The following is a 113195-nucleotide window of genomic DNA, read 5'->3' as shown; positions in this document are numbered from 1 at the left end:
GCCGGGTTGCGGCAGCCGCGCGACGGTCTGCACGCAGTCCAGCGTCGCGTTGCCGAGGACGAAGACGCGCCTCACGCCCGCGCTCTCCGGACCACGTCCATGAAGCCGCGCACCCGGTCGGGATCGACCTCGTTCCACCAGCCGCCGTCATGCTTGAGCGCGCTCGCCACGATGACGGCGTCGGCGTAGCCGAAGATCGCGGCGACGTTGTCGGGGTTCACGCCGCTGCCGACAAGCACCGGCAGGGAGGTGGAGGTCTTCACGGTCTCCAGTTCGTCGAGCTGCGCGCTGTCGCCCGTGCGCTGGCCGGTGACGATCACGGCGTCCGCGTCGAAGAACTGCGCGTCGCGGGTGAGCTCCGTCAGCGACCGGTCCGCCACGATGGCGTGCGCCCCGTGCTTGACGTGGACATCCGCGAATACCGCGACGTCGCGCGCCTGGATGGCCGCCCGGTAGCGGGCGGCGAGCCCGGCCTTGCCCTCCATGAAGCCCTCATTCGCCACATAGGCGTTGGCCCACTGGTTGACGCGCACGAAGCTGGCGCCCGCCGCCTTGGCGGTCGCGAGCGCCTGGATGACGCCGTTGGCGAGCACGTTGACCCCGGTCGGCAGCTTGGCCTCGCGGCGCACCCAGTCGGTCATCACCGACATGACCGCGGCCGTCTCGGGGCCGAGCTCGTCGGGCTTGGCGAACGGGATGTCGCCGTGGTTCTCGACGATGAGGCCGTCCACGCCCCCTTCCGCGTAGCGGCGCGCCTCGGCGCACGCATAGGCGTAGATGCGCTCCACCGGGTCGCCGTCGTAATGGGGCGAGCCGGGGAGGGGCAGCGAGTGGATCACGCCGATCACCGCCTTGGTGCGCCCGAACAGGGTCTGGACCACGTTCGGCTTCGGCTTGTAGACGGACTGGGACACGCGACAGCTCCTGGATCAGACCGGCGCATGCGCCGCGAGGGGGGATGGGAGGGGCACGCCCGCCAGAGCGGCCAGCTGGTCGGCCGCGGGGCGGATCTCCTGGGCCCCGAAGCGGGTGCCGGCGAGGCCGCCCGCCGCGCAGGCGAGTCTGGCGGCCGTCGGCGGCGCCGCGCCGTTGAGCCAGGCGCACAGGAAGGCGCCCACGAAGGCGTCGCCCGCGCCCGTCTTGTCGACGACGTCCACGTCCGGCGCCGGCACGCGGTCCCAGCCGCGACCGCGGCTGAGCACGGTGGCGCCCTGGGCGCCGAGCGTGATGGTCACCACCTCCGGCCATTGGCTTGGCGGGGCCGCGGCCGCAAGGGCGGCGAGATGGGCCATGGCGGATTCGGGGTCGGCCGGACAGCCGGGAATCGCCGCCAGCGTCTCGCGATGCAGGAACAGGGCGTCGGCGCCGGCGAAAATGCGCGGCGCGTTCGCCGCCACCCATTCGGGCGGCAGGCCGGTCGCCTGCACGCTGGTGCGGAACCCCTTCAGGCGGGCGGCCTCGAGCGCGGCGATCTGCACCGGCGCCTGGAAACCCTCCAGATGCAGGCACCAGGTGAGCCCGACGGGGTCGGTCTTCTCGACGAAGCGCAGCACGTCCACCTCGGCCAGGCTGGACGGCTCGTTGACGATGGTGCGCCGCCCGTCCGCCTCCACCAGCACGAGGGCGCGGTCGAGCCGACCCTGCCGGCGCTCGCGCGAGACCAGCAGGTCGACCCGGCGGCTGGCCAGCTCCGCCGCGGCCCAGTCGCTCTCCTGGTCGTAGCCGATGGAGGTGATCAGCGAGGCGGAGATCGGCCAGGGCCGCCCGATCGCGGCCGCGACGGCGGCCACATTGGCGGCCGGCCCGCCGATCGCCTTGATGATGGTGCGCGCCTGCAGCCGCTCCTCGCGCTCCGGCATGCGGTCGAGGCAGGCGACATAGTCGACGCTGACATAGCCGACCGTGGTGAGGCGGGGCACGGCCGCGTCCACCCTGGCGTCGGGCTCCGCCCCGCGCTTGCGCGCCGTCAGCGACCGCGCCGTCTCGGCCGGCGCGTAGTCCAGGTCGCGGATGGCCGCCATGACGCGCTCGCGCGTGTCCGGGCGCACCACCACGCGGCCGTTCAGCACGTGCGACACGGTCGCCTTCGACACGCCGGCGGCGCGCGCCACGTCGGAGATGGTGGGCTGGCCGGAGCCGGCCCGCTCGGCGGAGCGCTCGCTCATCGCAGCGCCGCCGTTCCGCGGGCCTGCCGCAGCAGGTCCATGCGCAGCCGGTAGGCCGGCGACATGAGGCTCTCGTCGTCCGAGAGGGGCCGCACGGGCGCGAGTTCGCCCGCCCGGATGCAGGCGGCCTGATGGCCGCCGTCCCGGAAGGCGTCGAGGGGCGGCTCGGCGGCGCGGCACGCGTCCAGCACGAAGGGGCAGCGGGACGCGAAGCGGCAGCCCGGGACCGCGCTGAAGGGGCTCGGCGGCTCGCCCCGGATCTCGGCGCGCTGGCGCCGCGCGCCCGGGACGGGGCTGGGCGACGCGGCCAAGAGCATGCGGGTGTAGGGGTGGCGCGGATCGGCGAAGATCGCGGCGGCGGGCCCTGTCTCCACCATGCGGCCGGCGTAGAGCACGCCCACATGCGAGGCGAGGTGCCGCACCACCGCCATGTCGTGCGAGATGAAGACGTAGCTGACGCCGAGGCGCGTCCGCAGATCCGACAGGAGATTGATCACCTGCGCCTGGACGGAGAGGTCGAGGGCCGAGACCGGCTCGTCGCACACGATCAGCTCCGGCTCGACCGCCAGCGCCCGCGCGATCGCCACGCGTTGGCGCTGGCCGCCCGAAAACTCGTGCGGGAACCGCCCCGCATGGCCGGGCGGAAGGCCGACGAGGTCCAGCAGCTCCATCACCCGGTCCCGCACCTGCGCGGCCGGCCGAAGCCCGTGCAGGCGGATCGGCGCCGCGATCGCCTCGCCGATGCGCACCCGCGGGTCGAGCGACGCAAACGGGTCCTGGAAGATGATCTGGATGCGCCGGCGCAGGCGGCGGAGCTCGTCGGCCGCCAGCGCCCGCACGTCGACCCCGTCGAAGCGGATGTCGCCTTCGTCCGGCTCGATCAGCCGCAGCAGCATGCGACCGATCGTGGTCTTGCCCGAGCCGCTCTCGCCGACGAGGCCGAAGACCTCGCCGCGGGCGAGCGTGAAGCCGACCTCGTGCACCACATGCGCGCTGCGCCGCCGGCTCAGGAGCCCGCCGCCGCTGTGGAACGACTTGGACAGGCCGCGCACCTGGAGCAGGGGTCCGCTCATGCGCCCACGCTTTCTTCCAGCGGCGCGCGCCAGCACGCCGCGCGGTGGCCGGCCTTGACCTCAAGAAGGGGCGGGTCTTCCGCCCGGCAGCGGTCGACCGCGAAGGGACAGCGCGGGGCGAAGCGGCAGCCCGCCGGCATGGCGGCGACCTGCGGCACCTGCCCCTCGATGGAGGCCAGCCTGCGCCCGACGTCGCCGGCGCGCGGCATCGCGGCGAACAGCGACAGCGTGTAGGGGTGCATCGGGTCGTCGAAGAGATCCGCCCGGCTGGCGCGCTCGACGATTCGGCCGGCGTACATCACCGCGACCTCGTCGGCGATCTCGGCCACGACCGCGAGGTTGTGGGTGATGAACAGCACCGCCGCGCCGAACTCGGCGCGCAGGTCGTCGATGAGGCGCAGGATCTGGCTCTGGATGGTCACGTCCAGCGCCGTCGTGGGCTCGTCGGCGATGAGCAGGGCCGGGCGGCAGATCAGCGCCATGGCGATCATGACGCGCTGGCGCATGCCGCCGGAGAGCTGGTGCGGATAGGCGGCGAGGCGCGCCTCCGGATCGGGGATCTGCACCCGGCGGACCATGTCCAGCGCGACCGCCCGCGCCTCGGCGCGGCCGAGCCCGCGATGGGCCGCCAGGATCTCGGTCATCTGCTCGCCGATGGTCATGACCGGGTTCAGCGACGTCATCGGCTCCTGGAACACCATGGCGATGCGGTCGCCGCGCAGGCGGTTCACGCCGGACTCGGCGAGCCCCGTCAGGCTCGTCCCGTCGAAGTCGTACCGGTCCGCCGTCACCTGCGCGGCGGGAGGCAGAAGCCGCATGATCGACAGGGCGGTGAGGCTCTTGCCGGAGCCCGACTCGCCCACGAGGCAGAGGAGCCGCCCCCGCGCCACCGAGAGATCGACGCCGTCCACGATCGCGCGGCCCGGCCCGAACCCGATCCGCAAGCCGCGGATGTCGAGGAGCGGCGCGCCGGGATCGGCGGTTGGGCCGGGGTGCGCCTGGGCTGTGGCGAGTGTCGTCATTCGGTCGTTCAGCCTCGGGCGACCCATTGACAGGAGCAGCCTCAATACGGACTATCAAAACCATTGAACCGGTTCAAGAGCGGCTAAGGGGCGAATGGGACGGTATCTGCTGGGGCGCTTGGCGAGCCTTGTCCCGATCCTTTTCGGCACGTCGCTCGTCTCCTTCCTGCTCATCAGGCTCGTGCCGGGCGACCCCGCCATGGCTCTGCTCGGCATGGAGGCGGACGACGCCGCGCTCGCCGCCCTGCGCCACAAGCTCGCGCTCGACCAGTCGCTGCCGCTGCAATACGCGTCCTGGCTCGGCAACATCCTGACCGGCGATTTCGGCCGCTCGATCCAGGGCGGGCGGGACGTGCTGCCGCTGCTCGGCTCGGCGCTGGTCCCCACCGCGCTGCTTTCCGTGGCCGCGCTGGCGATCTCCCTCGTGATCTCCATCCCGGCCGGCATCGTCGCCGCGACGCGCCGCAACAGCGCGGCCGACTACGTCGCCTCCCTGCTCTCGCTGTGCGGCCTCTCTTTGCCGAGCTTCTGGCTCGGCATCCTGCTGATCCTGCTGTTCTCGATCACGCTCCCGATCCTCCCCGCGTCCGGCTACGTGTCGCCGCTGGTCGATCCGGCGGGCTTCCTGCGGCACCTGATCCTGCCGGCGCTGACGCTGGGCGCCGCGCTCGCCGCCGCGACGATGCGGATGACACGCGCCGCCATGCTGGAGGTGCTGCGGGCCGACTACATCCGCACGGCGCGCGCCAAGGGCATCGCGCCGCGTCGCGTCATCTGGCGGCACGCGCTCGGCAACGCCCAGATCCCGATCGTCACCCTGCTGGGCATCCAGATGGGCCAGCTGCTGGGCGGGGTGGTGATCACCGAGACGGTGTTCTCCTGGCCGGGAATCGGCAAGCTGACGGTCGACGCCATCTTCGCGCGGGATTACCCGGTGGTGCAGGGCGCGGTGCTGCTCACGGCCACGCTCTTCGTGCTCATCAACCTGGCGACCGACCTCGTCTACACGGTGATCGATCCGCGGGTGCGCTACGCATGAGCGTCGCCGCGATGGACGCGCCCCAGCGTCACCCGATCCTCCAGGCGCTGCGGGGGCTCGCCCGCGAGCCGCGGGCGGCCGTCGGCCTCGCGGTCGTGGCGCTCGCGGTCGCGATGGCCGCCGCCGCGCCCTGGCTGGCGCCCTACGATCCCGAGATCCCGGATTTCACGGCGATCCTCGCCGCGCCGGCCGGGGCTCATCCGTTCGGGACGGACGATCTGGGCCGCGACGTGCTGTCCCGGATCATCTTCGGCGCCCGCGCATCGATCCTCGTCGGCTTCTTCAGCGTGGCGGGCGCGCTGGCGGTCGGCGCGCTCGCCGGCCTGGCGGCGGGCTATTTCGGCCGCTGGGTCGACGCCGCCATCATGCGGGTGATGGACGTGGTGTTCGCCTTTCCGAGCATCCTGCTGGCGCTCGCCATCACGGCGGTGCTGGGACCCAGCCTGCGCAACGCCATCCTGGCCATCGCGGTCGTGAACCTGCCGGTGTTCGCCCGGATCGCCCGCGCGCAGACGATCGTCGTGCGCGAGCTCGACTATGTCGAGGCGCAGCGCGCGCTCGGTTTCGGGGCCGGGGCGATCCTGTTCCGCACCGTGCTGCCCAACATCACCGCGCCGCTCATCGTGCAGGGCTCGCTGCTGTTCGCCTCGGCGATCATCACCGAATCCTATCTGTCCTTCCTCGGCCTGGGCGTGCAGCCGCCGACTCCGACCTGGGGCAACATGCTGCGCAACGCCATCGGCTTCCTGGACATGGCGCCCTGGCTCGCCTGGTTCCCGGGGCTGGCCATCTTCCTCGTCGTGCTGGGCTTCAACCTGCTCGGCGACGGGCTGCGCGACCGCTTCGACCCCCGCGATTGACGATCCATTCACCTGGAGGAACCGACGATGAAACACCTGATGGGAGGCGCGATGGCGGCGCTCCTGGCGCTCGCGCCGATGGCGCTGGCGACGCCCGCCGCCGCGCAGGACAAGAAGACGCTCTCGGTCGGCATCGTCTCCGATCCGGTGACGCTCGATCCGGCCCAGATGGCCTCGTTCTTCGAGATCTCGGTCCAGTACAACATCCATGAGCCGCTGGTGCACATGACCCCGGACCTCAAGATCGAGCCAGGGCTCGCCAGCGTCGAGACGCCCGACCCGCTCACCTACAGGTTCACCCTGAAGCCGCAGCTCACCTTCCACGACGGGACGCCGATCGACGCGGCCGCCGCCAAGGCGAATTTCGACCGCATGCTGGACCCGGCGGCGGCCTCTCCGCGCCGAAGCGAGCTCAGCCCCGTGGATTCCGTCGAGGTCACGGGCCCGCTCACCTTCACGGTCAAGCTGAAGACGCCCTATGCGCCGTTCCTGCAGGTCCTGGCCAACCGGGCCGGCATGCTGGTGTCGCCCACGGCCGTGAAAACGATGGGAGCCGACTTCGCCGCCAAGGCGGTGGGCGCCGGTCCCTACCGGGTCGTGAGCTGGGCCAAGAACTCCGAACTCGTGCTGGAGCGCTTTCCCGGCTATTGGCGCGGCCAGCCGGCGATCGAGAAGATCGTGTTCAGGCCCATGGCCGACGAGACCGTGCGGGTGACCAATCTGCGCTCGGGGACCGTGCAACTCGTCGACGCCGTGCCGGCCCAGACGGTCGGCCAGCTCACCCGAGAGGCGAGCCTGACGGTGAAGCAGGCCAACGGCCTCGGCTTCAACGCCTTCTCGTTCAACACCACGAAGCCCCCGTTCAACGATCCGAAGGTGCGCAAGGCCTTCGCCATGGCGATCGACCCCGCGACGATCCTGAAGGCGGTCTATTTCGGAACCGGCGCGCCCGCCTATGGGGCGATCCCTCCGTCCATGGCCTGGGCCTATGACAAGTCCTTCGCGCCCTACAAGGCCGACCCGCAGGCGGCCAAGAAGGCGCTCGCCGACGCCGGCCAGACGGGTCCAGTCCCGGTCGTCATCACGGTGACGAACTCGCCGGTCCAGGTGCGGACGGCCGAGATCCTGCAGGCGCAGGCCAACCAGGCGGGCTTCAAGGTCGAGGTCAAGCAGATCGACGCCACCAGCCTGATCACCGTGCTGCGCCAGAAGGACTTCGACCTGTGCATGTCGCCCTGGTCGGGCCGCTCGGATCCGGACGGCAACATGTACAACTACTTCACCAAGGGCGGGCCGAACAACTTCGCCGGCTATGAGAGCGACAAGGTGACGGACCTCCTCGTGAAGGCGCGCAGCGCCGCTGCCCAGGACGAACGGGCCAAGCTCTACCGCGAGGCCGAGACGCAGATCGCCGCCGACGCGCCGATGCTGTTCCTGACCTTCCCGGCGACGATCCAGGCCTCCGCCGCGTCGCTGGACTGGCTGCAATATCCCGACGGAGCCTTCCGGCTCCAGTTCGCCCGGTTCAAGTAGACCGAGACGCGAATGCGCCCGGCCGCTTCCCCGGCCGGGCGCCGACCCCCGATCCGTTCCGAGGACCCATGACCACCAAGACCATCCTGCTGGCCGGCGAGAGCTGGACGTCGACCGCCACCCACATCAAGGGCTGGGACCAGTTCCCCTCCGTCACGCACCATCGCGGCGCGGACCCCTTCATGGCGGCGCTGGCCGACGCCGGCTTCGCCTTCGAATACATGCCCTGCCATGTGGCCGCCGAGAGCTTCCCGTCCACGCCCGACGCGCTGGACCGCTACGACGCGATCATCCTGTCCGACATCGGCGCGAACACGCTGCTGCTGCCGCCGGAGGTCTGGATCCACTCGCGCCGGTCGCCGAACCGGCTGAAGCTGGTGCGCGACTACGTGGCGCGCGGCGGCGGGCTGGTGATGGTGGGCGGCTATCTGAGCTTCCAGGGGATCAACGGCTCGGCCCGCTACCGCGGCACCGCCATCGAGGAGGCGCTGCCCGTCTCGATCCATCCTTACGACGACCGGATCGAGATGCCCGAAGGGGCCCACCCGGTCGCGAATCCGGGCGCGGGTGCGCACCCGGTCCTGCGCAGCCTCAAGGGCGAGCTGCCTTACGTTCTCGGCGTGAACGAGGTGGCGGCCAAGCCCGGCGCGGACGTGCTGCTGAGCCTGCCCGCCGACCAGGGCGGCCACCCCCTGCTGGCGACCGGGACCTTCGGCCAGGGCCGCTCAGCGGCGTGGACGACCGATATCGGCCCACACTGGCTGCCGAACGAGTTCCTGGCCTGGAGCGGCTTCAGGCCCCTCTGGACGGACCTGCTGGAATGGGTTTGCGGCGGCGCCCGGGCGGCCTGAGCGGCGCGCCTCTCAGACCGTGACCCCGAGAAGGCTGGCGTGCGCGCTGACGATGCGCCAGCCCTCGGGGGTGCGGATGAGCGTCTTGGTCTCCCGCCCCGGCGACGCCTCGCCGTCACGCTGGTATTCGGTGTTGGCGGTGGCGAAATCCGACCCGTAGGTGGTGATGACGGTGTTGATCAGGGTGCGGGTGAACCGGCCGAGCTTGCCGCTGCGGCGGAATGCGGAGATCGCCGGCCACCCATACAGGTTCTCGCCCACTCCGTAGCGCGTCGTCTCCGGCGCGTTCCAGAAGAGCTCCTCCAGGGTCGGGACGTCGTTGGCCTGCAGCGCCGCCTCGTAGCGCAGGAACACCTCCCGCACTTGCGCCACGACCTCGGGTCGGTTGATCTCCAGCACGGGTTCTCTCCGGTCACAGCGGGATGGGGGCGCCCACGGCGACGCCCTTGACCTGGGCGTAGACGGCGACGCCGGGCGCAAGGCCCAGGTGCTCCCACGACCGCCGGGTCACGCGCGAGAGCAGCCGGGCGCCCGCGCCGTCGTCGCCGAGGCCGAGCACGACCAGCGACTCCTGCGGGCCGAGCGGCCGGGCGTCCAGGATCCGGGCCGGCAGGATGTTGATGATGGTGCTGGCCTCCGCGGGCCGAAGCGCCAGGCTGACGTCGGCGGCCTGCACCCGCAGCCTGCGGCGCTCGCCGGGCGGGGCCGGCGGCCCGGGCGCGACGAAGGATCCTCCGTCCACGCGCAGCGTCAGGAGCCCGAAGCCGGGATCGTATCCCTGCGTCACCGCGTCGAGGCTCACGGCCGCGTCCCGCCGGGCGGCCAGGGGCAGCGCCGGGTCGCTCTGCAGCACCGCGAGCGGACCTGCGGCGACGACGCGCCCCGCCTCCAGCAGGACGAGATGGTCGGCGAGACGCTCCACCTCGGCCATGTCGTGCGTGACGTAGACCATCGGAAGGGACAGGCCGGCGTGGAGACGCTCCAGGAAGGGCAGGATCTCGTCCCTGGCGTTCCGGTCCAGCGCCGACAGCGGCTCGTCCATCAAGAGAAGGGAAGGCTGCGAGAGCAGCGCCCGCCCGATCGCCACCCTCTGCCGCTCTCCGCCCGAGAGCGACCGCGGATCGCGCTCGAGCATCGCCCCTAAGCCCAGGAGGTCCACGACCTCGTCCCAGCCGATGGCCGCGGAGCCCGGCCGCGGCGTCGCCCGCTTCGCGCCGAAGAGGAGGTTCTCCTTCACCGACAGATGCGCGAAGAGGCTCGCCTCCTGGAACACGTAGCCGACCGGCCTGCGATGCGTCGGCCGGAAGGTCCGGCCGTCCTGCCAGATGTCGCCGCCCACGGTGAGCGAGCCCTCGGCCAGGCGGTGCAGGCCGGCCATGCAGCGCAGCACGGTCGTCTTGCCGGATCCGGACGGACCGAACAGCGCCGTGACGCCGGAGGAGGGGGCCTCGAAGGCCACGTCGAGCGCGAACGCGCCGACGCGCCCGCGGAAGGCGCAGCGGATGGCGGGTTGCGGGGCCCGGGCGTCCATCATGCGCGCGGCCCGGCGAAGCGCTTCTCCGCCAGGGTCATCGCCAGCACGACCGCGAAGGCGAAGCCCGCCATGCCGGCCGCCACGAGGTGCGCCTTCCCCCACTGCATGGTCTCGACATAGTCGTAGATGGCCACGGACAGCACCTTCGTGCTGCCCGGAAGCCCGCCGCCGATCATCAGCACGACGCCGAACTCGCCAATGGTGTGGGCGAAGCCCAGCACCGCGCCGGTCAGGAGCCCGGGCCGGGCGAGCGGGACCGCCACGCTCCAGAACGCGTCGAAAGGCGACGCCCGCAACGTCGCCGCGACCTCGAGCGGGCGCTCGCCGGCGGCCTCGAAGGCGTTGCGGATCGGCTGCACCACGAACGGCATGGAATAGAGCACCGAGCCGATCACCAGCCCCCCGAAGGTGAAGGCGAGGGTCCGCGCGCCCCAGAGCCCGGCCACCCAGCCGCCCGGCCCGTCGGGGCCGAGAAGAACCAGCAGATAGAAGCCCAGCACGGTCGGGGGCAGCACCAGCGGCAGCGCCACGACGGCGGCGACGACCTCCTTCCACCGCGCCGGGGATCGGGCGAGCCACCACGCCAGCGGCGTCCCGATCAGGAGCAGGACGACGGTCGTGACCGTCGCCAGCTCCAGGGTGAGGCGGACCGGTGGCCAGATCTCGGCGGCGAAGCCCTGCATCGCGGCGTCAGTCCTTCGCGGTCTCGTAGCCGTATCTCTCGATCGCGGCGCGGGCCTGCGGCCCCTTCAGATAGGCCAGGAAGGCGCGGGCGGCCTCGCTGCCCTCGCCGCTGGCGAGCAGCACCGCGTCCTGCCGGATCGGCCGGTGGAGCGCCTGCGGCACGAGCCAGCGCGAGCCCTTCGGGCTGGCCGCCACCTGCGACAGCGCCACGAAGCCCAGCTCGGCGTTGCCGGTGTCGACGAATTGGAAGGCCTGGGCGATGCTGGCGCCCTGCACGACCTTGGACTGGATCGCCTCGTAGACGCCCAGCGCCTTCAAGGTCTCGACGGCGGCCGCCCCGTAGGGGGCGGCGGCCGGGTTGGCGATGGCGATCCGGGCGAAGGCGCCGGCCCGGAGCGTGGCCTCTCCGGTCACCGCGCCGGGATCGCGGCTCCAGAGCACAAGCCTGCCGACCGCGTAGGTGAACCGGCTGTCGGCCAGGGCGAGGCGGTCCGCGATCGCCCGGGCGGGCCGCTCCTCGTCGGCCGACAGGAAGGCCTCGAACGGCGCGCCCTGCGCGATCTGGGCGAGGAGCTGCGCGGAGGAGCCGTAGCTCAGGATGGCCTCATGGCCCGTCGCCTTGGCGAAGGCGGCCGCGATCTCCTGGGCCGCGTCGGTGAAATTCGCCGCCACGGCGATGCGCGTCTGCGCCGCAAAGGCCGGGGCAGGGCCAGCGGCTCGCCACCCCGCGAAGGCGAGCGCGCAGGGCAGGACCCTCAGGAGAAGCGCGGCCGCCGCCGCTGCGATCATCTTCATCGGCCGCCTTCGGCGTCGCGTCGCGTGTACGAAGTCTCGTATAGAGCCCCCTGCGCCCGGACGCCATCGCCAAGGCCGGACGGAGCCGCGCCGCGCTTGTGCGGGCCCGCCGGCCCGGCGAAAGTGCCCGACGCAGGCGGACCGCCGCCTCAGAGAACGGGACGCGACGGATGCCGGACGCAACATTGATCGACCTGACCGCCAACGACGTCGTGGGCCTGCTGAGGGCCGGTGAAGTCTCGCCCCTGGACTGCGTCGACGCGCTGGCGGCGCGGATAGCCGAGGCGGACCCGGCGGTGAACGCGCTTCCGACCCTGTGCCTCGACCGCGCCCGGGACCATGCCCGCCGGCTGCAGGACCGGCCGCCCGGCGAGCGGGGCCTCCTGGCGGGCCTGCCGGTCCCGATCAAGGACCTCACCGAGGTCGCCGGCGTGCGCACCACCTTCGGCTCGCCCATCTACGCAGATTTCGTCCCCTCCGCGAACGACATCCTGGTCGACAGGCTGGAGGCGAACGGAGGCGTGGTCTACGCCAAGTCGAACACGCCGGAATTCGGGGCCGGCGGCAACACCTTCAACGAGGTATTCGGCGCGACGCGCAACCCCTGGAATACGGACCTGTCGGCCGCGGGATCGTCGGGCGGCGCCGCCGTCGCGCTCGCGACCGGCATGGCGTGGGCCGCGCATGGCTCCGACATGGGCGGCAGCCTGCGCAACCCGGCGAGCTTCTGCGGGGTGGTCGGCTTCCGGCCGAGCCCGGGCCGGGTGGCGAGCAATCCGGGGTTCAAGATCGACCGCCTGCTCGGGGTGCAAGGCCCCATGGCCCGCACGGTCGAGGACGCGGCGCTGCTGCTGGACGCCATGACGGGCGAGAGCCCGGCGGATCCGATCTCGCTGCCGCGCACCGAAAGCTTCCTGGCCGCCGCGCGCTCGGGATGGCGGCCGAAGCGGGTCGCCTTCTCGGCCGATCTCGGGATCACGCCCGTCGACCCCGAGGTCGCAGCGATCTGCCGCAAGGCCGCGCTGCGCTTCGCCGATCTGGGCGCCGTCGTCGAGGAGGCCCACCCCGATCTCTCCGAGGCGCATGACGCCTTCCACGTGCTCAGGGCCATGAGCTTCGCCGTGGCGCACGCCGAGAAGCTGGAGCGTCATCGCGACAAGCTGAAGCCGGAGCTCGCCTGGAACATCGAGCAGGGCCTGGCCTGCACCATGGCGGACGTCGCAAGGGCCGAGCGGCGGCGCGCCGACATGCTGCGGCGGACCAACGCCTTTTTCGACGCCTACGACCTGCTGCTCTGCCCCTCCACCATCGTGGCGGCCTTCCCGGTGGAGCAGCGCTATGTGACGGAATGCGCGGGCCATCGCTTCGACAATTATGTCGAGTGGCTGGCGATCGCCTACGCCATCACGCTGACGACCGCGCCGGCGCTCTCGCTTCCGTGCGGGTTCACGGCCGACGGCCGGCCGGTGGGGTTGCAGATCGTGGCGCGGCCCCGGCGCGACGCCGACGCGCTCGCGGGCGGCCGGGCGCTGGAGCAGGCGCTCGGGCTCGGCCATCGGCCGATCTTCCCGCGCCCGCCGGGCGGGGCGGGGACCCGGGCTTAGCCGGCCAGGCGGCCCTCGACGGGCGCGTCGCCGCGGCGTCCCGCCGCGACGGCGTTCTCGATCGCGGCTTCGGCCACCTGGGCGAAGCGCGAGCACGGGCCCGCGGGGCCGACGCTCTGGCGGCTGACGCGCGCGCCCTCGACCAGGAGGGAGAGCGTGTCGGCCAGCATCTCCGGATCGGCCGCCCCGACCTCGCGGCACAGCGAGGCCAGCCGGTCGCGCTGGGACCGCTTGAAATCCTCAATCACCCGCCGCGCCGGATGGTCCTCGTCCGGCAGTTCGATGGCCGCGTTGGCCAGGTCGCAGCCGCGCGAGTCGACCGCCGCGCAGGCGGCGCCGAGCTGGACCCACTCGCGCAGGCGGCGCAGCGGATCCTCGGGGAAGGCCGCCTCCAGCTCCGCCCATTTCTGGGCCGCCATGTTGGCCTGGTCGCGAAGGCACTCGGCGATGAGTTCGTCCTTCGAGCCGAAATGGCGGTAGAGCGTCATCTTGTTGGTGCCGGCCGCCTCCGCGATGGCGTCCACGCCGATCCCCTTGACGCCGAATTTCCGAAAAAGATCGCGCGCCGTGTCGAGAATGCGATCCCTCGGCCGTCCTTTGACCGGGCAGGTCATGCCCATGACGTGATCCTTGTGGCAAAAACTCTTCCGAGGAGGGGTTGACGAGCATGTTACTGGTCTGTAACTTCCCGCCAACGTTACTTACCGGTAACACCCCTCCCGCGCAGCGTCAAGCGACGTCCGGCCCCGCCCCCGCGGGGGCTGGACGCCGCCGCGGCGTCGCCCGGTCCAGGGGATGGACAGCCGCCGGAGAAGCCCGATGATGATGCCCCCCGATCTCACTCTCGACGAACTCCTGAGCGATCCCCTGGTTCGCTCCCTGATGCGGGCGGACGGCGTCGACGCCCAGGCCCTGGCCCGCGACCTACGCGCCGTCGCCCCGCGCCGCACCCCTCCGGGGCGGAACGAGGCCGCCTGGCGCGGCCTTCGCGCTGTCGCCCAGGATTGCATCCAGTTCAAGGCGGCGCGCGCCGATGCGGCCGACGCCCTGCGCCGGGCGGCCCCGGCCAAGGCCGACCGGCCATGGTGAACTTCTTCATCAGCAGGCCTATCTTCGCCTCCGCCATCGCGGTGGTCATGGTGATGGCCGGCGCCATCTGCTACCTGACCTTGCCGGTCGCGCAATTCCCCGACATCACGCCGCCGCAGGTGGTGGTGAGCGCGCGCTATCCCGGCGCGGGCGCGCAGGTCGTGGCCGATACGGTCACGACCCCGCTCGAGCAGCAGATCAACGGCGTCGAGGGCATGACCTACATGTCCTCGTCGAGCTCCAACGACGGCAGCGCCACGATCACGATCACCTTCGACGTGGGCTACCCGCTGAGCACCGCCGCCGTGGACGTGCAGAACCGGGTGTCGCAGGCCGCCCCGTCCTTGCCGGCGATCGTCAACCAGTCGGGCGTGACCATCAAGAAGCAGAACCCGAACTTCGTCCTGATCGTCAACCTGACCTCGCCCGACAAGTCGGTCGACCCGGTGGCGCTCAGCAACTACGCCTATCTGCAGATCGTCGATCCGCTGAAGCGCCTGCCGGGCGTCGGCGACGTCCAGATCTTCGGCGAACGGCGCTACTCCATGCGCGTGTGGCTGGACCCGGACAAGCTGGCCAATCTCGGCATCGCGGCGACCGACGTCCAGGCCGCCATCGCCGAGCAGAACGTGCAGGTCGCGGCCGGCAAGATCGGGCAGTCGCCCGCGCCGGCCGGCACCGCCTTCGAGATGCAGGTCAACGCCGTCGGCCGTCTCGCCGACCCGGCGCAGTTCGGCGAGATCGTGGTGCGGTCGGACCCCGCCAGCGGCGCCGCCGTGCGCCTGCGCGACGTCGCCCGGATCGAGCTCGGCGCGCTGCAATACGCCTCCAGCGCCTTCTTCGGCGACGACCCCACGGTGGTGCTCGCCGTCTACCAGATGCCCGGCTCCAACGCCCTCGACCTTCAGCAGCGGGTCAAGGACAAGATGGAGGAGCTGTCGGGCCGGTTCCCCAAGGGCGTCGCCTACGCCATGCACTACGACACGACGCGGTTCGTCTCCGCCTCGATGCACGACGTGCTGGTGACCTTGGCCGAGGCGCTCGTGCTGGTGGTCGCGGTCGTGTTCGTCTTCCTGCAGAACTGGCGCACAACCATCATCCCGACCATCGCCATCCCGGTGTCGCTGATCGCCACCCTCGTGGTGATGAAGCTGCTGGGCTTCTCCCTCAACATGCTGAGCCTGCTCGGCATGGTGCTGGCCATCGGCCTCGTCGTCGACGACGCCATCGTGGTGGTGGAGAACGTCGAGCGCCAGCTCGAGGCCGGGCTGAAGCCGCTCGCCGCCACCCGCAAGGCGATGAGCGAGGTCACCGGCCCGATCGTCGCCACCACGGCGGTGCTCATGGCCGTGTTCATCCCGGTCGCCTTCATCCCGGGCGTCGCCGGCCGGCTCTACAACCAGTTCGCCCTGACGGTGGCGATCTCGGTGGGCATCTCGGCCTTCAATTCGCTGACCCTGAGCCCGGCGCTCAGCGCCGCCTTCCTGCGCCATCGCCCGCCGACGGGCTTCGCGCCCTTCCGCTGGTTCAACGCCGGCTTCGACCGCATGTCGCACGCCTACGCCAACGGCGTCCGCGCGCTGGTGCGCTGGCGCTGGGCCATGCTGACGCTGTTCGTCGCCGGCCTCGGCGCCACCTACGCCGTGTGGTCGCGCATCCCGTCGACCTTCCTGCCGGTCGAGGACCAGGGCTATTTCTTCGTCGTCGTGCAGCTGCCCGACGGCGCCTCCCTGGAGCGCACCGACGCGGTCGCCCGCAAGGTCCGCGAGGAGCTGCAGAAGACGCCCGGCGTCGACATCGTCGGCTCGATCAGCGGCCTCAACTTCCTCACCGGCGCGGCGCAGTCCAACTCGGCCGTGGAGTTCGCCATCCTGAAGCCCTGGGACGAGCGCGGCCCGGACCAGAACGCCTCGAAGATCGTCGCATCGGTCCGACCGAAGCTCCTCCAGATCCCCGACGCCTTCGCGCTGAGCTTCGACCCGCCGTCCATCCCTGGCCTGGGCTCGACGGGCGGCTTCGAGTTTCAGGTCCAGGACCTCACGGGGCGCGGCAGCGTGGCCCTGAACGAGGCCACGCAGGCCCTCATCGCCGAGGCGCGCAAGCAGCCCGAGCTCAACCCGCAGCAGATCTTCACCAGCTTCAGCACCTCGACGCCGCAGTTCAACTACGACCTCGACCGCAACAAGGCGAAGATGATGGGGCTCAGCCTGCCCGACATCTTCAACACGCTGCAGATCTATCTCGGATCGCTGTATGTGAACGATTTCAACATGTTCGGTCGGACCTTCCGGGTCACCCTGCAGGCCGACCAGGGCGCCCGCGGCTCGGCCGCGGACATCTCGCGCCTCTATGTCCGCAACGGTTCGGGCGGCATGGTGCCGCTCAGCACGCTCGGATCGCTGAAGCCGGTGGTCGGGCCCGAGACCGTGCCCCACTACAACAACAACCCCTCGGCTTTGATCAATGGCGGCGCCGCGCCCGGCTTCAGCTCCGGCCAGGCCGTCGCCGCCATGCAGCGGGCCGCGGCGACGGCCCTGCCACGCGACTTCGGCTATGAGTGGACGGGCATCACCTTCCAGGAGCTCAAGGCCGGCTCCGTCGCCACCCTCGTGTTCGGGCTCGCGATCGTCTTCGTGTTCCTGATCCTGGCGGCCCAGTACGAGAGCTGGTCGATGCCGTTCATGGTGCTCCTGGCCGTGCCGCTCGCGCTGTTCGGCGCGGTCGGCGCTCTGTGGGTGCGCGGCCTGCAGATCGACGTCTACTCGCAGATCGGCTTCGTCATGCTGATCGGGCTGGCGGCCAAGAACGCGATCCTGATCGTCGAGTTCGCCAAGCGCCGCCGCGAGGAGGGCCTCGACATCGTCGAGGCCGCCATGGAGGCCGCGCGCCTGCGGCTGCGGCCCATCCTGATGACCGCCTTCGCGTTCATCCTGGGCGTGGTTCCGCTGATGCTCGCCACCGGCGCCGGGGCGGCCAGCCGCCAGTCGATCGGCACCACGGTGTTCGGCGGCATGGTGGCGGCCACGATCCTCACCCTGGTCTTCACGCCGGTGTTCTACGCCGTCATCGAGCGCGCCCGCGAACGGGGCGCCGCCGAGCCGGCCGCCCCCCATCCCGCTGCGGCTCCCCACGCCGAAGCGGCCGAATAAAGTCCGGAGATCCCCCCATGCGCATCGTCAAACTGATCCTCGGCGTCGGCGTGGCCGCCGCAGCCGTGGCGGCGCTCACGCCCTCGCTCCGCCAGCGGCTCATGCCGGCGGCCGAGCGTCCCGGCGCCGCCGCCGCCGCGCCGGGCGCCTTCGCCATGCCGGTTCCGGTCGCGGAGGTGACGAGAAAGACGCTCCCGGTCCACCTGGACTATCCGGCCCGGACCGAGGCCATTCGGACCGTCGCCCTGCAGGCGAAGGTCTCGGGATACGTGCTCGAGCAGCTCGCCCCGGACGGCGCCGACGTGAAGGCCGGCGATCTGCTGTACCGGATCGACCCGCGCGACTACGAGGCGGCCCTCGAGCAGGCCAAGGCGCAACTCCAGCGCGACGTCGCCGGGCTGGACTATTCCAAATCGAATCTCGACCGCGGCGAGGAGCTGGCCAAGCGCGGCTTCCTCGCCAAGGACAGCTTCGACCAGCGCACCAGCTCGGTCCGGCAGGGCGAGGCCGTGCTGGCCATCGGCCGCGCCGCCATCCGCACGGCCGAGCTGAACCTGGAGCGCACGTCGATCCGGGCGCCCTTCGCCGGGCGGCTCGGCCGCGACCAGGCGCCCACCGGCGCCCTCGTCAGCGCCGGCGGCGCCCCGCTGAACACGCTGGTCCAGCTCGATCCGATCTATGTCACCTTCAACCCCAGCGAAACCGACCTGGCCGCGCTCCAGAAGGCGCAGGCCTCCGGCGCCGTCGAAGCCGACGTGGTGACGCCCGGCCGCGAGACCGCCGCCCACAAGGGCAAGCTCACCTTCCTCGACAATGTCGTGGACCGGGCGACCGGGACCATCACGGCCCGCGCCACGATCCAGAACGAGGACCGGATGCTGCTGCCCGGCCAATATGTGCGGATCCGTCTGCGGGTGGGCGAGCAGCCCGACGCGCTCCTCGCCCCGCAGGTCGCCGTGGGGTCGAGCCAGCTCGGCAAGTTCGTCTATGTGGTCGGGGAGGGGAACAAGGCCGAGCAGCGGCTCGTGGCGCTCGGCCAGGTCGACGGCGAGAACGTCTCGCTCCTCAAGGGCGTGTCGGCCGGGGACCGCGTCATCGTCGGCAACCTGCAGAAGATCGGCCCTGGCTCGCCCGTCCAGCCGATGCCCGCGCCCGTCAAGGCCGCCTCGGCGATGTGAGGCGGATCGCCTTCAGCGCAGGCCTGGGTCGTCGGGGCCAAGGTCGTCGATGATCAGGTCCGGATCGGTCCGCAGCAGCCCCTGGGCGGTGTCCAGCACGATCGACAGGTGCTGGCGCAGGGTGGCCTCGGCCTCGTCCGGGTCCCGCGCCTTCACGGCCTCCAGGATGGCCCTGTGCTGGGCGATGAGCAGATCGAGCGGCGTCACGTTCGGCAGGCTCAGGAAGCGGATGCGGTCGAACTGGGCCTTCTGCGTCTCGACGATGGACCAGAGGTCGCCATAGCCGAGCGTATTGGCGAAGGTCCGGTGGAAGGCGTCGTCCGCGTCGGTGAACCGTCCGGGATCGCCCTCGGAGGCCTCCTGCTCGGCGATGGCGCGCTCAAGGACGGCGACCGTGTCCTGGGACACGCCCTGCGTCGCCGCCTCGCGGATGATCGCCAGCTCCAGCGCGCTGCGCACGAAGCGGGCCCGCTTGACCGCCCTGAGCGAGATGCGGGTCACGAAGGTCCCGCGCTGCGGCCACACCTCGATGAGTCCGTCGTCAACGAGCCGGACGATCGCCTCGCGGACGGGGGTGCGGCTGGTCATGAAACGCAGCCCGAGCTCCTTCTCGGAGAGCTGCTCGCCTGGGCGCAGGCGCATGCGGATGATGTCCGACCGGACCGTCTCATAGATCGTCACGGCGCCCGCCGGGCCTGAACCGGGCCTGTAGAGCAGAGCCTTGTTCCTCTCCAAGGGACCTCCCGCGATGCTGGCGCCGGCGCGGCGGCATTCTTGACAGCGTGCATCTAGCATACAAGTATGCCGCGACCCTGTCGACGCCGTAGCGTCAAGGTCAAGTCGAGAGCGCAGCCGCAGATTCGCGCCGCAATAAGGGAGGACGATCGATGCCGTCACTGAAGAACCGCGCCAGGATGCTGGCGGCCGCCTCGTGGCTGGCGCTCGCGCCGCTCGCCGTCCCGGCGATGGCGCAGGACGCGGTCCCGACCAGCAGCCCGCGCGTTCAGGCCATCCAGAAATCCGGCGTGCTGCGCGTCGGCGTGCTCGCGAATCCGCCCTGGCTGGTGGAGAACACCACCGGCGGCGGCGAGCAGTGGTCCGGCCCCGGATGGACCCTCGCCAAGGAATACGCCAAGCTTCTCGGCGTGAAGCTGCAGCCCGTGCCGGTCTCGCACGAGACGAAGGTTCCGGTGCTCGCCTCCAACCAGGTCGACATGACGATCTCGCCGCTCTCGGTCACGCCCGAGCGGCTGAAGGTGATCGACTTCATCACCTACGCGTCGACGAGCCTGTGCGTCTTCGGCCGGGCCGACAATCCCAAGGTCGCCAACGCCAAGAGCATCGACGACTTCAACAAGGAAGGCGTCGTGGTGGCCTACTACACCGGCGGCGGCGAGGAGCACTGGGTCAAGACCCGCTTCCCGAACGCCACGCTGCGCGGCGTCTCGACCGCCGGCACGGCCGCGCCCGTCGAGGAGATCATGGCCAAGCGCGCCGACGTGACGCCGATCAACCGCATTCCCTGGGTGGCCCTCAACAAGAAGGTGAAGGGCCTCAAGGCCCTGCCGGACGGCAACAACTGCCAGGACAGCAAGGAGATGGGCACCGACATCGGGTCGGCCATCGACAAGAACCAGCCGGAGTTCCTCGCCTGGCTGAAGAGCGTCGAGGCGCGGATGCAGAAGGATCTGACGGCCGAGGAAACCGCGATGATCGAGAAGATGTGACCCTGGACGGTCAGGACCCCTGATCGACGCTGGGCGGCCATGGATCTGGACTTCTCACCCCTTCTGGACAGCTGGCGCTTCCTGGCGTCCGGCCTCCTGCTGACCATCCTGCTCTCGGTCGCGGCCGTGGCGTGCAGCTTCGCGCTCGGGCTGGCGGTCGGGCTGGGGCGGCTCTACGGGCCCGCATGGCTGCGCATCCCGCTGGTGTTCTACATCGACTCGATGCGCGCCATTCCGGTCTTCGTGGTGCTGGTCTGGATCTATTTCGCCGTTCCCATCCTGACCGGGCACAACTTCGCGCCGTTCTGGGCGGCCCTGACCGGCATCACGATCCACGTCGCCGCCTATGTGGCGGAGATCGTGCGCGCCGGCCTGACTTCGATCCGCAAGGGCCAGACCCAGGCCGCCCTGGCGCTGGGCATGTCGGGTCCGCAGATCCTGCGCGTCATCCTGCTGCCGCAGGCCATCGTGCGCATGCTGCCGGCCTTCGGCTCGATCGTGTCGGTCACCATCAAGGACACGGCCATCGCGGCCGTGATCGCCGTGCCCGAACTGATGCGCCAGGCCGAGACCGTGGCGGGCCAGAGCTACCGGCCCATCGAGATCTTCACGACCGTGATGGTCATCTATTTCGTCCTGATCTTCCCGGTGACGCGCCTCATCGACCGGTTCTACGGCCGCGTCGCGCATCTGGGTCGGTCATGAACCTCGATTGGTCGATCGTCTGGACCAGCCGCTGGCTGCTTCTCGAAGGCGCGCTGGTCACCATCCTGCTGACGGCGCTGACGATGGCGATCTCCGTGCCGGGCGGGATCCTGCTGGCGCTGATGCGCGGCTCGCGCTTCCGGCCGCTGGCCCTGTTCGCCACGGGCTTCGTCGAGCTGTTCCGCAACCTGCCGCTGCTGCTCCTGGTCTACTGGGCGTTCTACGTCATGCCCGTGCTGACCGGGCTCGGCCTCTCGCCCTTCGTGACCGGGCTCGTCGCGCTCTGCCTCAACGTCTCGGCCTACAATTCCGAGACCTTCCGGTCGGGCATCAACTCCATCCGGAAGGGACAGAGCGAGGCGGGGCTGGCGCTCGGCATGAGCAAGGTCCAGGTTTTCCGCGAGATCGTGCTGCCGCAGGCCTGGCGCCGGGTCCTGCCCGTGCTCGCCAGCACCTGGGTGTCGCTGTTCAAGGACACGTCGCTGGTGTCCGTCATCGCCGTCGGCGAACTCGCCCACACCGCCATGCAGATCCGGTCGCAGAGCTTCCGCGTGCTGGAGATGCTGACCGCCATGGCGGGGATCTACTGGCTGATGGGCTATCCGCAGGCCAAGCTCGTGGACTGGATCCACCGCACATACGGAGCGCGGGAATGACCGCCAGCACCCGCAAGAACGCCGACCAGGCCCCGATGCTCGCCTACCGGGACGTGCGCAAGCGCTACGGGACCTTCACGGCGCTGGCCGGGGTGTCCCTGCACGTCAACCCGGGGGAGGTGGTCTGCCTCATCGGCCCGTCCGGCTCGGGCAAGTCGACGCTGCTGCGCTGCTCGAACGGGCTGGAGACCATCGACGGCGGAGAGGTGCTTTTCGAGGGCAAGCCGCTGCCCAAGAGCGACGGCGAGATGCGGCTGGTCCGCCAGCGCATGGGCATGGTGTTCCAGAATTTCGAGCTCTTCCCGCACAAGACGGCGCTGGAGAACGTCGCGACCGGCCTCGTCACCGTGCGCAAGATGAAGGCCGAGGAGGCGAACCGCCGCGCCGAGGCGCTGCTCGCCAAGGTGGGCCTCGCCGACAAGACCGCGAACTATCCCAGCAACCTGTCCGGCGGCCAGCAGCAGCGCGTCGCCATCGCGCGCGCCCTCGCGATGGAGCCGCATGTGATGCTCTTCGACGAGCCCACCTCGGCGCTCGATCCGGAGACGGTGGGCGAGGTCCTCAACGTCATGCGCCAGCTCGCCCGCGAGGGCATGACCATGATCGTGGTCACCCACGAGATGAGCTTCGCCCGCCGGGTGGCCAACTGGGTGGTCGTGTTCGAAAAGGGCGAAGTGCTGGAGGAGGGCCCGCCCTCCCAGATCTTCGACGCCCCGCAAAAGGACCGCACCCGCGACTTCCTCAGCCATCTCGGCTGGGACGGCTGATCCGTTCCGCCCCCGCGGCGCGGCGTCACGCGCGCGGCGTGAAGTCCGGCGACACCGGGAGCGTCATCCTTCCCTCGATCGGCGCGACGGCCGCGCCTCGCGTCGCGATCGCGTGCAGCACGAGCTTCGCGGCGAAGAAGCGGAAGGGCGGGCCGCCGCCATGTCCGTCGCCGCCGAACCTGCCCCCTCCGCCCTTCGGCGGACGATGCGGGCGGGGGCCGCTGATGCGCTCGCGCGTCACCACCGCGAAGGGGGCCGAGGCGGCGAAGAGCAGCCGCGCGCCGGCCCCGTCCCGGCGCAGGATGTCGAACCGCACCGCGGCTCCGCCCGCGCCCATCTCCAGGGCCAGGGCGCCGATCTCCAGGCCTCCGGAGACGTGCACCGGCCAGGGCGCCTCCAGCAGGAGCCCGCAGAACAGCCACGGGCCGCCGTCGTCCCTGGTCCAGAGCCTGCTCAGCCGGGGCTCATGGGCCGCGGGCCGGCTCTCGACCCCCAGCGCCAGGAGCGCCGCCCGATAGGCGTCGTCGCCGAGCGCCTGACCCGCCAGTCGCCCGGCCGGCGAAAGGACGGCGAGATCCTCGGCGAGGGGAGGGGGACGCCGGGCGGGGTGTCCCGCGACGGCGAAGCCGAGGCCGGCGATCAGCTCCTCGGGCGCCGGCCCTCGCCGCGCCGGCGTCTCCGCATCCGGCTCCGCCTGCAGGGCGGCCGGGCGGTCGGCCGAGCCCGTGATCAGCAGGGCAGGGCCGACCGCAGCCGCGAGCCGCAGCCGAAACCCCGTCGCGTCCGCCTCCAGCTCCGCATCCGTCTCGCCCGGCAGGGAGACCGCCTCGCCGAACTCCGCGAGCGGACGTTCGTCGGCGTCGGCGTGCAGGATCACCCGGCCGCGCCATGCGCCCTCCCGCGGCGGCTCGAACGGGCCGACGATGATCAGCCTCGCCAGCAGACGGTCGAGCGCGGCCGGAAGCGCGACATGATCCAGGACGCCGGCGTGGGCGAGAGCGTCCTTGAGGGTCGTGACCATGTCGGCCTCCGCTCGGTCGGGTCCTCGATGTCGCACCGCCGCGCCGTCGCGCGGAGTGATGGAGGGGGAGCGACCGGCTGGAGCGTGGCCGCGCGTCCAGGATCATAGGCCCGCCGAGCCTCAGGCGTGTGAAGGCGTTCACATCGGCCGCGCCTTCGGGGCTCACGGCCTGCGGCGTCCCGGAGCGGGCGGCGAGCTTGCGCTTCCGGACGCAACGCGCGCCGGCCCGTTCGGGCCGGAACCCGGCCGGGGGATTGAAGGTTGTCACGCCCGGATGACGATCGGCTCGCCAGGGCAGGGGCCCGAGACCGGGGTGGGGGACATCATGGAAAACGATCTCGAAGCCCGCATTCGCGAGCGAGCCTACGAGCTTTGGACCCAGGAGGGCCGCCCGCACGGGCGCGAGCGGGACCATTGGGACCAGGCCCGGCGCGAACTCACCACGCCGGGCGGCGACGCGGTCGCGGCGTCCGAAGCGAAGCGGGAATCCGCCGTGGCGGAGCAGGCCGCCGGCCGCGGCCGCAAACGCGCCAAGGCGCCGGGCTCGACGCCGGCCGAGGCGGCCGCCACCGCCAAGTCCAAGCGCTGAACGCCGTCACGGCGCGGGTTCGTCCCCCGGCTTGGCCGGCGCCGCGACGATCTCGAGCGTGGGCTTGCTGAAGGGGAGCAGCGGCACGCTCGCCTCCTCCAGGACGCGCCTGATCTCGTCGCCGCGCCGGTCCAGGACGCCCTGCAGCTCGCGCCGGGCCTCCAGATCGCTGCGCCGCACCCCCATCGCGATCTCGAAGGTGAAGCGCAGCGGCGCGAACCGCGCTCCGTCCGGAATGGCGCTCACCCGAAGGGGAACGCCCGAGCCCCGCGCCGCCGGGCCGGCCAGGGGCCCCCACGCGATGGCCACGTCGACGTCGCCGCGCGCCACCGCCTCGATCAGGCGCTGGGGCGGGGCGTTCTGGCTGTAGTCGCCATAGATCGGATAGCCCACCACATTGCCGATCACGCCAAGCTGCGCGAGGGCATGGGCGGGCGGCGGATTGGCGCCTCCGTCGCCGATGAGGTGGACGCCGATCCTGAGGGTCCTCAGCCGGGGATCTTCGAGCGAGGCGAGGTCGAGCCTGCGGTCCGCCCGCGTCACGAAGACGTAGCTCGAGCGGTAATAGGGCCGCGTCCGCAGCGCCATGTCGAAGCGATGAGCCGGAACGCCGATCACCACGTCGCAGGCCCCCGCCATCAGCGTGTTGCGCAGGAAGCCGCGCCGTTGCGCCCACCACGCGTACTCCAGGGGACGCCCGAGGTCGGCGGCGACGATCCGCGCGATGGCGTTCTCGAAGCCCGAACCGTCCGCATGCGAGAAGGGGAGGTTGTTGGGGTCCGCGCAGACCCTCAAGGAGGGAGTCTGCGCGGCCGGCGCGCCCGCCGAACTCAGGGCGGCGACCCCCAGCGCGACGATCCCCAGGACCAGGGCGGAACGCTTGGCCGGCATGGCGCATCCTCGCGAAGGGCGACGAAGCCGGACGGGCTTCGTCTGCGTCCCGGGCAACGCCGACGGCGCCAGCCGCGTTGCATCATGCGCGCCGTTCGCTCTCGCGCAGCCCCGCGAGGGGTTGCCTGGCCGGCGTCGCTGGGGAGAATGGGCGATCGAGTCTGTCCAGGCGCCCACTGGGCCGACCTTGGACCGCAGACCGCGTCGCCCCCCGGACCGTGTAGCCATGTCAGTCCGCAGCACCACCCTGATCGCCCCGGCCTCGAGCGACGCGGACATCGACGCCGTCCGCGCGCTGTTCGGCGAATACATCGCCAGCCTCGGCGTGGATCTCGCCTTCCAGGGCGTCGAAGCCGAGCTGGCCGGCCTGCCCGGCCCTTACGCCCCGCCGCGCGGCGCGCTGCTGATCGCCCGCACCGGCGAGGGCGAGCCCGTGGGCTGCGTCGGCCTGCGGCCGTTGCGGGAGCAGGGGACCTGCGAGATCAAGCGGCTCTATGTTCGGCCCCAGGCTCGCGGCCAGGATCTCGGCAGGCGCCTGGCGCTGGCCGTCATCGCGGCCGCGCGCGCCGCCGGCTTCGCCCGCATGCGGCTGGACACCCTGGCGCCCATGCGCTCCGCCCAGGCGCTCTACGCCTCGCTGGGTTTCCAGCCCACGCCCGCCTATTACGACAATCCGCTGCCCGGGACCCAATACATGGCGCTGGATCTGGACGGGGCGCTCCAGTCCTCGTAAGTCCGGGGCGACCCGGAGGCAGCCTCGCACCATCGCCTTCGCCACACGGAACACGCCATGAGCCGCCTCGTCTTCGTCCTGAACGGTCCCAACCTGAACCTGCTCGGAAAGCGCCAGCCGCACATTTACGGGCATGAAACCCTGGCCGACGTCGAAGCCGAGTGCCGCGCCCTGGCCGCGGAGCTGCGGCTCGACATCGCCTTCCGCCAGAGCAACCGCGAATACGAGATCATCGACTGGATCCACGAGGCGCGCGAGACGGCGGTCGGCATCGTCATCAACCCGGCCGCCTTCACCCACACCTCGGTGGCGATCCTGGACGCCCTGAACGCCTTCGAGGGGCCGGTGATCGAAGTGCACATTTCCAACGTGCATAAGCGCGAGGCCTTCCGGCATCATTCCTATGTGTCGCTGCGCGCCGACGGCGTGATCGCCGGCCTGGGCACGCAGGGCTACCTGCTCGGGCTCCAGCGCATCGCCCGGCTCACCGCCGACGAGCCAGCGTGACGCGTCGCCATGATTGACGGCGCCACGATCCTGATCGCCCATATCGGCTATCCGACGACGACCTTCAAATCGCCGCTGATCTACAATCCCTATTTCGAGAGCATCGGCCTCAACGCCGTCGTGGTCCCGATGGGGGTGAAGGCGCAGGACTATGCGGCCTTCCTGCCCCACATCTTCCGTCTCACCAATATCCGCGGGGCGCTGATCACGATGCCCCACAAGGTCGCCACGCTGGACCTCGTGGACGAGGTGTCGACCACGGCCAGGATCGCCGGATCCTGCAACGCCGTCCTGCTGCGGCCCGACGGCACGCTGCTCGCCGACATGTTCGACGGCGAAGGCTTCGTGCGCGGCGTGCGGCGCAAGGGCCGCGAGCTCGCGGGCGCCCGCGCCCTCGTGGTCGGGAGCGGCGGCGTCGGCTCGGCCATCGCGGCCTCGCTGGCGGGGGCGGGCGTGGCCGCGCTCGGGGTCTTCGACGTCCATGCGCCCTCGGCCGAAGCCCTGGCGGCGCGCCTGCGCGCGCATCATCCCACGCTCGCCCTGCATGTCGGGTCGAGGGATCCCGCCGGTTACGACGTGGTGGTGAACGCCACGCCCATCGGCATGAACGACGGCGATCCGCTGCCCATGGACGTGGACCGCATCGCGCCAGGCGCCTTCGTGGGCGAAGTCGTGCTGAAGCAGGAGTTCACGCCCTTCCTGCAGGCCGCCAGGGCCAAGGGCTGCGCGGTTCAGGTCGGGACCGACATGCTGTTTGAACAGATCCCGGCCTATCTGGAGTTCTTCGGCTTCCCCACCACGACGGCCGACGAGCTGCGTCGGATCGCCCGGCTCGGCTAGCGCCGGCGAGGGCGCGTCCGTCTCGCCGCGTGCGCGCCTGAGGCGGCTGGCCCATGATGCTACTCTTTACAACCCGGAGTGGCCGCGAGCTGCGATGCTCGGAAAATCGTTTAAGATCAAAGTATAAGCCGCTGGATGTGGACTCCTCCAGGCTTTGTGAAATCCTCTCGGCATAAAAAACGAGCACCGGGGGGAAGAAATGTTCATCCAGCGGCAGAAGGATGCTGAAAGTACAACCTATACGGGTACTTTCGAACTCAAGGCCGGTTATCTCGGCGCCGCCGCGGAGTCCGTCGCGACGATCACGGACGGCGCGGGCAAGCTTGTCGGCTCCTGCGCGCTGGGCGGAAGCATCGTCGTGCCGCAAGGGGACCACTACACCGTCACGGTGAAGACCGGCGGCGTGGACAGGTCCGAAGCGCTGGCGGTCGGCGTGTCGGTGTTGGCCATCGGCCAATCCAACATGCAGTTCTGGTCCGGGGGAGGCAGCGCGCGTCCCATGGAGGACGGGACCTACGAACTCGGCGCCACGGGCAAGTCGCTGGCGGTCTCCGTCTTCACCGACACTCTCAAAAGCCTGCTCGGCGGCGTTCCGATCGGCTTCGTCCAGTCGGCCGTCGCAGGATCCGGGCTTCTTGCCTCCCCGCCGGCCTCCGGCCAGCCGCCCAAGGACTATTGGACCAGCTTCGCCAAGGGCGGCCTCTACGAGAGCGCGCTCGACGATCTCAAGCGGGCCTCGGGCGGCCGCGCCGAGGTCGTGCTCTGGAACCAGGGCGAGACCGATATCCGCAACGACAAGAGCTACGCCGAGTACAAGGCCGGGCTTGGCGCTCTCATGGACCGGCTGAAATCCGACATCGGGCCCTTCGACTCCGTGCTGATGGGGATCGGCGACAACAGGATCTCCCGCGCCGACCGCGCCGAATGGGCGGCCGTCGACCAGGCCAAGAAGGACTGGGCCGCCGAGCAGAGGGCGGCCGGCGCGAAAAGCTCCTACATGGACACGCCGGCGCTGATGCCGACCCGGGAGGACGACGTCCACTACGACAAGGTCGTGTATTCCTGGATCGCCTACGGGGCCGCGCGGGAGGCCGCCGCCCTGATCCTGGGCCAGCCCGCGTCGAGCCTTCCGGATCTGAGGACGGCCGGCGCGGCCGGCGACGACGTCCTGTCGGCCCAGCCGGGCGCCGAGGCTTATTTGTTCGGCGCGGGCGGCGCCGATCAGCTCCGGGGCGGCGACGGCGACGACATCCTGATCGGCGGCGACGGCGACGACACGATCCTGGGCGGCCTCGGGAACGACGGGCTCTCCGGCGACGCCGGCGACGACGTGCTGGCCGGCATGGCGGGCGACGACGACCTCTATGGCGGCGCGGGCTCGGACGTCCTGTCCGGGGGCGCCGGGGCCGACGCCCTGGACGGCGGCTCGGGCGACGACACGCTCGACGGCGGGGCCGGGAACGACACTCTCATCGGCGGCTCGGGCGCCGACAGCCTGAGCGGCGGCGACGGCGACGATCGCTTCTTCAATGCGGATGGACGCGAAACGATCGACGGCGGCGACGGCGTCGACACCCTCGACCTGAACGCGTCGGGCGACGCCTGGATCCTGGATCTCACGGTCGTGCGGCAGGCCGGCGGGCTGACGCTTCGGGGCGTCGAGAACGTCTCGGGCGGGCGACGCGCGGACGTGGTGAGCGGCACGGACGAGGTCAACATCCTCGCCGGCATGGACGGCGACGACGTCCTGTTCGGCCGCGGCGGCGATGACCGCTTGTCGGGAGGGCGGGGCTCGGACACGCTGGACGGCGGCGCAGGCGACGACGTGATCGACGGGGGCGGGGGGCTCGACGTCCTCCTGGGCGGGGACGGGAACGACCTGCTCGTCGGCGAGATGGGGGGCGACCGCTATGACGGCGGCGCCGGGGTCGACATGCTGGACCTGCACGTCGCGCTCCGCTCCGCGTCGGTCGACCTCAGGGCCGAACTGCAGGCGGACGGATCGAGGATCGCCGGCGTCGAGAACGTGTCCGGCACGAACGCCGACGACAGGCTGGTGGGCTCGAACGGGGCCAACCTGCTGAAGGGCGGCTCCGGGGACGACACTCTCGAGGGAGGCGCCGGGGCGGACACGCTGACCGGAGGGCTGGGCGCGGACGTCTTCGCCTTCAAGGACCGGTCCGGAAACGACGTCGTCACGGATTTCGCCATGACGGGCGACCAGCACGACGTGCTTCAGTTCGACCGATCGCAGGTCGCCGACTGGCAGACCCTGCTGTCCCACGCGAGGCAGGTCGGGACCTCGGTCCAGATCTCGCTCCCGACGGGCGATGTGATCACGCTCCAGAACGCCAGGCTGGCGAATTTCACGCCGGACGACGTGCGATTCCAGGGCGGCAGGGGCATGTTCATCCAGCGCGACAAGCTGGCCGACGGCTCCGGCTATGCGGGGACCTTCACCCTCAAGGCCGGCTATCTCGGCGCCAGGCCGGGATTGTCGACCGCGACCATCACGGACGCGAACGGCAGAACCGTCGGCTCGTGCGAGGTCGGCGGATCGATCCAGGTCCCCCAGGGCGACCACTACGAGATCGCCGTGCGCACCGGCGGAAGCGTGCAGACCGAGCCGCTGGCCGTGGGCGTCTCGGTGTTGGCGATCGGCCAGTCCAACATGTATGGCTGGGTCTACGGCCCTTCGGCCAGGGCCATGGAGGACGGAACCTATCTCCTCAACTCCGGCGGGCCGCACGCCGGGTCGACGGCCTTCACCGCCTTCCTGCGGGAGCGCCTCGGCGATGTCCCGATCGGCTACACCAGCGGCGCCGTCGGCGGCACGCCCTTGCTGGATCCGCAGAACGGCAAGGATTACTGGTCCAGCTTCGCCAAGGGCGGCCTCTATGACGACGCGATGGGCGCGCTGAAGGCCACGACCAAGGGGCGGGCCGAGATCGTCCTGTGGAACCAGGGCGAGGCGGACACCACGTTCGATCGCACCTACGCCGAATACAAGCAGGGCCTGGATGCGCTGATGACCCGGCTCGGGGCCGACATCGGCGCCTTCCAGACGCTCATCATGGGCACCCCTCCCAACAACCTCTACGCCGGACCGGGCCAGAAGCACTACAAGTCGGGCCTGGAGGTGGAGCAGGCCAAGAAGGACTGGGTCAAGGAGCACTCCGACGAGGCCGCCTTCATGGCGACGCCCGGCTATCTCGGCCACCGCGACGGGCTGCACTTCAACGGCGCGGGCTATGCCTGGATGGCGTACGGGGCCGCGATCGAGACCGCGGCGATGCTGCTCGACAAGCCCGCGTCCGAGATGCTGGACGAGCGCAAGCTCGGCACCGACGCCGGCGATGCGGTGACCACGCAGGCCGGCCAGCGCAGCCTCTATTTCGGCGGTCTCGGCGCCGACTCCATCGAGGGCGGCGCGCTCGACGACGTCCTCATCGGCGGCGCGGGGAACGACGTCGTGACCGGCATGGGCGGCGACGACGCCCTGGAGGGCGAGACCGGCGAGGACACCCTGTCGGGAATGGAGGGCGACGACGATCTGTGGGGCGGCGCCGACGGCGATCGGCTCCTGGGCGGGGCCGGCGACGACATGCTCGATGGCGGCAAGGGCGACGACACGATGGAAGGCGGGGCCGGCGACGACCTCTTCCTGGTGGATTCCCTGCAGGACGTCGTCATCGAGAACGCCGGCGAGGGGATCGACGAGATCTACTCCCAGTTCACCTACGCGCTGCCCGCCCATGTCGAGAACCTCACGCTCGGCCTCGCCGCCAACGCCGACGGGACCGGCAACGCCCTGGCCAATCTGATGACCGGAAACATGGGCGCGAACCGGCTCTCGGGCGAAGCCGGCGACGACACCCTGATCGGCGCGAGCGGGGCCGACACCCTGGTCGGCGGCGCGGGACGCGACCTCCTCGAGGGCGGCGTCGGCGCCGACGTCTTCGTGTTCCAGGCGGGCTTCGGCGCGGACGTGATCAAGGACTTCGACCAGGTCGGCGACGACATGCTGGAGTTCTCCACGGCCGCCTTCGCTGACTGGACCGCGGTCTGGGCCGCGACGAGGCAGGTGGGCGCCGATCTGGCGATCGCCAGGTCCGCCACGGACGTGATCACCCTCAAGAACGTCGCCCTGTCGAGCTTCACGGCCGACGACGTCCGCTTCGTCTCCTGACGCCCCGCCCGGCGCGCCCGCCCCGGGCGAGCTCGTCCTGACCCTGTCGGCGGTCGGATCGGTTCGACCGTCGAAGGGCAGGCGACGCGCGCGCCAAGGTCATGCAGGTCGCCCCCCGGGGCGGCCGGCTTCGACGCGCGCAGCGAGGAGCGCGACGCCAGTCTGTCGGACGTCCAGCGCCGGCGCTCCGCCCTGGCGCGGTCGCCGCCCCATCCCGACCCCGTGCGACGCACAGCATTGGGCCTGCTCCGAAAGCGTCCTGGAGAGGAAATTCGGGTTATCGGAAGTCAATCCCTTCGCGGTCCACGAATAGCCGCCAACAGGTCTTCCCTCCCGGCACGGACGGCTCGCATCACCAGTTCGCGCCATTCCTCTGGGGTTGCGGGCTCCGCCAACCCAAATCCCGAGGTGGGGAAATTTGTGGGGAACGTTGGGACCACGACTGACTACCTGAGGCACTGCCTCGAATTTGCGGTGTGATCTGGCGGAAGGGGTGGGATTCGAACCCACGGTGAACTTGCGCCCACGGCGGTTTTCAAGACCGCTGCCTTAAACCACTCGGCCACCCTTCCCGCGTTCCGGCTTGGCCGGCGGGCGGTCATCCATGCCGCGTCCGGGCCGGGAAGGCAAGATGGCGTGAACGGCGGGGCGCGCGCTGAAACCGGGAGGCTCCGGCGTCCGTACCATCCGTCGCGCGTCCTGGAGCGCGCGGCTGCACGGGAGGACGAGATGCGGGCATCGAAGGGGCTGGCCGCCATGGCGGCAGGCCTGGCGGCGATCGCGGCGGGGACCACGGACGCGTCCGCCGAAAAGCTGAGCGGGCCGGATCTGCAGCGCGCCGTGTCGGGCAAGCGCATCTTCCTCGCGGCGCCGCTGGGAGGCGAGTTCCCGCTCAACTACCGGCCCGACGGGCGCGTCGACGGGTCGGGCGACGCGGTGGGCCTCGGCCGCTTCATGAAGCCCAGCGACAGCGGAACCTGGTGGGTCGCGGGCGAGAAGCTCTGCCAGCAATGGCGCACCTGGTACGACGGGCGCGTCTTCTGCTTCACCATCGCCCGCAGCGGCCCCAACCGGCTGGCCTGGGTGCGCGACGACGGGACCAGCGGGGTCGCGCGCGTCGGCGAGTGATGTGGCGGCCGCGACACGCCGTCCGGCTTTCCGCCGGGTGAGCGCGCTTCGGCCGCAACCAACACATTTCCGCCTTGATCGGCCGCCGAATTGGTGGCGTCTTTCGGACTGGATCGTGGCGAAGCGTCAGCGTCGCGTTAACCGTCGCCTTGCCGATGACGTCAGGATTAACCGGACGTTCATGGGATCCCGGCAGACATGTCGGGTGCGGGCGACGGGTGCGCTCGCAGCCGGCCTGCCGTGAGACACGGCGGAAAGCGTCGCAAAAAGGTGAGCAGATGGGACTGAACCGGATTTCAACCGACCCAGCCGTCGCGTTCGAATCGTCGTCCCGTCTCCCTGTCCTCCTGTCGTCATCCGCTTCGTTCCAGTCGGTCCCCCGTGGGTCGGCGCTGTCGCGCGGCGCGCGCATCGGCGCCGCGATCGCGATCGGCCTCGTGGCGGCCAACTGCTCGTCCTCTCCGACGCGCGTCGCCCGCGGCGGCGGCGTCGATCCGAAATACGGAGTCAGCGCCAGCCCACGCGTGGTGGCCGACGGCCAGCCGGTGCCCAAGGGCGGCGGCCGCGAACTCGTCGGCAAGCCCTATGTGGTGGCCGGGCGGCTCTATACGCCGCGCGAGATCCCCAACTATTCCAGCGTCGGCACAGCCTCCTGGTACGGCTCGGCCTTCCATGGCCGGCTCACCGCCAATGGCGAGGTGTTCGACCGCAACTCGATCTCCGCCGCCCATCCGACGCTGCCGCTGCCCAGCTATATCCGCGTCACCAACATGGACAACGGCTACTCGATGATCGCCCGCGTCAATGATCGCGGGCCCTATCACGGCAACCGTCTCATCGATGTGAGCCAGCGCGTCGCCGAGTCGCTGCGCTTCAAGCACATCGGCACCGCCCGGGTGCGGGTGGACTATGTCGGGCGGGCGGCGCTGTCGGGCAGCGACGACGAGCGGCTCTACGCCACGCTGCGCAACGACGGCCTGCCGGCGCAGCTGCGCGGCTCCGCCACCCTGGTGGCGAGCGCCGAGCCGGCCTACGCGCCGCAGCCCATCCTCGCCGCCCGGCAGGCGCCCGCCGCGCCGGCTCAGGAGCCGGAGGACGACTCCGCCCAGGAGGCCGCCGCCCCGGTCCAGCCCTCCCGCGCGATCGCCGCGCCCCGCACGGCGCAGCCGGCCGCATCCTCGCCCGTCGTCGCGGCCTTGCCACTTGGGCGCCCGGCGCCCGGCGTGCCGCTGCCTCCCGACCGCCCCTTCGACCTCGGCACGATCCCGAACGCCGCCCGGCCCGTGGCGGCTCCCGTTCGCCGCACGGCCCAGACCGCCGGCGCGGTGACGGCCGGCCTGTTCTATGCGCAGGCCGAGCCCATGGCCTCGTCCTTCCGCAAGGACGACCCGATGGGCCGCCTCATCCAGCAGAACTTCGCGCCGCTGCGCGCCGGCGCCCAGTTCTGACCTGACCCGAGCCGATCCGCCACTGGGCGGGACAAACCTGTCAGCCGCCGTTGATTTCGCCGGTTCGCCCGCCCATTCTGCGGAGCGGGACCAAGGATGGCGGCGATGCGGTGGATTTCCTTCAGCGATTCGGGTGACGGGCCTTCGAAGGGCCGCGCCGGCCGGGCCTCGCCATGGCGGGCCGGGATCGCGGCCGCGCTCTGCGCGCTGCTGGCCCTCGCCGGCGCCGCGGTCCCTGACAAGGCGGCTCGGGCGCAGCAGCAGGGCGGCGGCGCCCAGCAGGGCTTCCAGACCTCCGCGCCCTACGCCATCCTGATGGACTTCGAGAGCGGCGCGGTGCTCTACGAGAAGGCCGCGGACGAGCTCATGGTGCCGGCCAGCATGGCCAAGCTCATGACCATCGAGCTGCTGTTCAAGGCCCTGGCCGAGGGCAAGGTCAAGCCGGACGACGAGTTCCTGATCTCCGAGAGCGCCTGGCGGCGGGGCGGCGGCCCCTCGGGGGGATCGTCGATGTTCGCCGCGCTGAACAGCCGGGTGAAGATCTCCGACCTGATTCCCGGAATCGCCGTGCAGTCCGGCAACGACGCTGCGATCGCGGTCGCCGAGGGGCTGGCCGGCAGCGAGGGAGCGTTCGCCTCCCGCATGACGGCCCGGGCGCGCGAGCTCGGGATGACGAAGTCGACCTTCACAAACGCCACCGGCCTACCCGATCCGGACCAGCGGGTGACCGCGCGCGAACTCGCGATCCTGGCCCACCACATCATCAAGACCTATCCGGAGCAGTACAAGGTGTTCGCCCTGCGCGAATTCACCTGGAACAAGATCCGCCAGCAGAACCGCAACCCGCTGCTGACGCTGGATGTCGGCGCCGACGGGCTGAAAACCGGCAATGTCGGCGAATCGGGCTTCGGTCTGGTCGGCTCCGCCGTGCAGAACGGCCAGCGGCTGATCGTGGTCGTCAACGGGCTGAAGACCTCCAAGGACCGGTCGGAGGAGTCGCGGCGGATTCTCAACTGGGGGTTCCGCTCCTTCGAGGCCAAGGAGGTCTTCCCGGCCGGCGCCGCCGTCGGCGAAGCCAAGGTGTTCGGCGGCCAGCCCGGCTCGGTGAGGCTGGTCGCCAACGGGCCCGTGAAGGTGCTGACGCCCCGGGGCAGCACGGAGCGCCTCAGCGGCCGCATCGTCTACCAGGGCCCGCTGCGCCCGCCCGTGAAGGCCGGGCAGGAGATCGGCCGCATGCGCATCATGCGCGGCGAGACGCAGGTCCTGGACCTTCCGGTCTATGCGGACGAGGCCTCCGAGCCCGGGTCGCTGACCAAGCGCGCCATGGACGCCGCGACCGAGTTCGCCGTCGGCGTCGTGCGCAACAAGTTCCAGAAGTCCGGGTCGTGAGCCAGGCGCGCGGGCGCGGCCGCTTCATCACGCTGGAAGGCGGGGAGGGGACGGGCAAGTCGACCCAGGCCGCCCGGCTGGTTTCGGCCCTGGCCCAGAGGGGCGTCGACGCCATCGCCACCCGCGAGCCCGGCGGCTCGCCGCGGGCCGAGGAGATCCGCGCCGTCATCCTGTCGGGCTCGGCCGAGCGGCTGGCCCCCGTGGCCGAGGCGCTGCTGTTCGCCGCCGCGCGGGCCGACCATGTCGCGAAGACGATCCGGCCGGCCCTGGAGCGCGGGACATGGGTCGTCTGCGACCGCTTCGCCGACTCCACCCGCGCCTATCAGGGCGCGCTGGGCGGACTCGACGACGCGACGCTGGGCGCGCTGGAGCGCATCGCCGTCGGCGACGCCAGGCCCGACCTGACGCTCGTGCTGGACCTGCCCGCCGCCGCCGGCCTGGCGCGGGCGGCCCGCCGGCGAGGGACGGGCGAGGTCGACCGCTTCGAGCAGGAATCGCTGGCCTTCCACGAGCGGCTGCGGCAAGCCTTCCTGGAGATCGCCAGCCGCGATCCGCAACGCTGCGCCATCGTCGACGCCAGCCTCGATCCGGACGCCGTGACGGCGTCCCTGATGGGCGTCGTCGACGCGCGGCTGGTCGCGCCGCACAAGGCCAGGGAGCGCGCGAGCTAGATGGCGCAGGACCAGGACGCCCCGGAAGCCGATCGGCTGGACGGCGCGCCGCATCCGCGGATGACGTCGGCGCTGGTCGGGCAGTCGGCGGCCGAGACCGCCTTTCTGGACGCCTACAGGGGAGGGCGGTTCCCCCACGCCTGGATCCTGGGCGGGCCGGAGGGCGTCGGAAAGGCAACCTTCGCCTACCGCGCCGCCCGCTTCGTCCTCGCGCACCCGGACCAGCGCTCCCCCGCCCTGACGCAGGCGCGGGACCTCGCCACCCCGCCCGACAGCGCGGTCGCGCGCCGCGTGGCGGCGCTGGCCCACACCAGCCTGTTCGTGGTCCGCCGGCAATGGAACCTGGAGAAGAAGTCCATGCCGTCGCAGATCCCGGTGGATCTGGTGCGCAAGGCGGTGTCGTTCTTCGGCTCGACCGCCGGGGAGGGCGGCTGGCGCGTCTGCATCGTCGACTGCGCCGAGGACCTCAACATTCCTGGCGCCAACGCGCTTCTCAAAATCGTTGAGGAACCGCCGCCCAAGTCCTTGTTTCTCATCGTGTCGCACATGCCTGGCCGGCTGCTTCCGACGATTCGGTCGCGGTGTCGGCTGCTGCGTTTCCGCACTCTGCGGCCCGACGATATCGGGCGGGCTGTCCGGTCGGCGCCCGTGGACGACGGCGAGGCGCCGGACGCCGCGCTCGTCGACCGGGCGGCCGCGCTGGCCGACGGTTCGGTGCGGGGCGCCTACAAGCTGATGGACGAGGGACTGCTCGCCATCGTCGAGCATGTCCGAGCCGCCCTGGACCGCTTGCCGGCGCTGGACTGGAAGGACGCCCACGCCATCGCCGAGGGGCTGGCCGGCAAGGCCAACGACGCGGCCTATGAGACGGCGATGGAGACGATCTTCGCGTGGCTGGGCGAGCAGACCGCGGCCCGGGCCGGGGAGGGCGCCCGCCGCCTTGCACCCCTGGCGGAGGTATGGGACAAGGTGGCGCGCTCGGTGCGAGAGACGGACACCTATAATCTGGACCGCCGGGCGCTTGTCCTGACCCTATTCTCGGACCTCTCGGACGCGCTCCGGGCGTCGCGCGCGGCCTGAGGCTCCGTTTTGTGAGAGACCGAGGCCGTCATGGCTGAAAAGCCGAGCTATTACATCACCACTGCGATTTCCTATCCCAACGGCGCTCCGCATATCGGGCACGCCTATGAGCTGATCGCCACCGACGCGATCGCGCGCTTCAAGCGCCTCGACGGCTTCGACGTCTTCTTCCTCACCGGCACCGACGAGCACGGGCAGAAGATGCTGCAGACGGCGGCGCGCGAGGGAGTCACCGCCCAGGAGCTGGCCGACCGCAACGCCGCGGTCTTCCGCGCCATGGCGGCCGCGCTGAACGCCTCCAACGACGACTTCATCCGCACCACCGAGGAGCGCCATCATCGCGCCTGCCAGGAGATCTGGAAGCGGATGCAGGCCAAGGGGGACATCTATCTCGCCTCCTACGCGGGCTGGTACTCGGTGCGGGACGAAGCCTATTACGCCGAGAGCGAGACCAGCGTCGGCGCGGACCAGGTCCGGCGCGGCCCCTCCGGCGCGCCCGTGGAGTGGGTGGAGGAGGAGAGCTATTTCTTCCGTCTCTCCGCCTATCAGGACCGTCTGCTGGCGCTCTACGACCAGCAGCCCGCCTTCATCTCCCCGGAGGAGCGGCGCAACGAGATCGCCAGCTTCGTCCGCGGCGGCCTCAAGGACCTCTCGGTCAGCCGCACCGCCTTCGACTGGGGCATCCCGGTGCCGGGCGACCCCAAGCACGTCATGTATGTCTGGGTCGACGCGCTGACCAACTACGTCACCGCGACCGGCTATCCGCACGACACGCCGCGGGCGCATTTCTGGCCGGCGGACGTGCACGTCATCGGCAAGGACATCGTCCGCTTCCACACGGTCTACTGGCCGGCCTTCCTGATGTCGGCCGACTGGCCCCTGCCCAAGCGCGTCTTCGGCCACGGCTTCCTGTTCAATCGCGGGGAGAAGATGTCGAAGTCGGTCGGCAACGTGATCGACCCGTTCACGCTGGCCGAGCATTACGGCGTGGACCAGCTGCGCTACTTCTTCCTGCGGGAGGTGCCGTTCGGGCAGGACGGCAATTATTCGCACGAGGCGATCGTCGGCCGCATCAACGCCGACCTCGCCAATGACCTGGGCAACCTGGCGCAGCGTTCGCTGTCCATGGTCGCCAAGAACCTCGACGGCGTCGTGCCGACGCCCGGTCCGCTGACGCCCGCCGACGCCGCCATCCTGGCCGCCGCGGACGACCTGCCGCGGCGGGCGCGCGACGCCATGGAGAACCTCGCCCTTCACAGCATGCTGGCCGAGATCTGGCGCGTGGTGGGCGACGCCAACCGCTACTTCGCCAGCGAAGAGCCCTGGGTGAAGCGCAAGACCGACCCGGAGCGTTTCGCGACGGTGCTCTACGTCACCGCCGAGGCGCTGCGCGCCATCGCCATCATGGCCCAGCCGGTGATCCCGCAGGCCGCCGGCAAGCTGCTGGACCTGCTTGGCTCTCCGGCGCAGGCCCGCGATTTCGCCCAGGTCGGGGAGGGGGCCCGGATCGTGCCGGGAACGGTCCTGCCGGCGCCCTCGCCCATCTTCCCGCGTTATGTAGAACCTGAATGAACGGCTATAAGGCCTTGAAACGTCTCTCGTGTTAGACAATCCCATGCTTGTCGACAGCCATTGCCACCTGGACTTCCCGGACTTCGCGCCCGAGCTCGACGACGTCGTGGCGCGGGCCCGTGCGGCGGGCGTCGGCGCGATGCTGACCATCTCGACCCGGGTCGCGAAGGCGCAGGCGTACCGCGCCCTGGCGGAGCGCTATGCGGACGTGTTCTTCACCATCGGCACGCATCCGCATCAGGCCGCCGAGGAGCCGGACGTCTCGGCGGACGAACTCGTCGCGCTGGCGGCGCATCCGCGCTGCGTCGGCGTCGGCGAGGCCGGGCTCGACTACCACTACGGCTACAGTCCGAAGGACGTGTCCGAGCGCGTGTTCCGCACCCACATCGCGGCGGCGCGCGCCACCGGGCTTCCGCTCGTGATCCATGCGCGAGACGCCGACGAGGACATGATCCGCATCCTGGAGGACGAGACCGGGCAGGGCGCCTTCAAGGCGGTTCTCCACTGCTTCTCGTCCGGGCCGGAGCTGGCCCGCGCCGGCCTCCGGCTGGGGCTCTTCGTCTCCTTCTCGGGCATCCTCACCTTCAACCGCTCCGAAGAGATCCGGGCCATCGCCGCCGAGGTCCCGATGGACCGGCTGCTGGTGGAGACGGACGCGCCCTATCTGGCGCCGCCGCCGCATCGCGGAAAGCGCAACGAGCCGGCCTATGTGGTCCACACCAACGCCGTGCTCGCCAGGGTCAAGGGCGTGAGCCCCGAGTCCATGGCCCAGGCCACGACGGACAACTTCTTCCGGCTCTTCGACAAGGCCGTGCGTCCGGCGCGGGCCAGCGCCGCATGACGGTCCGGATCACCATCCTGGGATGCGGCTCGTCTGGCGGCGTGCCGCGGGTCGGCGGCGGCTGGGGCAAATGCGACCCGGCCAATCCGCGGAACCGCCGCCGGCGCTGCTCGATCCTGGTCGAGCGGACCGGCCGCGACGGCGTCACGAGCGTTCTGGTCGACACGTCGCCGGACGCGCGCGAGCAGTTGCTCTCCGCCGACGTCCGCCACCTCGACGCGCTGCTCTACACTCATGACCACGCCGACCACACGCATGGCATCGACGACGTCCGGCCGCTGGTCATCCACATGCGCCGGGTGCTGCCGGCCTTCATGGACCAGACGACCTCCGACCTGATGCGCCACCGGTTCTCGTACTGCTTCGCGTCGCCGCCGGGCAGCGACTATCCGCCGATCCTGCGCGAATTCCGGATCACGCCCGGCCATCCGGTGGTGGTGGACGGCGCCGGCGGCGCGCTCAAGGCGCTGCCGATCCCGGTGCATCACGGCCCGAACTACGACGCGCTCGGATTCCGCTTCGGCGCCGTGGCCTATACGCCTGACGTCAATGCGATTCCCGAAGCCAGCCTGCCGCTGCTCGAGGGCCTCGACCTGTGGATCGTGGACGCGCTGCGGCCGACGCCGCATCCAACGCATTTCTCGTTGCCCGAGGCGCTCGACTGGATCGCCCGCATGAAGCCGCGGCGCGCGGTGGTCACCAATCTGCACACCGACCTCGACTACGAGGCGCTTCGCCGCGATCTGCCGGCCGGCGTGGAGCCGGCCTATGACGGCATGGTGCTGGAGGCCTGACCGATCCTGCGGCTTCGGCCCGGTCCCGGAGTCCATTTAGGTTCCATAATATATCTTATGCGAATCACGGATGGGCCGCCCTGGCCGTGCGACCCTGCGGCCGGCGTACGTTTTGACCCCCGTCCCTGCGCCGCCATGGAGCCTTGCCGGCTTAGGTCCGTTGCCCTGCGCGGGGCCCGCGGTCGGACCGATGGAGCACGTGATGACCGACGTCGAGACCGATCTCACGGGCTTTCGCGTTCTCCTCGTCGAAGACAACGGGCTTCTGGGCCGCTGCCTCGCGGACGCCCTGATGGACTTCGGCGCCCAGGTGCTCGGACCCATTCCCGATCTGGCCGAGGCGTTCCGCTGCCTGTCGGCCCGACACCCGGAGCTGAACGCGGCCGTCCTCAACGTCACCATCGGAACCGAGACGTCGTTTCGACTGGTCGACCTGGCCGACGGCCTCGGCGTGCCGTGCCTGTTCGTGACGGGCTATGCGGCGGAAGAGATTCCCGCCCGATACGGCCATGTGCCGATCTTCGAGAAGCCTGTGGAATCGAACGCCTTCGCGGCCTGCGTCGCCGAAACGGCGCGGAGAAGTCTTCCGCGGCGCTGAAGAGCCGGCCCCGGGCAGATGGCCCAGGGTTGAAACGCCATGGCGAACGCCTTACGGCTTCGCGCGATGACGAACCCTTGGCGCGCTATCCTCCAGGTCTGGGCCGTGACCGCCGTCGCGGCTGCGGCGGCCGTGGCGGCGCTGATCCTGGTCGTCGACCCCTACGACACCGGGCGGATCAGGGGCCTGGGCCTCGGCTTCACCCGCGAGCAGGCGCCCCGGACGGCCAACGCCAGCCGCGCCCGGAACGCGCGGTTCGACGCCGCCGTGCTCGGCAACTCCCATGTGCAGCTGCTGTCGCCGGCGCGGCTCGGCGCCGCCACCGGCGCGACCTTCGCGTCGCTGATCGTGCCGGGCTCCGGGATCCCGGAGCAGCTGGCGGTGCTCGATTATTTCATGCGCTGGCGCCCTGCCCCGCCGCGCATCCTCATCTTCGGCGTGGACGAGTTCACCTGCCGCACCGGCGTGGGGGCGCGCCAGAGCCTGCAGGTCGGGCCGTTTCCGTTCTGGCTCTACGCGCCGGGGCTCGCCGCCTATCTGGGCGGGGCGTTCCGCTACACCCTGGTCGAGGACGCCGTCACGCTGCTGTCAGGCTCCGCGCGCGCCGCCAGCCTGGCGGACGCCGACGGGTTCTGGAACTACGAGGCCAACAAGGTCTGGGCCGAGGCGGCCGCCGCCACCCGGATCGACGCCAGCCAGAAGCGGCCCATGGCGCAGTTCGAGGGCCCCTTCCCGGCCGTCGAGGCGCTGAGCGACCGGATCCGGGCCCTGCCGCCCATGACCAGGGTCGTGATCGTCGCCCCGCCCGTTTACGCGCCTCTGTTGGCCCCGCCAGGGTCGCGCGAGGACGCCGCCGAAGCCGCCTGCAAGGCCCGCATCGCCGCGATCGCCACGCAACGCCCGCACACGCGCTTTCTCGACTTCCATCGCGATACGCCGGTCAGCCGCAGCAAGGAATCCTTCTGGGACGGCTCGCACATGACGGGCGCGGTCGCGCAGGAGATCGAGGCCGCCATCGTGAAGGCGCTCGCCACCGACGCGGACTGATCCCGCAAACGCCAGCGGGCGGGCCCATTCAGGCCCGCCCGCTGCGGAGATATCGAGGCTGCCGGCCCGCGGTCAGGGCTTCGGCGGCGTCGCCGGGGCGGGAGCGGCCGCGCCGGGGGCCGGGGCCGCGCCGCCGCTCTGCTCGAGCTTCTTGCGCATGTCGTCGGCCTGCTTCTGCATCTGCTCCTGGAGCTGCTTTTGCTGCTGCTCCAGCACCGCCGGGTCGATCGGCGCGCCGTCATAGGCCTTGCCGAAGCCGGCCATCGGCACCTGGAACGTCACTTCGCGCGTGAACTGGTTCTGCACGCTGATGTTGAGGTTCGTGGCCTTCTTGAAGGAGTTGATCACGTCCTCCTTCACCGGCCCCTCGGCGAAGCAGCCGTTCGGGAAGCAGATCGCGTAGCGGCCGCTCTGGGCGCCGCCATTGTCCGCCGCGTAGCGGATGCCCGGCTGCAGCAGCAGGCCGAGCGGCATCAGGAAGCGCACGATCTTGTTGGCGTCGCCCTTCACGTCATAGACGGCGACGGCGAGGACCGGCTGGCCCTGGTCGGAGACGAAGTCGCGGGTCGTGTAGCAGATTTCCTTGCCGGCGGCCGGATCCTTCCCGCACACCTTCACCCAGTCGGCCTGGGACGGCTCGGGCTTCACCTGCACCACCGTGGGGCCCTGCGGCGCGGCGGCCTGCCCCTGCGGGGCGGCGGGCTGCGCGGGAGAAGCCGGGGCGGCGGGCTTGGGGGCAGCAGGCTTCGTCTGGGCGAGCGCCGGCGCAGCGACCATCAAGGAGGCGGCGGTGAGGAGCGCCAGCCGGCGCGGGCGCAGAGCGGACCACCGGTCGAAAGACATCAGGATAATTCCTCTTCGATTGGATGGGACGACGGCGGCTGCCGGCGAAGAGATCGAATGAGCGACGCCCGACCCGCGCCGGACAATCAGCCCATCGACGGATGCGCGCGCGCCGGATGGCCAAGACAGTCCCGACGATCCCAGGCCGCTGCATCGGCGCTGATTGAGGCGTCAGGATGACGAGGCCGATGCCTCATAGCTTGTTCCATCAAGGGTTTCCAGCCGAAAAGTCGCCCTCCGACCGCAGCGCAACCTGGCGGATGGCCGGCTTGCCGCTCTCGTGACGGGCCATGATAGGCTGCGCCGTGGTCACAGACGCTCGAATCAACCCTGGCCGGCGGCCGAAACGCCGTCCCTCCCCGGCCCTTGCGCTGGGCTTCCTCGCCCTGCTCTGCGCCGCGACGGTCGGCGCGGGCCCGGCCTGGCCCCAACCGCGGCACGGCGTCGCCATGCATGGGGAACCGGCTCTGCCGCCCGGCTTCGCCGCCCTCCCCTATGTCAACCCGGACGCGCCCAAGGGCGGGCGCATCGTCTTCGGCGTTCAGGGCACCTTCGACACGCTGAACCCGTTCGCGGTCCGCGGCATCGCGGCCCAGGGCGTCGCGCCGCCGACGGCGCTCGTCTTCCAGGGCCTGATGGCGCGGTCCTTCGACGAGCCTTTCTCGCTCTATGGGCTCGTCGCCGAGACCATCGAGACGCCGGACGATCGCAGCTGGGTGCAGTTCCGGCTGAATCCCAAGGCGAGGTTCTCCGACGGCGTCCCGGTGACCGCGGCGGACGTGCTGTTCACCTTCAACCTGCTCAAGGAGAAGGGAAAGCCGAACTTCAGGAGTTGGTACGGGAAGGTCGCCAAGGCCGAGGCGCCGGACGACAGGACGGTGCGGTTCGACCTCGCCGGCGCGGATGACCGCGAACTGCCGCTGATCCTGGCCCTGATGCCGGTCTTCGCCCGCCACGCCATGAACCCGGAGACCTTCGAACAGACCAACCTCGCCCCGCCGGTCGGCACGGGGCCCTACATGGTCGCCGCCGTGAAGCCCGGCGAGAGCGTCACCTATCGGCGAAACCCGGATTACTGGGCCAGGGACCTGCCCATTGCGCGCGGCCTGCACAACGCCGACGAGATCCGGTTCGACTATTTCCGCGACGCCAACAGCCTGTTCGAGGCGTTCAAGGGCGGCCTCTACGACGTCCGGGCGGAGGACAGCCCCACGCGCTGGGTTGGCGGCTATGACTTCCCCGCCGTCCGCGATGGCCGCGTGGTGAAGGACCCCGTGCCGGTGCGCACGCCCAAGGGCATGAACGCGCTCGTGTTCAACACCCGCCGGCCGTTTTTCGCGGATGTGCGGGTGCGCGAGGCGCTGGGCCTCCTGTTCGACTTCGACTGGGTGAACCGCAACCTCTTCGCCGGCGTCTATCGCCGCACTACGAGCTATTTCGAGGGCTCGGACCTCGCCTCGACGGGCCGCCCCGCCTCGGATGCGGAACGGACGCTGCTGGCGCGCTTCCCCGGCGCGGCGCGCGCCGACATCCTGGACGGGCGCTGGACCCCGGCGCAGGCCGACGGCAGCGGCCGCGACCGGGAGCAGGCCCGCCGGGCGATCGCCCTGCTGGAGGAGGCCGGCTACGTCCTGCGCGACGGCGCGCTGCGGGACCTGCGCACGGGCGAGCCGTTCAGCTTCGAGTTCGTGTCCGCGAGCCGGGTCCAGGAGCGCCTCGCCCTCAACTTCGCCCAGGCGCTCCGGCGCATCGGCGTCGAGATGCGCGTGCGGCTCGTCGACGACGTGCAGTACTGGCGCCGGCTGACCGCCTTCGATTTCGACATGATCCAGTTCACCTGGGGCGCCTCCCCCTCCCCCGGCAACGAGCAGTATGGCCGCTGGGGAAGCCGGTCGGCGGATCGGTCGGGCTCGCTGAATTATGCGGGCGCGCGATCGCCCGCCATTGACGCCTTGATCGAGGCCATGCTGTCGGCGCGCGAGCGGGCGGACTTCGTCGACGCGACCCGCGCGCTCGACCGAGTCCTGCTGTCGGGGTTCTACGTCGTGCCGCTCTTCAACCAGCCCGAACAGTGGATCGCCCACACGGCGGCCGTGAAACGGCCCGCCCGCGCCTCGCTGTTCGGTTTTCTCCCCGAGACGCTCTGGCGAGAATCGCCCTGACTCGGGCAAGGTGAACGCGCAACAGGAATTGTGCGAGCCGTGCGGTGAGCCACGCCATCGACATCGAAAGCGCCGCGACCGCGCCGTGGTCCGGGGTGACGCTCGTCGACCTGTTCCAGGGCAGCGCCAACCTCAACGGACAGGCGCTCGCTTTCGCCGAGCCGGTGACCAGCGGCGGGCGGATCACCCGCCGCACCTATGCGGAGGCCGCCGCCACCATCGACGGGCTGGTGCATCGGCTGGAGGAGATCGGCCTGGCGCGCGGCAGCCGCATCCTCGTGGCGCTGGGCGGCACGATCGAGGCGCCGCTGGCTCTCCTGGCCATCCTGAAGGCTGGCTACGTTCCCTGCCTGCTGCCCGTCTGGCTGCAGCCCGAAACGCTGCTCGACGCGCTGAGGGAGGCCGGCGCCAAGGCCATCGTGACCGTCGGCGCGCTCGGGCGCCTGCGTCCGGCCGAGATCATGCGCGCCGCGGCCGCCGCGCCGGACGGGCCGCGCTATGTGCTCGCTTTCGGCGACAGGCTGCCGGCGGGCGTGATCCCCCTCTCCGACACCCTCATCCGCAGCGTCGACACCGGCTTCCACATCCCGTTCGACGCGCCGGACGGCGCCCCCGCTCCCATCCTGACGCTCGACCTTCGGCCCTCCGGCGCGCGCTGGATCGGGCACGACCAGGAGGCGCTCGCCGCCGCCGCGCTGGGGATGGTCACCCAGTGCGGCCTCGGCTCGGCCGAGCCCATCCTGTCGACCCTGGCTCCGGTCAGCGCCGCCGCGCTCTGCACGGGCCTGATCCCGGCGCTACTGACGGGGGCGACCCTGCACCTGCACGGCGTCTTCGACGCCGCGACGCTGCTCCTGCAGCTCGGCATGATGGTCAAGCCGCATCTGGTCGCGCCCGCCGGGCTGGAGCCGTCGCTGCAGCAGGCCGGCCTGCTGGCGACCGAGACGCTCAGCTCCACCGTTTTGCTGCATCGCCCGCCGGCGCGCTTCGACCAGCGCGACAGGCTGCGCCGGCGCGAGTCCCCCGTCATCGACGCCGTCGCGCTCGGCGAGCGCGCCATGCTGCTCGCGGCGCGCACCGGCGAGGGCCTGCCCGGCCTCGCTCTGGACGCCGCGCGCCTGCCCGACGGGCCTGACGGCGCCCTGATCCTGGAGGCGCGGGCCGGCCCGGGCGAGCAGATCGAGGTCCGGGGCGCCGCCGTCAGCGCGTTTGAGGACGACGGCCCGCGCGCCGGCCTCGCCTGGCTTGCGACTGGCCATGCGGTGCGCGCCGAACGGGGCCGCATCCTGCAGGTGGATCCCGCCTGAGCCCGGCGATTTGCTCTTTGCGCCGATCGCCCTAGCTTGCTGGCCAACACACCCCGTCCGACAGGACGCGCACACGGGAGCGGCCCATGTCACACGACCCCTTCGACTCCCATCGCGACGACCCGATCCGCCAGGCCGACGAGGCCGCTGCGCAGGAGCCGGTCCCCGCCGTCGAGCCCGTCACCATCGACGTCGTCTCGGACGTCGTCTGCCCCTGGTGCTATGTCGGCAAGCGGCGCCTCGACAAGGCGCTGGAGATGCAGCCGGAGACGCCCGTCGTGGTGCGCTGGCGCCCCTTCCAGCTCGATCCGACGATCCCGGCCGGCGGTCACGACCGCAAGGAGTACATGACGCGCAAGTTCGGCGACCGGCTCGCCGAGGTCCATGCGCGGCTCGTCGAGATCGGCCGCGAGGAAGACATCCCCTTCGCCTTCGACGCGATCCGGCGCTCGCCCAACACGCTCGACGCGCATCGGCTCATCCGCTGGTCGTGGACATGGGGCGTGCAGGGCGCGCTGGTGGAATCGCTGTTCAGCGCCTTCTTCGTCGAGGGGCTCGACATCGGCGACCTGGAGGTTCTGGCGGACCGGGCCGCGCTGGTCGGCATGGACCGCGAGGAGGCCGCCGACTTCCTGCGCTCGGCCGAGGCCGCCCCCGAGGTCCAGCGGGAGATCGAGCAGGCCCAGCAGGTCGGCGTGCAGGGCGTGCCCTTCTTCATCTTCTCGGGCCGCTACGCCGCCTCCGGCGCCCAGCCCGCCGACGTCCTGGCCGGCGCCATCGCGCAAGCCTTCACGGCCGGCGAGGCCGACGAGGGGTAGCGCCCCCTCCCCGCTCCGCCGCCTCACGCCGCCTTCTTGGTCTCGGCGATGCGCGCCAGGTTGCGCAGGATTGTGGCGGCGCCCTTCAGGCGCTCCTCGACGTCGTCGAAATCGCGGATGAACACGATGCGCATGTCGGGGCGCACCTTGGCCAGCGAGCCCTGCTCGCCGACATAGCGCACGAGGCCTTCCGGGTTGGCGAAGGCGTTGTCGCGGAAGCTCACGATCAGGCCCTTGGGACCGGCGTCGACCTTCTCGACATTGGCCCGGCGGCACAAGGCCTTGATGCCCACGATGGCGAGCAGCTGCTTCACCTCGTCGGGCAACGGCCCGAACCTGTCGATCAGCTCCGCCCCGAAGCCCTCGATCTCCTGGTCCGTGTCCAGCGTCGACAGCCGCTTGTAGAGCCCCAGCCGCAGGTGCAGGTCCGGCACGTAGTGCTCCGGGATCATCACCGGAGCGCCGATGGTGATGCTGGGCGACCAGCGGCCGTCCTCGATGTCCTCGTCCGTGACGCCGGCCTTGAGCTGGGCCACCGCCTCCTCCAGCATCTGCTGGTAGAGTTCGTAGCCGACCTCCTTGATGTGGCCCGACTGCTCGTCGCCGAGCAGGTTGCCCGCCCCGCGGATGTCGAGATCGTGGCTGGCGAGCTGGAAGCCCGCGCCCAAGGTGTCGAGCGACTGGAGCACCTTGAGCCTGCGCTCCGCCTGCACGGTGAGGGTGCGGTTGGCCGGCACGGTGAACAGCGCGTAGGCGCGCGTCTTGCCGCGTCCGACCCGGCCGCGCAGCTGGTAGAGCTGCCCCAGCCCGAACATGTCCGCCCGGTGCACGATGAGCGTGTTGGCGGTCGGGATGTCGAGGCCGGATTCCACGATCGCCGTGGAGAGCAGCACGTCGTATTTGCCTTCGTAGAAGGCCGTCATGACGTCCTCGAGCTCCGTCGCGGCCATCTGGCCATGCGCGATGGCGACCTTGGCCTCCGGGACCTCCGCGGCCAGGAAGGCTCGGGCCTCCGCGATGTCCTCGATGCGGGGGCAGACATAGAAGCTCTGGCCGCCCCGATACCGTTCGCGCAGCAGCGCCTCGCGGATCAGCAGCGGATCGAACGGGGTCACGAAGGTGCGCACGGCCAGGCGGTCCACCGGCGGCGTGGCGATGATGGAGAGCTCCCGGACGCCCGTGAGGGCGAGCTGAAGCGTGCGCGGGATCGGGGTGGCCGAGAGCGTCAGCACATGCACCTCGGCCCTGAGGTCCTTCAGGCGCTCCTTGTGGGCGACGCCGAAATGCTGCTCCTCGTCGACGATCAGCAGGGCCAGGTCCCGGAACTGGATCGCCTTGCCCAGCAGCGCGTGGGTGCCGACCACGATGTCGATGTCGCCGCTGGCGATTCCCGCCTTCACGGCCTTCATCTCAGCCGTCGGCACGAAGCGCGACGCCTGGGCCACCTTCACGGGCAGGCCGTGGAAGCGCTCGGCGAAGGTCTTGTAGTGCTGGCGCGCCAGCAGCGTGGTGGGCACCACGACGGCGACCTGCCGGCCCGCCATGGCGGCCGCGAAGGCGGCCCGCAGGGCCACCTCGGTCTTGCCGAAGCCCACGTCGCCGCAGATCAGCCGGTCCATCGGCCGGCCGGACCCGAGGTCGTCGAGCACCGAGTCGATGGCGTTCTGCTGGTCCTCGGTCTCGTCATAGGGGAAACGGGCGGCGAACTCGTCATAGGCTCCGTCCGGCGGCGCCAGGCGGGGCGCCTCCTTCAGGGCGCGGGCCGCCGCGATCTTGATGAGCGCATGCGCCATCTCGCGGATGCGCTGCTTGAGCTTGGCCTTCCGCGCCTGCCATGCGCCGCCGCCCAGGCGGTCCAGCGCCACCTCGGTGTCTTCCGAGCCGTAGCGCGACAGGAGCTCGATGTTCTCCACCGGCAGGAACAGCTTGGTGTCGCCAGCGTAGTGGATCTCCAGGCAGTCATGCGGGGCCCCGGCGGCGTCGATCGACTTCAGCCCGACGAAGCGGCCGATGCCGTGGTCCACATGCACCACGAGGTCGCCCTGGGTCAGGCTGCCGACCTCCGCCAGCATGTCCTGCGGGCGCTTCGACCGCCGCGACTTGCGCACCAGCCGGTCGCCCAGGATGTCCTGCTCGGCGACGACCGCGAAGTCCTCGGTCTCGAAGCCGGCCTCCATGCCCCAGACCGCCAGGGTGGCGACGTTGCGCGGCTGCGCCATGGCGTGCGCCAGCACCTGCACGGAGACCGCGCCCTTCAGCCCGTGGTCGCCCAGCACATGGGCCAGGCGCTCGCGCGAGCCCTCCGACCAGGCGGAGAGGATCACCCGCTTGCCATCCTGCTGCAGCGCGCGGACATGGGCGACGGTCGCGTCGAACACGTTGGCGGCGCCGCTCTCTCCCTCATGGGCCCGCTCGGCCGCGAAGCTGCGTCCCTGCCGGCCGCCCATGTCCAGAACGGCCCTCCCCGCGCCTTCGGGCTGGGCGAAGGGGGTGAAGCGCGTCACCGTCGCGTCGGAGAGCGCGGCCGCCCATTCCTGGGGCGTCAGATAGAGCATCTCCGGCGGCAGCGGCTTGTAGGGCGGGCCGGACGGCGCCCCCGGCTGGCGCGACTTGTCCAGCACGGCCTTGCGGGCGTCGTAATAGTCCTGCACCTGCGCCAGGCGCTCGCCCGCGGCGTCGTCGGCGTTGTGGTCCAGCAGCACGGGCGCGCCGCCCAGATAGTCGAACAGCGTGTCCAGCTTCTCGTGGAACAGCGGCAGCCAGTGCTCCAGCCCGGGATGGCGGCGACCCTCGCTGACGGCCTCGTAGAGCAGGTCGTCGCGCGTCGCCGCGCCGAACAGCGCCAGGTAGTTCTGCCGGAAGCGCCGGATGTTCTCCGTCGTCAGCTGGACTTCGCTCATCGGCACGAGATCGAGCGCCCGGAGCTGGCCGGTTGTGCGCTGCGTCTCCGGGTCGAACGCCCGGATGCTCTCCAGCGCGTCGCCGAAGAAGTCGAGCCGCACCGGCGCGGGCAGGCCCGGCGCATAGAGGTCGATGATGCCGCCGCGCACCGCGTATTCGCCGGTCTCTCGCACCGTCGAGGTGCGCTGGAACCCGTTGGTCTCCAGCCAGCCGGCCAGGGCCGTCGTATCGACCATGTTGCCGGGCGCGGCGGAGAAGGATTCCGCCCCGATCCGCCGCATCTGCGGCACGCGCTGCACCATCGAGTTGATCGTGGTGGTGAGGATGCGCGGCTTGTCCTCGCCCGAGCGCGAGCGCGCCAGCCGGGCCAGCACGGTCATCCGCTTGGCCGCGACGGCGGCGTTCGGCGACACGCGGTCATAGGGCTGGCAGTCCCACGCCGGGAGCGACAGCACCTCGATTTCGGGCGCGACGAAGGCCAGGCCGTTCTCCAGCAGCGCCTGCCGCTGGCCGTCGCGCGCCACATAGACCAGCACGGCCGGCCGCTCCGGCCCCTTGCGGGCCAGGACGCGCGCGAGATCGGCCACCACCATCGCGTCCAGCCCGTCCGGCACGGAGGACAGGATGAGGCTCTGGCCCGACCCGATGAGGTCGGCGAGGCGGTCGGCGGGGCGTTGCGGCTTGGCCATGGCGGAGCTTGCGATTCCCATGCGAAGTGACCCGGACCCCGTTTTCGGGCCCGGGCGACGAAGGTCAAGACCGCCGGGCGACGTCCGGCTGGGTCGAAGCGGGCCCGAAGGCCCGCGGTGCGGCCGACGCCTTACACCATCACCACATGCACGTGGCAGGTCGGCTTCTTGCCCCAGGCCTCGCCCACGGCGGCGCGGACGGCCCGCTCGATGGCGTTCTCGACGAGATCCGCGTCGCGCCGGCGCTGCTTGGGCAGGCCGCGCAGGACGTTGATGATGGCGTCGTCGATGACGTCCTCGAAGGGCTCGCCGGAGCGCGTCTTCTGCGGCAGGCCGGTGATCTCGAAGGCGGGGTCGCCCACGAGGTCGCCGCGGCCGTCCAGCGCCAGCGCGATCGAGACCACGCCCGCGAAGGCGAGCCGCCGGCGCTCCTGCACGGTCGACTCGCTCGCGCTGATCAGCAGTTCGCCGTCCTTGTAGAGCTTGCCGTAGGTCACCTCGTCGATGACGCCCGGCTTGCCCGGGCCGAGCAGCACCATGTCGCCGTCCTTGGCGATGACCACGTTCGGCACGCCGAGCGACCGCGCCAGCTTGGCGTGCTCGTCGATGTGCAGCGCCTCGCCGTGCACCGGAACGGCGACCCTCGGACGCACCCACTCGTACATCCGCTCCATCTCGCCGCGGCGGGGATGGCCGGAGACATGCACCATATGGGTCCGGTCGGTCAGAACCTCCACCCCGCTGCGGATGAGCGAGTTGACGATCCGCCCGACAGCCTTCTCGTTGCCCGGGATGGTGCGGGACGACAGGATCACGAGGTCGCCCGAGGCGAGCGCCACGTCCGGATGCTGGTCCTCCGCGACGCGGGCCAGCGCGGCGCGGGGCTCGCCCTGGCTGCCCGTCAGCAGCGCCACCACCTTGTCGCGCGGCAGGGAGCCATAGGCGTCCGTGCCGCGGAACGGCCGGACCCCGTCCAGATAGCCGCAATCCTCCGCGACCTGGATCACCCGGTCCATGGCCCGCCCGATGGCGATGCATTCGCGGCCATTGGCGGCGGCGGCCTCCGCGACGGCCCGGATGCGCGACACGTTGGAGGCGAAGGTCGTCACCGCGACGCGGTTCTTCGCCTGCCCGATGATCTCGGTCAGCGTCTTGGCCACGTCCGCCTCCGAGGGGCTCTCGCCGCCCCGGATGACGTTGGTGCTGTCGCAGATCATCGCCAGCACGCCCTCGTCGCCGAGTTCGCGCAGGCGCTTCTCGTCCGTCACCCAGCCCGCGCCGGGCGTGGGATCGATCTTCCAGTCGCCGGTGTGCAGCACCAGGCCGGCCGGGCTGCGGATCGCCAGGGCGCAGGATTCCGGGATGGAGTGCGCCATGCCGACGAACTCGACCTCGAACGGCCCCATCCGCACCCGGCTGCCGCGCTCCACCACGTTCATCGGGATCTTGCGCGCGCCCTGCTCGTTGAACCGCCTCACTTCCAGGAGGTTCGCGGCGAACCTGGTCGCGTAGACCGGGGCCTGCAGCCGGGGCCACAGGTCCGTCAGCGCGCCGATATGGTCCTCATGGGCGTGGGTGATGATGATGCCCAGCAGGTCGTTGCGGTTCGCTTCCAGGAAACGGATGTCGGGCATCAGCAGGTCGATGCCCGGCAGGTCGTCGCCCGCGAAGGCGACGCCGCAATCCACCATGATCCACTTGCGGCGGCCTTTCGGTCCGAAGCCGTAAAGCGCGGCGTTCATTCCGATCTCGCCCAATCCGCCCAGCGGCACGAAGACGAGTTCGTCGTCGCCCAACGCCATCCGTTATCCTCTCTGTCTCAGCTGTCTGCAGGTTGCAGGTTCGTCAGGAACACGTCGCCTGCTTCGAAGGCGACCCTACGGCCGCCCTCGTCGAGGAGCAAACGCCCGTCCCCGTCCAGGTCCACGAAAACGCCGCGGCGCTCCCCTTCGGGACGCCGCACCACGATGGGCTCGCCGAGCCCGCCGGCCCGTTTCAACCACTCCCGCCTCACCTCGGCGAAGCCGGCGCCCGCGTCCCAGCGCCGCAGCGTCGTCGCCATGGCGTCCGACAGGGCCGAGAAGAGCGGATCCACGCCGACCGGAAGCCCCTTCTCGCCGAGATCGGTCGCCGGGTAGGGCGTGTCGGCCGGATGATGCGCGGCGTTGACCCCGATGCCGACCACGACGAGGAGGTCGCCGCCTTGGCGCGTCGCGCCCTCCACCAGGATGCCGGCCAGCTTGGCGCGGTCGAGCAACAGGTCGTTCGGCCATTTCAGCGCGGCGCGCCCCGGCGTCAGCCCTGTCGCCTGCTCCACCGCCGCGTGCAGGGCGACGCCGGCGACGAAGCCCAGCTGCGGCGCGACCGCGGGCCGGCACGGCGCCGCGAGCAGCAGGCTGGCGTAGAGGTTGCCCCGCGGCGACGACCAGGCCCGGCCGCTGCGCCCGCGCCCCCTGCCCTGCTCGCGCGCCACGATCCACAGGCCGCCCGGATCGCCGGCGCGGCCGCGGGCCATCGCCTCGTCATTGGTCGACCCGAGGCTGTCGAAAACCTCGAGGCGGAACTCCTGGGATCGCGCGGCGTCGCCCAGCTTCACGTCAGAACAGCGACTTCGCGGCGGCGGTCGCGGCCGTGACCAGCGGCGCCGGCCAGAGCCAGAACAGCAGGATGAAGGCGCCGGACAGGCCCGACACGATCTTCAGGGACGTCGCCATCGGCAGGAAGGCCTCCGCCGGCTCGTCGAAATACATCAGCTTGACGATGCGCAGATAGTAGTAGGTGCTGACCACGCTGGTGACGACGCCGATCACCGCCAGCGTGTAGAGCTTGGCGTCGACCGCCGCGGCGAACACGTACCACTTGGCGAAGAAACCCGCGAGCGGCGGGATGCCGGCCAGCGAGAACATCAGCATGGCGAACACGAAGGCCGTGGCGGGCGCGGTGCGGCCCAGCCCGGCGAGATCCTCGATGGTCTCCACATAGCCGTCCGGCCGCTTCATGGCGAGGATCACCGCGAAGGTCCCCAGCGTCATCACCAGGTAGATCGCCATGTAGATGGCCACGCCCTGCACGCCCGCCGGGGTGCCGGCGGCGAGACCGACCAGCGCGAAGCCCATGTGGCCGATGGACGAATAGGCCATCAGCCGCTTGATATTGCGCTGGCCGATGGCGGCGAAGGCGCCCAGCGCCATCGAGGCGATCGACACGAAGACGATGATCTGCTGCCACTGCAGCAGGATGCCCGGGAAGGCCGTGATCACGACCCGCGTGGCCAGCGCCATGGCGGCCATCTTGGGCGCGGCGGCGAAGAAGGCCGTCACCGGCGTGGGCGCGCCCTCATAGACGTCCGGCGTCCACATGTGGAAGGGCACGGCCGAGATCTTGAAGCACAGGCCCGCCATGACGAAGACGAGGCCGAAGATCACCCCGGTGGAGCCGTGGTCGCGCAGCGCCGCCCCGATCACCGGGAACTGCACCGATCCGGTGAAGCCGTAGACCAGCGACGCGCCATAGAGCAGCATCCCGGACGAGAGCGCGCCCAGCACGAAATATTTCAGCCCCGCCTCCGTGGCGCGCACCGAATCGCGGTGGATCGCGGCGACCACGTAGAGCGCGAGGCTCATGAGCTCGAGGCCGAGATAGAGCGCGATGAGATCCCCCGCGGAGATCATCATCATCATGCCCAGCGTCGAGAGCAGGATCAGGATGGCGTATTCGAAGCGCTGCACCCGCTCGCCGCGCCAGAAGTCGACCGACATCACCAGCGCCACGCCCGAACCCACCAGGGCGGCGATCTTCATGAACTTGGCGAAGTCGTCCTGCACGAAGGAGCCGTTGAAGGTGGTGGCCCGGCCGGTGCGGGTCATCACCAGCACGCCGACCAGCACCAGGATCGCCAGCGCGATCCCGTTGACGAGGTTGACCGAGCGCTCGCCGCGGATCGCGCCGAGGAGCACCAGCGCCAGCGCCCCGATGGCGAGGACGATCTCCGGAAGCGCGAGGCCGAAGGCCGGGATGGCCGCGTGAAGTCCAGGCATCGAACAGTCCTCAGTGCGCCAGCGAGGCGGTTTTCGCGGCGGCGCCGAGCGCGGCCTGGGTCGTCTTCAGGAGCGCGTCGGTCGACGCCGCGAAGGCGTCCAGCACCGGAGCGGGATGCACGCCGTAATAGATCGTGAGCAGGATCAGCGGCGCGAGCAGGCCGACCTCGCGGGGGGTGAGGTCGAGGATGCCCTTCAGGCTCGGCTTCTCGAACGGGCCGAACATCACCCGCGCATAGAGCCAGAGCGCATAGGCCGCCGACAGGATCACGCCGGTGGTGGCGAAGAACGCGACCCAGGTGTTCGCCCGGAAGGCGCCCAGCAGCGTCAGGAACTCGCCGACGAAGCCCGACGTGCCCGGCAGGCCGACATTGGCCATGGTGAACACCATCAGGGCCACGGCGTATTTGGGCATGCGGTCCGTCAGCCCACCATAGGCGGCGATCTCGCGGGTGTGCATGCGGTCGTAGATCACGCCGACGCACAGGAACAGCGCGCCCGATACGATGCCGTGGCTCACCATCTGGAACATCGCGCCCTGGATGCCCTGGGCCGTCAGGGTGAACAGCCCCATGGTGACGAAGCCCATATGCGCCACGGACGAGTAGGCGATGAGCTTCTTCATGTCCTCCTGCATCAGCGCGACCAGCGACGTGTAGATGATCGCCACGACCGAGAGGGCGAACACGAAGGGCGCGAAATACAGCGACGCGTCGGGGAACATCGGGATCGAGAAGCGGATGAAGCCGTAGCCGCCCATCTTCAGCAGGATCGCCGCCAGGATCACCGAGCCGGCCGTGGGCGCCTCCACATGGGCGTCGGGCAGCCAGGTGTGGACGGGCCACATCGGCATCTTCACCGCGAAGGAGGCGAAGAAGGCCAGCCACAGCCAGAACTGCATGCCGTGCGGGAACTTGTGCGCCAGAAGCGTCGGGATGTCCGTCGTGCCCGCGTCCCAGTACATCGCCATGATGGCGACCAGCATCAGCAGCGAGCCGAGCAGCGTGTAGAGGAAGAATTTAAAGCTGGCGTAGATGCGCCGCTTGCCGCCCCAGATGCCGATGATGAGGAACATCGGGATCAGGCCGGCCTCGAAGAAGAGGTAGAACAGCACGAGATCGAGCGAGGCGAACACGCCGATCATCAGCGTCTCGAGCACCAGGAAGGCGATGAAGTACTCCTTCACGCGCCGCTCGACCGACACCCACGACGCCACGATGCAGAACGGCATCAGGAACGTGGTCAGCATCACGAACGGCATCGAGAAGCCGTCCACGCCGAGCTTGAAGCGGATCGTCTCGGAGAGCCACGCGCCGTCTTCCAGGAGCTGGAAGCCCGGATTGGCGACGTCGAACCGGCCCCAGGCCACCAGCGACAGCAGGAAGGTCGCGATCGTGGCCAGGAGCGAGATCCAGCGGATGTTCTTCTGGCCGGCTTCCGTGTCGTCGCGGGTGACGAGCACGAACAGCGCTCCGGCCAGCGGCAGGACGAGAAGGCCCGTGAGCAAATGGGACATCATCTCAGTGGGCTCCGCCGAACATGTACCAGGTGATGAGCGCAGCCACGCCGATCAGCATCGCGAAGGCGTAGTGGTAGACATATCCGGTCTGCAGCCGCACCACCGCGTTGGTGACGTCGACCACGCGGGCCGACACGCCGTCCGGGCCCATGCCGTCGATGACCACGCCGTCGCCCTTCTTCCACAGGAAGCGGCCGAGCCACTTGGCCGAGCGGACGAAGAGGACGTCGTAGAGCTCGTCGAAGTACCACTTGTTGAGCAGGAAGCGGTACAGGAAGGGCTGGCTCTCGGCCAGGCGGCGCGGCAGGTCCGGCGACTTCACGTAGAACAGCCAGGCGACCGCGAAACCGATGATCATCTCCACCGTGGGCGAGTACTTCACCCAGCCCGGGATCTCGTGGATCGCGTGCAGGATGTGGTTCTCCGGCCCCGTGTGGAGGGCGTCCTTCCAGAACTCCTCATAGGCGTGGCCGAAGAAGGCGCTCTCGAAGAAGAGCCCGGCGAACAGCGCCCCGAAGCCCAGCAGCCCGAGCGGGATCAGCATGCTCATCGGCGACTCGTGCGGCTCCAGCGCGTGGCCGTGCGCGCCGTGGCCATGGTCGTCATGGGCGTGCTTCGCGTGGGCGTGCGAGCCGTGGCTGTCGTCCTCGGACTCCACGTGGTGGCTCACCTGCGGGTCGTGCCCGTGCGGCGTGTCCCAGCGCGGGCGCCCCATGAAGGTCAGGAAGAAGAGCCGCCAGGAGTAGAACGAGGTCAGCCCCGCCGTGATCGACAGGAGCACGAAGGCGTAGGCGTTGCCTGCCGTATGGGTGGCGAAGGACGACTCGATGATGGCGTCCTTGGAGAAGTAGCCGGCGGTCAGCGGGAAGCCCGTCAGCGCCAGCGTGCCGACCGCGAACATCGCCGTCGTGAACGGGATGCGGCGGGCGAGGCCGCCCATGCGGCGGATGTCCTGCTCGTGGTGCATGGCGTGGATGACCGAGCCCGCGCCGAGGAACAGCAGCGCCTTGAAGAAGGCGTGCGTGAACAGGTGGAAGATGCCGGCGCCGTAGGCTCCCGCCCCGAGCCCCACGAACATGTAGCCGAGCTGCGAGCAGGTCGAATAGGCGATCACGCGCTTGATGTCGTTCTGCACCAGGCCGATCGTGCCGGCGAAGAACGCCGTCGTGGCGCCCACGATCAGCACCGCCGCCATCGCCACCGGCGACGTCTCGAACAGCGGCGACAGGCGCGCCACCATGAACACGCCCGCCGTCACCATGGTGGCGGCGTGGATCAGCGCCGACACCGGGGTCGGGCCTTCCATCGCGTCCGGCAGCCAGGTGTGGAGCAGGAACTGCGCCGACTTGCCCATCGCGCCCATGAAGAGCAGCAGGCAGGCCAGCGTCATCGCGTTCCAGTCATAGCCGATGAAGTGGAAGCTCTGCTTGGCGACCTCGCCGGCCTTCGGGAAGATCTCGGCGAAGCCGACCGTGCCGAACAGCACGAAGACGAGGAAGATGCCGAGCGCGAAGCCGAAATCGCCGACGCGGTTGACGATGAACGCCTTCATGGCGGCCGCGACCGCCGAGGGCTTGTTGTACCAGAAGCCGATCAAGAGATAGGAAGCGAGGCCCACGCCCTCCCAGCCGAAGAACATCTGGACGAGGTTGTCGGCGGTCACCAGCATCAGCATCGCGAAGGTGAACAGCGACAGATAGGCGAAGAACCGCGGCCGGTGCGGATCCTCGTGCATGTAGCCGATCGAGTAGAGGTGGACGAGCGACGAGACGGTGTTCACCACCACCAGCATCACGGCCGTGAGCGTGTCGATCCGGAAGGCCCAGTCGACCTTGAGGTCGCCCGACGTCATCCACTGGGCGACCTGCACCCGCGTGGCGCCATGGCCGAAGCCGACCTGGAAGAACGCCACCCAGGACAGCAGCGCCGCCGCCACCAGGAAGGCGGTCGTGACCACCTCGCTGGCGCGCGCGCCGATGGTGCGGCCGAAAAGGCCGGCGATGAGGAAGCCGACGAGCGGCAGGAAGACGATGGCCTGATACATGTCCGTGTCCCGTCGGGGGCCTTACCCCGAGTCAGCCCTTCATCATGTTGATGTCCTCAACCGCGATGGTGCCGCGGTTGCGGAAATAGACGACGAGGATCGCCAGTCCGATCGCGGCTTCGGCCGCCGCGACGGTGAGGATCAGGAGCGCGAAGACCTGGCCGACGAGGTCGCCGCCGAAGGTCGAGAACGCCACGAGGTTGATGTTGACGGCGAGCAGGATCAACTCGACCGACATCAGGATGACGATGACGTTCTTGCGGTTGATGAAGATGCCGAACACGCCGAGCGTGAACAGGATCGCCGCGACCGTCAGGTAGTGACCGAGACCGATGATCATCGCTGAGCCCTCACACGCCCTGCCTGAAGGGAACCTTCTTCACCTCGACCGCCGATTCCGGCGTGCGGGCGACCTGCTGGGAGATGTCCTGGCGCTTCACGCCCGGCTTGTGGCGCAGCGTGAGCACGATCGCGCCGATCATGGCGACGAGCAGGATCAGGCCGGAGGCCTGGAAGTAATAGAGATACTGGGTGTAGAGCACCCGCCCGAGCGCCTCGGTGTTGGGGATCAGCGCGTCCGCCGAGGGCGAGGCCGGCGCCGGAAGCTTCAGCGCCCCGGGCTCCAGCGCGTAGGTGGTGACGACGAGCACCAACTCCACCAGCAGGAGCAGCGCCACGACGGCCCCGAAGGGCAGGTAGCTGAGGAAGCCCTGGCGCAGCTCGGCGAAGTCCACGTCCAGCATCATCACGACGAAGAGGAACAGCACCGCCACCGCGCCGACATAGACGACGACCAGGATCATCGCCAGGAACTCCGCCCCCATCAGCAGGAACAGCCCCGCGGCGTTGACGAAGGCGAGGATCAGGAACAGCACCGAATGAACGGGGTTCTTCGACGAGATCACCATCAGGGCCGAGGCCACCGTGATCCCGGCGAACAGATAGAAGAAGGTGGCCGCCACCATCGTGGAGTTCCTCATCGGCCCCCGTGAGGCGGCCTCGTCTGATCCATGGATCCTGGCCGGGCGGCCGGATCCTCCCTCGAAGGGCCGGCAAGCCGGCCAGAACCCTTTGTGCGCCCGTCTATAGACGCCGATTCCCGGAGCGACAACCCGACTTCCTGCGGGCCTTCGCCGGGACGCCGCCCTAGCGGTAGGGCGCGTCCATCGCGATGTTGCGGGCGAGCTCGCGCTCCCAGCGGGCCCCGTTCTCGAGCAGCCGGTTCTTGTCGTAGAACAGCTCCTCGCGGGTCTCCGTCGAGAACTCCATGTTCGGCCCTTCGACGATCGCGTCCACCGGGCAGGCTTCCTGGCAGAAGCCGCAATAGATGCACTTCGTCATGTCGATGTCGTAGCGGGTCGTGCGCCGCGTGCCGTCGTTGCGGCGCGGGCCCGCCTCGATCGTGATCGCCTGCGCGGGGCAGATCGCCTCGCACAGCTTGCAGGCGATGCAGCGCTCCTCGCCGTTGGGATAGCGCCGCAGCGCGTGCTCCCCCCGGAACCGGGGCGAGATCGCGCCGCGCTCATAGGGATAGTTGAGCGTCGGCTTCGGCTTGAAGAAGTAGCGCATGGACAGCACGAAGGCCTCCAGGAACTCCTTCAGGATCAGTGACCGCGCAGCCTGAGCGAATGCCATGTCGTCTCTCCGGGCGCTCGCGCGCCGCTTGTCGTGTCGCGGGCTCGCCCGCCTTCCATTTCATCGCCCGGAGATCGTGGCCCCGAGCAGGTAGCCGATCACCGGGAAGGTCAGAACGGTGCCGACGAACAGCACGGCGCGCAGGATGCGCAGCTTGCGTTCGAACACCGCCGCCTCCGCCGGACCGGACGATCGGTCCAGCTTGCGCAGACGCCCTTCCACCACCCCGCCGACGACGCGCCAGTCGACATAGCCGAGGACCGCCCCGATGGCGGCCCCGATCACGCCCGGGATGGAGACCTCCACCTCAATGCCCCGGCGCCCACCCGGTGAACTGCAGCACGCCGGCCACGATCACCACCATGGCGAGCGAGATCGGCAGGAACACCTTCCAGCCCAGCCGCATGAGCTGGTCGTACCGGTAGCGCGGCACGAACGCCTTCACCATGGCGATCAGGAAGAACATGAACGAGGCTTTGAGGACGAACCAGATCACGCCCGGGATCCAGGTGAAGGGCGGGAAGTTCGCCGGCGGCAGCCAGCCGCCGAGGAACAGGATCGTCATCAGCGCGCACATGGTCATGATGGCCACGTACTCGCCCAGCATGAAGAGCAGGTACGGGGTCGAGGAGTACTCGACCATGAAGCCCGCCACGAGCTCGGACTCCGCCTCCACCAGGTCGAAGGGAGGCCGGTTGGTCTCCGCCATGGCCGAGATGAAGAAGATCACGAACATCGGCAGCAGCGGCAGCCAGTACCAGCCGAAGAGGCCGGCCCGGGTGTCCTGCGCGTTGACGATGTCGGTCAGGTTCAGCGAGCCCACGCACAGCAGCACCGTGATGATCACGAAGCCGATCGAGACCTCGTAGGACACCATCTGGGCGGCGGAGCGCAGCGCCGACAGGAACGGATATTTCGAGTTGGAGGCCCAGCCGCCCATGATGATCCCGTACACGCCCAGCGACGAGATCGCGAAGATGTACAGGATGCCCACATTGATGTCGGCGATGGCCCAGCCGTCGTTGAGCGGGATCACCGCCCAGGCCGACAGGGCCAACAGCGTCGTCACCAGGGGCGCGAGCAGGAAGATGCCCTTGTTGGCGCCGGACGGGATCACCGGCTCCTTCAGGGCGAATTTCAGCAGGTCCGCGAAGGACTGCATCAGCCCCCAGGGGCCGACCACGTTGGGGCCGCGGCGCAGCTGCACCGCCGCCCACACCTTGCGGTCGCCATAGAGCGCGAAGGCGATGAAGATCAGCAGGGCGGCGATGAGCAGCAGGCTCTTGCCCAGCATCAGCAGCACGGAGAGGAAGACGTCCATGGTCGCTGTCCCTTACTCGGCCGCGACGGCTACGCCGCCCTGCGCCAGCGCCGAGCATTCGGCCATGACCGCCGAAGCGCGGGCGATCGGGTTGGTGAGGTAGAGGTCCGTGACCGCGCGGCGGAACGGCGCCTTGTCGGGCGAACCCGACGCGCCGCCCAGCGCCGAGAGCCCCGCCGGGTCGGCCGGAGTCACGGTCTCGATCCGGGCCATGTGGGGAACGTCGGCGTAGAGCTTCGCCCGCAGCTGCGGCAGCGAGTCGAAGGGCAGCCGATGGCCGAGCACGTCCGACAGGGCGCGCAGGATGGCCCAGTCCTCCTTGGCGTCGCCGAGCGGGAAGCCGGCGCGCGCGCCGAGCTGAACCCGGCCCTCGGTGTTGACGTAGGTGCCGTTCTTCTCGGTGTATGCCGCGCCCGGGAGGATCACGTCGGCGCGATGCGCGCCGCGGTCGCCGTGGGTGCCCTGGTAGATCACGAAGGCGCCGGGCGCGACGTCGATCTCATCCGCGCCGAGCAGGAACAGCACGTCGAGCGCGCCCGCGGCGGCCATGCCGGCGGCGTCGAGGCCGCCCTCGCCCGGCACGAGGCCGAGATCGAGCGCGCCGACCCGGGCCGCCGCCGTGTGCAGCACGCTGAAGCCGTTCCAGCCTTCCGCGACCGCGCCGACCGACTGCGCGACCTTGGCGGCCAGCGCCAGGATGGCTTCGCCGTCCGGCCGGGCCAACGCCCCCTGCCCCACGATCACCAGCGGCCGCTTGGCGTTCTTCAGCGTCTCCGCGAAGCCGACCGTGCCGTCGGCGACGCCGGCCAGCGTCTCCGGACCGGCGCCCAGGACCGCGACGTCATAGGTGAGGTCCACCGGCTCGCCGATGAGGCCCACCGGCAGCGGCCCCATGCGCCAGCGCTTGCGGATGCGGGCGTTCAGCACCGGCGCCTCGCGCCGCGGGTCCGTGCCGACCAGCAGGATCGCGTCCGCCTCCTCGATGCCCATCACGGTGCTGTTGAAGAGGTAGGAGGCGCGGCCGAATTTCGGGTGCAGCTTCGTCCCGTCCTGGCGCCCGTCGACATTCGTCGTGCCGAGCGACTGGGCCAGCAGCTTCAGCGCGTACATCTCCTCCACGGAGGCGAGGTCGCCGGCGATGAAGCCGATGCGGTCGGGCTGGGCGGCCTTCAGCTTCGCGGCGATGGCCGAAAAGGCCTCGGCCCAGGAGGCCGGGCGCAGCGCGCCGCCGACCCGCACATAGGGCCTGTCCAGCCGCTGCGTCTTCAGCCCGTCCCAGATGAAGCGGGTCTTGTCGGAGATCCACTCCTCATTCACGGCCTCGTTGAGCCGCGGCAGGATGCGCATGACCTCGCGGCCGCGCGCGTCGACGCGGATCGCCGATCCAAGCGCGTCCATGACGTCGACCGACTCGGTCTTGGACAGCTCCCAGGGCCGCGCCCGGAAGGCGTAGGGCTTGGAGGTGAGCGCGCCCACCGGGCACAGGTCGATGACGTTGCCCTGCAGCTCCGACCGCATGGCGCTCTCGAGATAGGAGGTGATCTCCATGTCCTCGCCGCGGCCGATGGCGCCCAGATCCGGCACGCCGGCGACCTCGGTCGAGAAGCGGACGCAACGCGTGCATTGGATGCAGCGGTTCATCTGCGTCTTCACGAGCGGGCCGATATACTTGTCCTCGACGGCGCGCTTGTTCTCGGCGAAGCGGGACGTGTCGACGCCATAGGCCATCGCCTGGTCCTGCAGGTCGCACTCGCCGCCCTGGTCGCAGATCGGGCAGTCCAGCGGGTGGTTGATGAGGAGGAACTCCATCACCCCCTCGCGCGCCTTGCGCACCATCGGCGACTTGGTGGAGATCACCGGCGGCTCGCCGTTCGGGCCGGGGCGGCAGTCGCGCACGGCCCAGGCGCAGGACGCGACCGGCTTCGGCCCGCCCTTCACCTCGACGAGGCACATGCGGCAGTTGCCGGCGATCGAGAGCCGCTCATGGAAGCAGAAGCGCGGGATCTCGGCGCCGGCCTCCTCGCACGCCTGGAGGAGCGTGTATTCGGCCGGAACGTCGAGCTCGATGCCGTCGACGATGATCTTTGTCATCGATGCACTCTTTCTTACTCCGCCGCCACGCCGTAGTTGCGGACAGGCTCGCTATGCGGGTTGGCGGCGTATTGGTCGATACGCGCCTCGATTTCGTGGCGGAAATGGGCGATCAGGCCCTGCACGGGCCAGGCCGCCGCGTCGCCGAGCGCGCAGATGGTGTGGCCCTCGACCTGCTTGGTCACTTCCAGAAGCATGTCGATCTCGCGCTTCTGGGCGCGGCCCTCGGCCATGCGGGTCAGCACGCGCCACATCCAGCCCGTGCCCTCGCGGCACGGCGTGCACTGGCCGCAGCTCTCGTGCTTGTAGAAGTAGCTGATGCGCGCGATCGCCCGGACGATGTCGGTCGACTTGTCCATCACGATCACGGCCGCGGTGCCGAGGCCCGATTTCAGCTTCGACAGGCTGTCGAAGTCCATCGGCGTGTCGATGATCTGGTCGGCCGGCACCATGCGCACGGACGAGCCGCCCGGGATCACCGCCTTGAGGTTGTCCCAGCCGCCCCGGATGCCGCCGCAATGGCGGTCGATCAGTTCGCGGAAGGTCAGGCCGAGCTCTTCCTCGACGTTGCAGGGCTTGTTGACATGCCCCGACACGCAAAACAGCTTGGTGCCCACATTGTTCGGCCGGCCGATGCCCGCGAACCAGGCTGCGCCGCGACGCAGGATGGTGCCCGCCACGGCGATCGACTCGACGTTGTTCACCGTCGTGGGGCAGCCATAGAGGCCCATATTGGCCGGGAACGGCGGCTTCAGCCGCGGCATTCCCTTCTTGCCCTCGAGGCTCTCGAGCAGCGCGGTCTCCTCGCCGCAGATATACGCGCCGGCGCCGTGGTGCACGTAGATGTCGAAGGGCCAGCCGTGGATGTTGTCCTTGCCGACGAGCCGCGCCTCATAGGCCTCGTCCACGGCGCGCTGCAGCGCCTCGCGCTCGGCGATGTACTCGCCGCGCAGATAGACGTAGCAGGCGTTCGCCCCCATCGCGAAGGAGGCGATCAGGCAGCCCTCGACCAGCAGATGCGGATCGTGCCGCATGATCTCCCGGTCCTTGCAGGTGCCGGGCTCGGATTCGTCGGCGTTGACCACGAGATAGCTCGGGCGCCCGTCCGACTGCTTGGGCATGAACGACCATTTCAGGCCGGTCGGGAAGCCCGCGCCGCCGCGGCCGCGCAGGCCCGACTTCTTCATCTCGTCGACGATCCAGTCCCGGCCCTTCTCGAGCAGGAACTTCGTGCCGTCCCAGGCGCCGCGCATCTGCGCGGCCTTGAGGCCGGGGGACTGCAGGCCGTAGAGGTTGGTGAAAATGCGATCGCGATCAGCCAGCATGTCCGCTCACCCCTTCGCCGTGTCGTCGGCGGGCTTCTTGGCTTCGCCCTGGTTCGGGTTGGCCACATAGGACGAGGCCTTGTCGAGGGTCGGAGCCTTCGGGCGCTTCGACGACGGCTCGTCGGAGGACGACTTCGAGGCGTCCCCGGCCTTGGCCCGGTCGGCGGCCGAGACCGCTTCCTTGCCTTCGGCGACCCGGTGCGCCGGAGTGTCGGTGGCCTTCGCGCCGGCCGTGTCGTCGCTCGGCTTGCCGGGCTTCGGCCGCGCCGCCGCCTCGGCCGCGAGGGCCTTGTCGTCCGCGGCCTTCTTCTCCGTCGCGCCCGCTTCGGAGGCGGCGGCCTTGGCCTTCGCCTCCTCTTCCTGGAAGCGCTTGCGCCAGGCGCCCACGGCGGAGCCGTCATAGAGCGCCGGATCCGTCAGCGTCGTGACGCCGCCTTCGGGCTCGGACGCGTGGCGGCTATTCTGCGGACCCTTCTTGACCGGCCGGCCCGCGGCGAGGTCGTCGAGGAGCCTGTTGAAGTTCTCCGTCGTCAGGTCCTCGTAATAGTCGTTGTTGATCTGCACCATCGGCGCGTTGCAGCACGCGCCCAGGCACTCGACCTCCAGCCACGAGAACAGCCCGTCCGGCGTGACATGGCGCTGGCCGCCGATGCGGTCCTGGCAGACCTTGATGATGTCCTCGGCCCCGCGCAGCCGGCACGGCGTCGTGCCGCACAGCTGGATGAAGTGCTTCCCCACCGGCTCGAGATTGAACATCGTGTAGAAGGTCGCGACCTCCAGCACGCGGATATAGGGCATGTCCAGCATGCGCCCGACATACTCGATGGCCGGCTTGGGCAGCCAGTAGTCGTTCTGCTCCTGGGCGCGCCACAGCAGCGGGATCACCGCGGAGGCCTGCCGGCCCTCCGGGTATTTCGCGATGACGCCCTGCGCCCAGGCCAGGTTGTCCGGCGTGAAGGCGAAGCTGGCGGGCTGCTCGGCGGCTAGTCTTCTGACTGACATGACGTCCTCATATCCGCACGAACCGCCGGGCGGCGCGTGCGCAACTTCTTCACCGATCGACCTCGCCGAACACGATGTCCAGCGATCCGAGGATCGCCGAGACGTCGGCCAGCATGTGGCCGCGGTTCATGTGGTCCATGGCCTGCAAGTGGGCGAAGCCCGGAGCGCGGATCTTGCAGCGATACGGCTTGTTGGTGCCGTCCGACACGAGATAGACGCCGAACTCGCCCTTGGGCGCCTCGACCGCCGCGTAGACCTCGCCTTCCGGCACCCGGAAGCCTTCCGTATAGAGCTTGAAGTGGTGGATGAGCGCCTCCATCGAGCGCTTCATCTCCGCCCTCTTCGGCGGCGCCACCTTGCCGTCGAGGGTGGTCACGGGCCCCTGCCCGGCCGGCTCGCGCAGCTTGGCGATGCACTGGCGCATGATGCGCACCGACTGGCGCATCTCCTCCATGCGGATCACCTGGCGGTCATAGTTGTCGCCGTTGCGCCCGACCGGGATGTCGAACTCCATCTCCTCGTAGCACTCGTAGGGCTGCGCCTTGCGCAGGTCCCAGGCGGCGCCCGAGCCGCGCACCATCACGCCCGAGAAGCCCCAGGCCCAGCACTCGTCCAGCGTCACGACGCCGATGTCGACGTTGCGCTGCTTGAAGATGCGGTTGCCGATGAACAGCGCGTCGAGGTCGTCGAGCACCTTCAGGAAGGGGTCGCAGAAGGCCTCGATGTCGTCGATCAGGTCCGGCGGCAGGTCCGCATGGACGCCGCCCGGCCGGAAATAGGCCGCATGCATGCGCGAGCCGGAGGCGCGCTCATAGAACAGCATCAGCTTCTCGCGCTCTTCGAAGCCCCACAGCGGCGGGGTCAGCGCGCCCACGTCCATCGCCTGCGTGGTGACGTTGAGCAGATGCGACAGCAGCCGGCTGATCTCCGAATAGAGCACCCGGATCAGCTGCGCCCGGCGCGGCACCCCGATCCCGAGCAGCTTCTCCACCGCCAGGCAGAAGGCGTGCTCCTGGTTCATCGGAGCGACATAGTCGAGCCGGTCGAAATACGGGATCGACTGCAGATAGGTCTTGGACTCGATCAGCTTCTCGGTGCCGCGATGCAAGAGCCCGATATGCGGGTCGACGCGCTCCACCACCTCGCCGTCCAGCTCCAGCACAAGGCGCAGCACGCCATGCGCCGCCGGATGCTGCGGGCCGAAATTGATGGAGAAGTTGCGGATGGCGGTTTCAGTCATGGCGCGGGGCCCTGCGCGAATGGCGAATGGCGAATGGCGAATGGGGTGAGCGCTGCGTCATCATCCTTGCGTCTCCATCCGCCTCTGCAGGGACCTGATCAGAGCCCTCAGCTTGCGTCCCAAATCATCGGCGCTGCTCATCAGAGCGTCGACCTCTTTATCGGCCGCCAGCTTGACCCGTCCGGCGAGCAACACGTGCGTTTCGAACTCCTTGAGGGAGCCCTGTGCGATCCGCAAGGATTGAACGAACGATCCGGTATGCTCGCGCCCATGGCCTTCCGCGATGTTGGCGGCCACGGACGTCGCAGAACGCCGAATTTGACTTGTCAATCCGTACATTTCGCTCTTCGGAAACGTCGCTGTGAACAGATAGGAGGCTTGAGCCAGATCCATTGAGGACCGCCAGACGGCGAGATCGCGATAGGATCGGATAACCTCATTCGTCACGACTGTCGCCGAACCCCCTATTCGCCATTCGCCATTTCGCCATTCGCCGGTTCACGGCGCCTTCGCCTTCTCATCCCCCGGCAGCACATAGTCCGTGCCTTCCCAGGGGGAGAGGAAGTCGAAGCTGCGGAACTCTTGCTGCAGCTTGACGGGCTCGTAGACGACCCGCTTCTGCTCCTCGTCCCAGCGCACCTCGACGAAGCCGGTGGTCGGGAAGTCCTTGCGCAGCGGGTGTCCCTCGAAGCCGTAGTCGGTGAGGATGCGCCGCAGGTCCGGGTGGCCGGAGAACAGGATGCCGTAGAGGTCGTAGGCCTCGCGCTCGAACCAGTTGGCGGCCGGGTAGACGTCCACCGTCGAGGGCACCGGCGTGATCTCGTCCGTCCGCACCTTCACCCGGATGCGCCGGTTGTGCTTGGGCGACAGCAGGTGCCACACCACGTCGAAGCGCTTCTCGCGGGCCGGGTAGTCGACGCCGCACAGGTCGATGAAGCAGACGAAGCGGAACTGCGGGTCGTCGCGCAGCAGTCGCAGGACCTGCACGATCTGTCCCGCCTCGGCTTCGACCGCGAGATCGCCGAACGCGACCGTATAGCCGGTCACCGCTCCGGGGAGAGCGTTCTTGATGGCCTCGCCGAGCTCGTTCAGCGTCTCGTCCATGGGACAGGCTTTCTTCCGGTCAGGATGCGCGGAGGCCGCGCTCAGGCAAACATGCGCGGGAGCCGCGCCGGGAGGATCTGGGCGGCAGCCGGGGCCGGCTGCCGGGGGCGGGCCGGAGCCCGGGTCAGCGCTCGATCGTGCCGGTCCGGCGAATCTTCTTCTGCAGGAGCAGGATGCCGTAGAGCAGCGCCTCCGCGGTCGGGGGGCACCCCGGCACGTAGACGTCGATCGGCACGATGCGGTCGCAGCCGCGCACCACAGAGTAGGAATAGTGGTAGTAGCCGCCGCCATTGGCGCAGCTGCCCATCGAGATGACGTAGCGCGGCTCGGGCATCTGGTCGTAGACCTTGCGCAGCGCCGGGGCCATCTTGTTGGTCAGCGTGCCGGCGACGATCATCACGTCCGACTGGCGCGGCGAGGCGCGCGGGGCGAAGCCGAAGCGCTCCACGTCGTAGCGCGGCATGGAGAGCTGCATCATCTCCACCGCGCAGCACGCCAGGCCGAACGTCATCCACATCAGCGAACCCGTGCGGGCCCACTGGATGAGGTCGTCCGTGGCGGCGACGATGAAGCCCTTGTCGGCGAGCTCGGCGTTGACGTCGGAGAAGAACGGGTCGGTCGCCCCTACGGGCCGGCCGGTGTTCGGATCGATGACGCCGCGCGGCGCGGGGGCGACGAGGGTTCCGGGAACGTTTGCGGTCAATCCCATTCCAGGGCTCCCTTTCTCCACTCGTACACGAAGCCGATGGTCAGCACCGCCAGGAAGGTCATCATCGACCAGAAGCCGAACAGCCCCACCTCCTTGAACGCGACCGCCCACGGAAACAGGAACGCCACCTCCAGGTCGAAGATGATGAACAGGATCGAGACGAGGTAGAAGCGCACGTCGAACTTCATGCGGGCGTCGTCGAACGCGTTGAAGCCGCACTCATAGGCGGAGAGCTTCTCCGGATCCGGGTTCGAATAGGCGACGATGAAGGGCGCGACCAGCAGGGCGATCGAGATCACCAGCGACACGCCGATGAACAGGACCAGCGGGAGATAGTCGACGAGAAGCTCAGGCATGGCGTCTCCGCACTCGCGGCGAAACTCGTGAAATTGCGAAAAGCCGGCCGGCTTTTCGGCACCGACGCAACCGGGAGAGGCGGGCAGGTCGCAAAAACGCCGAAGTCATGCGCCTCGAGCCCCTTTTGGAGGGTCGCGGGAGGCTTATCGCAGCGCACAGCGAACCGCAAGACGGAAGGGAGTCGCAGAGGCGGCCCATTCGACCAAATGGGCGCACATGCGCACGCAACCCTCGACCGGATCGTCCCGATCCGTATGATCGCCCCGGCAACCACCGGGAAAGTCTCAGTTATGACCAACAGGATCGATCTTCAAGGCCGCGCAGCCGCCGTGACCGGGGGAGCGCAGGGCATTGGCTATGCGGTCGCCGCGCGGCTCCTCGATTCGGGCGCCGCCGTCGCCCTGTGGGACCGCGACGAGAGCCTCTTGGCGGAGGCGGCCGCCTCGCTCCAGGCCGCGGCGCCCGCCGCCCGGGTGCTGACGGCGGCCTATGAGCAGACCGACCCGGACTCGATCGCCCGCGCCGTGGCGCGCACGGAGGGAGAACTGGGCCGCATCGACATCCTGGTCAACAACGCCGGCATCTCGGGCCCCACCATGCCGGTCGTCGACTACCCCATCGACGAGTGGCGGCGCATCATCGACATCGACCTGAACGGCGTCTTCTACTGCTGCAAGGCGGTGACGCCGGGCATGATCGCGCGCGGCTACGGGCGGATCCTGAACGTCGCCTCCATCGCCGGCAAGGAAGGCAACCCCAACGCCGCAGCCTATTCGGCCGCCAAGGCGGGCGTGATCGCGCTGACCAAGTCGCTCGGCAAGGAGCTCGCCTCCCACGATATCGCGGTGAACTGCGTGACGCCGGCCGCCGCCAAGACCCGGATCTTCGACCAGATCAGCCAGCAGCACATCGACTACATGCTCTCGCGCATCCCGCGCGGGCGCTTCCTGCTGGTCGAGGAGGCCGCAGCCATGATCGCCTGGCTGGTCTCGGCGGACAATTCGTTCACGACCGGGGCCGTGTTCGACCTGTCCGGCGGCCGCGCGACCTATTGAGCCGCGGCCCTCTCGGCGAGGCGCCGGGCGCCGCCGCCGACGCTCAGCCCCCCGCCGCCGTCTCCCGGCCGGCGGGGCCGTCCAGCAGCATGGACTCCTTGGTCTTCATCTTGCCGCCGATGCGCGGGTCCAGTTCGGCGACGTTCAGGTCGGGATAGAAGTGGCCGATCCGTTCCCACAACATCTTGGGAGAGAAAGGCTTGCGCAGCACGTGCTGCACCTCCCGTTCGGCGGCTTCGTCAAGCAGCCGGCGGGTCGGCCTTTGCGTCGTCACCACCACCGGGACGTTTGTCTCGCGCACGCGGCTCGGGTCGCGGATGATGTCGAGCACCTGCGAGGCGGAGAATTCCGGCGCCTCCCACTGCATGACGATCAGGGACGGCCTGAACTCGGCGAGCCGCTCCAGCGCCTCGTAGCCGGTCGCCGCGTCGGTGACGTCGCGTATCCCGACCTGCAGCAGCATGCCGCGCACGAGCCGCCGCACGAAAGGACTTTCCTCGACATGCAGGATACGAAGGTTTCCGAAGGAAGGTACGCTCACGACCGATACTCAGCCCTAGTCCAGATCATGCTACGGGACGTGGGATGAAGCTTTCGTGAATACATGAGAATCCGTAAGAATATGCAATTTTTGAGGTCTTTATTTGAAAGTACAACCTGGAGTATGGCGGCCCTGATCTTCGGCCGCTCGCGCTGTCGTCTCGCCGAATCCGCGCCGGGAGCGGCGCCCGCGCCGGGGAACCCTCAGGCTGAGCCCACGTTGTGTCCCCGATTGTCAAGTTCAATGGAGGACAACCGCATGAAGAACGCCCTTATCGCCGCCGCCGTCACCCTCACGCTCGCCGTTCCCGGCGTCGCCCTGGCGCAGTCCGGCCAGTCCGGCGCGGCGGCCGGCGCGGCCACCGGCGCTGTCGGCGGCGCCATCGTGGGCGGCCCGATCGGCGCGGCCGTCGGCGGCGTGACCGGCGCGATCGTCGGCGGAACGCTGTCGCAGAGCGATTCCACCCGCGTGCACCAGTATGTCGTCCAGCAGCGCCGCCCGTCCGTGACCTATCGCGAGAAGGTCGTCGTAGGCGAGCCCCTGCCGCAGACGGTGGAGCTCTATCCGGTCCCGGCCGATGTCGGCGTGCAGACCCAGTATCGCTATTCGGTGATCAACGACCGGACCGTGCTGGTCGACCCGCAGACCCGCCGCATCGTGCAGGTCATCGAGTGATCCTCGACGCCTGAACGCCAGTCTGGCGTGCGGCCCCGGAGTTCGCTCCGGGGCCGTTTCTTTTATGACGATGAACGCGAGCGCCCCGCCTTCTTGCGCCCGCCCCGGGCGGCCGGGAGCGTCTGCTTCAGCGTGAAGAAGCCCTCCCACGGATCGCGGCTGAGGAAGTCGAGTCGCTGCCGCAGGTTGTCGACGCCGAAATGGTCGGCCCGCACGGCTTCGGAGAGTTCGTCCCACTGCAGCGGCGTGGAGACGGGCGCCCCCGCCCTCGCCCGGGTCGAATAGGCCGCCACCGCCGTGGCGCCGCGTCCGTTGCGCAGATAGTCCACGAAGATGCGGCCCTTGCGCTGGACCTTGGCCATGTTGGCCACATAGAGGGTGGGCGAGTCCGCCGCCATGCGCTCCACCACCTGGCGCGTGTAGTCCTTGGCGGTCTCCCAGTCGATCGACGGGACGATCGGGACGACGACATGGAGCCCCTTGCCGCCAGAAGTCTTGACGAAGCTTTCCAGCTTGTCCTCGGCGAGCCGGCGGCGGATCTCCAGCGCGCCGTCGATCACCTGGCCCCAGGTCACCTCCTCGCCCGGGTCGAGATCGAAGATCAGCCGGTCCGGCTTCTCGATGTCCTCGACGCCGGAGCCCCAGGGATGGATCTCCAGCACCCCGGCCTGGACCAGCCCGATCAGCCCGCGCAGATCCTCGATATAGGTCATCGGCTCGGCGTCCCCGACATCCACGGGCCGGATGTCGGGCGAAAGCCCCTCCCACATGTGCTTCTGGAAGAAGCTTGGCTTGCCCACTCCTGACGGGCAGCGCACGAGGCTGAGCGGACGGCGCGTGACATGCGGCAGCACCCAGTCGGCGATGTCGGCGTAGAAGTCGGCGAGCCCCTGCTTCGTGACGCCCTGGTCCTCCCACAGGATCCGCTCGGGATGGGTGAGCCTGACGCCCGTGAGATCCGCGGCCTTCGCGGCGAAGGGTCTGGCCGGCGGGGCCGATCCGGATTTGCGCGCCGATGCGGACGAGGCCGCCTCGCCCGGCGTCGCCTCGCGCACGACCTCGGTGGGCGGCTTGTCGTCGCGCAGGCCCTTGAACGAGGACTGGCGCAGGAGACCGTCGCTCGTCCAGCCGCGAAACTCGATCTCGGCCACGAAGCGCGGTTCGACCCAGCGCACGCCCTTGTCGGCGCCGGCGGGGGGCTTTCGCCCCAGATCGGGCTTCGGCGCCGCGATCGCCGAGAGGCCTTCATGCAGGCTGCGGGCTTCGTCGCCCGAGAATCCCGTCCCCGACCGGCCGGCGTAGATCAGCTTGCCGTCCTCGTAATAGCCCAGCGCCAGCGAGCCGATGGAGCGCTTCGCCGCGGTCGAGAGCGTGTAGCCGAGGACCACGAATTCCTGCCGCATCACGCATTTGGACTTCAGCCAGTGCCCGCCGCGGTCCGGCAGATAGGGCGCGTCCTTGCGCTTGGAGACGACGCCCTCCAGTCCGAGCCGGCAGGCATGGACCAGCATGCTGCGCCCGTCATGCTCGAAATGCTCGCTGTAGCGGAGGGTCGAGCCCTCCGGGGCCTGCGCCAGCAGCGCCTCCAGCAGGCGCTTGCGCTCGATCTGGGGCGACTTGGTGAGGTCGGCGCCCTCCAGATAGAGCACGTCGAACACGTAATAGACCATCCGGTCCTTGCGCCCGGCCTTGAGGTCGGCCTGCAGGGCGCTGAAGCTCGGGACGCCGTTCTCGCCTTCCGAGACGATCTCGCCGTCGAGCAGCGCCGAGCCGACCGGGAGCCGCTTCAGGCTCTCGGCGATGGAGCCGAAGCGCTCCGTCCAGTCCAGCCCCTTGCGGGTGAGCAGCTGCGCTTCGCCCCCATCGAGGCGGGCCTGCATGCGGTAGCCGTCATATTTGATCTCGTGGATCCACTCGCCGCCGGCGGGCGGCTCATCGATCAGCGAGGCCAGGCTCGGCTCCAGGAACAGCGGGAGCAGGCCCTTGCGGGCGCCCTTCGCCTTCACGGCCTCGATCTCATGGCCTCGCTTGCCCGGCTTGCCCCGGCCCGGGGCGGCGCTCTTCGCCTGCCGGGCGGCGTGGTCCTCCCGGATCACGCCTTCGGCGGCGAGCTCGTCATTGGTCTTCCCGCTTAGGAAGGAGGTCGCGTCGGCCAGGACGTCGGGGTCGTCCGGCGCGCGGGCGAAGGCGTCGTCTCCCTTGAGGAGCAGCCACTGCTCCTTCTTCTCGTGCGGACGCGGCCGCATCCGCACCAGGTGCCAGCGCCCCTTCAGGCGCGACCCCTGCAGGGTGAAGTCCAGATGGCCCTTGGCGAGGCTCTTGCGGGGGTCCTTGTCCGGCGTCCAGGTCCCCTGGTCCCAGACGATCATGGTCCCGCCGCCATATTCGCCCTGCGGGATGATGCCCTCGAAGTCGAGATACTTCATCGGGTGGTCTTCGGTGTGGACCGCCAACCGCTTCTCGCCCGCGACGAGGCTGGGGCCTCGCGCCACCGCCCAGCTCTTGAGCACGCCGTCGAGCTCGAGCCTGAGGTCGTAATGCAGCCGCCGCGCCGCGTGCTTCTGCACGACGAACCGCCAGCCCTCCTCTGCGCCCACCTGCGCCGGCGGCTCGGCGGTGCGCTGGAAATCGCGCTTCTCGCGATAGAGCTTGAGCGGATCCTCGGCGTCCGTGGCCGCCGCAGACGCGCGCGTCTTGGGGGCCGCCCGCCGGGACGGCTTGGCCGCGGCGTCGGCCGCTGTCTTGCGCTGGACCGCCACGGCGCCCTCCCCGGCTCAGCGGCGGGTCGCGGCGGCGCGCCGCGCGGGACCGGCCTGCGGCTTGGCGACTCGGCGCTTCGGCTCGGCCTTGGGCTTGGCCGCGCGGCGCTCGGCAGGGCGATCCTCCTGCTGCAGGCTCTTGCGCAGCGCGTCCAGGATCCCGGCCGGCTTGGTCGCGGCGGGCGCCTTCGGCGCCTTGGCCGGCTTGCGGCCGGCCTTCTTGGCCTCCAGCATGGCGGTGAGCGCCTCCTCGTAGCGGTCGTGGAACTCCGAGGGGTCGAACGCGCCCATCTTGCGCTCGACCAGGGCGTCGGCCACCTCCAGCAATTCCTGGTCGATCTTCGGCGCCTTCGGGATTTCGGCGAAGGCGTCCGCGTCGCTGCGCACCTCGTAGGGCCAGCGCAGGACCGTGGCCATGATGCCCTCGCCCCGCGGCTCGAGCAGCACGATGTGCTCGCGCTGGTGCATCACCACGGTGGAGAGCGCCGCGAGCTTGCGCCGCGCCATCGCCTCGCGGATCACCAGGAACGCCTCTTCGGAGGGCTTGTCGTCGGGCGCCAGATAGTAGGGCCTGTCGAAATAGAGCGGGTCGACCTCGCGCCGGTCGACGAAGCGGTTCACCTCCATGATGTGGGTGGCTTCGAGCCGCACCTGCTCGAGCTCGTCCTCCTCCACCTCCACCATCTCGCCCTTGGCGATCTCGTAGCCCTTGGCCTGGTCCTCCTTCTCGACCTCCTGGCCGGTCGCCTCGTCGAAGAGGTGGATGCGCAGCCGGTTGCCGGTCTGGCGGTTGATCCGGTGGAAATGCACCGACTTCGCCTCGGTCACGGCCGGGTAGAGCGCGACCGCGCAGTTCACCAGCGAGAGCTTCAGGTAACCCTTCCAGACCGACCGCGGCGCCATGCCCGACATCCTCTTGCCCACGCGTCTGCCGCGCTGCGGATTAAGCGTCAGGCCCGGGGTCTGGTTCCGTCCACGCTTGAATGCGGGCCGCGGCGTGCGACGCTGTCCTGAGCGAACGGGAGGAGACGATGGCGCCGGCGATCACATCCGTGCTGGAGACCGTCCTCTATGTGGACGATCTCAATCGCGCCCGGAGCTTCTACCGGGAGACGCTCGGAATGGAGCTACTGTTCGAGGACGCGCGCATGTGCGCCTTCGACGTCGGCGGCCGCAGCGTCTTGCTGCTGTTCCGGCGCGGCGCCTCGACCGAGGCCGTTACCATGCCGGGCGGGGTCATCCCGCCTCATGACGGGTCAGGGCCGATCCACGTCGCGTTCGCGATCGCCGCCGCGGACCTTCCGGAGTGGGAGGCGGCGCTGGGCCGCGCGGGCGTGGCCGTCGAGGGCCGGGCGTCGTGGCCCCGGGGCGGCCGCAGTCTCTATTTCAGGGATCCGGACGGCCACCTCCTGGAGCTGGCGACGCCGGGCCTTTGGGCGCAGGACCGCTAGGTCAGGTGCCGCTCTCCAGGATCTCGATCACCTTGCGGGATTTCGGCTCCACCACGATGACGCGGCTGTTCTCGATCACGATGCCGTAGGCCCCGTTGGGCTGCACGATCACCTGCGCGCCGGCCGGCATGACGGCGCCGATCTTCACCGGCTTGGCCGCATCGGCGAGCTCCGGGGCCGCGGGAGGCGTCGCCGGCTTGGCGGAGACGGCCGAGGTCAGGGCGATAAACATGATCAAAGGCAGGGCGCGCACGGCAAGTCTCTCCAGTTGCCGCGGAAAACGGTTTGAGCGCCGATAAGTTTCCCGCGACGCGGGTCTTTTGCCATTGATGGTGAAGAGCCGCTGTGCGGCCGCGCACATCGGCGCCGAAGGCCGCCGGCCCGCGCGGTCCGCGGCGCCGGACGCAGCCTCGCGCGCAACCATTCGCCGGTCCGGCACGTCTTCAGGAACCCCGACGACAGCAGGAAGGCGTCACCATGGACATCGCCCTCGACAAGGTCTGCGCCCTCATCCGACAGGCCCGTCAATTCGACGTGAAGGAGGGCGAGACGGACCCGGATTCCGGCTCCAACCCCACCGACGACCGCTCCTTCGACGTGCTCGAGACCACGGCGGGCGATCCCGTGGAAGGCGAGATCCGCGCCTTCGTGGACGGGCTCAACGTCGACGAGCGCGCCAACCTGGTCGCGCTGGTCTGGGTCGGCCGCGGCGACTACGACAAGGATGAGTGGGACGAGGCCGTCGCCCTCGCCAAGGAGCGGACGGACACGCCCACCTCCGACTATCTGCTCGGCATCCCCAACCTCCCCGACCTCCTGGACGAAGGCCTCGGCGCGTTCGACCTGAGCTGCGTCGACGAGAACGGTGGAGCGGGCGTCTGAGGCGGGCTCCAGGGCGGGACGGCGGGCTCGGCCGGCGCTAGACTGCGCTCCCACGAGCCGCCGGATTCCGCATGACCCTTCCTGACGTCCCCGGGGCGGAGAGCCCTCCCCGCCCCTCGCGCGACATCGCCGAGCTGATCCGCATCATGGCCGCCCTGCGGACGCCCGGAACGGGCTGCCCCTGGGACCTGGAGCAGGATTTCGCGTCCATCGCTCCCTACACCATCGAGGAGGCCTACGAGGTCGCCGACGCCATCGCGCGCGGCGACGTCGTCGACCTGCGCGACGAGCTGGGCGACCTGCTGCTCCAGGTCGTGTTCCACGCCCGGATGGCCCAGGAGGCCGGCGCCTTCGATTTCGGCGGCGTCGTCGAGGCGATCACGACCAAGCTCATCCGCCGCCATCCGCACGTCTTCGGCGCGGCGCGCGACCTTGCGCCCGCCGAGGTCAAGCGGCTGTGGGGCGAGATCAAGGCGCAGGAGAAGGCCGAGCGCCGGGCGGCGCGGGAGGCGGCGGGCCGGCCCGAGCCGGAGCCTCCGTCGGGCCTGCTCGCCGGCGTTCCGGCCGCCATGCCCGCCCTCACCCGGGCCGTGAAGCTGCAGGCCAAGGCCTCGACCGTCGGCTTCGACTGGAACGACGCGCGCCTGGTCCTGGCCAAGATCCGCGAGGAGATCGGCGAGGTCGAGCAGGCGCTCGACCAGGGCGACCGCCGGGCCGTCGCGGACGAGGTCGGCGACATCCTGTTCGCCGTCGCCAACCTGGCGCGCCATCTCGATGCCGATCCCGAGGCGGCCCTGCGCGGCACGAACGCCAAGTTCGAGCGCCGCTTCGCCTTCATCGAGCGCCAGCTCGCCGCGAGTGGGCGCACGCCGGCGCAGGCCTCGCTGGACGAAATGGACGCGCTCTGGAACGCCGCCAAGCTGGAGGAGTAGGCGCCGCCCGTTTCAGCGCGTCCGCCGCGCTCCGGGGAAGCGGCGCGTCAGGCGCGGCTCCTTCTCGGGCGCGATGCGCGCCGCGATCAGGGTGGCGCCGGACGCGTCCTCGCGCCGGTCGAGCACTTCGGCCTCCTGGTAGAGCCAGTGCAGCCCGGCCCCGTCGGACGGGTCGACCGAGATGTGGAACACCGGCCGCTCATGCGCCAGGCGGCCCTCGATCATGGCCTTCAGCCGGTCTATGCCGTCGCCCGTGAGCGCCGAGACCAGCACAGGCTGGCCCTCGGCCGGGCGATGCTCGACCACGCCGAGGAGCCTGGCCCGCTCCTCCGGCTCCAGCAGGTCGGACTTGTTCCAAACCTCGATCAGCCGCTTGTGGTCGTCGGGATCGACGCCGAGCTCGCGCAGGATCGCGATCACGTCGGCCGACTGGGCCTCGGTGTCGCCATGCGAGACGTCGCGGACATGCAGGATCACGTCGGCGGAGATCACGTCCTCCAGCGTCGCGCGGAACGCCGCCACCAGCATGGTCGGCAGGTCGGAGATGAAGCCGACGGTGTCGGACAGGATCACCGGGGCGCCGTGCGGCAGCTTCACCACGCGGGCGGTCGGGTCCAGCGTCGCGAAGAGCATGTTCTCGGCCAGGACCTCCGCCGAGGTCAGGCGATTGAACAGGGTCGACTTGCCGGCGTTGGTGTAGCCGACCAGCGCGACGACCGGATAGGGAACCTTGCGCCGGCTCTCCCGGTGGAGGGAGCGCGTGCGCTTGACGCTCTCCAGCTCCTTCTCGATGCGGACCATCCGCTCCAGGATGACGCGCCGGTCCGCCTCGATCTGGGTCTCGCCGGGGCCGCCCAGGAAGCCGAAGCCGCCGCGCTGGCGCTCCAGATGGGTCCAGGAGCGCACCAGCCGGCTCTTCTGATAGGCCAGATGCGCCAGCTCCACCTGCAGGCCGCCCTCGCGGGTCCGCGCCCTGCGGCCGAAGATCTCCAGGATCAGGCCCGTCCGGTCGATGACCTTGGAGCCCCAGGCCTTCTCCAGGTTGCGCTGCTGGACGGGGCTCAGCGCGCAGTCCATCACGACGAGGTCGATCTCGTCCGCCTTGATCAGGCCCGCGAACTCCTCGACCTTGCCCTTGCCCAGATAGGTCGCGGGCCGGGGCGAGGCCAGCGGGGCGATCACGGCCTGGACGACGTGGAGGTCGATGGCCGCGGCCAGGCCCGCCGCCTCCTCCAGCCGCGCCTGCGGGATGCGCAGGTTGACCACGCCGCCGTCTTCGGCGGCGGCGGTCTTGCTGGCGCGGCGCGAGGTCAGATAGGGGCCCACGACCAGGGTCCGGGTGCCGGAGGCGATCTCCTTCTCGGGCTCCGCCGGGCCTTTGGTCAGCGTCTCGATGTCACCGGGCTTGTGCTTCAATTCGGTCCTTCAGGGGCATGGAGAGGGAGGATCATTCCTTCCCCGGGATCGGGCCGCCCTCTTCGCCCTGCTCGAACAGCGACACCGGATGCCCCGGCATGATGGTCGAGATCGCGTGCTTGTAGACGAGCTGCGAATGTCCGTCCCGACGCAGGAGTACGCAGAAATTGTCGAACCAGGTCACAACGCCCTGCAGCTTGACTCCGTTCACCAGAAATATCGTCAGCGGCACCTTGTTCTTGCGAACGTGGTTGAGGAAAGTGTCCTGAAGGTTCTGATTCCGCTCCGCAGCCATCGTTTCAAAGCCCCTCTTGTTGCTCACCAGCTCGCGTGGACGGGTCCGCTTCTCGGCTGGTGCGTTTCGTCGCGAATCACATCTCGAACGCGTTCCGGATCTCTCGCTGGCAGACGTTCGAAATTTCGCGACCCCGCCACGCTAACACGAACTTCGCCCTGCACCACCCTCACACAAAGGGAGGGGTGACGACATGTGACATTTCGGTCACGCCGTGAAGACCCCTGCGCAGCGCGGTCGCCACCGGGCCCGGCTGGCCGTCGGCCACGGGGGCGCCGTCGATCCTCACCACTGGAATCACCAGGCTGGAAGCGGAGGTGATGAACACTTCGGCGGCGGCCTTGGCCTCCTCCACCGTGAAGGCCCTCTCCTCCAGCGTCAGGTTGCGCCGGGCGATCAGGTCGGACACGGCGGCCCGCGTGACGCCGCGCAGGATGTTCGTGTCGGCCTGGCGGGTGATGACCTTGCCGTCATGGGTGACGATCCAGGCGTTGGTGGACGATCCCTCCAGCACGCGACCCTCCGGGTCGACGAACCACGCCTCGCGCGCCCCGGCCTCCTTGGCCTGCTGCTTGGCGAGCACGTTGGGCAGGAGCGACACGGACTTGATGTCCGGCCGCGCCCAGCGGGTCTCCGGCACGGTGATCACCGACACGCCCGCGGCGGCGGCCTTCTCTCCGGCAGCGGGGTCGAGGGACTTCGCCGTGACGACGAGGGCCGGCGCCGGCGGCGGGTCGGGGAACGGATGGTCGCGGCGGGCGACCCCGCGCGAGACCTGGAGATAGACGAGTCCGTCGCGGACGCGGTTGCGGGCCACGGTCTCGCGCATCACCGTCAGCAGAGCCCGGCGGTCCATCGGGGCCGGGATGCGCAACTCGCGCAGGGACCGGTCGAGCCGGTCGAGATGGCGGGTCTCGTCGACGAGGCGCCCGCCGAACACCTCGCAGACCTCATAGACGCCGTCGGCGAACTGGTAGGCGCGGTCCTCGACATGGACCATGGCCGATCCGTGCGGGACGTAGCGGCCGTTGACATAGGCGATGCGGCTCATGGGCGATCCTTTCAGCGGCGCCAGCGCGAGGGGTCGAAAAGCGCGACGAAAGCGAGGAAATCGAGGCGGCCCGCCACCATGGCGACCGCGCAGGCGAGCTTGTCGAACCCGTCCAGCTCGCCGAAGGCGGGCCAGCCGGGCCTCCACAGCCAACCCGGCCCATAGACCGGGCCGGCGTTCGTCAGCATCGCGGTGGCGAGCGATATCGCCCCCTCGAAGCTCGGATGGCTCAGCGCCAGCACGGCCGTCGCCGTAAGCCAGAGCAGGACGCCCAGGCTGAACACGGCGGCCACGCCCGCCCGGCGGACCGGATCCGCCTGCAGGCCGCCCTGCGGCACGGCCAGGACCACGTTGCGGTAGACGAGCCTGACGCATTCCTCGCCCACCGCCTGCAGCAGCAGGCCAATGCGAAAGAGCTTCAGCCCGCCCGCCGCCGAGACCGCTCCGCCTCCGGCCAGGACCAGGATGAGCACGAGCAGCGGCGGCGCGGCCTGCGCGACCTCAGGCGGAGGGGCGAAGCCTGTCGTCGAGACCAGCGACGCGATGGCGAAGAGCGCCCCGGTGAGCACGCCCGGCCCCGCCAGCGGCGGCCGCCCGAGCCGCAGGGCCAGGGCCAGGCCGAGGCCGAGCGCCCCCACGATGGCGACGAGCGCCAGCGCCTCGCGCCGGGCATGGGCCCGCTTGCCGGTGAGGGCCGCCAGCCAGGGCGCGCTCGCCGCTCCCGCCAGCATGAAGGGAATCAGGACCGCCAGCACCGGCGCCCCCGCGCCGGCCAGGAGTCCGTCGCGTGGCTCCATCCCTCCCGCCGAGAGGGTCGCCAGCGCCATGCACAACGCCTCGAAGAAGGGCAGCCCCGCGCCCATCAGGGCTGCGACGCAGAACGCCGTCATTCCCACATAAAGCGGAGCCGCCTGGCTCAGGGCGGTCCACAGGCGCACGGAGAGCCCGATCGCGCCCGGCTTGGCGACCCCGGCGGGACCGCCCGCCCCCGCGCTCGCCAGCACGGTCGCGGCGAACACGATGGTGGCCAGCCCGCCCCCGCCCTGCAACATGGCCCGCCACAGGATCACCGGCCTCGACAGCTCCGACAGGTGGGGAAACACCGTCGCGCCCGTGGTGGTGAAGGCGGAGATCGCCTCCACATAGGCGTCCAGCAGGGAGCCCGCGGCCTCCAGCAACGGCAGGGCCGCGAAGGCCGGAACCGCGAACCAGACCAGCGCCAGGAAGAGGACGCCGATCCCGGGCGGCGGAACCGCCGGCTGCGACGGCGCCGACAGCCAGAGCCCGCCGCCGACCAGGCCGGTGACCGGAAAGGCGAGCAGGAAGGGCTCGAGACCCTCCCCGCCCTGCGACAGCGCGAGCAGGATCGACGGCGCCATGGCGGCGGCGAGCATCAGGAGGACGGCCCCGAAAGGCCGGGCGAGCGCGGCGGTCATCCGGCGGTCAGAAGAATTCGAGACTGACGCGGAAGAGCTGCTCGATCTGCTTTTCCGTGCTGCGCAGGGCGAAGAGCACCACCTGGTCGTTCGGCACGATCAGCTGGTCCCCGGCCGGGAACAGCACCTTGCCGTTGCGGATGATCGCGCCGATGCGCACGCCGCGCAGCTCCCTGAGCTCGCGGAGCGGCCGGCCGATGAGCGGCGAACTGTCCAGCGCCTCCGTCTCGATGACCTCCGCCGCGCCTTCCAGCAAGGCGTGGACGTTGCGGATGCGCCCCCGCCGGACATGCTGGAGGATCCGCGAGATGGTGATGGCGCGCGGATCCAGATAGGCGTCGATGCCCAGCCCCCGCACGAACTGGGGATAGCTGCGGTTGTTGACGAGGCAGAGATTCTGATTCGCGCCCAGGCGCTTGGCCATCACCGAGGAGAGCACGTTGACCTGGTCGTCATTGGTCAGCGCGATCATCAGGTCGGCGTTGGCGATGTCGGCCTCGCGCAGGATCCCCTGGTCGAGAGCGCTGCCATGCAGAACGATGGCGTGTTTCAGGCTCTGGGCGATCTGCTGGGCCCGGTCGCGCGAGCTCTCGATCAGCGTCACCGACATGGCCGGGGTCCGGCGCTCGAGCTCCTGGGCGACATAGAGGCCGATCTGCCCGCCGCCGGCGATCACGATGCGGCGCGGCGGCATGTTCTCGCGCCCGAACAGCGCCAGCGTGCGGCCGACCTGGTCCTTGGGGGCGCACACGAAGGCGAGGTCGCCCGCATGCAGCCTGTCCTCGCCGGTCGGCACGGAGAGTTCGGCGCCCCTCTGCACCCCCACCACGACGGATTTCAGGTCGGGAAAGAGGCCGGTGAGCTGGCGCAGCGGCGTCTCGAGGATCGGGCACTGGTCCTCGCACGGGACGCCGAGGAACATGACCTCGCCATCCGCGAAGGGGACGGCCTCGATGGCGCCGCGCATGCCCAGGCGCCGCAGCACCGTCTCGCCGACCTCGATCTCGGGCGAGATCACCACGTCGATGGGCAGGTTGTCGCGCGAATAGAGCGAGGCGTATTCCGGCGCCAGATAGGCCTGCGCCCGGACCCGGGCCACCTTGGAAGGCACGTTGAACAGCGAATGCGCGAGCTGACAGGCCACCATGTTGACCTCGTCGACATGCGTGACCGCGATCAGCATGTCGGCCTGGGCGAGCCCGGCCCGGGCCAGCACGTCCGGATGCGAGCCGTGGCCCAGCACGGTGCGCACGTCGAGCTGGTCCGACATGGCCTGGAGCAGGCGCTCGTCCCGGTCGACGACGGCCACGTCGTTGCGCTCGTTCGCGAGACGCTCGGCGATGCCGAAGCCGACCTGGCCGGCCCCGCAGATCACCACCTTCATCGTGCTTCAGCCCCGTCCCGTGTCCCGCCGCCGTCCCGGCGCCGGGCGTCCGGCTGCCGCGATTCGCCTGAAGCTCAGCCTATGCCGAGCGACTTCAGTTTGCGATGGAGGGCCGAGCGCTCCATGCCGATGAATTCGGCCGTGCGCGAGATATTCCCGCCGAACCGGTTGATCTGGGCCACCAGATATTCGCGCTCGAAGATCTCGCGGGCCTCGCGCAGCGCCAGGGACATCAGCCGCTCGCCGCCGGCGCCGTTCGGCGTGGATGGCACCAGCGCGCCCACCTCGGAGGGAAGCAGGTCGGCCGTGACCTCGGCCGACGGGTCGCCCTCGGCCAGGATCAGCAGCCGCTCGATGTTGTTGCGCAGCTGCCGGATGTTGCCCGGCCAGTCATGCGACTGCAGCACCGCCAGCGCGTCGTCCGCGATGGTGCGCTTGGGCAGGCCGGTGGAGGCCGAGATCTGGTCCATGAAATAGGCGATCAGCTCGGGGATGTCGTCGCGCCGCTCGGCCAGGCTGGGCACCCGGATCGGCACGACGCTGAGCCGATGCAGCAGGTCCTCGCGGAAGCGCCCCGCCGCGATCTCGACGGAGAGGTCGCGGGCGGTGGAGGAGATCACCCGCACGTCGACATGGACCCGCATGGTGCCGCCGACGCGCTGGAAGTTCTGGTCGACCAGCACCCGCAGGATCTTGCCCTGCGTCTCGCGGGGCATGTCGGCGACCTCGTCGAGATAGAGGGTGCCGCCATGCGCCTCCTCGAGCGCGCCCACCTTGCGGCCCTTGCCGTCCGCGCCTTCGACGCCGAAGAGCTCGATCTCCATGTTCTCGGGCGTGATCGTGGCGGCGTTGATGGCCACGAAGGGGCCGCTGGCGCGTCCCGACAGCTGGTGGATGGCGCGGGCCGCCATCTCCTTGCCGGACCCCGGCGCGCCGGAGATCATGACGCGGGCGTTGGTGCTCGCCACCCGCTCGATGGTCTGGCGCAGCTGGTTCGACGTCTGCGACTTGCCGACGATGCGCGTGCCCTGCTGCGACTTGACGCGCAGCTCCTTGACCTCGCGCTTCAGCCGCGAGGCCTCCAGCGCGCGCTCGGCCACAAGCACCAGCCGGTCGGCCTTGAACGGCTTCTCGATGAAGTCGTAGGCGCCGCGCTTGATGGCCGAGACGGCGGTCTCGATGTTGCCGTGGCCGGAGATCATCACCACCGGGAGGTCCGGATGCTGGTCCTTGATCACGTCGAGCAGCTGCAGGCCGTCGAGGCGGCTGCCCTGGATCCAGATGTCCAGGAACACGAGATGGGGCCGCCGCGCCTCGATGGCGGCGAGCGCCTCGTCGGAATTGGCGGCCGTGCGGGTGCGGTGGCCCTCGTCGTCCAGGATGCCCGCGACCAGTTCGCGAATGTCGGTCTCGTCGTCGACGATCAGGATGTCGGCGCTCATCGCGCGGTCTCCCCTTGATGGCTGTTGTTCTTGATTGTCCGCGAGCGAGCGATCATCGCGCCTTCTCCTTGGCCGCGGCCCAATCCCTTCGTGATTCGGCGAGCTGCGCCGTGTCGTTCGACACACCCTGGCGGGGGAACCACATGCGGACGAGCCCGCCCATGGGCACGCCCGGATTGTCCAGGAGCTCGATGCCGCCCCCGTGGTCCTCCAGGATCTTGGCCACGATGGCGAGGCCGAGCCCGGTGCCGCCCTCGCGGGTGGTCATGTAGGGCTCGAGCAGCCGCTGGCGGTGCTCGCGCGGGAAGCCCTTGCCGTTCTCGGCCACCGTGATGACGACGTTGCCGCCGTCCTCCCTGACGGCGACCTTGACCAGCCCGGGCCCGCGCACGTCCTCCGGCACGGCGGCGATCGCCTCCGTCGCGTTCTTCACGATGTTGGTGACGGCCTGGGAGATCAGCCTGCGGTCGATCCGGGCGACGAGCGGACCTGCCGGCGCATCCTCCTCGAAGGTGATGTCGGGGTGGCCGACGCGCATCAGGAAGAGCACCTGGCGCACCACGGCGGCCACGTCCTCGTCCTCGGCCATGGGCTTCGGCATCCGGGCGAAGGAGGAGAACTCGTCGACCATGCGCTTGATGTCGTCGACCTGGCGCACGATCGTGTCGGTGCACTGGTCGAAGATCTCGCGATCCTGGACGATGACGCGGCCGTATTTGCGCTTGATGCGCTCGGCCGAGAGCTGGATGGGCGTCAGCGGGTTCTTGATCTCGTGGGCGATGCGGCGGGCCACGTCCGCCCAGGCGGCGGTGCGCTGGGCCGAGACGAGGTCGGTGATGTCGTCCAGCGTGATGATCCAGCCCTTCTCGCCGTCGGGCGACTGCTCGCTGCTGACCCGCACGGTGAGGGTGCGGTCCTGGCCGTTCGAGGTCACGGTGACCTGGCCCTGCACCAGCCGCAGCCGCTCGCTGAGCGCCTCGTCGACGACGGGCGCGAGCTCCGGGATGACCTCCTGGACAGGCTTGCCCAGCCACTTGTCGCGCGATCCCTGCAGCAGGCGCTCGGCCGAGGGGTTCAGCACCGTGATCCGGCCCATGCCGTCGATGCTGATCACGCCCGCCGAGACGCCCGACAGCACCGCCTCGGTGAAGCGGCGGCGCCGGTCGATCAGGTCCCGCGCCTGGGTCAGCCGGTCATGCTGCTGGCGCAGCTCGGAGGTCATCTTGTTGAAGGTTTCGGCCAGATGGGCGAGGTCGCCCTCGCTGCGCCGCGCCGGCACCTGGACGTAGAAATTGCCCGAGGCGACCTGGTCCGTGGCGTGGATCAGGCGCCGGATCGGCGCCACGAAGCGGTTGGCGAAGCTCAGCCCCATCCAGACCGCCGAGAGCAGCAGGATCAGCGAAATGAGCAGGTACATGCTGGCGAACGCCACCTGCACGTCGATCTTGCGCTGCGACAGCGCCTCGTAATAGGCGGCGGCCTGCTCGGCCTGCTGCGGGAACTCCAGGGCCTTGGGATCGACGGCGCGGGCCACGAACAGGAAGGTGTTGTCCATGGCGGGCACCTTCAGCACCGCCCGGAACACGTTGCCGGCGTTCGGGATGAGGCACCACGCCTCCGAATCCTGCGCCGCCGTCATGTCGTCCTTGCTGGGCAGGGGCAGGCCCTCGATGGGCTTGATCTCGATCCGCTCCACCACCGAGGCGTCGTCGCGCAGCAGCATCGCGACCGGGAAGCCGAGGAACACCGAGCGCGAGCGCATGAAGTCGCGATAGGCGTCCCGGTTCTGCTCCATCAGCGGCTTGGCGCGGGCGAGGTCCGCCGCCATCAGGTTGATCTCGCGGCCGATGGTGCGGCACTGCAGCTCGCGATAGGCGTTGGCGACGTCCACGGAGGTGGCCAGCAGGCCGCGGATATAGCGGCTGAACTGCAGGTCGAGCCCGCGCTCCAGCGTGATCCAGCCGACCACGGCCACCAGGATCGCCGGCAGCGCCGCCACAAGCGCGAAGAGGCCCACGATGCGGGCGTGCAGGCCGGACGCCGCCAGCCCGGCGCGCCGGGCCTTGATCAGGCGGTAGCCCTCCTGGGCGACGAAGCCGAGCAGGACGAGGACGAGCAGCGCGTTGACGGTGAAGAGCCGCAGCACGACGTCGTGCGTGGCCGGCACCGGCACCAGCCCGGCCAGCACCACGAAGGTGGCCAGCGCCGACAGGAGCGCCAGCACGACCGTGACCGAGCCGATCAGCCGCGACCAGCGCGAGCCCTCGCGCAGCGCGACGCCCGGCGTTTCCGGGAGGCTCGGGAGTGTTGCGGTGGACCCTGCCATGGCGCGCGCGTCGATCCCCATGCGGCCGCTCTCGGCGACTCGTCCCTGACTCTGTGATGCTTAAGCGCAACACTGTTGCTCAATGAAGACGAAAACGAGGCGCAGGGAAAGCCCCGGGCCGGACGTTAGGACGAATCGCCGGCTTTCCACAGCCTTTCCTTGCATCGGCGTGCAGCGCCCCGCCTCGGCCGGCTCAGGCCTTCGGCGGCTGCGCTGCGCCGCCATTGGCGCCGTTTCCGGCCCTCTCCAGCGCCGGCCCGCGGACCCGGGCGAGGTTCAGCGCCGTGTTGATCAGGCCGACATGGCTGAAGGCCTGGGGAAAGTTGCCGACCATTTCGCCGGCCGCATGGTCGTACTCCTCGGCCAGCAGGCCGACGTCGTTGGCGAGCCCGACGAGGCGCTCGAACAGGCGCTCGGCGTCGTCCCGGCGGCCCAGCATCAGCAGGCAATCGGCCATCCAGAAGCTGCAGGCCAGGAAGGCGCCCTCGTCGTCGGGCAGCCCGTCGCTGGTCTCGCCGAGGTCGTAGCGCATCACCAGCCCGTCGCGCATCAGGCGCTTCTCGATGGCCTCGACGGTGCCGACGAAGCGCGGATCCGCGGCGGGCAGGAAGCCGACATGCGGAATCTGCAGGAGGCTCGCGTCGAGCGCGGTCGAGCCGTAGGACTGCACGAAGGTGTTGCGCGCCGCGTCGAAGCCCTTGGCGCAGACCTCCGCGTGGATCTCGTCCGCGATGGCCCGCCAGCGCCGCGCCAGCGCCGCCTCGCCGTTCTTCCCGGCGCTCCTGGCCGCCCGGTCGAACGCCACCCAGGCCATCACCTTGGAGTGGGTGAAGTGCCGCCGGCCGCCCCGGACCTCCCAGATGCCCTCGTCCGGCTCGCGCCAGACGCCCTCCAGGAATCGCATCAGCACCGGCCGCAACTCCCGGGTGCGGGGATGGGGCGGCAGGCCGCCCTTGTTGGCCACCGCGAGGGCGTCGGCGAGCTCCCCGAAGACGTCGAGCTGGCGCTGGTCCACGGCGGCGTTGCCGATGCGGACGGGCGCGGACTTGCGGTGGCCGGCGAGCCAGGGGACCTGCCACTCCGGCAGCCGCCGCTCCCCCGCGATGCCGTACATGATCTGCATCTGGGCGGGCGAGCCGGCGATGGAGCGCATCAGCCAGTCCCGCCAGGCGGAGGCCTCCTCGAAATAGCCGGCGTCCATGAAGGCCTGCAGCGTGAAGCAGGCGTCCCGCACCCAGCAATAGCGGTAGTCCCAGTTTCGCCCGCCGCCGATCTTCTCCGGCAGCGAGGTCGTCGGCGCGGCCACGATGCCGCCGGTGGGCTCGTAGGTGAGCGCCTTCAGGGTGATGAGCGAGCGGCGGACGGTCTCGGTCCAGCGTCCGACGTCCGGGCAGCGGTCCGAGAAGGCGCGCCAGAAGGCCTCGGTGCGCGCCAGCTCGGCCTCGACGTCCTTCAGCGGCGCCCGGGGCTCGGTCGAGACCTGGTGGGTGAGGACGAAGGGCACGCTCTGGCCCGCCTCCACGGTGAACTCGCCGACGGTGCGCATGTCCTGCCCGTGCAGCGGCGCGCTGGTGTTCAGCGTGATCCGGTGCGGTCCGGCGACGGCCGACAGCGTCTGCGCGTCGAGGCGGTTCACCCAGGGGATCGTCAGCCCGTAGTCGAAGCGCACCACGAGCTCGGTCGCGAAGGTGAGGCGCCCCCGCTCGCCCCTGACGATGCGGATGATGTCGGCCCGCTGGTCGCGCGGCGGCATGAAGTCGATCACCGTGGCGGCCCCCTGGGGCGTCTCCACGCGCGTCTCCAGGATCAGCGTGCCGTCGCGATAGCGCCGGCTGCAGCGCGCCTTCGGGTCGACGCAGGAGAGCCGCCAGCGACCATTGCGCGAGGATCCCAGCAAGGCGGCGAAGCAGGCGTCGGAATCGAAGCGTGGCAGGCACAGCCAGTCGATCGAGCCGCCGCGCGACACCAGGCCGGCGGTCTCGCAGTCGCCGATCATCGCATAGTCTTCGATGCGCGAAACCAGGGCGCGCCCTCCTCACGGGGCGGAGCCCGCCCCTGCCCCCGCCCTTAACGGCCGCCGCCCCGCACGGTTCCGCGCCATGGCGGGCGGCCCTGTCCGACCCGCGAAGCGCTCCGTCGTCCCCGGCGGCGCGCAGCGCCGGGGATGACGGCGGGGCGTCGACGTCGGGTCACGCCCGCTCCCCCTCAAGGTGAGGGGGTTGTGGGCTGAACCGTTGGGAAGCGCCGCAGCCGGCCCCCTCGCCCCGGAACGGGGAGAGGGCTGGGGTGAGGGGCGGTGGGGCTTGGCTGGATTTCGGCCCCTCATCCGACCTCGCTTCGCTCGGCCACCTTCTCCCCGTGCCGGGGAGAAGGGAGCGCGTTCAGCTCCGCGGCCTTTCGGCCCGGAGGTGGAGGGCGGCGCGGAGCGGCGTCGCTAGGGGCCCCACGGCGAGTGGGGTAGAGAAAGTGAAGCCGGGAGGCCGCCAGGCCCCGCCGCTCCGCGCGCGACGTTTGAAGGATGAAAGGAAGATCCCGGGGCGCTTTCAGCCCCTTCGCGCTTCGCTGGTCGGACCTTGTCTTCCGTCCGCCGCCTCGAACCGGGTGGTGAGCCCGGCCTTCGGCGGCCGCCGCCCCTGGTCCACGTCCTCACGCTGCAGACGCCCCTCCGTGGATCAGAGCATGGACAGAGTTATAGGAATATTATCCGCCTGTCAAGCGTCATCCCCGGTGGCGCGCAGCGGCGGGGATGACGGGGTGGTCTCACGCTCGCTCCCCCTCATCCTGAGGAGCGTCGCCCCTGGGCGATGCGTCTCGAAGGACGAGGGATCCAGAGGGCGCGACCGTCGCGGCGTCCGGGCCGGGCGTTTCGCGCGTGGGGGGCTTGCCAACCCCCCTCCCCTCCGCTATTCACCCCCTCGCTTCGCCACCGCGCCACGCAGCGCCGGCCAAAGCCCGTTGGGGGATAGTTCAACGGTAGAACAGCGGACTCTGACTCCGTTAATCTTGGTTCGAATCCAGGTCCCCCAGCCAAATCTCAGACGCAGGTCGCAGCAAGGCCGCGCGCTCGCGGCCTGCCGGCCCCGCGGCGCATCCGGTCGTCTGGCGCGCATTCCGTCCGCTGCGGACCGATCACGTCCAAGCCGATAGGGCTCGGTCTCGCGAAGCTTTCTCGAGGGGAGAGGAAACGGAGCGCGGGTGGCCGGACGGGCGGTCCGGGCGCGGCTCCGGTCAAGCGGGCACGCCCATGCGGCGCGCGTCGGTCCGGCGGGCCTGGGAGGCGCGCATGGGCCGCATGTCGGCCAGGAGAAGGGCCTTAGAGGTCAGGCGGTAGGTGATGAAGCCGTCCGCGCCCGGCGCGCCGGCGTCGATGTCCAGGAGGCCGGTCGCAAGCATCACCTGCACGGCGCCCGAATGGCGGCCGGTATTCAGTCCGATGGTGACCGTTCCGTCAGGACGGCAGAGCCCGCCGATCTCACGCAATGCACGCAGAAGCATTTCAATCGCCCCCTCGACTTTTGTATCGCGATCACCTCAGCACGTCGCACCCAAGATCAGCGCGATCATGCGCTGGTCCAGTTCGAACGAGGCTGCTTTGGCGGCTTCGGCTCTAGTCTAGCAAAGGTCGGGGTGCTGTCCACAGCCAAAGCGCAGCCTCCCGCCAGAAAACGGCGAAAGATCGCTTGTGCGATGCAGCATTACTCGAAAACTTGAATGGAATACTTATTCCACCGGCAGGAGCTCTTCGCGAGCGCCGTTTCGTCCGGCCGGCCGGACCTCCACCTGATAGCCGCTGGCCAGCCACTCCCAGCCCGGGCGGACCGCCTCGGAGGGTTCGGCCGCGGCGGGGCGGATCCCGGCGTCGCGGCGTCCGCCGCGCGCGGCTGCGTCCCGGCGCACGCGCTTCAGGACCGCGGCGGCCGTCGCCGGGCGGGCCGCGGACGCGGCGCGCTGGAGCCAGGCCGCGGTCTCCTCGTCGAGCCCCATGGCGGCGCGCCCGAGCGCGAAGGAGGAGACGGCCTCGGCCAGGAAGTCGGTCCAGCCCTTGTCGGCGCGCGCCAGGGCGCCGTCCAGCGCCAGGAGCAGTTCGGCCTCGCGGGGGGTGGCGACGCCGGTCGGCAGGATGTCGCGCTGCAGCCGGCGCAGGTCGCCGAAGCCGATGCGCTTGCTCTCGTGGGCCTTGCGGGTGAAGTCGAGAAACGCGTTCATGACCGGACCCTCCCCTGCACGCATGATCTCTCCTGCATCATGAATGACGCCCAAAGGCTTGCGACGGCTGAACACGGGGCGCAGTCGTGGCGATTTCCGGGCCGATGGTGAAGGCTTGGTGGAGCGGCTCCAAGGATCCTATGCGGGGCCGCCCGGGTCAACGGGAACAGAGCGCGAAGGCGCCGGGCCTGCGGCCGCAGGCCCGTTCCCGATCCGGGACGGTCGGGAACCATGGCCCGCTCAAGCCGTTGAAATGTCAGATCGCCCGGCCGGCCTGATCACCCGCGACCGGGCAGGGCCTCACGGCCCGCGCCCCTGCCCGGACCGCCGCGCAGGGGCTTCTTCTTGCGCAGGCCCAGCTCCTCAGACGAGGAGCCGGTCCAGCGTGATCGGGAAGCTGCGCACGCGCACGCCCGTGGCGTGCCACACCGCGTTGGCCACCGCTCCGGCCGTGCCGGTGATCCCGATCTCGCCCACGCCCTTGACGCCCAGGGCGTTGACGTGGGGGTCATGCTCCTCGACCAGGATCGCCTCCAGCGACGGAACGTCGGCGTTCACCGGCACATGGTAGTCGCCGAGATCGGCGTTCATGATCCGGCCCGACCGCGCGTCCGTGACCGCCCGCTCGTGCAGGGCGAAGGACACGCCCCAGATCATGCCGCCGAAATACTGGCTGCGCACCATGCGGGGGTTGATGATCCGGCCCGCCGCGAAGGCGCCCACCACCCGCGTGGCGCGCACCTGCCCGAGATCCGGATCGACCTTCACCTCGGCGAACACCGCGCCATGCGCGTGCATCGCATAGGCGCCGGCGGCGGCGGGGTCCTGCGCGCTGGCGCCCTGGGCCTCGATCCGGTCGAGGCCGGCGCGGGACAGGATGTCGGCGTAGCTCTCGCTGCGGGACGGGTCGTCGCGCCGGATGAGGCGGCCCCCGCGGGCGGTCACGCCGGCGTTGCCGGCCCCATACAAGGGCGAGCGCTCGTCGCCGGTCGCCAGCGCGGCGAGCTTGGCGATGACCTCCTCGCCGGCCTTGTGGATCGCCATGCCGGCCGTCGCCGTATGGGCGGAGCCGCCCGCGATGCCGGCGTCCGGCAGGTCCGAATGGCCGGACACGAAATCGACCTGGTCGATGTCGAGCCCGAGCCCGTCGGCGGCGATCTGGGCGAGCGCCGTCCAGGCCCCCTGCCCCATGTCGTGCGCGCCGATCTCCACCGCGCCGCTCCCGTCGCGGCGGATGACGGCCGTGGCCTTGGCCTGGAACATGAGCGCGGGGAACGTGGCCGTCCCCACGCCCCAGCCGACCAGCAGCCCCGCCTCGTCGCGCATCTGGCGCGGCTGCAGCGCCCGCCGCGACCACCCGAACCGCTCCGCGCCCTGCCGGTAGCAGTCCCGCAGCGCCTTGGAGGAGAAGGGCTTGCCCGAGATGGGCTCGACCTCGGCGTAGTTCTTCAGCCGGAACGCCAGCGGGTCCATGCCGCAGGCGAAGGCCATCTCGTCGATGGCGCTCTCCAGGGCGATCGAGCCCGTCGCCTCGCCGGGGGCGCGCATGAAGAGCGGCGTCCCGGCGTCGAGGCGCACGCCCTCATGCGACGTCGCCAGCGCCGGGGTCGCGTAGAGCGTGTGCGAGACGTCCGACGCCGGCTCGAAGAAGTCGTCGAACGTGCTCGTCGCCGTCCTGGTGTGGTGATGCAGCGCCGTGAGGGACCCGTCGGGCGAAGCCCCGAGGCGCAAGGTCTGGCGCGTCGGAGCCCGGTGGCCGACGGGGCCGTACATGTGCTCGCGCCGCAGCGTCAGCTTGACGGGACGGCCGACCAGCCGGGCCGCCAGGATCCCCAGGATCTGCGGGCCGGAGATCAGCCCCTTCGAGCCGAAGCCGCCGCCCAGATAGGGGCTGCGGATCTTGATGTTCTGGGGCGCCACGCCGAACAGGCCGGCGATGCGGCCCTGAGCCATGGCGAGGCCCTGGCTGGGCGTGTCGATGGAGAGCCGGTCGCCGTCCCACGCCGCCACGATCGCGTGCGGCTCCATGGCGTTGTGGTACTGGGCCGGCGTGTCGTAGACCGCCTCGACGCGCAGCGCCGCCTCGGCCAGGCCGGCCTCCACGTCGCCCCGGGACGTCTCGGCGGGATTGCCGACGCCCACCGCCTTCGGGATGAAGCTTTCATCCCCGTCGAGGCCGGTGCGGGCCGGCTCGACCTCGTAGCGCGGGGCCAGCAGCGCCGCCCCCTCGGCGGCCGCCTCCAGCGTCTCGGCGATCACCACCGCGATGGCCTGGTTCGCGTATCGCACCCGGTCGTTCTGCAGGAGGTCGAGCCTGAACATGAAGGGGTTGGTCTTGGCGTCCGGATCCTCCGCCAGGGCCGGCCTGTTGGCCGGCGTCATCACCTCGACCACGCCCGGATGGGCCTTGGCGGCCGCGACGTCGAGGGACGCGACGCGCCCGCGCGCGATCCGGCTCACCGCCAGGACGGCGTGCAGCATGCCGGCGGGGTGGTGGTCGGCGGCGTAGTCGGCGGCTCCCGTGACCTTCAGGACGCCCTCGCGGCGCGTCAGGGGCTGGCCGATATTCGACCCGTGGCGCTGATGCGCGGGGTTCTGGTTCAGGGCGATGTCAGACATGCGGCGAGGCTCCTGACGAGACGAATGCGGGAGAAGCGAAGGGCGAGGCCGGGAGCGCCGGGACGCGCTCCGGCGTCCCGGCGGCGGCCAGCGCCAGGGCGCGGGCCACGACCCGGCGCGCGAGCTCGATCTTGAAGCCGTTGTCGCCGGAGGGTTCGGCGCCCTGGAGCGCCGCTTCCGCCGCCCGGCGGTAGCTCTCCGGGGCGGCCGGCGCGCCGGCCAGCAGGGCTTCCGCCTCGCGCGCCCGCCAGGGCTTGAGGGCGACCCCGCCGAGCGCGATCCTGGCCTCGGAGATGCGGCCGCCGTCGAGCCGCAGGGCGGCGGCGGCCGACGCCACCGCGAAGGCGTAGGACGTCCGCTCGCGGACCTTCAGGTAGCGCGCATGGGCCGCGAACCCGGCCGCGTCCGCCGGCAGCCTCACCGCGACGATCAGTTCGCCGGGCTCCAGCACGGTCTCCCGCTGGGGAGCGTCGCCCGGCAGGAGATGGAATTCCGCCAGCGGGATCTCGCGGCGCCCGGCCGCGCCCTCAGTCTCCACCACGGCGTCGAGCGCCGCCAGCGGGACGCAGAAGTCGGACGGGTTCGTGGCGATGCAGCTTTGGCTCCAGCCCAGCACCGCGTGAAGGCGGTTGTCGCCGCCCAGGGCGTCGCAGCCGCTGCCGGGCTGGCGCTTGTTGCAGGCGCTGGCGACGTCGTAGAAATACGGGCAGCGCGTGCGCTGGAGCAGGTTGCCGCCCACCGTGGCGGCGTTGCGCAGCTGCGCCGACGCGCCCGACAGCAAGGCCTCGGCGACCGCCGGGTAGAGGCGCGCCGCCTCCGGGTGATGGGCGAGGTCGGAATTGCGCACCATGGCGCCGATCCGCAGGCCGCCTCCCGGCAGGACCTCGATGGCGTCGAGCCCCGGCAGGCGCGTGACGTCGACGAGGCGGTCGGGGCGGCTGACGTCGCCCTTCATCAGGTCGAGCAGATTGGTGCCGCCGGCCAGATAGGCCGCGCCCGGCTGCGAGGCGGCCGCGACCGCTTCGCCGATGCTGGAGGGTCTGACGTAGTCGAAGGTCTTCATGCCGCGCTCTCCCGGCTGGCGGCGGCGAGCGCCTTCTGGGCTTCGAGCACCGCCTCGGTGACGCCCTGATAGGCGCCGCAGCGGCACAGGTTTCCGCTCATCGCCTCGCGGATCCGCTCGGGATCGTCGCCGGCCTGCGCCTCCCGGATCAGCCCGATGGCGCTCATGATCTGGCCGGGCGTGCAGAAGCCGCACTGGAAGGCGTCATGGGCGACGAAGGCGGCCTGCACGGGGTGCAGCGCATCGGGGCGCCCGACGCCCTCGATGGTGAGCACGTCCGCCCCGTCCAGGCTGGCGGCGAGCGCCAGGCAGGAATTCACCCGCCGGCCGTCGACCAGGACGGTGCAGGCGCCGCACTGACCGCGGTCGCAGCCCTTCTTGGTCCCCGTCAGGTCCAGTCGCTCGCGCAGGAGGTCGAGAAGCGTCACGCGCGGGTCGTCGAGTTCGATCCGGCGGGGGACGCCATTCAGGGTGAGGCTGATGGCTAGGCTCATGCCGTGCTCCGATGAGGGCTGTGGGCGTGAATGCGAGGCCGTGGCCGACGCGGAGCGCGGCGAGAACGCAAATCCGGGCTCCGGCGCTGGGCCGTCGGTCAAGGTGTCTGGAATGAACGCCTGGCGGGCGGCGGTCTTCCGCTCTTCACGCTCCGGCGATCCGCACTATACGGAGGCAACCTCCGTTTAGCAACCCCGGCGGCGCCTCGTCGATCCACATGGAGCGCGCGCGGCGCAAGGCAACGCCCAGCGGCCCTCAAGGCGAAGCCGCCGGATCGAGGGACGATGCGGCGGCTTCGGGCAGGCGATTGCGGGCGGCGAGGCACACAGATTCGGTTCAGGCGTTCAGGCCGCGCCGGAGCGCAGCCCGCGAGCCGTCATGCGGCGAGTCAGCGCAGCGCAGGCGTCAGCGCTTCTTGCCGAGCTCGGCGGCGATGTCCTTGATCATGAGCCCCGCCTTGCGATGCGCCGCCACGATCTGGTCGCGGGTCACGCCCCAGCGCTTCATCCAGTATTCGACCGCCTTGCGCTCGGAGAGGTCGAGCCGGTCCTTGTCGATGAAGCCGCGCTTGTCCTTAAGGCCCGCCATGATGCTCCGCTCCGCCGCCGATGGCCGGGGCTCACGCGCCGGTCGCGCCGCACAAGCTCCCCGGGCGACCGCCTGTCAACCCGGCCCAGGCGCCGCCCGCCCCTCGGCCCGTCGGCCGATGCGCCGTCGGGTGCGCGACAATGAGGCGACCGCGCCAGATCATCCCAACCAATCCACGGTCTTCGTCGATCGTTCCAGCCGCATCCAGCGTGCAGCGGGAGACCTGTGAGGCGCGTCACGCTCGACGATACGCGCCTGGGGCACGCTGTACGGGCGCCAGATCATGCACGAGGACGGGCGGCCAGCTCCAGGACTGATCCAGCCCCTCGATCACAGCCACGATGACTGGCGGCTTTGCGGCCGTTCCTGGACGTGAGCGGGAGACACATCATGCCGACGACGCCGATCAACGAGCTTCTCAAGCGCCCGATCGCCTGGAAGACCTGGGCCGCCGACGGCACGGTGCGCCGGCTCCTCAGCGGGATGCAGGCCAACATCGTCAAGGGGCATGGGCGCGAGCACACGCGCAACCTGTTCTGGTCCTTCCAGGGCGCCGACCCGAACGACCTGAGGGCCGTGGTCCGCCGCATCGGGCGCAACATGCCCTCCGCCCTCGACCAGCTGCAGGCGGCCGAGCGCTTCAAGGAGACGGGCGTCTCGGGCGGGCCCGTCCTGTGCTTCTTCCTGAGGCCGGGCGGCTATGCGGTCCTGCAGGCCGAGGCGGCCGCGCCGGACGCTGCCGATTTCGCGCAGGGCATGCAGGTCCGGGGCTCCTCGATCAACGATCCTGCCGTCGCCCAGTGGGACTCGACGTTCCAGCAGCCCATCGACGCGATGCTGCTCGCCGCCGGCGACACCGCCGCGGAGGCGGCCCAGACGGCGAATCTCTGGAAGGGCCGCCTGGAGGCGGCCGGCGCGACCCTGCTCGGATTCGAGGACGGGACGGCGATCAAGCGCAGGGTGGCGGAGAAGTTCGAAGGCGTCGAACACTTCGGCTATGTCGACGGCCGAAGCCAGCCCTTGTTCCTGGCCGAGGACGTCGAGGGCGAGCCGCGGTCGCACTGGGACCCGGCCTTCCCGCCCCATCAGTTCCTGGTGAAGGACCCCGGCGCGGACAGGCCGACCAGCTTCGGCAGCTTCTTCGTGTTCCGCAAGCTGGAGCAGAACGTCAAGGGCTTCAAGGACCAGGAAGAGGCCCTGAGCACGGCGCTCGGCCTTTCCGGCGGCCCCTTCGAAGAGCGCGCCGGCGCCCTCATCGTGGGCCGCTTCGAGGACGGCTCGCCGGTGGCGCTGAACCCGCTGCCGACCGACATGCCGCCCCCCAACGACTTCACCTACGCCAGCGACGAGCAGGCGCGCCGCTGCCCGTTCGTGGCCCATATCCGCAAGACCAACCCGCGGGGCGAATCCCCGCTCCACATCGCCCAGGACTTCGGCGCTGCCACCACCACGCGCCAGGAGCGCGGACACATCATGGCGCGACGGGGCATCACCTACGGGTCGCGCGCCTTCGACGAGGCCGCGAACGACTTCACCGACGAGCCGACGGGCGGGGTCGGGCTGCTCTTCATGGCCTATATGGCGAGCCTCTCCGACCAGTTCGAGTTCACGCAGGCGACCTGGGCCAACAACCCGAACTTCGTCGCCGCCGGGACCGGGGCGGACATCGTGATGGGCCAGGCCCCGGCCGGCCCGATCCCGATCGCGGACGGCTGGAGCGGCGGGGCCCCGGTGAATTTCAGCTTCGACCGCTTCGTCACGCTGAAGGGCGGCGAATATTTCTTTGCGCCCTCCCGCGATTTCCTGAAGGCGGTCTAGGAGCGTCGCGCCGCGGCGGTCGGCTTGGCCCAAGTCCGGCCGGAACCCGACCGCCGCCCAAACGTCTAAGCCGCAACGAGGCCGCGACGCGAGGATGGCATGCCGGAGCTTGGACGCAGATTCATCGTCGCCCTCTCGGGCGGCGTGGCGCTGGGCGCCTACCAGGGCGGCGCGCTGGCGCGGCTCTGCGAGACGGGACCCGCGCCGGACGGCTTCGCCGGCGCGTCGGTCGGCGGGCTGAACGCCGCCATCGCGGCCGGCACGCCCCGCGAGCGCACCGGCGAGGCGCTGCGGGCCTTCTGGACCTCCGCGTCCGACGTGCTCCTGGGCGGCTTGCTGTCTCCCGCCGCCGAGCCCGAGGCGCCGGATCCCTTCGGCGAGGGCCGGCGCGCGACCAGCGCCCTGGCGAGCCTGATGTTCGGCCGGCCGGGCATGTTCCGGCCGCAGATCTCCAGCCTGCACTGGGCCCGGCCGCAGCCGGGGCTCTACTCGCTCGAACCGCTGCGGCCGCGGCTGGAGAGCCTCGTCGATTTCGACCGCCTCAACTCTGGCGAGACGCAGCTCGTCATCACGGCGTCCGACGTCGTCACCGGCGAGCAGGTCGTGTTCGACACGAGGCGCGGCGACCGGATCGGGCCGGACCACCTGATGGCGTCCTGCGCCATGCTGCCCATCTTCGCCCCGATCGAGATCGAGGGACGGCTGCTGGGCGACGGAGGCCTGACCGGCAACATGCCGCTGGCGCCGTTCCTGGAAGACGGCATGCGCGAGCCGCTCCTGGCCGTCGCCATGGACCTGATGCCGCTGCGCGGAAGCCGTCCGCGCACCATGGTGGAGGCCGCCGCGCGGGCGGCCGACATCGCCTTCGCGAGCAAGACGTGGTCGCTGATCGCGGCCGCGCGCCGCGAGCACGAGCTGATGACGCGGGTCGCGGCGCTCCAGCGCGCGCAGGGCGAGGAGGCCTCGCCCCCCGGCGCCGCCGCCATCGTCCTGCTGGAATATCCGCTCGGTCCGTCGGAGCCGGGCCTCGCCAAGCTCTTCGACTACTCGGCGACCACGCTCGAACGGCGCTGGAGCGCCGGCGCGCGCGGCATGGAGGCGGCCCTCGCCGCCGCCATGAGCCTGGCGCAGACGAACGGCTTCGTCGCGACGCGGTGCGACGCCGAACCCCGTCGCGAACGCGCGAGCGCCTGACGCTCCGCGGCTTGCAAGGCCGCGCGGGCGAGATCACGCTGGCGCAAACAGGCGCAAGCGGGGCCACGGCCATGTCCATGACGGTCTTTCCATGACGGCCTATCTGGGCGTGGACGTCGGCACCTCCGCCGTGAAGGCGGCGCTGGTCGACGCGGACCAGACCGTGCTCGCGGTCGCCGAGGCGCCGCTGGCGATTTCGCGCCCCCATCCGCTCTGGTCGGAGCAGGACCCCGACGACTGGTGGGCCGCGGTGCGCCGGACGCTGGACGACATCGCCCGCCAGCGCCCTGGCGACATGGCGCGCGTCGCCGGCCTCGGCCTCTCGGGCCAGATGCACGGCGCCGTCCTGCTGGGCGCCGACGACCGCCCGCTCCGGCCCGCGATGCTGTGGAACGACGGCCGGGCCGAGCAGGAGGCGCGCCGGCTCGGGCTGGAGCATCCCGGACTGGCCGCCCTGGTCGGCGTCGCGCCGATGCCGGGCTTCACCGGGCCCAAGATCCCGTGGCTGGCGCGGCGCGAGCCGGACGTCCTGGAGCGCCTGCGCACCGTGCTGCTGCCCAAGGACTATGTCCGCCTGAAGCTCACGGGCGAGCGCATCACCGACATGTCGGACGCCGCAGGAACGTGGTGGCTGGACCAGCGCCGGCGGAGATGGTCGCCGGAAGCGGCGGCTGCGACCGGCCTGCCGTACTCCGCGCTGCCGGCCCTCGTCGAGGGCTCCGAGCCCGCGGGCGCGCTGCGCGCCGACTGCGCGCGGGACTGGGGCCTTCCGGCCGGGGTCGTGGTGGCGGGAGGCGGCGGCGACGCGGCCGCGGGTGCGGTCGGCGTCGGCGCGATCGGGGACGGCGACGCCTTCCTGTCGCTGGGAACGTCGGGCCAGCTGTTCGTCGCCGGAACGCGCTACCGTCCCGCGCCCGAGGCCGCCGTCCACGCGTTCTGCCACGCTCTGCCCGGCCGCTGGTTCCAGATGGGCGCGATGCTGAACGGGGCCTCCTGCCTCGCCTTCGCGTCGTCGCTCCTCGGCGTCGGGATCGACGCCCTGCTGGCGGCGGCCGAGGCGGAGCCGCCAGGCGCCGGCGGCTTGATCTTCCTGCCCTATCTGGCGGGCGAGCGCACGCCGAACAACGACCCGCACGCCAGGGGCGTCCTGTTCGGGCTCACGCCCTCGACCTCGCCCGGCGCCGTAGCCCGCGCGGTGCTGGAAGGCGTGGCTTACAGCTTCGCGGACGCGCAGGCCGCCCTCGTCGCCTCCGGGACGCAGATCTCCCAGGCGGGCGTGATCGGCGGGGGCGCGCGAAGCCGGCTCTGGGTGCGTATCCTCGCCAGCGTGCTGGACGTCCCCCTGGCGCGTTTCGCCGGCGGGGAGCGCGGACCGGCGTTCGGCGCCGCCCGGCTGGCGCGCCTGGCCGCGACCGGCGAGGCGCCGGGCGAGGTCTGCGCGGCGCCGCCGCCGATGGACGTGACCGAGCCGGATCCGGAGTGGCGCGAGCGCTATCGGGGTGAGGCGCACCGATTCCGGGCGCTCTACCAGGCTCTCAGGCCGCACTTCCGGCCCGCCCCCGACGGCGCTTGACAGCCGGCTCCTGCCGGCCAATCATAATTCACAATGAATTAATAAGCGCGCCGCGCGATGGATGAGGAACGCAAGGTGAGGACGGGTGCTCCCTCCAAGAGGCAGGGCTCGCGGTCGGTCCTGCTGGGCGACTACAACGAACGCGTGATCCTGTCGACGCTGCGCCGGCTTGGCCCCGCATCGAAGGCCGATCTCGCCCGCCGCGTGGGCCTCACCAGCAACGCCGCAGGCGTCATCGTCCGCAAGCTCGAGGACAGCGGCCTCGTGCGCACCGTCGGCAAGCGCTACGGAGGGCGCGGCCAGCCGGCCACCATCCTGGAGCTGGATCCCGAGGGCGCCTATTCGGTGGGCGTTCGGATCGACCGCGATCTCGTAGAGACCGTGCTGGTGGATTTCCGGGGCGCCATCCTGCATCGCGCCCGGCTGGACGCCTTGCCCGAGCCCGCCGCGGCGATCGCGGCCGTCAGCGACAGCGTCAGGCGGTTCCGCAGGGCGCTGGGTCCGAGCCGCCGGTCCCGCATCGCCGGGATCGGGCTCGCGACCCCCTACAATCTCGGCAGCTGGCTCGCCGAACTGGACCTGCCGGGCGCCACCCTCGCCGCCTGGGACGGCTTCGACGCGAAGTCCGCGCTGGCCGCCGCGACGGGGCTGCCGGTGCTGCTGGAGAACGACGGCAGCGCCGCGGCGGTCGGCGAGATGATCTACGGCCACGGCCGGGAGCATGACGACTTCCTGTATCTCTTCGTCGGGCCCGCCATCGGCGGCGGCGTCGTGCTGGGCGGCAACTCCCTGAGCGGGCGCCACGCCAACGCCGGCGACGTGGCCGTGATGCCGGTGGGACCCTCCGGGCTGGCCTCAGGGCCCCCTGCCCCCAAGGGACACCTGCCCCTGATGGCCCGCGCGTCCCTGGCCGCCCTCTCCCGGCATCTGCGCTCGCGCGGGGCGGACCTCACGAGCCGGAACGTGGCGGAGGCGGCCGCCGCCGATCCCGAGGGCTTCGCGGAATGGCGCCGCGACGCCGCGGACGCCTTGGCGCGCCCGGTCCTGACGAGCGTCCACCTCCTCGACATCGACCATGTGGTCGTCGCGGGCGACCTTGCGCCCGTGCTGCTGGACAGCCTGATCGCGCAGCTCCAGGAGGCGCTCGCCGCCGCCGTCGCCGAATCCCGCCGCCCTCCGACGGTCCTGGCCGGGGCCATCGGCCACGACGCCGGCGCGATCGGCGCGGCGAGCCTGCCGCTGCATGTCAGCTTCAGCCCCCTCACGGGCGTGCTGACCGGCGACGAGCCCCGGATCGCGACCGAAGGGTCGCGGACCCTGATGGAGGTGGCGTGATGGCCGCGTACCCGGCCCCGACGCAGGCCGCCCCCGTCCTCGAGATGCGCGGCATCTCCAAGACGTTCCCGGGGGTGCGGGCGCTGCACGACGTGTCGCTCGAGGTCCATGCCGGCGAGATCCACGCCCTCATGGGCGAGAACGGCGCGGGCAAGTCGACTCTGATGAAGATCCTGTCCGGCGCCTATCAGGCGGACCCCGGCGGGACCATCCTGATCGACGGAAGGCCGGTCACGATCGCCGGCCCGCTGGACGGGCGCCGGCTGGGCGTCGCGATCATCTACCAGGAGCTGGCGCTCGCGCCCAATCTCAGCGTCGCCGAGAACATGCTGCTCGGCCGCGAGCCCGCGAGGGCCGGCTTCGTCGACCGCGCCGCCATGGCGGCCGAGTGCCGCCCGGTGCTGGAGCGCCTCGGCGTGGAGTTCGGCCCGTCGGCGCTGGTCTCGGGCCTGTCCATGGCGGAACGCCAGCAGGTGGAGATCGCCCGCGCGGCGCACGCGCGGGCCCGCATCCTGGTGATGGACGAGCCCACGACGTCGCTGTCCTCCCGGGAGACGGAGGCGCTCTTCGCCCTGGTCCGGCAGCTGCGCGCCGAGGGGATGGCGATCATCTATATCAGCCACCGCATGAACGAGGTCTATGAGCTCGCCGACCGCGTCAGCGTGCTGCGCGACGGCGGCCATGTGGGCGCGCTCACCCGCGCCGAGCTGTCGGCCGACGCCCTGGTGCGCATGATGGTCGGGCGCGACCTGTCCTCCTTCTACAAGAAGGAGCACGACGCCCATGCGAGCCGCGGGCCCGTCCTCCTGTCGGTGCGCGACCTGGCCGACGGCCGTCGCGTGCGGGGCTGCTCGTTCGACCTCCACCAGGGCGAAGTGCTCGGGATCGCCGGCCTCGTCGGCGCCGGGCGCACCGAACTGGCCCGCCTGATCTATGGCGCGGATCGGCCCGTGGCCGGGACCATCGAGCTGGACGGGCGCCCCTTCGCGCCGCAAGGGCCCGGCGAGGCGATCGAGGCGGGGCTGGTCTACCTCACCGAGGACCGCAAGCATCTCGGGCTCTTCCTCGACATGAGCGTGCGCGAGAACATCAATCTGGGCGTCATCGGCCGCGACAGCCGATGGGCCGGCTTCCTCGACCGGGCGAAAGCCCGCCTGCGGTCCAGCGCGGCCGTCAGGGCGCTCGGCGTCAGGGCGCCGACCGACCTCTTGCCCGTGGGGGCGCTCTCGGGAGGCAACCAGCAGAAGGTGCTGCTCGCGCGCCTGTTGGAGACCAAGCCCAAGGTGCTGATCCTCGACGAGCCGACGCGCGGCGTCGACATCGGCGCCAAGTCGGAGATCTACCGGCTCATCGACGACCTCGCCCGCTCGGGCGTGGGCGTCGTGGTGATCTCCAGCGAGCTGCCGGAGATCGTCGGCGTCTGCGACCGCGTGCTCGTCATGCGCGAGGGCGCGATAGCCGGCGAAGTGGGCGGCGCGACCGGCCGGGCGATCACCCAGGAGAACATCGGCGCCATCGCCACCGGCGCAGCTGCGGAGCTCGCCGCATGACCCGGTCCGCGCCACGCTCCCCGACCATGAGGTTCACCCCATGACCGCCAGCCTCGACATCGCGTCGCAGGAGACCCGCCGGCGCCTCGCCGTGAAGTCGGCCGTGCAGGCGCTCGGCATGCTGCCCGTGCTGGTGCTGATCGCGATCCTGTTCCAGCTGCTGTCCGGCTGGGCCGAGTCCGGCTCCCTCACGGAGGCCTGGTCCGCCGGCCGGTTCATGAGCTGGCAGAACATCTCGATCGTCGCCCAGCAGGCCGCGATCAACACCGTGCTGGCCGCCGGGATGACCTTCGTGATCCTGACGGGCGGCATCGACCTCTCGGTCGGCTCGATCCTGGCGGCGGCCGCCATGGCGGCGGTCATCGCCTCCAAGATCCCCGGCTGGGGCTGGATCGGCGTGCCGGTCGCCATCCTGGCGGGCCTCGCGCTCGGCCTGCTCAACGGCGCCCTGGTGGCCTTCGCCAACCTGCCGCCCTTCATCGTGACGCTGGGCTCGCTCACCGCGGTGCGCGGCTTCGCCCGTCTGCTCGGCGAGGACAAGACCGTCTTCAACCCGCAGCTGCCCTTCGCCTTCATCGGCAACGGCTCGGTGCTGGGCGTGCCCTGGCTGGTCGTCATCGCCTTCGCGGTCGTGCTCGTCTCCTGGCTCGTCCTGCGGCGGACCGTGCTGGGCGTCCACATCTATGCGGTCGGCGGCAACCCCGACGCGGCGCGCCTCTCCGGCGTCAAGGTCTGGGGCGTGCTGCTCTTCGTCTACGGCGCCTCGGGGGCGCTGGCCGGGCTCGGCGGCGCCATGTCGGCGGCGCGCCTCTACGCGGCCAACGGCCTGCAGCTCGGCCAGTCCTACGAGCTCGACGCCATTGCGGCCGTCATTCTGGGCGGCACCAGCTTCGTCGGCGGCATCGGGTCCATCTGGGGCACGCTCATCGGCGCGCTGATCATCGCGGTATTGTCGAACGGCCTCATTCTCGTCGGCGTGTCCGACATCTGGCAATTCATCATCAAGGGTTTCGTCATCATCGGGGCGGTGGCGCTGGATCGCTACCGCCTGAAGGGTTCCGTGCGCACCTGAACGGGTCCGCGGTCACCGCCCCAGCCCTTTCTCGGTCGGGCCGGCGGGAACAATCAGACCGGAGGACGTGGAGGAAAGACTCATGAAGATCGCATTGCTGGCGGCCGCCGCCGCCGTCGCCCTTTCGGCCGGCGCCGCCTCGGCCAAGGACCTGAAGTCCATCGGAGTCTCGCTGGGCTCGCTCGGCAACCCGTTCTTCGTCGCCCTGTCGAAGGGCGCCGAGGACCAGGCCAAGAAGATCAACCCGAACGTCAAGGTCACGACCGTCGGCTTCGACTACGACCTCGGCAAGCAATTCACCCAGATCGACAATTTCATCGCCGCCGGCGTCGACATGATCCTGCTGAACCCCGGCGACGCCAACGCGCTCGAGCCGGCGATCAAGAAGGCGCAGGCCGCCGGCGTGCTGGTCGTGGCGGTGGACACCGCCGCCAAGGGCGCGGACCTCACCGTCACCACCAACAACGTCCAGGCGGGCGAGGTCGCGTGCCAGTACATCGTCGACAAGCTCGGCGGCAAGGGCGACGTCGTCATCCAGAACGGCCCGCAGGTCTCCGCCGTGGTCGACCGCGTGAACGGCTGCAAGGCCGTCTTCAAGAAGGCGCCCGGCATCAAGATCCTGTCCGACGACCAGGACGCCAAGGGGTCGCGCGAAGGCGGCCTCGCCGTCATGCAGGGCCACCTCACCCGCTTCCCGAAGATCGACGCCGTCTTCGCCATCAACGATCCGCAGGCGATCGGCTCGGACCTCGCCGCCAAGCAGCTGAACCGGACCGGCATCGTCATCACCTCCGTCGACGGCGCGCCCGACATCGAGGCGGCGCTCAAGGACGCCGGCAGCCCGCAGATCCAGGCCTCCGCCAGCCAGGACCCCTACGCGATGGCGCAGCTCGCGGTGCGGCTCGGCGCGGACGCCATGAACGGCAAGAAGCCGGCCCAGACCGTGACCCTGATGGAGTCCAAGCTCGTCACCCGCGACAATGTGAAGGACTACAAGGGCTGGTCGTCCCCGCGCTGAGCTGGGACCTTTCACCGCACGCCAGGCCGGGGCTTCCGTTCGCAGGACGGAAGCCCCGCCGCTTTTTGGGCCGGTCGTCTTCGCACCGTGTAATCCTTCTAAAGTAAAACTGCCCACGCGGCGGATCAGATCCGAGTAACGCGCTACTTTAGAACTCCTATAATCTTATCGGACCTGTGTTGACACTTGCTCCAGGCCGTTTAAGAGAGCGCTCAAGCTTGCTTGCAGGCTCCGGCTCAACACTCTTCCAGGTGGATCATGAATTCTGTCGCGTTCCGGTTCATGGCGGCTCTGGCCGTCACGGCGACTTCGGCGCTGGCCGTCTCGGCCCTCGGTTTCGGGGGCGCTCCGGCGCGGGCCGAAGGCGCCGGCATCGTGGTCTACAACGCCCAGCATGAGAGCCTGACGCAGGCCTGGGCCGACGCCTTCACCAAGGAGACGGGCGTCAAGGTCACGCTGCGCAACGGCGGCGACACGCAGCTCGGCAACCAGCTCGTCCAGGAAGGGGCCAACTCCCCGGCCGACGTCTTCCTGACCGAGAACTCGCCCGCCATGGCGCTGGTGGACGGCGCCGGGCTGTTCGCGCCCGTCGCCGCCGACGCCGCCGCCCAGGTGCCCGAGGCGTTCAAGCCCTCGCATGGCCGCTGGATCGGCATCGCCGCCCGCTCGACGGTGTTCGTCTACGACACGCGCAAGCTCTCGGCCGACAAGCTCCCGAAGTCGGTCATGGACCTCGCCGATCCGGCCTGGAAGGGGCGCTGGGCCGCCTCCCCGTCCGGCGCCGATTTCCAGGCGATCGTCAGCGCCGTCGTCGAGCTGAAGGGCGAGGAAGCCGCCGGCGAGTGGCTGAAGGGCATGAAGCAGAACGCCAAGGCCTATCGCGGCAACAGCGCCGCCATGAAGGGCGTCAACGCCGGCGAGGTCGATGGCGCGGTGATCTACCACTACTACTACTACGGCGATCAGGCGAAGACCGGCGAGAACAGCGGCAATGTCGGCGTGCACTATTTCCGCAACCAGGACCCGGGCGCCTTCGTGTCGATCTCCGGCGCCGGCGTGCTGGCCTCGAGCAAGCGCCAGTCCGAAGCCCAGGCCTTCGTGAAATGGATCGCCGGCAAGGGCGGCCAGGAGATCCTGCGCACCGGAAACTCCTATGAATACGCGGTGGGCAAGGGCGAGGCGTCGAACGCCAAGCTGGTCCCGCTCGCCGACCTGCAGGCCCCGAAGGTCGATCCCGCCCGGCTCAACAGCCGCAAGGTGACGGAGATGATGACGGCCGCGGGTCTGCTATAAGGACCGCGCCGCGGCGTCCATGGAGACGGCCGCGGCGCCCGAGAGGTCGCGTTCCCCACACCGATGTCACACGCCTTCGTCCCCCTCGACATGAGCGCCGGCCAGCGACCTCCATCGCTCGGCCGGCTCAGCCATGGCGGCCGCGCCCCGGTCGTCGCCGCCGCCGTGCTGGTGGCGCTCCTGTCGCTGCTGCCCTTCGGCTTCGTGGCCCTGATCGCCGTGCAGACCGGCTGGACGGACGCCGTCGCCCTCGTGCTGCGCCCGCGCGTGGGGGAGTTGCTGGTCAACACCGTCCTGCTCGAACTGTGCACCTTGCCGCCCGCCATCGCGCTGGCCGTGGCGACCGCCTGGCTGACCGAGCGAACGGACCTGCGCTTCGCCCCGGTCTGGTCATGGCTGGCGGTCGCGCCCCTCGCGGTGCCGGCCTTCGTGCAGAGCTACGCCTGGACGACCCTCGCCCCCGGCATGAGCGGCCTCTGGGCGGCCACGCTCGTCTCCGTGCTCGCCTATTCGCCTTTCCTCTACCTGCCCGTCGCGGCGCAGCTGCGGCGGCTGGATCCGGCGCTCGAGGACGCGGCCGCCTCGCTGGGGCTCGACCCCTGGCGCGTGTTCTTCCAGGTGGTGCTGCCGCAGCTGCGCCTCGGCGTCTGCGGCGGCTCGCTGCTCGTCGCTCTGCACCTCTTGGCCGAATACGGCCTCTATGCGCTGGTGCGCTACGACACCTTCACGACCGCCATCATGGACCAGTTCCAGTCCGCCTATAACGCGCCCGCCGCCAACATGATGGGCGGCGTGCTGGTGCTGTGCTGCATGGGGCTCCTGTGGCTGGAGTCGCGCATCCGCGGCGACGAGCGCTACGCCCGGCTGGGGCCCGGCGCGGCGCGGGTCGCCCATCGCAAGCCGCTGGGGCCGTGGGCGATCCCGAGCATGGCGGGGCTGGCGCTGGCCGCCGCGCTCAGCCTGGGCGTGCCCTCCTGGATCATCGCCCGATGGCTCGCCATCGGCGGCGCCGAGGTCTGGGGCCCGGCGGTGGCCTCCGCCCTGGGCGAGACGCTGCTGCTGTCGCTGGCCGGCGCGGTCGTGACGACGCTGGCGGCCGCCCCCATGGCGTGGCTGTCGGTGCGCGCGCCCGGGCGGGTCCAGCGCATGCTCGAGGCCTGCCACTATTATGTGGGCTCGCTCCCCGGCGTGGTGGTCGGCCTGGCGCTCGTGGCCGTGACGGTGCGGGTCGCCCTGCCGCTCTACCAGACGGTGGCGACGCTGCTGATCGCCTATGCGCTGCTGTTCCTGCCGCGCGCCATGGCGGGGCTGCGGCCGAGCCTCGCGCAGGCTCCGGTGGAGCTGGAGCGGGCCGCCATGGCGCTCGGCCGCACGCCCTTCCAGGCGGTCTGCGCCATCACGCTTCGCCTCGCCGCCCCCGGCGCGGCCGCCAGCATCGCGCTGGTGACGCTGGGCGCGGCCACCGAGCTGACCGCGACCCTGATGCTGGCGCCGAGCGGGACCCGCACGCTGGCGACGGCGTTCTGGTCCCTCACCGGCGAGATCGACTACGCCGCCGCCGCGCCCTATGCGGCCGCGATGGTGGTGGCCTCGCTGCCCCTCACCCTGGTGCTGCACGCCCAGTCCCGACGGATCTCCGGCCGATGAGCGACCTGCGGATCAGGGGCGTGTCCAAGCGCTTCGGCCATGTGACGGCCGTGGGCGGCGTCGACCTCGACGTGCCGGCGGGCAGCCGCACGGCCGTCGTGGGCGCATCGGGCTCGGGCAAGTCGACGCTGCTGCGCCTGGTCGCCGGGTTCGAGGCGCCGGACGCCGGGGTCATCGCCTTCGGCGACGAGGTGCTGGCCAAGGGCCCGCGCATCATCCCCGCCCACAAGCGGGGCATCGGCATCGTGTCGCAGGACGGCGCGCTCTTCCCGCATCTCGACGTGGCCGAGAACATCAGCTTCGGCCTCGACAAGGGGGCGGACAAGGAGGCCAGCGTCGCCGCCCTGCTCGAAGCGGTGGAGCTCGAGCAGCGCCTCGCCACGCGCCGGCCGCACGAGCTCTCGGGCGGGCAGCAGCAGCGCGTGGCCCTCGCCCGGGCGCTGGCCCGGCGGCCCCGGCTGATGCTCCTCGACGAACCCTTCTCGGCGCTCGACGCCAGCCTGCGCCAGAGCGTGCGCGAGGTGGTGGCCCATGCGCTGCAGAGCGCCGGCGTCGCCAGCATCCTGGTCACGCATGACCAGGCGGAGGCGTTGTCCTTCGCCGACCAGGTCGCGGTCATCCGCGACGGCCTCTTCGCCCAGGTCGGCCCGCCGCGCGACCTCTATCTGCGCCCCCTCACCAAGGAGACGGCCGTGTTTCTCGGCCGGGCCATCCTCATCCTGGCTTATGCGGGCCCAGGCTACGTGGACTGCGCGCTCGGGCGCATCCCGGCCGCCACGCGCGGCAAGGTCGGGCCGGTCGAGGTGATGCTGCGGCCCGAGCAAGTGATGGTGCACGCCAGCCCCTCGCTGGAGTCCACCTCGCCCGTCGGACGCGACGGGCGCGCCGTGCCGGGCGTGGTGACCGACTCCCGCTTCGAGGGCGCCGACTGCGCCGTCACCGTCTCGGTCGGCGACGGCGCGATGAGCCTCGCGCTGAAGCTGCCGAGCTTCGGCGCCCCGGAGGTGGGCACCGTCGTGCACCTGATCGTGGGCGGGGAAGCTCACGTTTTCTAGGTTGCGGCCTGACCGAAGTCAGCGCCCTCGTCACGTCTGCGTCATCCCGGTTTGCGCTTTCGACATTCGGCGCGCCGGGGCGTGGCTCCTGGCCGAAATCCTGCTTAGAAGGCTTCGGGGCGTTCCGGGTGCGCATGTCGATGCACGCAACGGGAGCATGGAATGAGCATCATCACGACGCAGGACGGCGCGCAGATCTTCTACAAGGATTTCGGCCAGGGACAGCCGATCGTGTTCCATCATGGGTGGCCGCTCAGCGCGGACGACTGGGACGCCCAGATGCTGTTCTTCCTCGGCCAGGGCTTCAGGGTGATCGCCCATGACCGGCGGGGACACGGCCGCTCGACGGAGACCGCCGACGGCAACGACATGGATGCGTACGCCGCCGACGTGGCGGCGCTGGCCGCCCATCTCGACCTGCGCGACGCCATCCATGTGGGGCATTCGACGGGCGGCGGCGAGGTGGCGCGCTACGTCGCCAGGCACGGGGCGGGCCGCGTCGCCAAGGCCGTCCTGATCGGCGCCGTGCCGCCCGTCATGGTGAAGTCCGACGCCAATCCGGGCGGCACGCCGCTCGAGGTCTTCGACGGCTTCCGCGCCCAGGTGGCCCTCAACCGGGCGCAGTTCTACCGGGAGGTGCCGATCCCGTTCTACGGCTTCAATCGCGACGGCGCGACGGTCTCGCAGGGGATCATGGACAACTGGTGGCGCCAGGGCATGATGGGCGGCGCGAAGGCGCAGTACGACTGCATCAAGGCCTTCTCGGAGACCGACTTCACCGACGACCTCAAGCGCATCGAGGTCCCTGCCCTGGTGATGCACGGAGACGACGACCAGATCGTCCCGATCGCCGATTCCGCCATGCTGTCGTCCAAGCTGCTGAAGAACGGAACCCTGAAGGTCTACAAGGGCCAGCCGCACGGCATGTGCACGACGCAGCCTGCGATGATCAACGCCGACCTCCTGGCGTTCTTCCGCTCCTGACGGCGTTGCGGCGGGCGTCGCGCCCGGTAGTCTGGGCGCGATGCAACCGGAGAATTCCGCCTCATGACATGGTCCATCGTCGCCCGCGATCCGCGGACCGGCGCCTATGGCGTCGCGGTCACGACCTGCGCCTTCGCGGTCGGCGCACGCGTGCCCTATGGCTGCGGCCGCGTCGGCGCGATCGCCACCCAGTCCTTCGTCAACCCGTTCTTCGGCGTGGACGGGCTGCAGCTCCTCAAGGAGGGCCGCAGCGCGGCCGAGACTCTCGCGATCCTGGTCGCGGCGGACCCCGGCGCGTCGAACCGGCAGGCCCATGTCGTCGACCGCGACGGCGAGACGGCCGTCTTCACCGGGGCCGACTGCGTCGACTGGCGCGGCTCGCTGAGCGCGACCGGCGTCTCGGTCGCCGGCAACATGCTGGCCGGTCCGCAGGTCGTGGCCGACACGCTGCAGAGCTACCAGGAGAACGGCGCCCTCGATTTCGACGAGCGCCTCCTGCGCGCCCTGGAGGCTGGCCAGGAGGCGGGCGGAGACAAGCGCGGCAAGCAGTCCGCCGCGCTCAGGATCTGGACCACCGAGGTCTACCCCGCGATGGACATCCGCGTGGACGACGACCCCGAGCCGCTGGCCGAGCTGCGGCGCCTCTGGCGCATGGCGCATCAGCGCTATGTGCCGTTCCAGGCGGCCGGCCCCACCCGCGCCCGACCCGGCGGCGTCCTGGACCGGGCCGAGCTCGACGCGTCCTGCGCCGCCTATACGCTGGAATGGAACCGCCGCCACCCGGAATAGGCGGCGGCGGGAGAGGACGCGTCGCCCGGACGCCTAGATGGTGCGGGCCTTCATCTGTTCGGCGATGTGGTTGGCCTGCCGGATCGCCAGCGCCACGATGGTGAGCGTCGGGTTCTCCGCGCCCCCGGTCGTGAACTGGCTGCCGTCGGAGACGAACAGGTTCTTCACGTCGTGGGCCTGGCCGAACTTGTTGACGACGCCGTCGCGCGGCTTCTCGCTCATCCGGTTGGTGCCGAGATTGTGCGTCGACGGATAGGGCACGGTCGGGAAGGTGCGGGTCGCTCCGACCGCCTCATACAGCTTGGAGCCCTGCCCGTAGCCATGGTTGCGCATCGCGACGTCGTTGGGATGATCGTCGAAATGCACGTCCGCGACGGGCATGCCGTATTTGTCCTTTACGGCGCTGAGCGTGATCCGGTTGGTCTCCTGCGGCATGTCCTCGCCGACAAGCCACATGCCGGCCATGTTGGAGTAGCCGTCGAGCGCGCTGGTGAACTCGCGTCCCCAGGCGCCGGGGTCCAGGAAGGCGGCCATAAAAGGCAGCCCGAGCGAGAGCGTCTCCATCTCGTAGCCGCCGACGAAGCCGCGGCTCGGATCATGGCGCGCCTCGTCCTGGATGATGCCCGCCATGGTGGTGCCCCGGTACATGTGCACCGGCTTGTCGAACACCGCATAGACCGACCCGGTCATGTGCCGCATGTAATTGCGGCCCACTTGGCCGGAGGAGTTGGCGAGGCCGTCCGGGAACTTGGAGCTCGCCGAGTTCAGTAGGATGCGCGGGCTCTCGATGGAGTTGCCGGCGACCGCGACGATGCGGGCTTTCTGGCGCTGCTCCTTGCCGTCCTTGTCGGCGTAGATCACGCCGGTCACCTTGCCGGACGCGTCGTGCTCGATGCGCATGACGTGGCTCTGCGGCCGGACCTCGAGCTTGCCGGTGGCCTCGCCCTTGGGGATCTCGGTGTAGAGCGTCGACCATTTCGCGCCCCATTTGCAGCCCTGGAAGCAGAAGCCGGTCTGCTGGCATGAGTTGCGGTCGTCGCGCTGCGTCGAATTGATGGCCATGCGGCCCGTGTGACACTCCTTGTAGCCGAGCTTGTCGGCTCCGGCCTTGAGGATCTTGAAGTTGTTGTTGCCCGGCAGGCCGGGCCGACCGCCGGTGCGGGTCACGCCCATCTTCTCCTCGGCGGCCGCGTAGAAGGGCTCCATCTCGGCCAGCGTGATGGGCCAGTCGAGGAGGTTCGCGCCCGGCACCCTGCCATAGGTGCTCAGTCCCCTGAACTCGTGCTCCTGGAAGCGCAGCGAGGCGCCCGCCCAGTGCGTGGTGGAGCCGCCCACCGCCTTGACGATCCAGGCCGGCAGGTTGGGGAAGTTCTTCGCCACCCTCCAGGATCCGGAGGTGGTGCGGGCGTCGGTCCAGGCGAGCTGGGAGAAGCTGGCCCACTCGTCGTTCAGGAAGGAATCGTATTCGTGCCGGGCTCCCGCCTCCAGGATCACGACGTTGACGCCCTTTTGGGCGAGTTCGTTGCCGAGCGTGCCGCCGCCCGCGCCCGAACCGATGATGACGACGACGCTGTCGTCGTTGTTGTCGAATTTCGCAGCCATGGTCTCGTCCCTCTCCTCGTCCGGTCTCGTCCGCGTTCGCGATGCGCCGCCTGGCTACAGCCAGTCGATGTCGTCGAAACCGCGCGCGATGTAGCCGCCCTTGGAGTAGGACTCGCCCTCATAGCCGAAGATCGGCCAGATCTCCGGCTGGTTGTAGAGGGAGACGACGAGCCCCGACCGGACCGTCTCGAACATCGGCGAGGCGCTGATGGCGCGCAGCAACGCGACGCGCTGCGCCTCCCAGCCGACGCCCGAATAGCCGCCCGGTCCGGCGGCCGCGTTCAGCCCCGCGACGCCCGTCTCGATCATCGCCTTGAAGGCCGGGTCCTTGCCGGCCTTCTCGTCATAGGCCTTCACCGCGATGGCGTAGAACCGGTCCGGCACCTTGTCGTGCGGGTAGATGTCGCGCGCCATGAGGATCAGGGTCTTCATGGTGGCGGGCTGCAGGCTCTTCACCTCCATCGCCCAGGCTTCCGCCGAGTTGAGCAGCGCGCCGGCCGAGGTGATCGTCACGGCCGCCGCGAACGCGACCTCCGACGAGCGCCGGAGGAAGTTGCGCCGGCTGAGCGGTCCGCCCGGCCCCTGTGAAGGTCCGCGCCAGCGGTCCTCGTGCTCGTGTGCGTGATGATGGCCTTCGTGCATGGTGTCTCCTCCAGGGATCGGCGCCTTCGGCGCTCGTTGGCGAAGCGGGGGGGGGGGGCCCGCCCGGCCCGCCCCGTCGCGGCCCAGCATCTTAATCAACCACAACAACTAGTACACCCGCGCGTGGAAGCACA

Annotated in this window: 100 protein-coding genes and 2 tRNA genes (1 of these 102 running past the window's edge); 48 read left to right on the top strand and 54 right to left on the bottom strand. The window is 70.4% G+C overall.

Features of this window, described 5'->3' with window-relative positions:
* The 5 genes in view from ACYVO7_RS19195 to ACYVO7_RS19175 are tightly spaced (at most 15 nt apart) and all read right to left on the bottom strand, a layout consistent with a single transcriptional unit that may run on beyond the window.
* Positions 1–75 carry the beginning of a PfkB family carbohydrate kinase gene (locus ACYVO7_RS19195; RefSeq protein ID WP_460451416.1) on the bottom strand. It extends 825 nt beyond the left edge of the window, so 75 of the gene's 900 nt are visible here — the first part of the coding sequence; it begins with the start codon at positions 73–75; the stop codon falls past the left edge of the window.
* Positions 72–914, bottom strand: coding sequence for a BtpA/SgcQ family protein (locus ACYVO7_RS19190; RefSeq protein ID WP_460451415.1), 843 nt, complete (start codon positions 912–914; stop codon positions 72–74). Before ACYVO7_RS19190 ends, ACYVO7_RS19195 begins: the two co-directional genes overlap by 4 nt.
* 15 nt (positions 915–929) lie before the next feature.
* A complete protein-coding gene (locus ACYVO7_RS19185) occupies positions 930–2165 on the bottom strand; it encodes a PfkB family carbohydrate kinase (protein WP_460451414.1) in 1236 nt (411 codons plus the stop codon).
* Complete coding sequence (locus tag ACYVO7_RS19180; RefSeq protein WP_460451413.1) at positions 2162–3238, bottom strand: ABC transporter ATP-binding protein; 1077 nt, start codon at positions 3236–3238, stop codon at positions 2162–2164. The genes ACYVO7_RS19185 and ACYVO7_RS19180 overlap by 4 nt, the downstream gene beginning before the upstream one ends.
* Positions 3235–4260: an ABC transporter ATP-binding protein gene (locus ACYVO7_RS19175; RefSeq protein WP_460451412.1), complete on the bottom strand. Its 1026-nt coding sequence runs from the start codon at positions 4258–4260 to the stop codon at positions 3235–3237. Before ACYVO7_RS19175 ends, ACYVO7_RS19180 begins: the two co-directional genes overlap by 4 nt.
* 94 nt (positions 4261–4354) lie before the next feature.
* On the opposite strand from ACYVO7_RS19175, the gene ACYVO7_RS19170 reads away from it, so the two are divergent.
* From ACYVO7_RS19170 to ACYVO7_RS19155, 4 genes are all read left to right on the top strand, one after another.
* Positions 4355–5299 (top strand): ABC transporter permease, encoded by a 945-nt coding sequence (locus ACYVO7_RS19170; protein WP_460451411.1) that lies wholly within the window; start codon positions 4355–4357, stop codon positions 5297–5299.
* Positions 5296–6159 (top strand): ABC transporter permease, encoded by an 864-nt coding sequence (locus tag ACYVO7_RS19165; RefSeq protein ID WP_460451410.1) that lies wholly within the window; start codon positions 5296–5298, stop codon positions 6157–6159. The genes ACYVO7_RS19170 and ACYVO7_RS19165 overlap by 4 nt, the downstream gene beginning before the upstream one ends.
* A 27-nt stretch (positions 6160–6186) precedes the next feature.
* Positions 6187–7692, top strand: coding sequence for an ABC transporter substrate-binding protein (locus ACYVO7_RS19160; protein ID WP_460451409.1), 1506 nt, complete (start codon positions 6187–6189; stop codon positions 7690–7692).
* 68 nt (positions 7693–7760) lie between these two features.
* The gene (locus ACYVO7_RS19155) at positions 7761–8543 is read left to right on the top strand and encodes a glutamine amidotransferase (RefSeq protein ID WP_460451408.1); all 783 of its coding nucleotides are present in this window, start codon (positions 7761–7763) and stop codon (positions 8541–8543) included.
* 12 nt (positions 8544–8555) lie between these two features.
* Here the strand turns inward: ACYVO7_RS19155 and hpxZ are convergent, their stop codons facing one another.
* The 4 genes from hpxZ to modA are packed head-to-tail and all read right to left on the bottom strand — an operon-like array spanning position 8556 to position 11556.
* On the bottom strand, positions 8556–8939 hold the full coding sequence (gene hpxZ / locus ACYVO7_RS19150) for an oxalurate catabolism protein HpxZ (RefSeq protein ID WP_460451446.1): 384 nt from the start codon (positions 8937–8939) through the stop codon (positions 8556–8558).
* A 16-nt stretch (positions 8940–8955) separates the two neighbouring features.
* Positions 8956–10074, bottom strand: a complete 1119-nt coding sequence (gene modC / locus ACYVO7_RS19145) for a molybdenum ABC transporter ATP-binding protein (RefSeq protein ID WP_460451445.1) — start codon at positions 10072–10074, stop codon at positions 8956–8958.
* Positions 10074–10760: a molybdate ABC transporter permease subunit gene (gene modB / locus ACYVO7_RS19140; RefSeq protein WP_460451407.1), complete on the bottom strand. Its 687-nt coding sequence runs from the start codon at positions 10758–10760 to the stop codon at positions 10074–10076. Before modB ends, modC begins: the two co-directional genes overlap by 1 nt.
* A gap of 7 nt (positions 10761–10767) precedes the next feature.
* Entirely contained in the window at positions 10768–11556 is a 789-nt protein-coding gene (gene modA, locus ACYVO7_RS19135) for a molybdate ABC transporter substrate-binding protein (protein WP_460451406.1), read from the bottom strand.
* Positions 11557–11726: 170 nt separating this feature from the next.
* Between modA and ACYVO7_RS19130 the strand changes: the two genes are divergently transcribed.
* Positions 11727–13160 carry an amidase gene (locus ACYVO7_RS19130; protein ID WP_460451405.1) on the top strand — a complete coding sequence of 478 codons (1434 nt, stop codon included), beginning with the start codon at positions 11727–11729 and terminating at the stop codon, positions 13158–13160.
* On the opposite strand, the gene ACYVO7_RS19125 is transcribed toward ACYVO7_RS19130, so the two are convergent.
* On the bottom strand, positions 13157–13780 hold the full coding sequence (locus ACYVO7_RS19125) for a TetR/AcrR family transcriptional regulator (RefSeq protein WP_460451404.1): 624 nt from the start codon (positions 13778–13780) through the stop codon (positions 13157–13159). The two genes, ACYVO7_RS19130 and ACYVO7_RS19125, sit on opposite strands and share 4 nt — an antisense overlap.
* A gap of 199 nt (positions 13781–13979) precedes the next feature.
* Here ACYVO7_RS19125 and ACYVO7_RS19120 point away from each other — a divergent pair, with 199 nt between their 5' ends.
* The 3 genes from ACYVO7_RS19120 to ACYVO7_RS19110 are packed head-to-tail and all read left to right on the top strand — an operon-like array spanning position 13980 to position 18576.
* On the top strand, positions 13980–14249 hold the full coding sequence (locus tag ACYVO7_RS19120; RefSeq protein ID WP_460451403.1) for a hypothetical protein: 270 nt from the start codon (positions 13980–13982) through the stop codon (positions 14247–14249).
* The gene (locus ACYVO7_RS19115; RefSeq protein WP_460451402.1) at positions 14243–17398 is read left to right on the top strand and encodes an efflux RND transporter permease subunit; all 3156 of its coding nucleotides are present in this window, start codon (positions 14243–14245) and stop codon (positions 17396–17398) included. The genes ACYVO7_RS19120 and ACYVO7_RS19115 overlap by 7 nt, the downstream gene beginning before the upstream one ends.
* Positions 17399–17415: 17 nt before the next feature.
* On the top strand, positions 17416–18576 hold the full coding sequence (locus ACYVO7_RS19110) for an efflux RND transporter periplasmic adaptor subunit (RefSeq protein ID WP_460451401.1): 1161 nt from the start codon (positions 17416–17418) through the stop codon (positions 18574–18576).
* Between the two features lie 12 nt (positions 18577–18588).
* On the opposite strand, the gene ACYVO7_RS19105 is transcribed toward ACYVO7_RS19110, so the two are convergent.
* The gene (locus tag ACYVO7_RS19105; protein ID WP_460451400.1) at positions 18589–19311 is read right to left on the bottom strand and encodes a GntR family transcriptional regulator; all 723 of its coding nucleotides are present in this window, start codon (positions 19309–19311) and stop codon (positions 18589–18591) included.
* A gap of 152 nt (positions 19312–19463) precedes the next feature.
* Here ACYVO7_RS19105 and ACYVO7_RS19100 point away from each other — a divergent pair, with 152 nt between their 5' ends.
* The 4 genes from ACYVO7_RS19100 to ACYVO7_RS19085 are packed head-to-tail and all read left to right on the top strand — an operon-like array spanning position 19464 to position 22431.
* Positions 19464–20303: a substrate-binding periplasmic protein gene (locus ACYVO7_RS19100; RefSeq protein WP_460451399.1), complete on the top strand. Its 840-nt coding sequence runs from the start codon at positions 19464–19466 to the stop codon at positions 20301–20303.
* 39 nt (positions 20304–20342) lie between these two features.
* Positions 20343–21008 carry an amino acid ABC transporter permease gene (locus ACYVO7_RS19095; protein WP_460451398.1) on the top strand — a complete coding sequence of 222 codons (666 nt, stop codon included), beginning with the start codon at positions 20343–20345 and terminating at the stop codon, positions 21006–21008.
* Complete coding sequence (locus ACYVO7_RS19090; protein WP_460451397.1) at positions 21005–21664, top strand: amino acid ABC transporter permease; 660 nt, start codon at positions 21005–21007, stop codon at positions 21662–21664. Before ACYVO7_RS19095 ends, ACYVO7_RS19090 begins: the two co-directional genes overlap by 4 nt.
* Before the next feature lie 35 nt (positions 21665–21699).
* On the top strand, positions 21700–22431 hold the full coding sequence (locus tag ACYVO7_RS19085; RefSeq protein ID WP_460451444.1) for an amino acid ABC transporter ATP-binding protein: 732 nt from the start codon (positions 21700–21702) through the stop codon (positions 22429–22431).
* Positions 22432–22456: 25 nt separating this feature from the next.
* Here the strand turns inward: ACYVO7_RS19085 and ACYVO7_RS19080 are convergent, their stop codons facing one another.
* Positions 22457–23452: a hypothetical protein gene (locus tag ACYVO7_RS19080; RefSeq protein ID WP_460451396.1), complete on the bottom strand. Its 996-nt coding sequence runs from the start codon at positions 23450–23452 to the stop codon at positions 22457–22459.
* Between the two features lie 325 nt (positions 23453–23777).
* Between ACYVO7_RS19080 and ACYVO7_RS19075 the strand changes: the two genes are divergently transcribed.
* On the top strand, positions 23778–24041 hold the full coding sequence (locus tag ACYVO7_RS19075) for a DUF2934 domain-containing protein (RefSeq protein ID WP_460451395.1): 264 nt from the start codon (positions 23778–23780) through the stop codon (positions 24039–24041).
* A gap of 6 nt (positions 24042–24047) precedes the next feature.
* Here ACYVO7_RS19075 and ACYVO7_RS19070 read toward each other — a convergent pair whose 3' ends face one another.
* Positions 24048–24932, bottom strand: a complete 885-nt coding sequence (locus ACYVO7_RS19070; RefSeq protein WP_460451394.1) for a substrate-binding domain-containing protein — start codon at positions 24930–24932, stop codon at positions 24048–24050.
* Between the two features lie 226 nt (positions 24933–25158).
* Between ACYVO7_RS19070 and ACYVO7_RS19065 the strand changes: the two genes are divergently transcribed.
* From ACYVO7_RS19065 to ACYVO7_RS19050, 4 genes are all read left to right on the top strand, one after another.
* Complete coding sequence (locus ACYVO7_RS19065) at positions 25159–25665, top strand: GNAT family N-acetyltransferase (RefSeq protein ID WP_460451393.1); 507 nt, start codon at positions 25159–25161, stop codon at positions 25663–25665.
* Positions 25666–25722: 57 nt separating this feature from the next.
* Positions 25723–26172 (top strand): type II 3-dehydroquinate dehydratase, encoded by a 450-nt coding sequence (gene aroQ / locus ACYVO7_RS19060; RefSeq protein WP_460451392.1) that lies wholly within the window; start codon positions 25723–25725, stop codon positions 26170–26172.
* Positions 26173–26181: 9 nt separating this feature from the next.
* Positions 26182–27012, top strand: a complete 831-nt coding sequence (locus tag ACYVO7_RS19055) for a shikimate dehydrogenase family protein (protein ID WP_460451391.1) — start codon at positions 26182–26184, stop codon at positions 27010–27012.
* Between the two features lie 199 nt (positions 27013–27211).
* On the top strand, positions 27212–31201 hold the full coding sequence (locus ACYVO7_RS19050) for a sialate O-acetylesterase (protein WP_460451390.1): 3990 nt from the start codon (positions 27212–27214) through the stop codon (positions 31199–31201).
* A gap of 482 nt (positions 31202–31683) precedes the next feature.
* Here ACYVO7_RS19050 and ACYVO7_RS19045 read toward each other — a convergent pair.
* Positions 31684–31773: transfer RNA gene (locus ACYVO7_RS19045), tRNA-Ser, on the bottom strand.
* 157 nt (positions 31774–31930) lie between these two features.
* On the opposite strand from ACYVO7_RS19045, the gene ACYVO7_RS19040 reads away from it, so the two are divergent.
* The 10 genes from ACYVO7_RS19040 (at position 31931) to ACYVO7_RS18995 (ending at position 41769) form a co-directional block, all read left to right on the top strand.
* Positions 31931–32329 (top strand): hypothetical protein, encoded by a 399-nt coding sequence (locus tag ACYVO7_RS19040; RefSeq protein WP_460451389.1) that lies wholly within the window; start codon positions 31931–31933, stop codon positions 32327–32329.
* 278 nt (positions 32330–32607) lie between these two features.
* Positions 32608–33777: a septal ring lytic transglycosylase RlpA family protein gene (locus ACYVO7_RS19035; RefSeq protein WP_460451388.1), complete on the top strand. Its 1170-nt coding sequence runs from the start codon at positions 32608–32610 to the stop codon at positions 33775–33777.
* A 105-nt stretch (positions 33778–33882) separates the two neighbouring features.
* A complete protein-coding gene (locus ACYVO7_RS19030) occupies positions 33883–35166 on the top strand; it encodes a D-alanyl-D-alanine carboxypeptidase family protein (RefSeq protein ID WP_460451387.1) in 1284 nt (427 codons plus the stop codon).
* Positions 35163–35837, top strand: a complete 675-nt coding sequence (gene tmk / locus ACYVO7_RS19025; RefSeq protein WP_460451386.1) for a dTMP kinase — start codon at positions 35163–35165, stop codon at positions 35835–35837. The genes ACYVO7_RS19030 and tmk overlap by 4 nt, the downstream gene beginning before the upstream one ends.
* Positions 35838–36917 (top strand): DNA polymerase III subunit delta', encoded by a 1080-nt coding sequence (locus ACYVO7_RS19020; protein ID WP_460451385.1) that lies wholly within the window; start codon positions 35838–35840, stop codon positions 36915–36917.
* A gap of 30 nt (positions 36918–36947) precedes the next feature.
* Positions 36948–38489 carry a methionine--tRNA ligase gene (gene metG / locus ACYVO7_RS19015; protein WP_460451384.1) on the top strand — a complete coding sequence of 514 codons (1542 nt, stop codon included), beginning with the start codon at positions 36948–36950 and terminating at the stop codon, positions 38487–38489.
* A 43-nt stretch (positions 38490–38532) separates the two neighbouring features.
* Positions 38533–39330 carry a TatD family hydrolase gene (locus ACYVO7_RS19010; RefSeq protein WP_460451383.1) on the top strand — a complete coding sequence of 266 codons (798 nt, stop codon included), beginning with the start codon at positions 38533–38535 and terminating at the stop codon, positions 39328–39330.
* Positions 39327–40124 (top strand): MBL fold metallo-hydrolase, encoded by a 798-nt coding sequence (locus ACYVO7_RS19005; protein ID WP_460451382.1) that lies wholly within the window; start codon positions 39327–39329, stop codon positions 40122–40124. The genes ACYVO7_RS19010 and ACYVO7_RS19005 overlap by 4 nt, the downstream gene beginning before the upstream one ends.
* Before the next feature lie 202 nt (positions 40125–40326).
* A complete protein-coding gene (locus tag ACYVO7_RS19000) occupies positions 40327–40722 on the top strand; it encodes a response regulator (RefSeq protein ID WP_460451381.1) in 396 nt (131 codons plus the stop codon).
* A 66-nt stretch (positions 40723–40788) separates the two neighbouring features.
* Positions 40789–41769, top strand: coding sequence for a hypothetical protein (locus ACYVO7_RS18995; RefSeq protein ID WP_460451380.1), 981 nt, complete (start codon positions 40789–40791; stop codon positions 41767–41769).
* A gap of 72 nt (positions 41770–41841) precedes the next feature.
* On the opposite strand, the gene ACYVO7_RS18990 is transcribed toward ACYVO7_RS18995, so the two are convergent.
* Positions 41842–42612: an invasion associated locus B family protein gene (locus ACYVO7_RS18990; protein ID WP_406858062.1), complete on the bottom strand. Its 771-nt coding sequence runs from the start codon at positions 42610–42612 to the stop codon at positions 41842–41844.
* Between the two features lie 305 nt (positions 42613–42917).
* On the opposite strand from ACYVO7_RS18990, the gene ACYVO7_RS18985 reads away from it, so the two are divergent.
* The 3 genes from ACYVO7_RS18985 (at position 42918) to ACYVO7_RS18975 (ending at position 46899) form a co-directional block, all read left to right on the top strand.
* Complete coding sequence (locus ACYVO7_RS18985; protein ID WP_460451379.1) at positions 42918–44774, top strand: extracellular solute-binding protein; 1857 nt, start codon at positions 42918–42920, stop codon at positions 44772–44774.
* 44 nt (positions 44775–44818) lie between these two features.
* Positions 44819–46081: an AMP-binding protein gene (locus tag ACYVO7_RS18980; RefSeq protein ID WP_460451378.1), complete on the top strand. Its 1263-nt coding sequence runs from the start codon at positions 44819–44821 to the stop codon at positions 46079–46081.
* 86 nt (positions 46082–46167) lie between these two features.
* Complete coding sequence (locus tag ACYVO7_RS18975) at positions 46168–46899, top strand: DsbA family oxidoreductase (RefSeq protein ID WP_460451377.1); 732 nt, start codon at positions 46168–46170, stop codon at positions 46897–46899.
* Between the two features lie 23 nt (positions 46900–46922).
* Here the strand turns inward: ACYVO7_RS18975 and mfd are convergent, their stop codons facing one another.
* The 19 genes from mfd to ACYVO7_RS18880 form a co-directional block, all read right to left on the bottom strand.
* Complete coding sequence (gene mfd, locus ACYVO7_RS18970; RefSeq protein ID WP_460451376.1) at positions 46923–50510, bottom strand: transcription-repair coupling factor; 3588 nt, start codon at positions 50508–50510, stop codon at positions 46923–46925.
* Between the two features lie 110 nt (positions 50511–50620).
* Positions 50621–52291, bottom strand: a complete 1671-nt coding sequence (locus ACYVO7_RS18965; RefSeq protein WP_460451375.1) for a ribonuclease J — start codon at positions 52289–52291, stop codon at positions 50621–50623.
* A 17-nt stretch (positions 52292–52308) separates the two neighbouring features.
* On the bottom strand, positions 52309–53085 hold the full coding sequence (locus ACYVO7_RS18960; RefSeq protein WP_460451374.1) for a biotin--[acetyl-CoA-carboxylase] ligase: 777 nt from the start codon (positions 53083–53085) through the stop codon (positions 52309–52311).
* Position 53086: 1 nt separating this feature from the next.
* A complete protein-coding gene (gene nuoN, locus ACYVO7_RS18955) occupies positions 53087–54526 on the bottom strand; it encodes an NADH-quinone oxidoreductase subunit NuoN (protein WP_460451373.1) in 1440 nt (479 codons plus the stop codon).
* 10 nt (positions 54527–54536) lie between these two features.
* The gene (locus ACYVO7_RS18950; protein ID WP_460451372.1) at positions 54537–56045 is read right to left on the bottom strand and encodes an NADH-quinone oxidoreductase subunit M; all 1509 of its coding nucleotides are present in this window, start codon (positions 56043–56045) and stop codon (positions 54537–54539) included.
* A gap of 1 nt (position 56046) precedes the next feature.
* Entirely contained in the window at positions 56047–58089 is a 2043-nt protein-coding gene (gene nuoL / locus ACYVO7_RS18945; RefSeq protein ID WP_460451371.1) for an NADH-quinone oxidoreductase subunit L, read from the bottom strand.
* A 31-nt stretch (positions 58090–58120) separates the two neighbouring features.
* Entirely contained in the window at positions 58121–58429 is a 309-nt protein-coding gene (gene nuoK, locus ACYVO7_RS18940) for an NADH-quinone oxidoreductase subunit NuoK (protein ID WP_406858072.1), read from the bottom strand.
* 10 nt (positions 58430–58439) lie between these two features.
* Positions 58440–59069 (bottom strand): NADH-quinone oxidoreductase subunit J, encoded by a 630-nt coding sequence (locus ACYVO7_RS18935; RefSeq protein ID WP_460451370.1) that lies wholly within the window; start codon positions 59067–59069, stop codon positions 58440–58442.
* A 166-nt stretch (positions 59070–59235) separates the two neighbouring features.
* A complete protein-coding gene (gene nuoI / locus ACYVO7_RS18930; protein WP_460451369.1) occupies positions 59236–59724 on the bottom strand; it encodes an NADH-quinone oxidoreductase subunit NuoI in 489 nt (162 codons plus the stop codon).
* 60 nt (positions 59725–59784) lie between these two features.
* A complete protein-coding gene (locus ACYVO7_RS18925; protein ID WP_460451368.1) occupies positions 59785–60030 on the bottom strand; it encodes a hypothetical protein in 246 nt (81 codons plus the stop codon).
* A gap of 1 nt (position 60031) precedes the next feature.
* The gene (gene nuoH, locus ACYVO7_RS18920) at positions 60032–61045 is read right to left on the bottom strand and encodes an NADH-quinone oxidoreductase subunit NuoH (protein ID WP_406858076.1); all 1014 of its coding nucleotides are present in this window, start codon (positions 61043–61045) and stop codon (positions 60032–60034) included.
* Positions 61046–61057: 12 nt separating this feature from the next.
* Complete coding sequence (gene nuoG, locus ACYVO7_RS18915) at positions 61058–63136, bottom strand: NADH-quinone oxidoreductase subunit NuoG (RefSeq protein ID WP_460451367.1); 2079 nt, start codon at positions 63134–63136, stop codon at positions 61058–61060.
* Positions 63137–63150: 14 nt separating this feature from the next.
* A complete protein-coding gene (gene nuoF, locus ACYVO7_RS18910; protein ID WP_460451366.1) occupies positions 63151–64461 on the bottom strand; it encodes an NADH-quinone oxidoreductase subunit NuoF in 1311 nt (436 codons plus the stop codon).
* 6 nt (positions 64462–64467) lie between these two features.
* The gene (gene nuoE, locus ACYVO7_RS18905) at positions 64468–65463 is read right to left on the bottom strand and encodes an NADH-quinone oxidoreductase subunit NuoE (RefSeq protein WP_460451365.1); all 996 of its coding nucleotides are present in this window, start codon (positions 65461–65463) and stop codon (positions 64468–64470) included.
* A 49-nt stretch (positions 65464–65512) separates the two neighbouring features.
* A complete protein-coding gene (locus tag ACYVO7_RS18900; protein WP_460451364.1) occupies positions 65513–66703 on the bottom strand; it encodes an NADH-quinone oxidoreductase subunit D in 1191 nt (396 codons plus the stop codon).
* Between the two features lie 60 nt (positions 66704–66763).
* A complete protein-coding gene (locus ACYVO7_RS18895) occupies positions 66764–67096 on the bottom strand; it encodes a four helix bundle protein (RefSeq protein WP_460451443.1) in 333 nt (110 codons plus the stop codon).
* Positions 67097–67201: 105 nt separating this feature from the next.
* Positions 67202–67807, bottom strand: coding sequence for an NADH-quinone oxidoreductase subunit C (locus ACYVO7_RS18890; RefSeq protein ID WP_460451363.1), 606 nt, complete (start codon positions 67805–67807; stop codon positions 67202–67204).
* A gap of 124 nt (positions 67808–67931) precedes the next feature.
* Positions 67932–68516 carry a NuoB/complex I 20 kDa subunit family protein gene (locus tag ACYVO7_RS18885; RefSeq protein ID WP_460451362.1) on the bottom strand — a complete coding sequence of 195 codons (585 nt, stop codon included), beginning with the start codon at positions 68514–68516 and terminating at the stop codon, positions 67932–67934.
* On the bottom strand, positions 68507–68872 hold the full coding sequence (locus tag ACYVO7_RS18880) for an NADH-quinone oxidoreductase subunit A (RefSeq protein ID WP_406858084.1): 366 nt from the start codon (positions 68870–68872) through the stop codon (positions 68507–68509). The genes ACYVO7_RS18885 and ACYVO7_RS18880 overlap by 10 nt, the downstream gene beginning before the upstream one ends.
* Before the next feature lie 291 nt (positions 68873–69163).
* Here ACYVO7_RS18880 and ACYVO7_RS18875 point away from each other — a divergent pair, with 291 nt between their 5' ends.
* Positions 69164–69928 (top strand): SDR family NAD(P)-dependent oxidoreductase, encoded by a 765-nt coding sequence (locus ACYVO7_RS18875; RefSeq protein ID WP_460451361.1) that lies wholly within the window; start codon positions 69164–69166, stop codon positions 69926–69928.
* A gap of 43 nt (positions 69929–69971) precedes the next feature.
* On the opposite strand, the gene ACYVO7_RS18870 is transcribed toward ACYVO7_RS18875, so the two are convergent.
* On the bottom strand, positions 69972–70469 hold the full coding sequence (locus tag ACYVO7_RS18870) for a response regulator (protein ID WP_460451360.1): 498 nt from the start codon (positions 70467–70469) through the stop codon (positions 69972–69974).
* Between the two features lie 258 nt (positions 70470–70727).
* Here ACYVO7_RS18870 and ACYVO7_RS18865 point away from each other — a divergent pair, with 258 nt between their 5' ends.
* The gene (locus ACYVO7_RS18865; protein ID WP_460451359.1) at positions 70728–71144 is read left to right on the top strand and encodes a DUF1236 domain-containing protein; all 417 of its coding nucleotides are present in this window, start codon (positions 70728–70730) and stop codon (positions 71142–71144) included.
* A 62-nt stretch (positions 71145–71206) separates the two neighbouring features.
* Here the strand turns inward: ACYVO7_RS18865 and ligD are convergent, their stop codons facing one another.
* Both ligD and ku read right to left on the bottom strand, forming a co-directional pair.
* Positions 71207–73903: a DNA ligase D gene (gene ligD, locus ACYVO7_RS18860; protein WP_460451358.1), complete on the bottom strand. Its 2697-nt coding sequence runs from the start codon at positions 73901–73903 to the stop codon at positions 71207–71209.
* A gap of 15 nt (positions 73904–73918) precedes the next feature.
* Positions 73919–74806, bottom strand: coding sequence for a non-homologous end joining protein Ku (gene ku, locus ACYVO7_RS18855; protein ID WP_460451357.1), 888 nt, complete (start codon positions 74804–74806; stop codon positions 73919–73921).
* Between the two features lie 128 nt (positions 74807–74934).
* Here ku and ACYVO7_RS18850 point away from each other — a divergent pair, with 128 nt between their 5' ends.
* Positions 74935–75354, top strand: coding sequence for a VOC family protein (locus ACYVO7_RS18850; protein WP_460451356.1), 420 nt, complete (start codon positions 74935–74937; stop codon positions 75352–75354).
* Position 75355: 1 nt separating this feature from the next.
* On the opposite strand, the gene ACYVO7_RS18845 is transcribed toward ACYVO7_RS18850, so the two are convergent.
* Positions 75356–75607: a hypothetical protein gene (locus tag ACYVO7_RS18845; RefSeq protein WP_460451355.1), complete on the bottom strand. Its 252-nt coding sequence runs from the start codon at positions 75605–75607 to the stop codon at positions 75356–75358.
* Positions 75608–75831: 224 nt separating this feature from the next.
* On the opposite strand from ACYVO7_RS18845, the gene ACYVO7_RS18840 reads away from it, so the two are divergent.
* Together ACYVO7_RS18840 and mazG are read left to right on the top strand one after the other, a co-directional pair.
* Positions 75832–76236: a DUF3775 domain-containing protein gene (locus tag ACYVO7_RS18840; protein WP_460451354.1), complete on the top strand. Its 405-nt coding sequence runs from the start codon at positions 75832–75834 to the stop codon at positions 76234–76236.
* Between the two features lie 71 nt (positions 76237–76307).
* The gene (gene mazG, locus ACYVO7_RS18835) at positions 76308–77168 is read left to right on the top strand and encodes a nucleoside triphosphate pyrophosphohydrolase (protein WP_460451353.1); all 861 of its coding nucleotides are present in this window, start codon (positions 76308–76310) and stop codon (positions 77166–77168) included.
* A 12-nt stretch (positions 77169–77180) separates the two neighbouring features.
* Here the strand turns inward: mazG and hflX are convergent, their stop codons facing one another.
* The 8 genes from hflX to ACYVO7_RS18795 form a co-directional block, all read right to left on the bottom strand.
* Positions 77181–78584 (bottom strand): GTPase HflX, encoded by a 1404-nt coding sequence (gene hflX / locus ACYVO7_RS18830; RefSeq protein ID WP_460451352.1) that lies wholly within the window; start codon positions 78582–78584, stop codon positions 77181–77183.
* 31 nt (positions 78585–78615) lie between these two features.
* Positions 78616–78879: an RNA chaperone Hfq gene (gene hfq, locus ACYVO7_RS18825; protein WP_406858593.1), complete on the bottom strand. Its 264-nt coding sequence runs from the start codon at positions 78877–78879 to the stop codon at positions 78616–78618.
* A gap of 169 nt (positions 78880–79048) precedes the next feature.
* On the bottom strand, positions 79049–79930 hold the full coding sequence (locus tag ACYVO7_RS18820) for a D-amino-acid transaminase (RefSeq protein WP_460451351.1): 882 nt from the start codon (positions 79928–79930) through the stop codon (positions 79049–79051).
* Between the two features lie 11 nt (positions 79931–79941).
* On the bottom strand, positions 79942–81366 hold the full coding sequence (locus tag ACYVO7_RS18815; protein ID WP_460451350.1) for a potassium transporter TrkG: 1425 nt from the start codon (positions 81364–81366) through the stop codon (positions 79942–79944).
* Between the two features lie 7 nt (positions 81367–81373).
* On the bottom strand, positions 81374–82750 hold the full coding sequence (gene trkA / locus ACYVO7_RS18810; protein ID WP_460451349.1) for a Trk system potassium transporter TrkA: 1377 nt from the start codon (positions 82748–82750) through the stop codon (positions 81374–81376).
* Positions 82751–82824: 74 nt separating this feature from the next.
* Positions 82825–84192 (bottom strand): nitrogen assimilation response regulator NtrX, encoded by a 1368-nt coding sequence (gene ntrX, locus ACYVO7_RS18805; protein WP_406858098.1) that lies wholly within the window; start codon positions 84190–84192, stop codon positions 82825–82827.
* A 52-nt stretch (positions 84193–84244) separates the two neighbouring features.
* Entirely contained in the window at positions 84245–86539 is a 2295-nt protein-coding gene (locus ACYVO7_RS18800; RefSeq protein WP_460451348.1) for a sensor histidine kinase, read from the bottom strand.
* A gap of 172 nt (positions 86540–86711) precedes the next feature.
* Positions 86712–88514: a glycoside hydrolase family 15 protein gene (locus tag ACYVO7_RS18795; RefSeq protein ID WP_460451347.1), complete on the bottom strand. Its 1803-nt coding sequence runs from the start codon at positions 88512–88514 to the stop codon at positions 86712–86714.
* A 960-nt stretch (positions 88515–89474) separates the two neighbouring features.
* On the opposite strand from ACYVO7_RS18795, the gene ACYVO7_RS18790 reads away from it, so the two are divergent.
* Positions 89475–89548: transfer RNA gene (locus ACYVO7_RS18790), tRNA-Gln, on the top strand.
* Positions 89549–89746: 198 nt separating this feature from the next.
* On the opposite strand, the gene ACYVO7_RS18785 is transcribed toward ACYVO7_RS18790, so the two are convergent.
* The 6 genes from ACYVO7_RS18785 to ACYVO7_RS18760 all read right to left on the bottom strand — a co-directional run bounded on the left by ACYVO7_RS18785 (position 89747) and on the right by ACYVO7_RS18760 (position 95489).
* Positions 89747–90013: a hypothetical protein gene (locus tag ACYVO7_RS18785; RefSeq protein ID WP_460451346.1), complete on the bottom strand. Its 267-nt coding sequence runs from the start codon at positions 90011–90013 to the stop codon at positions 89747–89749.
* A gap of 225 nt (positions 90014–90238) precedes the next feature.
* Positions 90239–90724, bottom strand: coding sequence for a hypothetical protein (locus tag ACYVO7_RS18780; RefSeq protein ID WP_460451345.1), 486 nt, complete (start codon positions 90722–90724; stop codon positions 90239–90241).
* Positions 90725–91087: 363 nt separating this feature from the next.
* Positions 91088–93343: a xanthine dehydrogenase family protein molybdopterin-binding subunit gene (locus tag ACYVO7_RS18775; protein WP_460451344.1), complete on the bottom strand. Its 2256-nt coding sequence runs from the start codon at positions 93341–93343 to the stop codon at positions 91088–91090.
* Positions 93336–94406, bottom strand: a complete 1071-nt coding sequence (locus ACYVO7_RS18770; protein ID WP_460451343.1) for an FAD binding domain-containing protein — start codon at positions 94404–94406, stop codon at positions 93336–93338. Before ACYVO7_RS18770 ends, ACYVO7_RS18775 begins: the two co-directional genes overlap by 8 nt.
* Positions 94403–94900: a (2Fe-2S)-binding protein gene (locus tag ACYVO7_RS18765; RefSeq protein WP_460451342.1), complete on the bottom strand. Its 498-nt coding sequence runs from the start codon at positions 94898–94900 to the stop codon at positions 94403–94405. Before ACYVO7_RS18765 ends, ACYVO7_RS18770 begins: the two co-directional genes overlap by 4 nt.
* Positions 94901–95306: 406 nt before the next feature.
* A complete protein-coding gene (locus ACYVO7_RS18760; protein WP_176002941.1) occupies positions 95307–95489 on the bottom strand; it encodes a DUF3606 domain-containing protein in 183 nt (60 codons plus the stop codon).
* A 390-nt stretch (positions 95490–95879) separates the two neighbouring features.
* On the opposite strand from ACYVO7_RS18760, the gene ACYVO7_RS18755 reads away from it, so the two are divergent.
* The 12 genes from ACYVO7_RS18755 to ACYVO7_RS18700 all read left to right on the top strand — a co-directional run bounded on the left by ACYVO7_RS18755 (position 95880) and on the right by ACYVO7_RS18700 (position 110817).
* The gene (locus tag ACYVO7_RS18755) at positions 95880–97307 is read left to right on the top strand and encodes a Dyp-type peroxidase (RefSeq protein ID WP_460451341.1); all 1428 of its coding nucleotides are present in this window, start codon (positions 95880–95882) and stop codon (positions 97305–97307) included.
* 99 nt (positions 97308–97406) lie between these two features.
* Positions 97407–98501, top strand: a complete 1095-nt coding sequence (locus tag ACYVO7_RS18750) for a patatin-like phospholipase family protein (protein WP_460451340.1) — start codon at positions 97407–97409, stop codon at positions 98499–98501.
* Positions 98502–98592: 91 nt separating this feature from the next.
* Positions 98593–100074, top strand: a complete 1482-nt coding sequence (gene xylB / locus ACYVO7_RS18745) for a xylulokinase (protein WP_460451339.1) — start codon at positions 98593–98595, stop codon at positions 100072–100074.
* Between the two features lie 75 nt (positions 100075–100149).
* Positions 100150–101409 carry an ROK family transcriptional regulator gene (locus ACYVO7_RS18740; RefSeq protein WP_460451338.1) on the top strand — a complete coding sequence of 420 codons (1260 nt, stop codon included), beginning with the start codon at positions 100150–100152 and terminating at the stop codon, positions 101407–101409.
* Positions 101409–102959, top strand: a complete 1551-nt coding sequence (locus tag ACYVO7_RS18735; protein ID WP_460451337.1) for a sugar ABC transporter ATP-binding protein — start codon at positions 101409–101411, stop codon at positions 102957–102959. The genes ACYVO7_RS18740 and ACYVO7_RS18735 overlap by 1 nt, the downstream gene beginning before the upstream one ends.
* 40 nt (positions 102960–102999) lie before the next feature.
* Complete coding sequence (locus ACYVO7_RS18730; RefSeq protein ID WP_460451336.1) at positions 103000–104031, top strand: ABC transporter permease subunit; 1032 nt, start codon at positions 103000–103002, stop codon at positions 104029–104031.
* A gap of 82 nt (positions 104032–104113) precedes the next feature.
* Positions 104114–105049, top strand: a complete 936-nt coding sequence (locus tag ACYVO7_RS18725; RefSeq protein WP_460451335.1) for an ABC transporter substrate-binding protein — start codon at positions 104114–104116, stop codon at positions 105047–105049.
* A 258-nt stretch (positions 105050–105307) separates the two neighbouring features.
* The gene (locus ACYVO7_RS18720; protein ID WP_460451334.1) at positions 105308–106342 is read left to right on the top strand and encodes an iron ABC transporter substrate-binding protein; all 1035 of its coding nucleotides are present in this window, start codon (positions 105308–105310) and stop codon (positions 106340–106342) included.
* A 63-nt stretch (positions 106343–106405) separates the two neighbouring features.
* Positions 106406–107989 (top strand): ABC transporter permease, encoded by a 1584-nt coding sequence (locus ACYVO7_RS18715; protein ID WP_460451333.1) that lies wholly within the window; start codon positions 106406–106408, stop codon positions 107987–107989.
* Entirely contained in the window at positions 107986–109044 is a 1059-nt protein-coding gene (locus tag ACYVO7_RS18710) for an ABC transporter ATP-binding protein (RefSeq protein WP_460451332.1), read from the top strand. Before ACYVO7_RS18715 ends, ACYVO7_RS18710 begins: the two co-directional genes overlap by 4 nt.
* A gap of 162 nt (positions 109045–109206) precedes the next feature.
* Positions 109207–110028 carry an alpha/beta fold hydrolase gene (locus ACYVO7_RS18705; protein WP_460451331.1) on the top strand — a complete coding sequence of 274 codons (822 nt, stop codon included), beginning with the start codon at positions 109207–109209 and terminating at the stop codon, positions 110026–110028.
* Between the two features lie 63 nt (positions 110029–110091).
* A complete protein-coding gene (locus tag ACYVO7_RS18700) occupies positions 110092–110817 on the top strand; it encodes a DUF1028 domain-containing protein (protein ID WP_460451330.1) in 726 nt (241 codons plus the stop codon).
* A 33-nt stretch (positions 110818–110850) separates the two neighbouring features.
* Here the strand turns inward: ACYVO7_RS18700 and ACYVO7_RS18695 are convergent, their stop codons facing one another.
* Both ACYVO7_RS18695 and ACYVO7_RS18690 read right to left on the bottom strand, forming a co-directional pair.
* Positions 110851–112419 carry a GMC family oxidoreductase gene (locus ACYVO7_RS18695; protein WP_460451329.1) on the bottom strand — a complete coding sequence of 523 codons (1569 nt, stop codon included), beginning with the start codon at positions 112417–112419 and terminating at the stop codon, positions 110851–110853.
* Between the two features lie 54 nt (positions 112420–112473).
* A complete protein-coding gene (locus tag ACYVO7_RS18690) occupies positions 112474–113061 on the bottom strand; it encodes a gluconate 2-dehydrogenase subunit 3 family protein (protein WP_460451328.1) in 588 nt (195 codons plus the stop codon).
* Between the last annotated feature and the right edge of the window lie 134 nt (positions 113062–113195).

This window comes from Alsobacter sp. SYSU BS001988 (assembly GCF_054796215.1).
Note: the sequence above shows the minus strand (reverse complement) of the source record. Positions and strands in the feature narration are given on the sequence as shown.

Bases quoted from the DNA above. Each gene is read 5' to 3' on its own strand.
- hfq (WP_406858593.1), bottom strand. From the start codon at position 78,879: ATGGCTGCGGAGCGGAATCAGAACCTTCAGGACACTTTCCTCAACCAC.
- ACYVO7_RS18725 (WP_460451335.1), top strand. From the start codon at position 104,114: ATGAAGATCGCATTGCTGGCGGCCGCCGCCGCCGTCGCCCTTTCGGCC.
- nuoH (WP_406858076.1), bottom strand. From the start codon at position 61,045: ATGGACGTCTTCCTCTCCGTGCTGCTGATGCTGGGCAAGAGCCTGCTG.
- ACYVO7_RS18875 (WP_460451361.1), top strand. From the start codon at position 69,164: ATGACCAACAGGATCGATCTTCAAGGCCGCGCAGCCGCCGTGACCGGG.
- ACYVO7_RS19180 (WP_460451413.1), bottom strand. From the start codon at position 3,238: ATGAGCGGACCCCTGCTCCAGGTGCGCGGCCTGTCCAAGTCGTTCCAC.
- ACYVO7_RS19035 (WP_460451388.1), top strand. From the start codon at position 32,608: ATGGGACTGAACCGGATTTCAACCGACCCAGCCGTCGCGTTCGAATCG.
- ACYVO7_RS19095 (WP_460451398.1), top strand. From the start codon at position 20,343: ATGGATCTGGACTTCTCACCCCTTCTGGACAGCTGGCGCTTCCTGGCG.
- ACYVO7_RS19170 (WP_460451411.1), top strand. From the start codon at position 4,355: ATGGGACGGTATCTGCTGGGGCGCTTGGCGAGCCTTGTCCCGATCCTT.
- ACYVO7_RS18775 (WP_460451344.1), bottom strand. From the start codon at position 93,343: ATGTCTGACATCGCCCTGAACCAGAACCCCGCGCATCAGCGCCACGGG.
- ACYVO7_RS19075 (WP_460451395.1), top strand. From the start codon at position 23,778: ATGGAAAACGATCTCGAAGCCCGCATTCGCGAGCGAGCCTACGAGCTT.
- ACYVO7_RS19000 (WP_460451381.1), top strand. From the start codon at position 40,327: ATGACCGACGTCGAGACCGATCTCACGGGCTTTCGCGTTCTCCTCGTC.
- ACYVO7_RS19080 (WP_460451396.1), bottom strand. From the start codon at position 23,452: ATGGTCACGACCCTCAAGGACGCTCTCGCCCACGCCGGCGTCCTGGAT.
- ACYVO7_RS18720 (WP_460451334.1), top strand. From the start codon at position 105,308: ATGAATTCTGTCGCGTTCCGGTTCATGGCGGCTCTGGCCGTCACGGCG.
- ACYVO7_RS19175 (WP_460451412.1), bottom strand. From the start codon at position 4,260: ATGACGACACTCGCCACAGCCCAGGCGCACCCCGGCCCAACCGCCGAT.
- ACYVO7_RS18935 (WP_460451370.1), bottom strand. From the start codon at position 59,069: ATGAGGAACTCCACGATGGTGGCGGCCACCTTCTTCTATCTGTTCGCC.
- ACYVO7_RS18840 (WP_460451354.1), top strand. From the start codon at position 75,832: ATGGACATCGCCCTCGACAAGGTCTGCGCCCTCATCCGACAGGCCCGT.
- ACYVO7_RS19020 (WP_460451385.1), top strand. From the start codon at position 35,838: ATGGCGCAGGACCAGGACGCCCCGGAAGCCGATCGGCTGGACGGCGCG.
- metG (WP_460451384.1), top strand. From the start codon at position 36,948: ATGGCTGAAAAGCCGAGCTATTACATCACCACTGCGATTTCCTATCCC.
- nuoG (WP_460451367.1), bottom strand. From the start codon at position 63,136: ATGACAAAGATCATCGTCGACGGCATCGAGCTCGACGTTCCGGCCGAA.
- ACYVO7_RS19110 (WP_460451401.1), top strand. From the start codon at position 17,416: ATGCGCATCGTCAAACTGATCCTCGGCGTCGGCGTGGCCGCCGCAGCC.
- ACYVO7_RS18965 (WP_460451375.1), bottom strand. From the start codon at position 52,291: ATGGCGTTGGGCGACGACGAACTCGTCTTCGTGCCGCTGGGCGGATTG.
- ACYVO7_RS18950 (WP_460451372.1), bottom strand. From the start codon at position 56,045: ATGATGTCCCATTTGCTCACGGGCCTTCTCGTCCTGCCGCTGGCCGGA.
- ACYVO7_RS18880 (WP_406858084.1), bottom strand. From the start codon at position 68,872: ATGCCTGAGCTTCTCGTCGACTATCTCCCGCTGGTCCTGTTCATCGGC.
- ACYVO7_RS19085 (WP_460451444.1), top strand. From the start codon at position 21,700: ATGCTCGCCTACCGGGACGTGCGCAAGCGCTACGGGACCTTCACGGCG.
- ACYVO7_RS18770 (WP_460451343.1), bottom strand. From the start codon at position 94,406: ATGAAGACCTTCGACTACGTCAGACCCTCCAGCATCGGCGAAGCGGTC.
- ACYVO7_RS18885 (WP_460451362.1), bottom strand. From the start codon at position 68,516: ATGGGATTGACCGCAAACGTTCCCGGAACCCTCGTCGCCCCCGCGCCG.
- ACYVO7_RS18785 (WP_460451346.1), bottom strand. From the start codon at position 90,013: ATGCTTCTGCGTGCATTGCGTGAGATCGGCGGGCTCTGCCGTCCTGAC.
- ACYVO7_RS19120 (WP_460451403.1), top strand. From the start codon at position 13,980: ATGATGATGCCCCCCGATCTCACTCTCGACGAACTCCTGAGCGATCCC.
- ACYVO7_RS18895 (WP_460451443.1), bottom strand. From the start codon at position 67,096: ATGGATCTGGCTCAAGCCTCCTATCTGTTCACAGCGACGTTTCCGAAG.
- ACYVO7_RS18695 (WP_460451329.1), bottom strand. From the start codon at position 112,419: ATGGCTGCGAAATTCGACAACAACGACGACAGCGTCGTCGTCATCATC.
- ACYVO7_RS18815 (WP_460451350.1), bottom strand. From the start codon at position 81,366: ATGACCGCCGCGCTCGCCCGGCCTTTCGGGGCCGTCCTCCTGATGCTC.
- modC (WP_460451445.1), bottom strand. From the start codon at position 10,074: ATGGACGCCCGGGCCCCGCAACCCGCCATCCGCTGCGCCTTCCGCGGG.
- modB (WP_460451407.1), bottom strand. From the start codon at position 10,760: ATGCAGGGCTTCGCCGCCGAGATCTGGCCACCGGTCCGCCTCACCCTG.
- ACYVO7_RS18890 (WP_460451363.1), bottom strand. From the start codon at position 67,807: ATGGACGAGACGCTGAACGAGCTCGGCGAGGCCATCAAGAACGCTCTC.
- ACYVO7_RS18800 (WP_460451348.1), bottom strand. From the start codon at position 86,539: ATGGGGATCGACGCGCGCGCCATGGCAGGGTCCACCGCAACACTCCCG.
- ACYVO7_RS19185 (WP_460451414.1), bottom strand. From the start codon at position 2,165: ATGAGCGAGCGCTCCGCCGAGCGGGCCGGCTCCGGCCAGCCCACCATC.
- ACYVO7_RS18730 (WP_460451336.1), top strand. From the start codon at position 103,000: ATGACCGCCAGCCTCGACATCGCGTCGCAGGAGACCCGCCGGCGCCTC.
- ACYVO7_RS18760 (WP_176002941.1), bottom strand. From the start codon at position 95,489: ATGGCGGGCCTTAAGGACAAGCGCGGCTTCATCGACAAGGACCGGCTC.
- ACYVO7_RS18990 (WP_406858062.1), bottom strand. From the start codon at position 42,612: ATGTCTTTCGACCGGTGGTCCGCTCTGCGCCCGCGCCGGCTGGCGCTC.
- ACYVO7_RS19040 (WP_460451389.1), top strand. From the start codon at position 31,931: ATGCGGGCATCGAAGGGGCTGGCCGCCATGGCGGCAGGCCTGGCGGCG.
- ACYVO7_RS19165 (WP_460451410.1), top strand. From the start codon at position 5,296: ATGAGCGTCGCCGCGATGGACGCGCCCCAGCGTCACCCGATCCTCCAG.
- ACYVO7_RS18715 (WP_460451333.1), top strand. From the start codon at position 106,406: ATGTCACACGCCTTCGTCCCCCTCGACATGAGCGCCGGCCAGCGACCT.
- ACYVO7_RS19100 (WP_460451399.1), top strand. From the start codon at position 19,464: ATGCCGTCACTGAAGAACCGCGCCAGGATGCTGGCGGCCGCCTCGTGG.
- ACYVO7_RS18750 (WP_460451340.1), top strand. From the start codon at position 97,407: ATGCCGGAGCTTGGACGCAGATTCATCGTCGCCCTCTCGGGCGGCGTG.
- ACYVO7_RS18690 (WP_460451328.1), bottom strand. From the start codon at position 113,061: ATGCACGAAGGCCATCATCACGCACACGAGCACGAGGACCGCTGGCGC.
- ACYVO7_RS19065 (WP_460451393.1), top strand. From the start codon at position 25,159: ATGTCAGTCCGCAGCACCACCCTGATCGCCCCGGCCTCGAGCGACGCG.
- ACYVO7_RS19050 (WP_460451390.1), top strand. From the start codon at position 27,212: ATGTTCATCCAGCGGCAGAAGGATGCTGAAAGTACAACCTATACGGGT.
- nuoE (WP_460451365.1), bottom strand. From the start codon at position 65,463: ATGTCAGTCAGAAGACTAGCCGCCGAGCAGCCCGCCAGCTTCGCCTTC.
- ACYVO7_RS19160 (WP_460451409.1), top strand. From the start codon at position 6,187: ATGAAACACCTGATGGGAGGCGCGATGGCGGCGCTCCTGGCGCTCGCG.
- trkA (WP_460451349.1), bottom strand. From the start codon at position 82,750: ATGAAGGTGGTGATCTGCGGGGCCGGCCAGGTCGGCTTCGGCATCGCC.
- ACYVO7_RS18850 (WP_460451356.1), top strand. From the start codon at position 74,935: ATGGCGCCGGCGATCACATCCGTGCTGGAGACCGTCCTCTATGTGGAC.
- mfd (WP_460451376.1), bottom strand. From the start codon at position 50,510: ATGGGAATCGCAAGCTCCGCCATGGCCAAGCCGCAACGCCCCGCCGAC.
- nuoL (WP_460451371.1), bottom strand. From the start codon at position 58,089: ATGTATCAGGCCATCGTCTTCCTGCCGCTCGTCGGCTTCCTCATCGCC.
- ku (WP_460451357.1), bottom strand. From the start codon at position 74,806: ATGGCGCCGCGGTCGGTCTGGAAGGGTTACCTGAAGCTCTCGCTGGTG.
- nuoN (WP_460451373.1), bottom strand. From the start codon at position 54,526: ATGCCTGGACTTCACGCGGCCATCCCGGCCTTCGGCCTCGCGCTTCCG.
- ACYVO7_RS19070 (WP_460451394.1), bottom strand. From the start codon at position 24,932: ATGCCGGCCAAGCGTTCCGCCCTGGTCCTGGGGATCGTCGCGCTGGGG.
- mazG (WP_460451353.1), top strand. From the start codon at position 76,308: ATGACCCTTCCTGACGTCCCCGGGGCGGAGAGCCCTCCCCGCCCCTCG.
- aroQ (WP_460451392.1), top strand. From the start codon at position 25,723: ATGAGCCGCCTCGTCTTCGTCCTGAACGGTCCCAACCTGAACCTGCTC.
- ACYVO7_RS19155 (WP_460451408.1), top strand. From the start codon at position 7,761: ATGACCACCAAGACCATCCTGCTGGCCGGCGAGAGCTGGACGTCGACC.
- ACYVO7_RS18975 (WP_460451377.1), top strand. From the start codon at position 46,168: ATGTCACACGACCCCTTCGACTCCCATCGCGACGACCCGATCCGCCAG.
- nuoF (WP_460451366.1), bottom strand. From the start codon at position 64,461: ATGCTGGCTGATCGCGATCGCATTTTCACCAACCTCTACGGCCTGCAG.
- ACYVO7_RS18780 (WP_460451345.1), bottom strand. From the start codon at position 90,724: ATGAACGCGTTTCTCGACTTCACCCGCAAGGCCCACGAGAGCAAGCGC.
- ACYVO7_RS19115 (WP_460451402.1), top strand. From the start codon at position 14,243: ATGGTGAACTTCTTCATCAGCAGGCCTATCTTCGCCTCCGCCATCGCG.
- ACYVO7_RS19010 (WP_460451383.1), top strand. From the start codon at position 38,533: ATGCTTGTCGACAGCCATTGCCACCTGGACTTCCCGGACTTCGCGCCC.
- ACYVO7_RS19125 (WP_460451404.1), bottom strand. From the start codon at position 13,780: ATGGGCATGACCTGCCCGGTCAAAGGACGGCCGAGGGATCGCATTCTC.
- ACYVO7_RS18755 (WP_460451341.1), top strand. From the start codon at position 95,880: ATGCCGACGACGCCGATCAACGAGCTTCTCAAGCGCCCGATCGCCTGG.
- xylB (WP_460451339.1), top strand. From the start codon at position 98,593: ATGACGGCCTATCTGGGCGTGGACGTCGGCACCTCCGCCGTGAAGGCG.
- modA (WP_460451406.1), bottom strand. From the start codon at position 11,556: ATGAAGATGATCGCAGCGGCGGCGGCCGCGCTTCTCCTGAGGGTCCTG.
- ACYVO7_RS18865 (WP_460451359.1), top strand. From the start codon at position 70,728: ATGAAGAACGCCCTTATCGCCGCCGCCGTCACCCTCACGCTCGCCGTT.
- ACYVO7_RS18795 (WP_460451347.1), bottom strand. From the start codon at position 88,514: ATGATCGGCGACTGCGAGACCGCCGGCCTGGTGTCGCGCGGCGGCTCG.
- ACYVO7_RS18710 (WP_460451332.1), top strand. From the start codon at position 107,986: ATGAGCGACCTGCGGATCAGGGGCGTGTCCAAGCGCTTCGGCCATGTG.
- ntrX (WP_406858098.1), bottom strand. From the start codon at position 84,192: ATGAGCGCCGACATCCTGATCGTCGACGACGAGACCGACATTCGCGAA.
- ACYVO7_RS18765 (WP_460451342.1), bottom strand. From the start codon at position 94,900: ATGAGCCTAGCCATCAGCCTCACCCTGAATGGCGTCCCCCGCCGGATC.
- ACYVO7_RS19030 (WP_460451387.1), top strand. From the start codon at position 33,883: ATGCGGTGGATTTCCTTCAGCGATTCGGGTGACGGGCCTTCGAAGGGC.
- ACYVO7_RS18995 (WP_460451380.1), top strand. From the start codon at position 40,789: ATGACGAACCCTTGGCGCGCTATCCTCCAGGTCTGGGCCGTGACCGCC.
- ACYVO7_RS19055 (WP_460451391.1), top strand. From the start codon at position 26,182: ATGATTGACGGCGCCACGATCCTGATCGCCCATATCGGCTATCCGACG.
- ACYVO7_RS18735 (WP_460451337.1), top strand. From the start codon at position 101,409: ATGGCCGCGTACCCGGCCCCGACGCAGGCCGCCCCCGTCCTCGAGATG.
- ACYVO7_RS18820 (WP_460451351.1), bottom strand. From the start codon at position 79,930: ATGAGCCGCATCGCCTATGTCAACGGCCGCTACGTCCCGCACGGATCG.
- ACYVO7_RS19130 (WP_460451405.1), top strand. From the start codon at position 11,727: ATGCCGGACGCAACATTGATCGACCTGACCGCCAACGACGTCGTGGGC.
- ACYVO7_RS18705 (WP_460451331.1), top strand. From the start codon at position 109,207: ATGAGCATCATCACGACGCAGGACGGCGCGCAGATCTTCTACAAGGAT.
- ACYVO7_RS18700 (WP_460451330.1), top strand. From the start codon at position 110,092: ATGACATGGTCCATCGTCGCCCGCGATCCGCGGACCGGCGCCTATGGC.
- ACYVO7_RS19090 (WP_460451397.1), top strand. From the start codon at position 21,005: ATGAACCTCGATTGGTCGATCGTCTGGACCAGCCGCTGGCTGCTTCTC.
- nuoI (WP_460451369.1), bottom strand. From the start codon at position 59,724: ATGGCATTCGCTCAGGCTGCGCGGTCACTGATCCTGAAGGAGTTCCTG.
- ACYVO7_RS19005 (WP_460451382.1), top strand. From the start codon at position 39,327: ATGACGGTCCGGATCACCATCCTGGGATGCGGCTCGTCTGGCGGCGTG.
- nuoK (WP_406858072.1), bottom strand. From the start codon at position 58,429: ATGATCATCGGTCTCGGTCACTACCTGACGGTCGCGGCGATCCTGTTC.
- ACYVO7_RS18900 (WP_460451364.1), bottom strand. From the start codon at position 66,703: ATGACTGAAACCGCCATCCGCAACTTCTCCATCAATTTCGGCCCGCAG.